This window comes from Hahella ganghwensis DSM 17046, assembly GCF_000376785.1.
Lineage (GTDB): Bacteria > Pseudomonadota > Gammaproteobacteria > Pseudomonadales > Oleiphilaceae > Hahella > Hahella ganghwensis.
The window spans coordinates 115,343-230,685 of record NZ_AQXX01000144.1 but is presented as its reverse complement, the minus strand read 5'-3'; the positions used below and the strand labels follow the sequence as shown (position 1 = coordinate 230,685).

The window sequence follows — 115,343 nt, the reverse complement described above, 5'->3', positions numbered from 1 at the left end:
CTATCCAAATCCCATCATCATACTGCAGTCTTTCACGTCCCAATCTGATGGATTCACCCGGGTAATCTGTCAGCCCGTTCCAGTCAAGCCATAACTCCCGGAGCCCGACAAATCCGTCCGATGCATCCCCCCCCTCTTCGGAGTCGATATCAACAGTATCAGTGGAATAGAATGCCTGTCCGTATATCAAACCACTCCAATGCTCACTGAATTGCATCTTAAGCCAAGGTTTGACAATAATTCCGAACTCATCAGATTTCCCGCCTTCCCGTGTCCCGAGATCACGATCCGCATCTGATATAAAAAACGGATTAACATATATTTTTGATTCATACGACTTCTCGTCAGCATCGTCAGCCAGCGCAGGCATGCTCGCCACGACAAGCAAACCGGCGCCCAGAGAAATACTGGAAAAAACAGTACGCATATAAAACTGCAACCCTTTCATACTTACTCACTTTCCTCTGTATCGCTGTCCACCTGAGCTAGCATTGCTTTCTCACGCTCAGCCTGCTCCCGGAGGGCAATGATATCCCCCAGAGCAATAGTTTCCGGTGTGACAATTGCTTTGATTTGTTCCAATAATGCCGCCGCACGAGGATGCCCCCCGGCAAGCGCCAGCTTGGCAAAGGAATAGGCATACCCGACATTCCGTTTTATGCCGATGCCTTCCCAAAAACATTCTGCTAATGCGAAATCGGCCTGCATCGATCCGGCCCGTGCCGCTATCAGATAATGGTCTACTGCTTTGCGGGGCTCATCCCGCCCCAAATAGCCTTCTCGATAGATGTTGCCAAGGTAATAGTGAGCCTTGGGGATCTCTTTACTGGCAATTAAAAAATGATGCTCAGCCTTCTTCGCATCCAGAGGAACATGCTTGCCTTTGTAATAGATTCTTCCTGTATACAGCTCGACTTCAGCCAAGCCGAGATCCCGCCCCCGCTTCAGCAGATCCAGCAGGTGCTCAGTGCTTCCCAGCGTAGGGAATTCATTAAGTAATCTCACTTGCCCATATATGGACCTTGGATATCCGTCCTCGATCATGACCAATAACTCAAGCGCTTCTGCTGGTTTAGGCTTGAGGCGCTCTTTATCCGCGAGCCAATTGGCGATTTTCCAGACGGTACCTGATCGAATCCGCCCACTGGTCCAATGCTCCTTCACTTTCTCCAGTAGCGTTTCCACATCACCAAGATCCGGTTGCTCCTGGTATATTTCGGCAATTTCCAGATAACACTCAGGTACTTCGGGAAGGGCTTCGCGACACAGCTCTGCAATTTCCTGCTTACGCTGCTCAGCTTCACCACGCATCTGATACAGACGGACAAGCGCGTAATTCGCATCCAGGTCGCCCTCTGCCATACTCTGGCGGATAAGTGCCTCTACATCTCTGTTACCAACGATTTCCGGATATGCGATATACAACTCAACCAATTCAGCGATGACAGATGTATCTTCATTATCCAGAGCTTTCTCAAGATAGTGCTGAGCTTCCTTCAGCCTGGACTCATCTCCTTCATTCTGAACCCGACGCTGGTACAGACGCCCTAACCGTCCATAGGCTCGGACATATCCAGTTTCCGCCGCCTTCAGATAAAGACCTTCAGCCAGCACAAAGGAGTCAGGGTCATCCTGGCTCTGATATATATCTCCCAACAACACCTGGGCTTCGGGCATACCGAAATCAGCCAGAGGCTTAAGATGTTCAACTGCAGTGTCCGGGTCTCCGCCCTCAACGGCATCCCTCGCAAGATCATAATCCGGCAGACTTGCACAGCCAGACACAACTAACGCCAGAGATACAGCAAGTAGAGATACTCTTGTTCGCATAAAAAAGACCTACCATGGCAGCCAAAAGCTGCCTGCAAACGATGTCACGCTTACCCCATATGCCATCCTGGCAAGGCGGGGTCCGATTACTGACCTATTTTGGCTACAGCAGACGAAACAAAAGACAACGGCAGATCAGTCTTTTTCACGATCGCCGGATGTCCGACGGGTGCTTGAGCAGGCATACTGTCAAGAATGATCCTCGCCTCAACTGAATTACCTGGGGTGGCACTTTTGCCTTGACCTGCGATCGTCAAATGCTCAATCGAACCGTAATAGGTCTCTGCGTCACCGATGATTTCCACTTCAACCCTGGCACCACGTGCCAATTCTTCGACCTGATTGAAATCAAAAGTAGCCAATACATATGGCTGAACATCTTTGACTCCCAGTCTCATCACCGGCGTTCCTTTTGGAACAAACTGACCTTCCGTCGCCACACCATCTAAAACGATACAGTCACATGGGCTGGTTAAAGTCCCCTTGATATATGTCTCCGTCATCATCTCGAGAGATTCCGAGTTCATTGAGTCCACCATTTCTGTCTTCAGGAAATCCAGAATTGGAGAGTCAAATGTGGCGATCGCCTGACCTTTTTTCACTTCCGTATTCATTGCCACCAAGGGCTTTACAACACCATCTCTTGGCATGTCGATTTGATAAGTGTCAGCCATCAGCACCGCACTTTTCGAAGCTGTAACGAAGTAAGTGTCGTATAGCTGCCCGGCAACAAATCCAGCAGCCATGACACCTACGAAAAAGAACGCCACGCTGCCGGCCAGAGCCTTGACACGACTATTCCAGGAGGAACCAGAACCAGAGCTCTTGCGGGCCTTGGTGAAGTTTTCTCTGGACAGGGTATTCAGCATGTCACCAACTGTAACCAGCTCACCACTTAGATAGGACGTTATTAAATACCGGAGTGCTGAAATCTCTCTTGGCCCGATATCCTGAAACTCAAAACCGACCCTTGTACTTCCGGATTGGATATTGCGCGCTTGAAAGCTAGCCTCCAAGCCGAGGGTAAACCCGTCAATATTGATCTTAAGAGTCCCCTGATAGATTTTCCCGGCCTGGAAATCCTGCTTGGTACATTGCAGACCAAAGCCTCCGGCTGAAATATCGTGGACCGTATAACGCTTTTGCTTCTTGACGCCGCCTTCTTCTACTACCATTTCAAGAACGATGGGCATCCTTACCCTGGCGTACTGCCGCTGCGCCTCAGATTCATGTACAACGTTTATATTCTCTGCAGTATTCATGAACACTTCCTTCAAGTTGAATTCTCATCTCCGGGGACACCTGCATATTCAGGAGTCAGATATCCCCGACTAACCCGTTTCTCCAACGACTTCGTGATAATTTTTATTAATTGCTTGTTGTTCTTACTTTGTCCGACCTGCAAATAACTTTTGATAATTGACCGTCCAGTGGTATCTGACAGGCCGGGTCAGACTATTGCAAAAACAATCGCCAGAAATACGCTGACCGATGAAAAGGTCATCATTCTGGAAGACCATTGGTTAAACCAGCCATGAAATGTCTTCGAGTCTTTACTGAGTTTGGTGTCCTGCCTCGTCCAGCTTTGCCTGTCCAGCCTGAATACCACATAGATTTTCATGATCGATCCAAAAATCTGGTTGTAGTAAAGAATCAGAGGATAAAGAGGACCAATGCTATGCCCTGAGGCCAGTAACAGAAACGTCAACACCAATCGTGTTAAGCCTATCCATAGGAAATAGATTATTAGGTAACCAATCGAAAACTTAAGTGCCGCGACAATTGCAGCCGTCAATCCCAGAATACTTGTCCACATTGAGATCCGTTGATCCCATACAACGTAGTATGTAAACCAACCAAGTCTGGAGGGTCCCAGCTTTGAAGCGCGACTATTCTGCCGAAGATTGTTTCCGTACCAACGGAACATGAGTTTACGACTGGCGCGGACAAAGTTTTTATCCGGTGGATGCTCAACCGTATTGATTACCGCGTCCGGCACATACCAGGTGTCATACCCCATCCGCATAAGACTGAACCAACTGGATTTATCATCGCCGGTAAGGAACTTGAATGTCCCCAAACGCCAGTGATTAAGCTGGTCATGCTCAACATCTTCGATAAACAGGGGCGAGGTGACCACCGAGGCACGAAACATGGACATCCTGCCCGTCAGTGTCAGTACACGATTGGCAAGTGCCATCGAACACATATTGATATGACGCTGGGCAAATCGAAGCTTATGCCACTCCGACATGATGTAGCTTCCCTGCACTTCACAGAATTCATTGGTCGTCAAAGCACCCATTTTGGGAAACAGCTTAAAGTACGGAGCCGATGTAGAAACAACACCAGGCGCCAGCACCGTGTCGCCGTCCACGACCGCCACAATAGCGTTCTCATCCGGCAAATCCCGGGAAATAGCCCTGAAGCCATATGCCAGCCCATCACGTTTTCCTGTACCGGGAATTCGGACAAACTTCAGGCACACATGTTCTGGCGGTGCATTCTTTTTCCAGAGAGCACGGATAAGCATTTCGTCCGAAACCTCTACAATGGAACACACCACAGTCGTCGGCCAACCGGTATGTATAGCCTCTTTGATCACTGAGTCATACACCATGGCGGTCGTCCGGCTATCAATCCGGAAACTGGTCACCATGAGGTAGACGTGAGAAGGCTTTATCTCATCACCAAGAAGTCTGGCCTTACGGCGATAGTAGGGATAGACCAGATACAGAAATATCATCCCACGCACAAAGTGCACGAGACCCACTCCATAACGCCATATCCCCACGGCACCGATCAAGAGCAGAAAATGCTTTGACTCAGGTACAAATACCTCTGCGGGCACCAGGAGGGCTAACCCTCCCAGCACACTGAGGTACAGCAGCCAGCCAGAGGCATTTCTCAGCCTCTGGAGCATAGTCGAGAGTGCAGCGTGCTGCATTGAACAACCTCATCAGCTATCTGATTTGATAAATTGCCTTACCAGCAAATACCTTCAAGATTGTCGACCGTTTTGGTTTTCATGAAACCAACCAGATCGAGCACTTTCTTGTCAGACGGCATATTCATGAGAGCTTTTTCGAAGATCTCATCAGAGTTACCAATGATGACCACATCTGCCTGTTCCATAGCAGCATTCAAATCAGAGGTCAGCAATGAGGAAACGTGAGGTATATGGCTGTTGATGTACTCTTTGTTCGCACCGTGAACACGAGCATACTCAACATTGCGGTCGAAAATCTGCAGAGAGTACCCCTTACCGATCAGCGTTTCCGCCAGATCTACAAGAGGGCTTTCCCGCAGGTCATCAGTACCGGCCTTGAAGCTAAGCCCAAGCATCAGAATGTTGCGCTTGCCATAGGAATGAACGATGTCAAAAGCTTTCGCTACCTGATAGGCGTTGCTATCCATAATCGAAGCCAGCAAAGGATGACGCACATCCACTTGTGAAGCCCGGTAGGTTAGCGCTCGAACATCTTTAGGCAGACAGGAACCACCGAAAGCAAAACCAGGACGCATATAATACTTCGAGATATTCAACTTACTATCTTTACACACCACATCCATCACATCACGACCATCAACCCCCAGAGCTTTGGCGATGTTGCCAATCTCATTCGCGAAGGTCACCTTGGTCGCATGCCAGACGTTACAGGTGTACTTAATCATCTCAGCCACTTCCACAGGCTTACGGATAATCGGCGCAGGCAGATCCTTATACAGCTCCTGAAGCACGTCACCAGCGTCTTTATCCAGCTCGCCAATCACGGTCATGGGAGGGTAGTCATAATCCTGAATCGCAGTACTTTCACGCAGAAACTCAGGGTTAGTCGCCAAACCAAAGTCTTTACCAGCTTGCTTCTGAGCACAGTCTTCCAGTATCGGAATAACGGTATTCTTAACCGTTCCAGGCAATACGGTACTACGCACTACAATGGTGTGACGCTCATCTTTACCGCGTAGGGCACGTCCGATATCTCTGCAGACAGACTCTACGTAGCGCAAATCCAGGTCGCCATTACGCTTACTGGGAGTTCCCACACAGATCATGGAAATGTCGCTGTTTTCAATGGCACTCTGAACGTCAGTAGTGCCGTGAAGCAGCTTTTCAGAGACTGCCTTAGACAGAAGCTCTTCCAGACCTGGTTCAACGATAGGTGATTTACCACTATTAATCAGAGCGACTTTATCTTCAGAAACGTCTACTCCGATAACTTGATGACCGCGGGCTGCCATAGAGGCTGCACATACTGCGCCTACATAACCTAACCCGAAAATGCTGATACGCATAACAATCTCTCCATGAATTTTTCAACAAACACACCGAGGCCGAGTAATCTCAGCCCCGAATTGAGAACCCCGTGGGTTCAAAACTCCCGTTTGATCCGTTTCAGCAAGCTTTATGCCACCAAACACATCAACACTTACATAAAACTACATTTGGTAACATTATTATCGTTATAACAACACAGCAGAACGATTGCCAATTAACGCTGTTGCATGGCCCGGAATTCTATCCAACTCGAGCTTAATCTAGCAAGAAAATGTTAAAAATTTATTATTATTTAACAACTTACAAAGTATCACAAAAAAAGGACTATGCCCCATTAGGTCGCCGCAATGCACCATTCTCAGGCGCCTCACAAGAACAAAACTACATATTACTTTTTGAAAGTCTATGTAACATTACTAAACCGGACCAGTCCTTTATGTTACAAAACTTAATACGGACTAGTCCCAATAGTTACAGAAATATTTCAAAAAATAGGCTAGCAAATCGCCTCATTGGCGCAATTTCGATACAAAAGGTCAGATTCGAGACGGATCAAGAAAAGTTTAATCGGGAGGCGTCTTTAGACTAGCCAAAACGGCGATGAACGATTAGACTATGCGGCCTGTAATTTGCGCCCGTAGCTCAGCTGGATAGAGCGCTGCCCTCCGGAGGCAGAGGTCAGAGGTTCGAATCCTCTCGGGCGCGCCATTTCGTTCTGTTGATCGAGTTTTCGGTCTTACGAGCTTAGCTTCCAGGCGTTCTGCCTAAAATCACTATACAACTTCTTAACCGTCCCCCCAAATACCAGTGTTGACTGTAGATCCGGTAATAGATCCACCGATATGTTCATAATTCCGTTATCGCACTTGTCAAATAGAGCGATTACTGAGAGGGTCTATATAGACGTAGTCATAGATAGCTTGACGAGAAAGGAAAGGAGATAAAAAAGACATCCCTGTCGATCGCTTCAATTTCGAAACAGGTACCATTTAATCGTTTCGTAGTCCTGCTCAGAGATTAATCCCTCTTTGTACAGTCGACGCATTTCAGTCACAGCGATTGGGATCAGCTGTTTCCCTGCCGGCAGAGATAGTCTGGCTTGTTCGATGCACTCTTCGAGTTGAACGACAAACGCTTTCACCGCTTCCTTGTCAGGCTTGTTTGCCTGAAAACTGAAGAGGACAACTTCGCTTCCAACAGCCAGGAAATCATATCGATGAGTGCTGAAACGCACAGCCAGCGAAAGAGTTAGGCCACCAATCAATATGGGGAATGCCAGCCATTCAGGTCTGATATCGGTCAGGAAAAAGGTTGCGACAGCCCCCGTCATCAGAAGCACTGCCAATAACCTCATACTCAACTTTAAGTCTTTAACTTCCCGGGCTTTTGGCTGAAGAAATGACATGTCCACAACCGCGTCCCCTACTTGCTTACCCTGGTCTTTCGTCAAGATCTCCAGGTATTGCAGATTAAATCGACTAAAGGTGCAAACTTGCCCCTTCCGATTCTTCTGCTCCAGATGCCCCTGAACTTTCCAGTGTTTCCTTTCAGGTATAGCTGAGGCTTTTATTTGGGACTGCGCTCCAGGCAACGAAAAATGATCTAGATTAATCGTGTTGTTCATATTGGCGGCCATGTCGGTTTCTCTTTATTATCGGTGTTCTCTGTTAACAGGTCTTATCACTCTTCCGGCAAAACATATTTATCAGTATCGTTATAGAGGTGGGCGCCGCTATCCAGCCACTCAGCAATCAGGCGGAGTTCGACTTCGGTAAGGAGCCCCATATGATCAGGCATACTACCCCCGCCCGTTGTATCTACCGCATCCACTTCGTACTCATCGTCATCCGGATCATCGTCAAAAAGACTGAAGAAACGCGCACTGGCAATAGCGCCACGGGCGCTCATCAAGCGTCGGCTAAAGCAAACATCCGAGTCAGGCAAAACCGTCAGCTCGCCCTGAACGCCGTCAGGACAATCCGTTGTCGGATCAACTTCGATCCAATCCCCGTCAACGTTTTTCTGGTAGTAATCTGGTTTGAACAGCTCAACATATGATTGCACCTGACGAGGATCCCAGGGCGCCGGATCACCGCTCAATATCAGATCACCACCAGAACCGCCTCCTCCTGTGCATTTGTCATGCGGAGTACTATCAGCCTTATCGTGACAACTGGTACAGGATTTCAGCTCACCTCCCGGCATAGTACGGCAGACATCCCAGATGGGCTGAATGTGTTCTAGATAATTGATTGTAGCCTTGCAGTTACTATTCCATTCCGTCAGACATGCCGGATCATTTACCGGAACCGGTGTGGTCAGATCCTCATAGCGATTACTGAATGCCAGTCCAGCATCAGGAGGATTCCCCCAGAAATCCTCGAATGACATAATGTTGGCCCACGTAGCAGGGATGTCACCCAAATAGTCAATCAGAGCATCCGCCATTGTATCCTGCCAATAAATCGCGCGAATCTGCGTATTAGCATTGGGAAAGGCCATCCCGTCACCCGGAGCTCCCGGATTCGCTGAAGCCAGGGGTACATCGGTTCTCGCATGGGGGATGTCGTTTTCAGGATCATGACACCCGACACATCCCAAAACTTCATTCTTCTCCAGCAACAACGATGTGGGATGTTGTACCAGATAGTTATAGTGATAGTCTGGTGACGCAATCAGATCGACCCGCTTGCCATACTGATTGACCACCTCAAACGTATACCCGGTTTCTGCTGGAACCTTCACCATGGCAGAGCCATCTGGTTCGACCATCGCGTAGGACAGGACATCATAGAGTCCACGCCCACCGGAGCCCAGAATTGGGGTCAAACCAAGCTTGGGATTACTTCCGTCTGTTGGATTCAGCACGGAATTATTCAGCACGGCCTGCTCCAGGTCCCCAGGGATACTACGTTTGCCAAGCACTCTGATAAACCGCTCAGAACGATCATCAGGATGAGTCTGACTCGGATCACGTAATGTGACGATACCACCATCGGGCTCCGCCATATCGATACCATCCCGGTCATAGACACTACGAATACTGAAAGCCGCAGTATTGTCATCAAGAATCTGTTCCAGCTTGATCCCGGTGTATGGTTTCGCGCGGTCATTAAGCTTACCAATCGCAATATCGGTAAATAGTGCCTGACCATGCCCCTTAACGACAGGCAAGCGGGTATTGTTAACCGGGTCTACAGCCCATACGCCGTACTGAGGCTCTCCCAAAGAGTCCACAGTTGAATATCCCTCACAAGGGGAGGACAACCCATCTTGTACCACCAGGCACTGCGCCCAGCCAACCAGCAAACGGTTGCTACCATCATCATAGGGGGCGACACCGCTGTACCAACCATTTGGCGATACCTGGCTGGGATAAAAGTTCACCAGACCAGGAGTCATAGACTCCTCCGCCTCCCCCGTAACACTGTCATCAACCGGCCTGTCGACTGCATAAAAATTCTTGCTGTTGATCTTGACGACATCACCACCGTATACCGGATTATAAATATGGCGCATAATCGTCACGAGATTGCCGTCCGGCATAGGGATAGGGTCCATATATTGGATATATGACGCGTCCGAAAACTCTTCATGAAGCGTACCGAAATACCGATGTAGATTGCCGCCGTTTGGCGTAATTCGATAGAGACTGAAAATATCCTCTACAAATACCCTTTCGCTGGTAACATCACCCTCAACCGACGCCCCACATTTATCATCAACGGTCCACTCCTTTGGTTTATCCAGCCCAGGCGGGAAACCGTTGCCATTTCCCTGACCATAGCCACCGCCATGAGGGTGAGTATTGAAATTCGGGTCATCGATATTTTCCAGAGTGCAGTCCTCAAGCACCTCATAGGTTCTTCCAAAGCGGATAAAAACGATCTGCCCATCGTCCATAGTGCTGGGCTCAATATCGTGAAACTCACCAAAAGTGATTTGCTGTAATTCACTCCCGTCTGAGTTGACCACATGCAGCAGGGAAGCCGGCTCATCAAAATCCTCAATGTACTCACGAATATCGAGTACCCTGTAATCACCCTTCGACACCTGTCGATCTGAGGAAAAGATTATACGTCCGTCGTTTGCGTAGGTTGGATTAGTATCGTTCCCAAGGTTCGCCGTTTCATCGTCTGAAAAAATTCGACGCACCTTGCCGGATGAAAAGCTGTATTCGTATATGCTCCAGGTACTATGCACGGAGTGTCCTTCCGGGCCATGCGCCGCAAAGACCAGCTTATCGCCATCCGGCGCGACATCCAGATCTTTGACATCATAAGATCCACCACCAAAATACGACGCAAGAATGTCCTGCTCGGTCGAATCCAATGCAATCCTGTCCCTGACCATCATTTTGGCACCAGGGTTAAACTGGTAGGGCGACCTCGGATCTAAAGGGGGGCGCGCATCAACGGATGAAGTGTCCCCCATCGCGGGAAAATCTCTCACCACGTAAGCGAACGGACGATCCGACGCAACTCCGGTCGCCTCCGTCAGTTCGCCTTCACAGCCGCTCAGGGCATATAACATTAAGCCCGCACAACTGAAACCAATACACCTTTTCAGCAAAGTGTCCATGACACTCCTCCACCCCTATACAGAGATCATTTAATATAACGTTACACTTACCCGGTACCTGCAAGTCGTTCCGTTACCATTTGTCGAACAATTTCGCTACAGCCGCTAGCCAGGCAGGAAATCAAACTTGTAGTTAACCGGTGTTGCAGCCACATCCTCGGCACCGAATGAAATCATCTGGATTCTCGCCAGCAATTTGGTTTCCAGCTTGTTGTCCCCAAGCTGACTGCTGACCAGATTAATCGCAGATATACTGCCGTCCGGTTCAATCACAATATGGAAAACAAACTTGCCTTTCAGGTTCGGATCACTGCGTAATGCTCGGTTATAGAGCGCATAGATCGCACCTTTGTGTTGTTCGAAAACCCGTCTGATGGATTCCATATCGCGGCCACCGCTAACAGTGGAGCTATGTGATCCACCACCTTTTCCGCTTCCACCGCCGCCAATCGGACTTTCGACTGTGGACGTGGAATGGCCGGCCAGCTGTGTTCCGGAGCCGGTACCGTTCATCACTGAACTGCTAACCCCCCCACTGGTTTGCGTCGCCGAGTTCTTGCCCAGTATTGAACGGGCACTTTTCTGAGCCGCCCCTGTCGTCACGTTCGTGTTGTGAGCCTGGAGTTTGGCGACGTTGACTGAACTTCTTAAAGAAGACAGTTCATTAGCAAACGCAGCCACTCCCATTTTGGAAACCTTTTCTTTGGCAGCCTTCACCTCTTTTGGTTGAGTCTTTTTGACTGTTTTCTCCTGAGGAACATCTTTTGGTTGCTCCTGAACTTCCTGCACAGGTGGTGGCGGTGGCACAACTTTGCGCTGCTCAATCAGAACTTTGGCCAAAGTCGGCGGTACCCGTTCTTTCTCTGCACGATCAATTTCAGGTAACGGCAACCAGGGAAACAGCACGGCTATCAACAGAAGCAGCAGCAAAAGCCGCTTGAGAATCCTGTTGAACCTGCTGTCCTCATCCCCACTTGCTTCCCAGGGCAGAACAAACTCATATTGATTTACTGCTAGTGTTGTCATCTAGGCCCCTCAAACTACGCGCTGCCTGATGCAACTCTGGATACCGCCATCGACAGGTCCCTATAGTTGGCTTTGGCACAGGTCAACATGACACGCTTGAGAATTTCATAAGGAATTTCCTGATCACCCAATATGGTCACAGCCCTGCCGAGCGACTTTTCTTCATCGGATAATTCAGTACGTTTGGACGCCAGGTATTGCAGTTCATCCATCAAGCCTTTAATCAGGCCATTGCTGTCGATGATCTCCTGCATGGAGGCCACCGGACGGCCATCCACCAGTACATCTTCGGCTGTAATCATGACAGTGATGGTCTCTGCCGGCTGCTGCTCAGCAGAAGATTCCGGCAATTCGATATCCCGATTCACCTTGAGAATCTCATTATTCCCAGAATTCAGAAGCAAGAAAAAAACCAGAATGGTAAAGATGTCCATCAGTGAAACCAGGTTAAGCTTGGCTGGTTTCATTAAACGATGACGTCCGCCCTGAGACTGGAACGATACGGGTCTAATGTTCATGATTTACCCTTCTTCTTGGGTGCATCTCCAAGGGAAATTTCCGGAAACAGTTCTACATCCACTGCGTCGGTGACAACCACTGTTTTGGCCGTCCGCAGCGTATCCATGGTGGAAACGATTGATTGATAGCTGACGCCTGCTTCAGACAATAAAAGCGCATCGCGTTTCTCAATGGACTTCGCCGCCAACTGCTTCTTGATTTCCTGCAATACAGAAGACAGTGTTTTGTAGTCATGACGTTTATCAACGCCTCCGTCAGATTCCTTTTCGACATTGGGAATGCTCTTCACCAGATTTCCACTGGGATAAAAAACTTCGATCTCATCTTCCCGGACAACCACCTCCAACTGACGATTTTTTTCAGCACTGGCGGCCGCCGATCCCGTCAATTCAGGCAAGTTAAGTTCATGAATGGTGATATGGTTAAACACCATACTCATCAGCAGTACCGGCACCAGCACGATCATGAGATTCATGAAAGCCGTGATATCGATATCTGCTTCTTCCTGTTCTCTGCGTTTTGAAAACATGGTTGCGCCCCGCTCTTAATCAGTCATCCGTCTCACGAGTTGCGACCACGGAACGGTTACCACGGACAATCGAGTTGAGGAATTTCACCCCTGCCATCTCTACGCTTTCAATAATTTCCAGCGTCTTGCTTTGCAGCAGAGAATGGATCAAAAGCAGAGGTATCGCAGATATCAGACCAAATGCTGTGGTGTTCATTGCCACAGAAATAGACTGGGACAAAAGCGTGGCCTTATCAGCAGGATCAGCATTGGCAACGGCAGTAAATGCAGCAATCAGACCGATGATCGTCCCCAGCAGTCCCAACAGAGTTGATACGTTCGCAAGAATAGACAGGTAGTTGGTACGCTTGGAAAGACGGGGAATACTCTCCATCACACCTTCCTGCATTGCGGCCTGGATATCATCCCGACGAGGAGATGCACGCATGGTATCCAGAGCAACAGACATCAATCGGCCAATGGCAGACTGATTCTCCTGGGCAAATTTTTCAGCTTCATCATATTGATTCTGACTAACGAGTGGTTGAAGGTGCTTATAGGCTGCTTTATTGGCAGAAAGCGCATGTTTCAGAAACACCCAGCGCTCAACTGAAATCGCCAGTCCTATAATCAATACGATAGCGATGGGGTACATGAATGCACCACCTTCCTGAAAGAAAGAGACGATCATTGTGTAAAAATTCATTGGCGTAACTCCGAACTTCAAACTGTTGAATATGTTTGCTTTTTACGATTGGTTTCAGTGGGACGAGTTATCTTCTTGTTCCAGATTCAACTCATCATAAAATTGCATCGTCCTTGAATGGATATCCCGATCCACGACCTCAAAAACCTTCCCAGAAACTGACGTAATTGAGCGATACAGTTTTTCCGGTCCTTCAGGTGGCTTCCAGGGGATAAAATAACTTACCGATGGCTGTTCACGGTCACCTACAAAGGTACTTTCCAGGTTCACATCATCATTGGCTGAAGACTGAAATGGCGTTACAAACAAGCAGGCCACTACGACTCCCCCAATAGTTTTCAGGACAACATCTGCACTCACGCATTACCCCTTCTCTTCAATAGTGGGCTGGGTATCCGCTTCACCGGAAACCACCTCTGACTCCGCAGCCGGTGCCGGCGGATTATCGATAAAACTCTTCTCAATGCCCGTGCGGCGCCGGATTTCTGCCAACCAGTCTTTCACTTCGGGGTGCTTCCCGCCGACCAAAAAGTCATATGCTTCGTAATGTGGTTGCGCCAATTCAGGCTGATTAAGGTAAAGGTCGTACAAAATCGCCAGGTTCAGATGAGCATCGGGAAAATCTTTCCAGACCGACAGCGCAGAAACATAAACCTGAAGTGCTCCCGCAAAGTCACCTTTGCGTCGCAGGTGCAACGCCAGAGCAATGTATCCGTTAACATTGGATGGGTTTACAGACAGAGCTTTGCGGAAGTGGCTTTCTGCTTTTTCCTTGTCACCTCGAATGTCGGCGACTTCACCCAGTTTGACCCAGGGTCCTGAGAGTTCAGGGTAGGTGCGGGTAATTTCCCTGAATCCCCTCCGGGCCTCTCTGTAGCGTTCATTTTTGAGGGCGCTGTTTGCCTTCATGAAGGCTTTACGGGCGGCATCCGGAATCTGCACCGATTGTTGAAGATACGGATTGGGTGCCGCCTTATAAGTGATCTTACGACCATCGCTTGAATACGCCTGTTGAGGCAGGAAATCCTGACTGTCCTGAGAGGACTCAAACCGACGCTTATCCGTGCTTGTTTTCGACTCTATTGTGCCGGTTGACGTGCTGGCTGAGACCGGCGTCTGATTAAAAGCCGGCATAGTACCCATTCCCGCACACCCACTTATCACGACCAGACAGACGACGCCAGCAAAACGCAGGTAATTAAAGTATTCCATCGCCATATGCCACCTGAATTTCCTGTTTGTTGTATCTTGCTGGAGAAAGCTTGGCCATCGCGGCAAAGCTCTTCTCTACCCATGAGTTGAGATAACCATCCCAGGACCGTTGGATATTGCCTTGATGAACCTCAATGGCCAGTTCCTCAAACGGAATAGCCTGCTCTTCCAGAATGATTTCGTACTGCTGCATTTCCAGCGCGCTTAATCCCTTCGGCCTCGGCGCATCCATTAACTCACGGGCAAACTGACCGTAGAGATCGGCAATATTGAGAGTTGCCCTGGTGGTCTGATCCATCACGCCGTACTCCGCCGCCTTCTCATAGCGATCCAAAGCGTTTTTCAGCTTCTCGTTCTTACGTGGGATGCTTTTATTCAATGGGGCTCTTAAAGACACCCGTCTGAATTCAATTCGCCAGTAGTCGCCATACTCGGCATTCGCCCATGCTGCCAACCACTTGGATCTTTCTGTCTGCTTATCACCAGCTTTGTTATGACCATCTATGACACGGCGTAACCAGTAAAGATGGCGGTTATAGTCATCATGTTTCTTGTACAGGTATGCCACGTGGTAACGCGCTTCCATACGCGTTTCAAAGGGTTCCTCATAATCGAAGGCCCATTTCTTGAACTGGCTCAATGCCTCCATTTCTTTTCCGGCCTTCTCATTCAACTCGGCGGCCAGAAAGAGCGCATCACGACGAATATCAGGGGCGGCACCGCTGTGATAGATGTTTTCATATTCCATCGCCGCCAATTCCCACTGTTCATCCTGCTCATAGGCATAGGCAATCTTCTGCGGTAACTTGGCCGCCAACGGGTGCTGTGGAAACAGTTTGCGAAGCTCCTTCATTTCATGAAGCGCAGCATCCCAGCTTTCCAGGGTCATCAGGTGAGTTGCTGCGTCAAACTGCGCCACCACCCGAACATCAGTGTTGGGTGCGTGAACTTTAATCCGCAGAAACTGCTCTACAGCCCCCTGCAGATTGTCCTTGGCCAACGCCTGTTCGCCCTGTTTATAAATAGTGACTGCCATGCGTTCAGTCACTTTCTTCTGTTCCTGGCTGTCCGCGACATACTTCAGTTGGCTGCGATAGCCTTGCTCTGCCGCAGCATAGTTCTTCAATTCATACTGACAGTGAGCAATAACCCCGTAGGCTATGCGATTCAGCTCCGGGTCGACTTTTCCTGCGCCGGATACAACTGAGGTAGCTACTTCCAGGGCTTTTTCATATCGCTTGAGGGCAAAAAGTTCTTCCGAAGTATTGGCCAGCACAGCAGCAGAACGTTCGTCATTACGATAGGTCTGCACAAACCTCAGCTGACTATCCACACTCTTGGCACGCCAAGCCATCATCCGGTCACTGTCTTCTCCGGCAGCCGCCTTGATCATGTCAGCCTGTTTCTGATAAGCGATGATGGCGGCATATCCCGCTTCAGCGCCGTATTCTGGATTCTTCAGTTCATAGGCTGTGCGTTCGTAATCAGCGATAGCAGCGGGGAAATCTTCACCGTCAAAAGCTGCTTCAGCTCTCATATAAACCATTTCAGGAACTTTCGGGTCCTGAGGAAAGGTCTGCATGTATTCGCCATAGTATTCTGCCGCTTTTAGGAAGCTGATCTTTTGTTCACGGGATTTTGCTGTTGCATTGCTGCCCTTGTCAGCCAGCTCACGCTTCAGACGTTGACCAGTGGCGTGATAATGCCGAGCCAGTTCGTCAATATAGGTCTTCAGGTTGGGTACTACTTTGGCTTTGATATCTGATGATTTTTTCTGCCAGAAATCCGAGCGGATACCATAGTTCCGGACATAGCTTTCTTTCTCAGGTAACGCCTGCTGCGAAAATTCACCATCCACATAGGCCCGAATCATCTCGGCATGCATTTCCGGCGCTCGATCGGAATCAGGATTCTGACTGACAAAAGCACGGAACGAGGAGGCGGAGTCTTCATACCGCTCTTTCTCAAGATAGTGTTGTCCCAGGCTTGAATAGAGAATCCAGGTGTACTTGGCGCTTCCGGGCCTGTCAGCGAATACTGAGGCGATTTTTTCCGCACCACCGGAGTAGGCAAGACTGATACTGACGACCCTTAAGGTGTCATCGACAAGCGAGCGGTTTACCTTGTCCAGTTTCTCAACCTTTCCATCCTCGGGCACAAGCCTGTCGAGCACTTCGGCAAAGGCATTAAGCCCTCCTTCATAGTCACTGAGCTTAAATCTCACCCAACCCAGGAGATAATAAGAACTGTTAAGAAAGGCAGATTCCTGACCAAGAGATATGACCGCCTGATAGGATTTCTCCGCCTCTTCATACTCTTTATGACGGAAATGAATATCCCCACTCCGAAAATATACTTCCGCTAACCTCTGAGAGTTGGGGAACTCCTGCATAAAACGATAAAGAACTGTTTGCGACTTCTGATCCTGGCCATTCAAATCATAGGCTTTGGCCAATTGATAAAGAGACTCGGCGTTATCCGGAGAGCCCGGATATTTATCGATGACCTCTTGGTAAGACTGAATCGCGTTACCAAAGTAACCATCACTTGCAGGCGTTACCCCCAACAATTGGCGGTAGTCCCCTTCCATCATGTAGACACTGGCAATACGGCGATCAATCTGCTCTTTGAGGCCAGGGTCTTCAACGATTTCCAATAACTGCCGATATTCTTCCCGTACCTCTTCATGACCAACTCTGGGTAACGGAATATCCGTAAGTTCTGTTTTTTTCGACTGTAGTTTTCCAATCGTTGGGCTCTGGCTCATCAGATTACATCCGCTGAGCAGAATGACCATAGCTATGAAGCTATATCGCATTGCTCCCCCCCCTGGTCTCGCCTTCAATCTTCACCGCCGAGGTATTTACCGGTGCTTCCTCAGTGTTCATGGAGGTTTCCGGTATATCCAGATCCATCAAAGAACGGTCAAGAATCCTGACCTTGGCCAACTGCGCCTCAACCTGATAATGTTTAAGACGCTGCTCATGAATATCCAGCTCTGTTGTGACCAGCTTCTGCATAACCTTCTCAAGCTTTTTAATCAGACTGGTTGTATATTCTTCTTTCTCCTTGACCAGAGCCATCAGGCTGCGCACTTCATCCCGGTAATGCCGTCCGGTAGAGCCATCAGAAGACTTGATGCCAGTCAACATTGCCTGAGATCGGCCAATCTCATAATTCAGTCCATCCAGTAACCACTGGATTTTTTCCTGACTCTCGGATGGTAATGACGAGGCTCGTCGCGCCAGAACTTCCGCCTTGTTTTTGGCTTGCTTGGCTTTTTGGGAGGCCGCCGTGAGTCGTCCTGTTGTTACATTTCCTTTAATTCCATGGGAACGGGCCTGGAGAATGATGGCAAAGTCATCTTCTCTGGACTTCCAGGTACGCAGGTTGTTTCTGACAGAATAGAGATCGCGAAGATCTTTCAGTACCGACTGAAAACTATGGTCGGACATCAGTTCCACCAGAAATGGGGATAGCCTGTTAATAGATACAGAAGGAGCCTGACCAAACCAGTCACTCTCACCCAGAACCTCATCCAGATTGCGGACAAATAACTCCATCATATCTGACTGCGACAGACTCTCCCGGGCAGAGTGAATCCATTCAAGAGCTTCAGTGTATTTTGTATCTGCCTCGATAAATCCCATAGCAGCACGGCCGTCCAAGTCCAGTTTTTCATAGACATAGGGGCGCAAAAGGATTGCTTCCTGTACTTCGGGCAATGCGATGGATCTGGCAGCCAATACGTCCAGGGGTGCCAAAGCTTCATTGAATTCACCTTTGTTTACAGCCAGCCAGCTGGCTCCCAGAAGCCCTCGATTGGAATAGGCTCCATGGCTTTTCACCTGTTCCAGCTGCAATTGAGAGTTGCCCAGTTCACCGCTGGCAGCGTAAAGAAAAGATAACGCCATATATGCCCGGTCAACCAACAGGGAAAACTCCTGGTTGCTGGGACTGTATTCAATGACCTTGTTTAGCGCTTCCGCTGCCCGCGATATTTCCTGCTGCTTGCCATAAGCAATGCCGAGGTTGAAATAAAAATAGGGCGCATAAGGACTGTCTTCATCAATCCCGGCAATAATCTGATCACTAATCGATGAGTAACCCAGCTTAATGTTTGCCAATGCAGCCAGATACCGATACTCGGCATCGACCTCTTCCGGAAGGCGTCCGGCAATATTCGACAAGTTGCTGGCAGCGCGATGAACATCACCACGTAAATACTGCATTTTTCCCAGGTAGAACCACGCCCTGTTGCGCGCCTCTTCTGTTACATTCCCCTCAACCACTCGGGTAAAAATCTCTTCCGCCTGTACATCCAACCCGTAAGAAAGACTCACCCCTCCCTTTAGTAGCTCAGGATAGTTGCCATGTCCCTCAATTCCGCCTTTTTCTTCGGCGTAGGCATACTCCACCAAGGTGTCAAAGTAGTTCTGCTGATAAAACTGAAACAGGATTGCACCATACTTCAGGTCTTTGACGCCTTCGGCCTTAACTTGCAATGACATTGCGGCCAAAATAGCAATACCAGTGATTATGAGACGTCGGCAAAACACTCTGGAATAGTCTTTCAGGATCAACATATACTCACCATTCCCTGATGCTGAATTCCGGTTGCTGTTTAGCTTCAGAATCTGCGACCCGTACTTCTACATACTTGGGTCCGCTTTCCTTATTGAATTTTAATGAGGTGCCACGCTTGAATTCGCGACCATTGGGACCGGAACCGATAAAAAACGCAGAAATGGTATGCTCCCCAGTATCAATGTTGCCCAGATGGAGACGATGCATCCCGCCCTTTGCAAGTGCCATCCGTTCTTCTTCACTGTAGAGATAACTCGTAACCACATTGGAATCGACCTTCAGTCTCACACCTTCCAATTTGAAAAACTCTCCGACATCCAGCGACAAAAAAACATTCAGACGGGTATTTGAAGGAAAAAGCATATCTTCCTCCATTACCTTCAGATCCTTGTTCAACACCACAACGGACTGCTTTAATTCCTGAATTTCCCGGGAAAGGTCATTCACAGCCTGCTAGGCCTGCTGCCGGCTGCGTTCAACAGACATAGGTGTCTCTATAATCCGGTCTATCGCTTGAGCAGATTCTCCTTCAACATCCGCGGCATGTAATTCGGATGTCGCCAGCCCCAACAAAAAGGTCAGCGTCAACGGCACAAGGTTGCTTCCTGCTCGGGCAAATTGCATTCCAAAAAAACGACTGGCTGCACCATCCACAATATCTCTCCCATGCCAAAAACTGGCTAAAAGGTTTCAACTAACTCTGACTTGTCGGAGACCAGACGAAGCTTTACCAACGATCTGATACAACCGTGTTTGATACGGACCAGCATACTTCCGGGTAGCTTTACCGTTAGGGATGATGATGCTCTTTGAGGAGTTTCGAATTCTAATCAGGGTCTTTGTACAAGACGCTTATTTATGTTCTTTTTCTTTTTTTGGGATTATTTTCCCAATTAACCTAACACAGAGAATTTCTTTTGACTCCCCTTTTTGTCATCGTTGTTCTGAATTTGTGAACTAATTCAGAACTTCAAATTTTGATTATTGCTAGGGGTATTCAGTGCTTGGCAGGATGCAGCGCATGTACGGAATTGCCTGATTTCACAGTAAAAAATCGTTACATCAGAAACATTTTGTAACACTTTCAAAGGATAGATAAAGAGATACCAAGCTTCCTGAATCTAACGTTCAGCCTCGCTAATCTGGTATGTAAGAGAGCTTAAAAGACGGTTTAATAAATCATTCCAAGATAAACAGCTCTTCACCTCTGAAATCGGGACATAGCAAACTTAAACATCGCTAAAAAGCCTGACGTAGGTTGTTAACGCTGTATGAAACTTTTACCAGGCATTGCCAAATTTTATCCCTGCGCCGGTGGACCGACGTGGCTATGCGGTTTGATACTCTGCACGATACTCATTATCCCCCTGATGCCGGCAGCAGCTCACGCTGTTGACCTTAAGTTCTGGGATAACGGGGATGAAAAAACGTTAACCCTGCTGGTTGTAGATCCCTACATTGAAATGCATACCGCTCCTGGTCGTGGATACCCAATATTCAATGTGATTGAACAGGGTGAAGAAGTCGTTATTCTCAAAAGAAAGACCAACTGGTACCTGGTTCAGTCTCCTGATGGTCAGGAAGGCTGGGTGAAAGCCGCCCAATTGGGGCGTACTCTCAAACCCACCGGAATCCCTGCTGATCTGCCAGAAACAGGACATGGTGAATACCTCACATCAAGCTGGCGCGCAGGATTCACAGGCGGGCAATTCGAAGGAGCCTCCAGTTTCAGTCTAACTTTCGGCTACCGGCCATTGACCTGGGCCGGGTTCGAAGTGGAAGCAGGAAAAATCTACAGCCGCTCCGTGACTAGCGAATACTATGGTGCCAACCTGATCATAGAACCCTTACATAAATGGAAAATAACGCCGTACCTCTCCGTCGGAGCTTCCAGATTTTCTTTCGACGCCCGGCAGAAAGTGCTGCTGGAAGGGGTAGACGAAGCTGACGCCGTCTCTATAGGCGGAGGTCTTGGATACTACATAGGCCGTAACTTTCTGATCCGTGCCGAATACCGGCAGTACTCGATTTCATCTAATTCCGATACAACAGGTTTAAGCGAATGGAAAATTGGACTCAATACATTTTTCTGAACAGTCATCCTTTTAAGAAAGTTGGCGTTTTTCAGAGCGTTACTAGAGGCTGTCGATTCATGTTCAAACAGCTAGCCCAATACACAATGCTGATGCTCATGGCATTACCAATACTTGCAAACGCTGTCGAAGATGGAGCCGAAGAATCCAGGCCCGGCCCGGTTCAGGTCATCGCACCGGAGGTGGAGGCCCGAACCATCGAAGAATCAGACATCGATACAGAATTCTTTGAGGTGGGACTCTTTGCCGGTTTTCTCAGTATTGATAACTTCAGCAGTGAGCCGATGTATGGCCTAAATGCATCATTTCACGCCACTGAGGATTTTTTTATCCAGTTCAACTATGGTCAGGCATCCGCGGGGCTGACCTCATTCGAAGAGTTGAGCGGCACCAACGTCAGACTCGTATCTGACGATGACCGGGATTACATTTACTACGACTTTCTGTTGGGCTACAACATCTTTCCCGGTGAGATATTTTTTACCGACCAATTGGCATTCAATTCCGCCATCTATCTGGTAGGTGGCGTCGGCAATACTGACTTTGGTGGCGAGAATAACTTTACCACTATTGCCGGCACAGGATATCGCATCATTTTCAATGACTGGCTGGCCTGGCATGTTGATTTTCGCGATCACATGTTCAAAAGCGATCTAATCCGCCAGTCGCAGCTTACCCATAACATCGAGATATCCTCTGGAATTACCCTGTTTTTCTGAAAGCTGAATATCATTGCCAATATAGTGGGACACTCGACAGGACCGTCAAGTGTTCCTGTTTTTTGGCTATCAATGCCAGCCCCTGCCTATCATCGATAGAGATCTCCCTCCCAAGTAGACCACCGGGACCTCAAGCACCAATGACCTCCTCTATAACCGGCCAACCGGCCAACCGGCATAAGACTTTAGTCTACAACCGACCATTCTTTATCTAACTCCGACCTTTGACCGTCAAACTAACGACAAACGAATTAAAATCTTCTAGCCTGAACAGTCATTCGATGCCCTGAGAAAGAGGTACGGGACATGGTGAAACGCATTCTGCTGGTAATGATTTGTCTGTTTGTCACGACGACAAACGCTGAACAACTGCTGGTTGGCGTGGAGCATAGCTGGCCGCCTTTCATTGGACGGGATCTTCAAAAAGAAGGATTGGCAACCGAAATCGTCCGTCAGGCTTTCAAAACCCAGGGATATAAATTTCAGATGAAATGGCTGCCCTGGAAAAGAGCCATAGAGGGCGTGTCGGAATTAAAATACGACCTTGTACCCGGAGCTTGGTACACGGATGAACGCAATAAAGAGTTCTACTTTTCCGATCCTTACCTCTCCAATCGCATCGTCTTCATCAAGAGAGTCGATGACCCATTCGAATATGATGGTCTGACTTCACTCAAAGGCAAAACGATTGGCACCATCAAAGAATACGGGTATCTGGAGAGTTTCATGACTGCTGATACCTTTAGCCGTAAAGAGGCCAGACGCCTCTATATTAATCTCCTGAGGTTATCCCAGAGTAAAATAGACTTGGCCATTGAAGACGAAATCGTTGCGCGGTCGATTATCCGAGAACAGGCCTCCAGTCTTAAAGATGACATCACCTACACCCAGAACGCTCTTTCCACAAATGATTTACATTTGATCGTGAGCCGAAAACACCCGCAGGGCAAGGAAATCATTGAAGCCTTCAATAAGGGACTGATAGCTATTAAAGACAATGGCGCGTACAAAAAGATTTTTGAGGAAATGCTGTAGGTCTTCGGAACTAATAAAAGTCGGGTACTCACGCTCCTGAAATATCGGTCTTCAAAACGCAATTTGCGCTTTGCGAAACCCCAGTGATTTCAGGAGCGCGAATAAACTTTCCAGCGCATCTGTTACGATGGGGTCGTCATTTTCATCGGCAATAATAAAGCTTTTGCCGCTGCTCTCGACCACCATGATAAACCATTGACTGAAATCAGAGGGGTTACGCAGCAATTCCGCTGCCGCGAGCTTCCCAGCATCCGCCAGTGACTTTGCCTCAGACATTTTCATACATCTAACCTCCACGCTCTTCCGATGACCAGGGTACTTTCGGTAGGACCAAACTATCCAAAGCTTCTCTCAGGGTTGAATAAAATGCTGTTACACCAACAATTGGTTTCATCTTTGCCTTTGCCATGGTTCTCAACGGCTGGAACTGTAAATCAGCGAGAATGAGGCGGGTTTGATCCCGCTGACATTTCGAAATCAACTTATTCAGAGCCGCAACACCTCCTGCATCCAATATCGGTACTCCGTCGAGATAGAGTAATATGCCTTTCTTCCTCTCACTCAACACCGACAACTCACCAAAAATACGATCAGCCGCAGCAAAAAACAGAGGTCCGGTAATTTTATAAACACCCCACCCTTCAGGCAGATCCACCGGTACAAGCCTGGAGTTATTTGTCACGTCTGTAATTCTGGTCATTTCCGCAATTTCTTTCATAAACAGAAATGACGCCAACAGAATCCCCGCTGTAATGGCAATCACCATATCAAACAATACAGTGAGTGAAATACAGGTGATGAATACCCAAATATCGGCTCGGGGTGCCGTCTTGAGCAACTTGATCGATTTAGGCGCTTCACTCATATTCCAGGCCACAACCATCAGCATGGCCGCCATTGCTGGCATCGGAAGATAAGCAAGTACACCAGAAAGCGCGACCAGCGCCAGCAACACTACCAGCCCATGAATCATAGCCGCAACGGGAGATTCCGCATGAGCCCGGACATTTGCAGCGGACCGGGCAATCGCTGCTGTCGCCGTAATACCACCAAAAAAAGGCGCAACGACATTTCCGATCCCTTGGCCAAGCAGTTCACTGTTGGCACTATGCCGACGCCCACTCATCCCATCTAAGACCATCGCACACAAAAGGGACTCGATCGCCCCCAGCATGGCGATAGCGAATGCTGCTGGCAATAAATCCCGCACCAGTGCCCAGTTAAGTTCCAGCCTGTCTCCATCAGGCCCCGCCTGAAGCCAGGGCCATTGAAAGTCTGGCAAAAAAGGTGGAACGCCCGCACCAAAGCTGCCATCAGGCAACGTATAGGTGAATCGCGAACCGATAGTTTCTACAGAAAAGCCCGATTGATTCAATCCCCAGGCCACAAGACTGGCAACAATGACAGCAGGTAAATGCGCAGGAATCGTAGTTCGCAGCCTGGGCCAGAGTACCATGATAACCAGCGTCACCATTGCAACCAGTACTCCCGGCCAATAAGCTTCTGGAAGCGCTCTTATTAATATGTCCAGTTTTCCCAGATAACTCTCTGGCAACTCTGCAAGAGTCAGGGCAAAGAAATCTTTGATCTGAAGCGTGGCAATAACGATCGCAATCCCCCCGGTAAATCCGAGAGTGACAGACTCGGGTATATATTCAATAAACCTCCCCAATCTAAGAAAAGCCATCAGTATCATTAATATCCCCGCAAGCACGGTAGCCATAAGCAGGCCACCCAGCCCGTACTTCTGTGCAATCGGATACAGGATCACGACGAATGCCGCTGTCGGTCCAGTGATGCTGTATCGGGAACCGCCCGTCAAAGCAACAATAAACCCGGCAATCGCAGCCGTGTACAGCCCATATTGAGGCGCCACCCCACTGGCAATGGCCAACGCCATGGCCAGCGGTATTGCAATGATACCGATGGTTAATCCAGCCAGTGCATCACGCCCCAAACGATTAACGCTATATGTCTCGGCAATACATGCTTCTCTGACCGCATGTCCGATCCGAAGCGAGAACAAGTGGGCTCGATGGGCCATTCGATTCCTCAGAGACTGGTTGCAGATTAATCAAATGAGCATTATATTCTCACTTTAATTTCATTCAATGTTAATTTGATTAACATAGGTATCTGTATGGAACAAAGAACTGCTCGTCTGACCTTACTCATCGATCCCCGAAAAAAGGCTATATTCGAAAAACTCTGCGCACAGGAAGACGTCACACCATCTCAGAAAGTGAGACAATTTATTCGTGACTATATAGAGGAGAAAATCGGGCCTGAGTGGCAAAGTGAACTGGAAGACAAGTCGTCTTAAAAACGGAACAATTGTTCCCGTCTAGACCATTTAGGGAGTTTTAGTCAAGTAGACTATCATCTTGATTACATTTTTTTACTAGAACAAAAATTCACCACCCACTGCAATTGCGCTCCATTTTCCCGGTCGACAGAACCAATCAGCTCCATATGACACATATGGTCAGGATGACTGCCGCCACCAAAAAGGAAGCTAGTAAGAAGACAATGCCCAATCAGATTTCTATCAAACAAGGTTTTCAAGTGGTCGGTGTCGGCGTTCACTCCGGACGCAAGGTGCATATGCAGTTCACACCCGCCCCAGAGAATACCGGCATTGTCTTCACTCGCGTGGACTGTCACCCCCATCAGCGTTTCCAGCTGAAAGCCGAATCCGTGGCTCATACAACACTGAACACAGGCTTGATTAATGATGCCGGTTACCAGATCTCAACTGTTGAGCACCTGCTTGCGGCTATTAGTGGATTAGGCATAGATAACCTGTTTATCGACATTGATGGTGAAGAGATAGCCATCATGGACGGCAGTTCCATGCCCTTTGTGTTTCTTTTTAAAGAAGCCGGACTTGTCACCCAGGAAGCCCCCAAAAAATTTCTCCGCGTAACCCGGGAAATTAAAGTTGAGCATGAAGACAAGTTTGCATTGCTGCGCCCTTATGAAGGCTTCCGCATAGACGCCAGGATTGATTTTAACCATCCTGTCATCCAGCAGAGTGAGCAGCATATGCTTCTGGATGTCAGCTCAGAAAACTTTATCCAGGAAGTCAGCAGGGCCCGTACATTCGGCTTCATGCGTGACATTGAGTATCTGCATGAGCGAGGCCTGGCACTTGGTGGAGGATTGGACAACGCAGTCGTGTTTGACGAATTTCGTGTATTGAACCCTGGTGGTCTTCGCTATGACAACGAAATGGTCAGGCATAAGGTGCTGGATGCCATTGGCGACCTGAGAATGTGCGGATTCAACATGCTGGCAGAGATGAAGTGTTACAAACCCGGACATCATCTCAATAACATTCTGCTCCGTGAATTGATGGCCAATCAGGACGCCTGGGAAATTGTCACAGCGGACCAACTGCTGGGCAATAAAGGTACTACAGAAAACGGCGCACTGTCGGATCTTCTGTTTCCCGCATCTCTGCTCAATAAAGTGGAACTTTGACACACAGGTTGGAACTCTGATTAGAGACAGAATGTCCAACCTTCAATACCTAAAATCTGTCTTATTTTGTCACAATGCGCATCATTCTCAGCCGCAAAGGTTTTGATTCCGCCGCGGGAGGCTGCCCAAATCCCATTCTTCCGGGTGGTCGTCTGGTCCCTCTCCCCATCCCTGATTCCTTATCTCCTATAAAGTACCAGGATATTCAGTTCGACGAACACAACCTGGGTTATTTGGTTAACCAGCTTACGAAAGGACGACTTCGCAGATCCGCAGGGGCTCACCTGGATCCGGATCTGGTATCAGCACACTATCCCCGACACACCGAGTGGCTCCCATTACTCGGACAAACAGGCTCTGCCCAAGGGCACCTGTCCCGGCAAGGCGTCTCCAAGGGCGATATTTTCATCTTCTTTGGTGTATTTCAGCCTGTGGTAAAGTCTCAGCCCAAAAAGGGGAGCCGGGCAAAGTGGCAATTTGACTCTCAGCAATCCAAACGGCATATCATCTGGGGCTGGATGCAGATTGGAGAGATATTGAAGATCGATGAACTTGATAATAACGCATTGGAATGGGCCAGATATCACCCCCACTTTTATCGCGGACCGGATTCGAATAATACGCTTTACCTTGCCAATGCATCACTTCAGCTTCCCGAGTCAGGCTCACCACTTCCTGGATCTGGTACTTTCAGGCATTTATCCAATGAACGCATATTAACGGCACCGGACAGTCTGCTGACTCAATGGGAGCTCCCGCAATGGTGGCACCCGGGAACCAATAAACCACCACTCAGCTACCATCACAAGATAGAACGCTGGCAACAACTGGATAATCAAACACGACTGAAAGCCGCGGCCCGTGGACAAGAGTTCGTACTTGATTGTGACTACTACCCGGAAGCATTACCATGGGTGAGAAATCTGATTCAAAACGAACTGACTCTTGGGAACAATCTTCCTGCCGACTAGAGTTTTTAGATGTTTGATCCGTCATAAAGAAAGGCCGCATCCAATGGACGTTAAGAAAATTCAGAAAACCATCGCAGAGTTCGCTCACGAAAGAGATTGGGATCAATTCCACAATCCCAAGAACCTTGTAATGGCATTGTCGGTGGAGTGCTCTGAGCTAGTCGAGGAGTTCCAATGGCTGACGCCTGAACAGGCAGAACCCGATACTCTGATGACTGATCATGACAAAGCTCAAAAAGTAACCGATGAACTGGCAGATATTGCGGTTTACCTACTCCGACTGGCTGATAAACTGGACATTGATCTGGAACCAGCTATCTATAACAAGATCAGTAAGAACCGGGAAAAATATCCCATCGAAAAATTTAAGGGGCTCGCCAGAAAGTACAACGAAATATGAATCAAACTCACCAGAATTGATATCCAGATAAACCCTCTGCCCTGACAGAGGCTAATGGCTAATGGCCTTGCCAGGATCCACAGGTTCAGATACCACCTCCCCCTCTCGTATAAAAGACACGACATCCTCAGACAGTTTTCCCACGGCATCCACGTGAGGAATGTGTCCACTTTCTTCATAGAAAACAACAATGGGTGGATAACCCGCCGCACTCAGCCGGATATAGGCTGGCCTGACCACCTGTCCCATCAGATCTGAATGCCCAGTCAGAGCCTTGTTGGGAAGGAATGGATCCAGTCCGCCAAACATCATGACGACAGGAACCCTCAATAGCGCCAGGCGTTTTGTCAGGCTACGCGGATCTTCCTTGCGCGTCTCTACCCCCATGGCATAAATATCCCGAACACAGGTTGTGATAAATCGATCATACTCAGCCAGGTTGCCAACGGCGCTTTGCACCCTTGCCTCCGTGAAAAATGCAGAGTCCTGATTTAACGATTTGAACAGCCCTACTGAAGATTCTTCCAACTCACCAGTCTGAGGATTAAATTTTTTGAAGTAATGGGAGGATTGTATTTCAGCTTCTGTACGGGACATCTCAGCATCCAGATGCCCAAGGGAATTCCAAACCGCTCCCCACTGGTCCAGATCATTTGCCAACGCGGGGTCGAATAAATTCAAAGATTCGCCATCAGAGGTCCAAAACTCCGATGGATACTCTTCCAGACCATAAGTCGATTCCAGCAATAGACTGCTGACACTTTTCGGGTATTTTAATGCATAACCAATGGCCCATTGCCCCCCCATACTGTGGCCGAATAAATGAAACTGCTCTATTTCCAGATGACTCGACAACATCAAATGAACGATTTCCCGGCTGCTTTCGAGACTTCTTTGTACTGTCTGTTCAATATTTCCCGGTAGGGATTTTCCATAGTTTGGAAGGTCAACCGCCACAACACGCAAGCCTTCTGAGGCTAACGCTTTAATCATCTGGCTGAAGTACCCCATGTTTGCGCAGCGACCGTGAATCAGTACCACAGTCTCTGCGTCATCCCGATCGCCAGATCCCCAGTAAACGTCATGATAAGCCAGTTCCCAAATACGCTTGTTACTATCGATAATATCGACATACTCAACGTCAAAAGCATACTCAACTCTATCTCGCCAAAAGCTATCGCCTTTTGCTTCTGAATATACTTTAGGAATAAATTCACCTTCCGGTCCCTTGGTTTTACCCACGCAACCGGAAAGCAGAGTGAGAATGACCAACGACAAAAAGCCACTCGATGACAATCTGCACTTTGCCGATTTAAACAGGCCTACCACCGTCCTCCCTCCAGATCTGACTCAAGCATGACGTCAGCAATCTCCAAATCCCCCAGCTGTTTTTCCCTGAATCGCTGCTGCAGTCCTGGCAAGGTTCTCTGTAGAATTTCCCTGATATCAGATTGACGACAACTGGCCAATATTCGCCAACTACCTTGAGCCGACTGCTGAAGGCTAATAGTCGTACCGGGAAACAGCTCTTCTTTGAGCTGAATATGTACCATTTCAGTAGGGCTCCAGGAGGACTGCTTCGCATTGACCATCAAACGCTGCACCTGACCTTCAATCAATTGGGCCATGTCATCAGTGGAAGAAGAAATCTGGGAGGTCATTCCTGTCCCTGAAACACACTGGTAAAATTGGTTTGCCTCACCAACCATTGAGTGAGTCATCTGGAAGTGGTCATTCATGTCAGTCGATGGTTCATTACCAACTTCCCAGTATTCTCCTTCTCCGAGCCCACCCTCTTCCGACTTCGAATCTCGATGAGCTTCTTTTGGGTCAGAGCCAGCCTCTTCAGGCTTTGAAACTTTGTCGAAAGCAGCATCTTCAGGTAGAGACCTTCCTGTATTGCTTTCCTTGCCAAACAAATTCTCAAACTCTTGTTTCTGCTGGTGGCGCCTGGCGTCATTCACTCCGCTTGGCGAATCAACTGACACTGAGCTACTGTAATCTCTTCCCGGGTTATCTCTGAATGTCAGATCCGAGACCCGTACCGGCTTCATTTCCATGATCAATAACTTTTCAATTAAACGAATTCTACCGAAAGTCTTCTATACCTTTCGGCTTCTGCAATAACGCTCTTCCACCAAGTTTTCTGTACGTCGCAGCTGACGTTTGTTTAGTCTTGCCTTCAGTTCTCTATGCCGTTGTTCCAACTGCTCTTTGCGAGTTAACTGATGATTCAGCTTATCTCTGACATCCTGCAATTTCTTCGTTGCCGCTTCCCAGTGATTACGGGCTTCAGTCACTTCTTCCTGCTGGTACCTTATCTGATCGTTGACGGAGTCAATATATGCCATTCGCTTTTGTGCCAGGTGAGAATCTGGAGAAGCTCCTGTGGTTACCTCCCACTTCGCCAACAAAGCTGCCCGACGATATTCCCATTCACCCAGCCTTTCTCTGGCAGTCTCCAAGGCAGCTTGGCACTCAGAAACTTCTCTCTGTGCAGACATCATAAGCGTCTCCAGTTGCTGAAGACGCTGAATGCAAAGTGATTGCAGTTTTTTGAGATTCAAAATCATCATTCGCTCTTCACCTGCGTTCATCGACGCTGACATCCTTTTCTCCTTGTTAAAATGATTTCAACTCTCTCTGTAAAGAACCAATCACCCCTTTCGGCAGCTGTTTCGGATATTGATGCCCCGGCATTCACCACCTTAGACAGCTTCCATCTCTAACAACCTCTAACCTGATATTGCCTCTCGGGAAAACTCACTCCAGGATATGACGCATCTTTAGCAGCGTTTCTTCAAAAGGGTGACAGACATCGGACGGCTGTTGTAAAAGTTCTCGAATGGCATCTCTTCGCGCAATCGCCTCGTCTGCCTCAGCATCGGCTCCAGCTTTGTATTCCCCTAACTGAATCAGCCATTCAACTTCCTGGTACTTGGCCATGAGTTTGCGTAATTTCCTGGCATGTTCCTGATGCTCACGGGAGGTAACTCTTTCGAATACCCGACTTGCACTGGTCATGACATCAATCGCTGGATAATGAGCAGCTGCAGCAAGCTTCCGGGACAACAGAATATGCCCATCCAATAACGAGCGAACTTCTTCAGATATTGGATCTTCACCTTCCTGCTCTTCCTCCTGCAACACAGTGTAGTAGGCAGTAATATATCCCCTATCGTTGTTACCAGCCCTTTCAAACAATCGCGGTAACATGGAAAACACCGAGGGAGTAAATCCACGCCTGACCGGAGGCTCGCCAAGTGACAGTCCAACATCCCTCAAAGCCCTTGCATAGCGGGTAACTGAATCCATCATCAACATCACTTTCTTGCCTTGATCCCGAAAGTACTCGGCCAGAGCTGTTCCTACGCACGCCGCCCTGGCCCTCTCCAGTGCAGGCCTGTCAGAGGTTGCTACCACGACGACCGATCGTTTCAGACCTTCTTCGCCAAGACTGTCTTCCATGAATTCCCGAACTTCGCGCCCTCTCTCTCCCACCAGCACGATGACATTCACATCCGAAGCAGCTCCTCTGGCGAGCATGCCAAGCAAGGTGCTCTTTCCACCTCCAGCTACAGCAAAAATTCCAACGCGCTGCCCCAACCCTGTTGTAAGAAGGCAATCGAGCGCTCTAACGCCTGTAGCCAGCGGCTGGGTGACTGGCAATCGATTTACCGGGTCAGGAGACTCACGATACACCGGTACCTGATGCTCACATACCAGATCGCCCTTCCCGTCAAGCGGCCGCCCATAGGCATCGACCACCCTCCCCAGCATTTGATTATCGACACTGACCCAGTTTCCCTGGTTGGAGGGATGTACCTGCATGCGCGTGGACACTCCTTCCATGACGCCCATGGGCGCCAGCAATAATTGCCCCCCTTGTATCCCGACCACTTCAGCTTTAAGCGAATGCTGGCTCTCCGGATCAACCAAGTTGCAGATATCACCAATTCTGGCGTCAATTCCTGTCACTTTTAACAAAGTGCCAAAAGCTTCTGCGACTTTTCCGACTTTGCGTACAACCTTTTTTCGACGCAGCTCATCCAGTAGTGGAAACTCAGTATCCATGATCTACTTTCTCTGCCAGCTCCTGAATATCTCGCATCGGATCCGCCACCAGGGTCCCAAGCTCAGTTTCGACCCGGCACCCAAAAGCTCCCAACTCCGGATCCCCGACAATATCCATCCGTAATATATCAGGGTGCTCCTTTCGCCATTGTTGCAACCAGCTTTCCGCAAACTCCACCAGATCCGGGCGCACAAATATCTGCAACTGACGCTCATTCTGAAGTTCAGCCAATGCCTCCTGTAACAACGACTTCAACACTTCTTCAGAAGATAATCGCGGAAGAATTTTCCGGACAATAGTCAGGGACAGTTTCATGACCTGCTGCTCCTGGTCTATGGCCTGTTTTCGGATACGGTTTTTGGCTTCCAAAACTTCCTTATAAACATCAGTACGGGATTGCTCAAGACCAGACTGGAACCCTTCTCTATATGCTTCCCGTTTGATTCTTTCTGCTTCTTCCATAGAGTCTGCATGCACACTCTTGGCAAACTGAAGATATTCACAAGCCTGTAGAATGGATTCCGATTCACCAGCCGGAATCCTCCTTCCCTGGGCATTCACCTGCCACATTCCACTTTCAATCAATCTGATCACTTTTAACACCTAAAACCGAAGCCAGTATGAAAGACAGAAATCCAGTGCGGGCTGTCGATTCACTTTCCAAAGCCAATGATCAACTCTCCTGGAGCCCCACCAATTCATCACTTGGTGATGCGCCACTATCGTTAGCCGCGTTAATACATAAGGCCAATATCTCCCCCACTTCGTAATGATCAAGCTGGGCACGATATTGAAAATCAAACTCTTTAGGTAGCACCATCAACATGACACGATCTCTCAATTCAGGTGCTCTTTTCTCTGTATAGCGCCATAGTTCATGCGTCCCGAGAATTAATACTTGTGCTTTAACCTCTTCCGGACATGATCCTCTGGCTGGCTCACACAAACGTACTATTCGGGATATCACATCAGAGTCGACACTCTTTAATAACGTTCCAACGGCCAAATCCCGCCGCTTCATGAGCGTTGCCGCATAACCGTCTTCTCCGAGCACGCAGCGCCATAAAATAGATGCCTGCCTCTGAATCTGGTCACGTACCAGAGGCGCCACCACCGTCCCTCCAATCCGGATAAGGGCCGGCCTTAATACCTCTGCAGGTAGGCTTAACCATTTCAACAACTCGAGCCGTTATGCCTCTTCCTCATTCACCTCACTGCCTGCCTCCTTCCCTACCGGGTAGGCAAACGGTTCTTTAAGATCGCCCGGTAAATTCCTGGCAATAAGGTGGCGAAGAAAGTTTCTCCCGCGCCGATCCTCACAGGCTAGTCTGAATAACTCAGCTGGAAATTGATCCGACGAATCCTCTGACCGAGGAGCCATCCACTCCACGGCAGTATCACCTATCGCCTGCCGAACCAACCCAGACCCCAATCCTATTTCCTCACAGCCTTCATCTTCAGGAGTCATTCCGATAGGCCCCTTGGGCTGTCATCTGTGCGGCCGCTGCTCGGGAACTACCATAGCCATGTCTTGTAAAGAACTTCACAGTGACACGGTTAACATCGTCAACGCCCTCAACACCATCTGTAATAATGGCTTTAATATCGGTTTCGTGAATACTAAGATCCACCGATGGTTGTTGAATGATCACGACGGATACGGATGCAGAATCTCTTTCCTCATCGAGCAGTCCGTGCTGTGGCAGAGCAACATGTACCCGAGCTGAAACTACCCCATCAATTTCCATCAAAGTGGCTGACAACTCCTGGGACAAGGCATATAGATATCTCGCCCTCTCTTCCACCGGGGAAGATACAAATCCTTCCTTCCTGAAAATGTCACCCATAGACAAGCTATCGACCCGAGGCAGCCCTTGTTCGCGCAAAACAGCCATCGCCTGGGGTAATTGATCTCGCGAGACCTTAATTGCCCAATCCTCTCCGTTCTCTGCACGAACTTTGGCAGCATCGATCTCTGCCTGTAATAAGGCTGCTTCCACCTCATTGGCCTGCTGTTCAGTCAGGGAGCTATAAAGTGGTGACTGCTCACAACCGGTCAGCAATAACAATAGAGTTAGAAAGACTGCCCGGTATCTGCTTCCACAAATATCCATTATCAATTCCTAGGATTGCTGCCTGAATAGCTGCTGGACTCCCTCGGAAGTCTTATTAGCTATATTTGCGGTCAGCTCACTCTGAAACAAAAAATGATGTGCTTTCATAGTGAGTTCAATCATGGCACCCGGTGTCATCTGGTCCGTATTGGAAAGGATGCTCCGCGCATCCCCACCAATAGCCGCGACCTCTCCATTAAGTGAGTCGAGCACTCTTATCGCCGCCTTAAAGCCACTCTCACTACCTGACTCAACCGGAGCAACCTGCTCAGGTGACGCCTGTTGAGGGTTCATGCCGGCCTCAAAGTTGGCAACATCAAACACCTGCGTTTGCTGGGGCGACATTGAAGTTCCCGCATCTGCTGTTACCGCCATATCAAATACTTGGGTAGATACTGCATCGACCATTCACATCTCTCCTTTATGAGACACAAACCCAGGCTTTGAATAAACAGGGCACTGGGCCAAACGTCACTCTCCTCCTGAAACGAACACATCTCCGCTGCCATCCAGCAGCAGGTATGCGACTCAAGAAGCCGGTTCCTTTAGATGTTATTTACGAGCCAACGCTTCCAATGCCTGACCGACACTGGTCGTAGCGGTCGATGCGTTATTCGAGAGAAATTGCATACGCAGGCTTTCTGCGGTCAATTGCGTGATAGTGGAAGGGTTATCCTGCCCATTTTCACCAACTTGTTCAGAAAGTGTTGTCACTCTATCGGCCTGGTTATCCAATGCATTTCCCCAGGCCTGTGCCATCGCTTCATACCAACTACCCAGGTCTGATGCCTGAGTGGAAGTAGAACCAGAATTAGCCGTTAACGTGGCTTGGGTAAGATCATTTGTAGCAACTATATTAGTCATAGATATTTCCTTGTTCGAGGTTGGTTTTGTGGCCCGTTCAGGCAGGCTCTGCTTATTTTTTATATGTCCTGAAATAACAGATTCATCAGTACAGAAGCGTTCCCGGCTCCAAGAGTTTTTTCCCCCCTTCTACAGTCGTCACTACAACTCCTTCAGGTTTGATTTGGTCGATATGTCTTCCATCTTTGAGTTCTGCTCCCGGGTAATATCGGGCATTATCCCGGGTGACAACATAAGGATCACTACCGGTAATCACCCTGGCGATTTCCTTATCGTCCGTAAATGTGGGCTGCTGAATTTCAGGCTCTAACTGATTGCGAACGACGACCTGTTGCAGTCCGTCAATGTCCTGCATGGCTCGCGAGTGGATAGCATTCTCAAGTTTCCGACTATCCGCGAACACACCTGTTACTTCTACACGCCCTGCTCCCAATTCCGTTGCCTGTGCACTAATGCCTGACAAACGAAGAATTTCACTCACCTGGTCAGCTAGTTTGTTAACACGCTTCTCCGTATTTGGCGAGCCCATTGAAGGAGCAGGCAATGACTCAATCATCTTCAGTTCGTCTTTAGCACCCGCCGCAGACAAAGCATGATTGGAACTTAAATAAGGCGCTAAAAACCGTTGGCCCGCCATCAATGTGAACACAGCAATCACTACCGCTAACCAGACTACCCAACGTGCTTTAACAGAGGCTTTTGTCTGAGCCCCAATTTCAGCCACAAGCTCAAGGGATACGTCGGCCAGAGCCAACGTGACACCTGTCGATATAGTGATCTGCTCTCCTGGGGCTATCGTCTGGTCGGGCAATTCTACCGGGGCATCAAGTGCTCTGACTGAGTATCCGTCACGACCAAACACGACCAGACAGTGGTGTCGCGCAACCTGTGGATCAGCCAGCACTAGGTCACAATCGGTACCAGAGCCAATCATCACCATATCCTGACACTGACAGACATGCTCTGCTCGTTCATGAAGGCCTTTTTTTATTCTGATCAGACCTTCTCCGATCCCTTCTTCTGCAGTCAACGGCCACAAGGCATAATCTGATTCAGGATAAATGGGCTCTTCAACAATGCTCTGATTTACGGAAAAAGCTTCAGAAGTTTTTTTAACACTTCTGTGTTCATCGCCTTCTCTTCTGGAAACGATATCCCATGCCTCATCAATAACAGAGGTTGGGGCTTCAGAGTCAGAATACGAGGAGGCTATCGCTTCCGAGTTCTTCACGACAATCTCCCTGGCATTTATTGCTTTCAGGCCATCGACCGGTATTTTTTCTGCCCGCGCCTGACTTGGTGTCACTTAGTCGCGACAACATATCTTCGGAGCCATCCGGCAATTTGATTCTTGGTGATATCAGGAATAAACGCTCAGCGCTCTGACGTCTCTTCGATTCAGATCTGAATAACCTGCCCAGTACAGGAATATCGCCTAAGAGCGGAACTTTACTGACTGATGATGTTTCTTCCTCGCGCACCAGCCCTCCCAACAACAGACTATAACCTGCATTGATCACGGCCTGAGTCGTCACCGCATGTCGGGTCGTTACTGGCATCTCAGATTCCTCCAACATATCGACATTACCATCTTCCACTGCGACGATGAGGCGAATCTGAGTATGTTCGTCTGTTTCGATGACGTGGGGAGTAACCCGAAGAACGGTTCCTGAAAAGACCTGGAATAGATCAACTTCATACGCCCCCTCTACCGGCACGTAGAGAGAGCGACTGCTCTCTATCACTGCTTCCATATCGTTCAGTGTTGCCACTTTAGGGCGCGAACTTACCGAGACGACCCCCTCCCTCTGCAGCGCATTAACACGCGTAATAAACTGGCTTTTATCACCCACAATTGCACCAATCTGGAATCCTGGAATCTGATCCAGTAATTGCACAGACCCACCAGTCAGAGTATCGACAAAGTCAGCTTTGGTTCCACGACCGCCAAACATCACTTCGCCGCTACTTTCATCATCCGCATAACGCCATTCCACACCAAGTTCTCGCAACTTATTGGTATCGACATCAATGATGGTCGCCTCTATTTCGATAATCTGAGAAGGTATATCCAGTGCAGTGATCAGCTCTTTGTAGAGCGGAATTCGATCAGGGTAATCACGCACAATGATGGCGTTATGTTGAGTATCTGCGACAATGCCCGGCCCACTGCCAATGTCATACGAAAAGCCCATCAGACTGTTGTCCCCCTGCTGACTTCTTTCTGACTCCATAACGGCGTAGTCTTTGCCGTCCTGCAGGGTGAGTATTCTTGCTCCTTTTTCCTGAGCTCCTTTAGATGCCAGCCCTCTGCCTTTAACGGAGGTGGCCCTGGAAGGCAGGGTCCTTTCCTGTCCTCTTCCAAAAGTCTGCCCGACACCTCCCCCATATACTGCCTGCTGGAGAATGGAAGCTACTCCCGGCACTTGTACCTGCTGATTACCAACGGTGAAAGTTCTGTCATTGGCCCAGGCATACTTTAAAGGGAAGTAGTGAAAAGCCATATCTTCCGAAGTATCCCTTTCAGCCACAACCCCTACCAGGCGCTGAACTTGAGATACATAACGGGGAACACCAGATATTTCGACCAGACCCGTTTCAGAGTCCACACGAGTATAGTTTTCGCTGTCGCTCAGATGCATACGTCCCATTACCCGCTGCAACATTCGGGCGTTTTCCACTGGAACAACCAGAAACTCCCTGCGCATTTCCTCTGCTTTGTAGATATATACCGTCAGGCCGTCGTAGTAACTCACTAACCCATTGGAATTTATGATACTGCTGTAAATTTTCTGCGGTTGTCCACGACGCAACCCGTTTAACGTTCGCGCATCCTTTTGCAGCTCTTCGCTCAATACACTTCGTAACCCCTGGTCCCCTAAAAACGTCTGCAAAAATTCTACCAACGGGTCATCTTTAAGCTGGTAGGTCGTGTCTTCTGATTTCAGGAACGGTAAAGGCTTAGCCACGACAAAAGCAGACATTAACAACCCCACCAAGATTGCCAGGATTTTAAAGACATTATCGCTGGTGAAAGCGACACGGTGGAGAAGCTCTCGTGACTTCATTGACTCAGGTGCCCCAGAGGTAAAATTTGAACGTTTCCAACCAGTTCCTGATAGGCAAGCACCGGCAGGAGATAAAAATCATCTTCCAATTGTTGGCGAATATGACGTCTGACATCTGCATTACAGAGCAGTACAAGAGGTTTGAGGTGTTGATCTCCCTGATTTAAAAAATTCTTCAACTGCTCAGAGATTTGGCTGTAAGTATCCGGGGACAGACTGACTGGCTGCCCTGCCTGTACATTTCTGGCGACCTGCCTGACCTGGTCTTCAAGGTCAGGATGTACCAGCACTGCTCTTAATTGATGTTGATCATCTGCATAACTATTACTGATCTGTTGCTTCAGCCCCTGCCGCACCAGTTCTGTCAACAAAACAAGGTCTTTTTCACGCGTACCCGCATCAGCGATGGATTCGAATACATCTCGTAAATTCCTGATTGAAACCCCTTCTTTCAAGAGTCTCTTCAGGATTTCAGTCAATCTCTGGGGAGGAACAACCCGCAAAGTTTCCTTAATCAGATCGGGATATGTGAGAGCCCAGTGATTAACCATATTGGATGCTTCCTGAATTCCCATAAACGCTGGTAAATGGCGAATCAGGGCCATTCGCGTGTGCATGGACAGCAACTCAATTGGGGTTAATATTCGATACTGATCGGACTTTTGTTTTTCCTCTGCTTGCCAGCGTCCCGGCATTTCAGGGATGAACTGGATGCCCTTGCCCTGTAGTTGATTTGCATGCGATGAGGAATTTTCTTCACTGCCGGAATCGATCAACAACCGTCCCGGTATACTCAATGCCCCATGCTCCAGCGCATAGAAGCTTTCCTGCTGCAGGCAACCACGAGCCAGCCTGACACCGTATGATTCAAGTTGGTATGTACCTTCCGGCAATATGAGACTTTCCTTCACCACTCCTGCAGGAATGGGGACGCCAAAAGCATCACGCAGATCTCCGATGACCCCATTCAATGTGGACAACATGACCTTATCACCCAAAGACTGAATAAGGTCCGTAGAGACCTGCAAAGACACTGGAGCCAGTGGCTCTAATACCCGTGGCTCAAGATCTTCCGCAGAGGTGGCATTGTCATCCGTCGTCCCCGCATAGAGTTTGGGAAACCACCGGAGAACAAGCGGGTTGGGATTCTTCCAGGTAGTCCATATCAGCAGGGTTAGTCCCAATACCAGAAACACTGGCCACGGAAACCCTGGCACCAGCGTTAGCAGCAACGAAAGCAGACCGCCAATCAGAAAAACCCGTGGAAATGCTCCAAACTGTTTTCCAATCGCAGAACCAAGGTGACGTTCAGATTCATCACCCCCGGTTCTGGTGATGATCAAGCCAGCTGCAATGGAGGTAAGGAGCGCAGGAACCTGTGAGACAAGTCCGTCACCTATCGTTAACACGCTATATGTGTGAACAGCCTCTCCAAAAGACAGGTCATTTTGAATCACACCTACAGTCAGTCCGCCAAGAATATTGACAATCAAAATGACGATACCCGCAATCGCATCGCCTTTGACAAATTTCATGGCGCCATCAAGAGAGCCATGTAGCTGACTTTCTTTTTCCAGTGTTCGACGCTTTGCCTTGGCATCCTCTTTGTCGATCAGCCCGGCCCGAAGATCTGAATCAATTGACAATTGCTTGCCCGGCATAGCATCCAAAGTAAATCTCGCAGCGACTTCCGCCACTCTTTCTGCGCCTTTGGCGATAACGATGAACTGTACGACAGTGATAATGATAAAGACGACGATGCCGACGACGAGATTGCCTCCGACAACCATACGTCCAAATGTCTCAATGATGTCTCCCGCATCAGCCTCCAGCAGTATCAATCGTGTAATTGCGATAGACAGCGACAGCCTGAATAATGTGCTTAAAAGTATGACACTGGGAAAGCTTGCAAATGCCAGTGGGGACGGCACATATATCGACAACAACAGCAATCCGACGGCGATCAGGATATTGACAGCCACCAGGATATCTATAACGACCAATGGAAGCGGGAGGATCATCAGACCAACAATGGCGACAACCCCGAATGCCAGTACAAAGTCACTGTACTGACCGTTCAGAACTGCCGAGCGTAATCCATTTCCTGCCCGTACCGACGTTTCAACCCCCATGGAAATTTCGCTCCAATCCTTGAATACAAACCTCTAGTGCATTTGAAAATTGCGGCTATACTCAATAACGTTTTAATTTAACTACGTACTGTTACTCGCATTCTCAGGAACACCAAAGTTATCCATATCCAGAAGGCTTGGTTCTGAGTACAGTTCGCTTGAATTTAAACCTTCCAAACGGATGATTCCTATCCGAGCATCAGTATGTATTATTTAGAAATATCACATATTTGATTTTTCTAAACCTAGGGTTTTACCTAGTTGATGATAATTCGCTAGTGACGCCACCTATCTGTTTGACACCAATCCATTGATTCCCAACAAATCTCATTTTTCACGTACATCGCAAAATAGTTCCAGCTCACTCGTAAGCCCCGTGTTCCAAGACTCGAGAAGTAGGTAGGGCATAGCCCAAGGCATAGTCCTTATGACCAATAGAATGACATACTATCGCGATTTATTGTATTGCAGCACGTCGAAAGGAAGGGAATTCATCTTTCCAAAGTAGATTATTTGAACGCGATTCCAGTCATATAGTTTCCCAATAAATTATCACTTTACATGTGATAATTTACATGTAAAAAAGCATTCAAATACATCCTTGCAGATGAATTTTGACGAAAGTGAAATATAAGTGATTCAACCTATTTTTGAAATATTTAAAAGAGTGTTAGGTTTTATAGCTTTTCACCGCTGTGATAAGGAAGTATTTCAACAGCTTTAACAACAAACTGATTAACAGCGATACAAGCCTCAGCAAGGCAGACAATCGCACAAACAACCTTTTTGTCAGTCACGGGGCGGTAGGGAATCATGCTCGATACACCAGCACAAAAAACATTTCACGAAAAAGAGACACAATCAGCCAGCCAGGCAACAAGTAACTTTGATCAAGTCCTGATCCACTCACTTTCCCTACCCGGAGCCATATTCAACTCAGAAGGCCGTTTACTGGCGTCGAATCCGACTTATCAGGCTCTTCTTCCAGACAATCAACTGCTGAGTTCACTCCCGTTACTTCTCGATGATTTTCAATGTCTGATTCCGGATAACTGGAGTACCGCCGGCGAAATAGCACAACCGTTTCCCTGGGATATCGTTTTTCCAACGGATGTCCACAGTAGATCCTCCGGCCGCAGCTACACACTGAACGGAGCCAGATATACCATGAACGGGGAACAAAGATTTCTACTGATTATCGAAGATCGCTCAGCTCAGATCAGCGTACAACGTCAAAAACTTGCCATTCATGAACAACTACTGCAAACCGCAAGATCTCTCTCGGTTGGAGAGATGGCAACAGTTCTGGCACACGAACTTAACCAGCCTCTGGGCGCCATCCATAACTATCTTTCGACAGCCCACAGAATTGCTGGTCGGGAAAATGCTTCACAGCAAGTTTGCGATGCTATTCAACTGGCTAGTCAACAGGCACTACAGGCGGCCGAAGTTATCAGCAGGATCCGCGAATTCGTCCAGGCCAGAGAGCCCAAGTTCAGCGAATGCTCCCCGGCATCTCTGCTTGAGCGCCCTTTGTCCATGCTTCAGATCGAACTGAACAGCCAGCGCATCAAGGTGATTATGGATTTCCCTGAAGACCTACCACTCGCTGTTGCTGATCAGGTTATGGTGGAGCAGGTTTTTGCAAATTTAATACGCAATGCGATTGAAGCCATGGATAAAACACCAATTGAACGACGGGTTTTACGAATTTCTAGCGCTTATAACAATGATCACAGGATCGAGTTCAGAGTTTCCGATGAGGGAAGCGGTATATCGGAGGAGTACCAGCACAAGGTATTCAACCCTTTTTTCTCGACCAAGAATAACGGCATGGGTGCAGGGCTTGCTATCTGCCGCAGTATTATCGAACTACATGGAGGCCGGCTCTACTTCGAAAGTTTCGAAGATAGACCTGGCAGCACCTTCGTTTGCACCTTGCCATCAGCCGAATAAAGAACGTTAAGAATCTGCAGTAATAATAACGAATTATAAAATCGACACGACCCAACAGGCGCTTTAAATAATTAACGATGTGGTAGTAGGCAAATCGAGCAAAAGGATCGAATTCATGGAAGCCATACAAGTATACCTTATCGACGACCACTCCCCTTTTCGCCAGTCAACAGCTTTTGCCTTGGAAGCTGAAGGCATGCAGGTCAGCGAATTCGCCTCGGGAAGAACTTTTGTGGAGTCTCTGCTGAAAACGGAACAGCGTCCTGACAGCGCCTGTATCGTAACAGACTTAAGAATGCCGGACGGCAGCGGTATTGAATTAATGGAATCATTGTGGCGCCATCGGATTCAATACCCGGTCATTATGGTTAGCGGTCACGCTGATATCCCTTTGGCCGTTGAAGCCATGCGCAGAGGTGCTGCACATTTTCTGGAAAAGCCCTTTGATCAGAACAAACTGTTTGAAGCAATACGGCATGCTGTGACCAGCCCCATGAGTGGCCTCAGAAACCCCGCTGAATCATTTAATCTTCTGTCAAAGCTTTCACCAAGAGAGCGACAGGTTCTGGAATTGGTTTGCGCAGGCAAGCTCAATAAAACCATTGCGGATGTCCTGGGAATCAGCATAAAAACAGTAGAGCTTCATCGCGCGAATATGTCTAACAAACTCGGCGTTAGAAATGTTCAGGATCTCATCAAGCTCACTCTTGGGTATGCCTAAATAAATCTTTAGACAAGGTTGATCATCGTGACTGTCGATCATAATGGATTTCAGACAGAGCTGGATACCGGGCCGGTAGAAGTCAGGTCTCTACGACCCGAATTGCCTTCTATCCCTGAAACTCAGATCCTGCAAACCAATATTCTTCACAGCAGGGGTATATTCGCAAGGGTTTGCGTGTCTTCCCAATTGTCCCACTGGCGCTTTCAACACGAAAGAAAACAGCCTCGACACTGGATCAAAATGAGAGCCGCGGAGAAACACCTGTGGCTTGCGCTTGATAGCGACCAATGGAACGTCTCCGTGAACGACCGGCACTGGACACAGTTTCAGCCTTGTCACCAGGCATTGGCATTTACGTTGGCACACAAAGAGTTTCTTGATCACCTTGAGGAGTTAACTGGCATAGTATGGCAAGTGGAGGAAATTAGTTCTCATGAAAGCTTTCCTCCCGAGAACAGTATTCCACTGAGGTTTATGGTTGAGAACCGAAACCAATTGACCAATGGAATCATAAATTTATGCCTGCCGACACTCTCCATGCTGACCAAAAGACCTGTGTGGGAGAGAACCTCCCTCCCATCACAGCGCTTTCTTGAAAAGGTACCCGTTCCCGTTCATATACAGACTCATGCCTTTTCCTTGAGGCTATCGGAGCTCCAAACCTATGGCCCTGGGGATGTCATGCTGATTGGCCCGGAAAGCAATGTACTCAATACCTTGCTATTGGTTCATTCCCATTCAAACACACCATTATGGAACCTAAAGAAAGCCGGGGACAGCTGCAGTCTGTTGACGAAAACCTCCACGATGAAAGGCCATCATCTATCAGCACATGAGAACCATGAAGATACAATTAAGGAAGTCATCTCGATGAACCCGGAATCCCCATCACAAACATCAACTGCACAGGATAGTGCGTCAGAAACCACTAACGAGCAATCTCACTACAAGGTCCAGGATCTGCCAATAGATATCAATGTTCAGGTAGGAAAATTAACGCTATCCGTTGACGAACTGAATCAACTGGAACCCGGCCATACCCTGAAAATCCCTTCTGAAGACCATAGCCGGGAAGCCATATTGCTGGCCAATGGACACCCTATTGGACGGGGAGAATTGGTTATCGTAGGCGACCAACTTGGAATTCGCATTACTGAACTGGGGTAGTCATGGACGTTGGCAGTTTAAGCCCGGGGGCCATAATTATCATGGTCATAGGCGTGGCGATGGCCCCCTTTGTTGCCGTAATGATCACATCATTCACCAAGATAGTTGTTGTACTGTCACTGCTCAGAAACGCCCTTGGTCTACAACAGGTACCTCCTAATGTTGTTTTAAATGGCCTGGCTCTGATTCTCTCCATTTATGTCATGTACCCGGTTATTCTGAGCACTCACAGTATCGTAACCGCTGAAATGGACAGCTCTCCGGATGAGAAAATGTCGCTGGAGAAAATGGTGAGCCTGGCGGATATGGGCAAAGATCCCCTCAAGGATTTTCTGATAAAGCACTCCAGCGAATCTGAACGGGCTTTCTTCTTCCGCAGCGCAAAAAGATTACTTCCTGAAGAAGCTGCTCAGTCTGTCAAAGATACGGACTTGCTGGTGGTGGTTCCAGCTTTCACGGTCAGCGAGTTAACCGCAGCTTTCCAGATTGGGTTCCTGATCTTTCTTCCCTTCCTGGTGATTGACCTGGTGGTATCCAACATACTGCTTGGCCTGGGCATGATGATGCTGTCTCCCACCATGGTGTCCCTGCCTTTTAAACTATTGTTGTTTGTCTTTGTCAGTGGCTGGACACAACTGGTTCATGGCCTTGTCATCACTTACCTTTAAGGACTTGAAATGATATACGGATCAACACCAGAGGCACCGATCATAGAGATCCTGCCAACCACCTTTTGTATCTTTATCCCGCAAGGTTAAGATTATGGATTCCGATGTTATCCGGCTGACTCAGGATGCGTTGTGGCTGGTACTTTTGCTATCAGCACCGCCAATCATCGCTGCTTCCGTATCAGGGCTGTTGGTTGCTTTTCTTCAATCTGTCACTCAGCTACAGGAACAAACGCTGGCTTTCACCGTGAAACTAACGGTAATCGTCATCACGCTGTTTTTAACTGCCAGCTTCCTCGGGGAAACTCTTTACCAGTTCGCAGATACCATTTTCTCTGAATTTCCAGCTTTGGTCAGAACCCACTAGACCACATGAATTCAGTCACTTTTTATAATGAAGCCATTGCCCTGATTGAATCGACTCTCCTGGGCGCGGCTTTATGCTTACCAAGAATTGGCGCGGCATTTCTGGTTTTGCCTCTGCTCACTCAGGAGTCGGTACCTGCCCTGGTCCGCAATAGTCTGTTCGTCAGTCTTTCGATCATGGTTTACCCGATTGCCTTTGCCACAATAGAACCCAGTTTGATTCCTGGCGTCATGTGGCCGTTCATTATACTCAAGGAAATTTTCTTGGGGGCCTGTATGGGATTCCTTTTCGGCTCCATATTTTGGGCCCTCAGTGTCGCCGGTGGCATTATAGATACTCAAACGGGATCCAATATGGCGAACGCGATGGACCCCATTCAAGGACATCAGGCAACTCCTATGGGCTTATGGCTATCCAGGTTTGCCACATGGCTTTTTATGGTCAGCGGAGGCTTCCTGATATTCCTGGATATACTATTGGGATCCTACAAGTTGTGGCCTATCCACAACATATTGCTCGATTTGAAGCTGAAAGGGGCAATGGTATTTATTCAAGAACTTGAATTCATTATGTCGAAGTCACTCATGATTGCATTGCCCGCGATGCTGTTGCTGGCGCTGGTCGATCTTTCACTGGGCCTGATCAATCGATTCGCACAACAAATCAACGTATTGGCATTGTCCATGCCGATAAAATTCTGGCTATCAACTTTCATACTTGTCATCAGCCTGGGAACCATCATTGAAGTCGTGCTGAGAAAATTAACCTCTAATCAGGCTTTACTCGATGCAATGGCAAAGCTGTTCTCATGAGAGTCGCTTCTCATCCAATTAAATACCGGCGACTTCATTTGAAATCTCCAGGGCTGGCTGGTTTTCCAGCCAGCTTTCCCCCAGACGACTCAATCGCAATTTAGTCTGCCTGGTATAGGCGCCCTCAGTCATGGACTCAACATCTGACAGAATCTTACCTGCATATAACTGCCGGGCATAATCGCTACAATTGACAAGGGAGATCAACCCCGTCAGAGCCTTCACATAGGCTTGGTCTGACAGATATGGACGCTGGGTCTTCTGCCCAAACCACACGGTAAGGTACTCAATTGGCCCCAAGCCGCGTTGCGGTGCTTCCCCCCAATAACTTCTCAATAAGCGGCTGGCGCTAATGGGCGAGGATATATTGCTATGATTCACGATTTGGGAACTCCCCCAGGCATTTAACACACCACTTGGCATGTCGGCCCGCTGTACTGCAGCTGCAAGTGTCTCGGCCAACGCCTTTTTGGCCGGGAAGTCGGTACTTCTTGAGATGATCATCAGCAACTTGATAAAGCCCGGATAACCATGATTCCCCAGTTGTTCGGACAACTGATTTAAAACGGCAAGACGCACATCCAGATCTACGATACTGCTCATAGCCTGTTGCAGTCTGCCTGCCATCGCAAGCCATCGACCGGTTGAGGCATCAGTTAGTGACACCTCTTGCCTGCTTGCCTGAAACTGGAAATAGTGTTGATTCATTTAAAGCCCTCCTGCACATCCATCCAGCAGGTTTGGCACTGCCGGTTCAGGACCAGGCAGAGAGAATGTACTGAACCCACTGCTGGGCCTGGCCAGCGGCAGCGAGATTGTTGTCAACCACAGGAAGCTCGCTTTGAGCGTAGGAGGACAAATCTGATTCGCCAAAATCTTCAGTCAATAATGATGAGGCAGGATCTACAGATGACGGTTGACCAGAATCATAAGCAACACTTTGATCCTGAGGTGATGCCAGGTCTGCTACAGAATTCTCAGCAGTGTTTGATACCGATTGTGTATTCGAGGGACTCATTGCATCCAATACGGACAACAATCGACTCGGAGGAGAAAGCTCAATACTCATAGTGATAAATCTGAAATTACTTACTGTTGATATTCATCAATGACTCTATTGTAGGTTGCCGGCTGAAATTCCCTGCCCACACCCAAGTTTCATCAACCCGGTAAATTCAGATCTTCCAACCAAAGGTAAACTTAGACCACGTTTTTGGTTTTGTCTTGAATTTAGTTTATCCGGTAGAGGTAGCTCTCTTTCTTGTTTTTTTATATCTCTTCTTTTTTATAGTGTAGATAGCATTACTCGATCCATAAACTCGGGTATACCCTAGCTCAACATTGCCTGATCAACTGATAATCTTTCTTTATCTGTTTCGCTGCCTCCGGCCAAAGCCGATGATGTGAAATCAAATTATCGTGAGCCTGCACAGGTTCAACAATTTCAGGAAGTACGATAGGGAATGGCGCAGGAAAAAGGAGCCGACCAAACCGAGAAGCCTACCGCCAAAAGGCTCAAGGATGCTCGAAAAGAGGGGCAGGTACACAAAAGCCAGGATCTGAGTAAAACACTTTCCCTACTACTCTGGCTCATGATGATCACTTTTACCGCTCCAATAGCCTATGATCGGATTTCTCACTTATATTTGATGATGTTTCATGCGATACCTAATCTCACCAATCAAATGCTGATAGAGCTAATGGCGGAATCCTGTAAAGTATTACTTCTGATACTACTTCCCTGTCTGATTGCTGCATCCCTGATAGGCACATTTGTCGAATTTCTGCAGGTCGGCCCAGTGCTGGCATTCAAGCAGGTAAAGCCGAATATGAATCACCTGAACCCTGGCGAAGGAATCAAGCGAATGTTTTCGCAGAAAAACCTGATAGAAGTCGTCAAAGCTCTTGTTAAAACAATCGCATTATTGATTATTGTCGGACTGCTGGGCTATCTACACATTCCGGAATATCTGCTACTTCCGCTGTCAGACATCCCCATGAATGCTCTCCTTGCCCATTGGGACGTCACCGTTCTTATCGTCGCCAGCGTAGTTTTCATTTTCTTTTTTATCAGCATCCTGGATATGGGATACCAACGACACTCGTTTATTAAAGACCTGATGATGAGCCGACGGGATATTAGGCAGGAGCATAAAGATAGCGAAGGTGATCCACAGGTCAAAGGTCAAAGAAAGCAACTACATCAGGAATGGTCTCAGCAAAACATGCTCGCTGCTGTGAGGAAGTCTAACGTTGTTGTAGTCAACCCGACTCATATTGCGGTCGCCCTTTATTATGAAAAGGATGAGACTGACCTTCCTATGGTCGTGGCTAAAGGAGAGGGTTATATGGCTCAGCGAATTCGGGAAACAGCCGAAGAAGAGGGCATTCCCATTATGCAGAACATTGATCTGGCGCGAGGACTTAACCAGGAGATTGCATTGGATACCTATATCACCCCAGATTTCTTTGCCCCTGTCGCCGAACTTCTCAAGTGGGCAAAGGAAACATCCGAGAAGGCCAAACGAGATGGATTTCTATCCGTACAAAGTGATGAACAGATATGAGTAACTCCCTCGGCACACTTACACCTGGATCAGTCGCTGCCTCTTTGCAACAAATAACCATAGCCGCAGCGGCTCAACAGTTAGATATCCAGGGTCTGCTCACTCGCGACGGATTATTAAACCCTGCTTTTTTTAATATTGCCCAATCAGACTTACTGCGAATTCTTGATCGACTGACACAAGGACCGCTCAATAAAGCATTACGACGACAACGCAAAAAGCGAGGTCCATCTACCGCAACAGATTTGCTTCGTAATTTGATGAGAGGGATTGGGCAAATGGGTGCTCAAAACCGAAGTTTGCTGTTCAATCAAGCAGCGGTTGAAATGACAACCGATCAATTGGAAAAGCTTTATCTTGCTGCACCAGAGGAACACCTATCTCTGGAACTGATTGAATCTGTCACTGTATATGGACAACGTTTAAAACAGGAACAACTCCATATGAGTATTCAGACTTATAAAGATTACCAAGGCCAGCACCATTCGACCGACCAAGCCGCATTGGCATTACTTCAAAAAAGTCTGGGAATCAGCCACAGTCCAGCCTCATCAGTTGGATAAGCTAGGGTCTTTTTCCTGATCATAGAATCCGACCAATCGCTGTACTTTCGCAACATAGTCTTGAGTCTCTGAATAGGGTGGAACCCCTCTATATCGATTTACAGCCCCTTCTCCAGCATTGTAGGCAGCAAGTGCCAGGGTAAGGTTATTATCATAGCGGCCCAGGAGATCTTTTAAGTGTTTAGAGCCGCCAAGAATATTCTGCTGGGGGTCAAACGGGTTTTGCACACCAAGGGAGTTGGCTGTATCCGGCATTAACTGCATAAGCCCTATAGCTCCGGCATGTGAGATCGCCTGAGGATCATAACCAGACTCAACTTGAATGACGGCCCTGATAATTGATTCAGGAACCTCATACAGCCGAACTGCTTCCTGGATATAGGCCGCATAGTCTCCAGGTTCAGCAGTATTGTTTGTTGCCCCGGCCAACTGATTCGGCTGACTGCTTTTAACGACCGTGAATTGTTGCTTTGGAATTTCCGCCGACACTCCCAGATGCTCGACAACAATGCTTTCCTGCTCCAAGCCCACTAACCTTTCTCCTCCCGGTAACACTGATCCGAGATAAAACCGAGAACCATCATTGGCGACAATATAGTTATCCAGGCCTTCGACAATATAATCTATATAGCTGTATGGTGAATTGTCAGGTTGTTTTCCAAGGGCTTGATAACTCTCCACCAGTATTTTACTCAGTCCCGACACTTCTCTCATTGAAGATGAATAAATGACTTTTCTCAGACCTGCCTGATCAGCAAAATCACCTCGAACCAAAATCTCTCCAGGTGCCGCTACGGATGTAGAAACAGGCATGCCCGACAGACGGAAAACCTCAGCAACATCTTTTGCGACTTTCAGCATATGTGCGCCGCTCTGATCACCAGGAATTAATTGATCATCCAAAGTACTGACCTGTTCAGACAACACCAATGCGTCCAGGGATTCCTTCGTTGCAGAAAGCCAGCTATATAGTGTGGTAACCACCAACAAGATGATCGCAACTAATACCAACCACCTTCTTTCAGCCTGTCGGTAAAAATTCAGCACATCAAAATAACGGGATGCTGTATTGGTGATTTTTTCCCAGTGTGATACTGGAACCTGCAGAATAAGCTGCATATTGCCCACAGTCAGTCTTTGCCCAATTCGCCACAGACAACTTTTGTCAACTGGAAGGAGATTTCCCTCCAGGTACGCCTCAGCCATTGATTTGACCCAGACATGCCCCTGTGAATAGTTAACGATACAGTGCTTGTCAGATAGTCCAGCTTTGGTTTCACTGATATCACATAGATCATCTTTCCCGATCAGGCATACCTGGCTATCAGTCAGGTCCAGCCTGGAAAGCAAGGGAGTGTCCACACCATCTGCAACGACTATTTGCCTTGATCGATTTAGTTTGCGGCGATTAAAAGACATCGACATTTTTCTGAGTGATATTCCGATACATACGCGATACCAGAGAACAGCTGCCATCCTGTTTACCTTTGTAGGTATCCTGATGTTTTGCCAGATAATCAAACAATCCACATTTCGTAACACGCTTGGTGAAGTTCTGTTGAGATGCTACCGAAAGCATCTCATTGTCGGAAATCTTTGCCAGCTGATTCTGACGGCAATTGTCGAGAGCCTGATCCAAAGATTTCTTTAATGAGGATTTGTCTTCAGTAAAGCAGGAGGATAGTTGTGGGTACTCACCATACATAAAATCGGCGGTAATCGACTTATCAATGGTTTTTGAATACTCTCTTTTAGTAACAGACTCGCCATTCACGCAGCCAACAAGCGAAATAATTGTAACGACTAATATCGCCGGCTTTAATACGTAAAAAAGTTCGGTATTCATTATATAAACTTCCCTATTCTCGTTTCCCATCTATGAATTTCATATAGGTTAACTTGCTATTTTTTAAAAATAATCTGGGGGAAACCCTATCGATACAGAAATACCAATTGTATCCTCGTAACCACACAGACTTCTCTCATTTACCTATATGAAAGTTGTACCTTGAGATGCTCTGAGCTGGTTAAGGTACCTCTCTTTTCCTGCAGATATACATAGAAGAGAGAAGTACCCGGCAGGCTATGACAGGGAGAATCAGAACCTGCATATAGGCTATCTCTGGCTAAAAATACTAACGGGCAGCAGCGAAAGCATTCAGAGAGACATTAACCTCAGTTTGCAAGGTCTCAATATCCCGCGATAAGCGACTGAAATCGGTAGCGCTGAGAATGTTGGACGCTGCATCCAGAAGTTCGTCCAGGGAAGTGTCATTCTGCGGGCTGGTTCCAAACTGAGAATGCACCTCATTTTGCATCTGCTGGGTGAAGTTACCATTTTCCTGCATACCTTCATCCAGCACTTTTCCCAGAATATCTCCCGCCAGTTGCCCGAGCATAGACCCGATGGGACCGCCAAACATGCCACCGACAATTCCACCAATAGTTGAGAGTAGTCCGCCAGCCCCCTCTCCACCACCCAGAATTCCCCCAAGGCCTCCGCCTCCGAGTATACCGCCCAATCCGCCGCCGCCAGCGCCACCAATTAGTCCACCAATATTCATAGTTTCTTTCCTCTTATGAGATTGTTTAACCGCAAACAGGGGAAATAGAGAGCCCCCTAGTTCACCCTACAATCATCTCAAAGAAGGCTAAATTTGCTATTGGCGTGGACCCTAGATAGGGAATACCCGAGCAACTGCAGGTTCCCCTAACTGATAATAATTTACCAGTTTGTCCAGATAGGAGTTTCAGCGGGATTGGAGCAGAATAATTTTCCATATTCGTCGACAAGAGAAGTGACATCAGTACTGCTCTCTTCCAAAGTCAGATTGGAAGCCGTTGCATTTATGATATATAAAGCCCCACGACAAGGTTGAATTGCATCATGCACATCGATACCTCGAGTAATCGCCAGATATTTTCCATCTGGAGACCATGCTGCGCCATGGATATCATCGGATTCGTTGTCCACAAGGGTTCGCAGACCAGTCCCATCTATATTCATTGAATATAGATCAAAGTCTCCACGACCTCGAGTTAGACCCTTTTGGCTCATGCTAAAGACAATTTGACTGCCATCAGGGCTGACAGACAATGTGTCCCATATATCGCTTCCAGGGAAACGACGAAGCAATTGCTTTGTGATGCCAACCTTAAAATCCACCTGATATATTGAGTCACCCTGACCAATGATCAGCTTTCCATCTGAGGTCAGGTCAAAGCTTCGAATCGGGCCATCTGAAGAATCGTACGAACGAAGTAGGGTCCCGTCTCGTTTTAACAACGCGAGAGCGGCATTTCCACCTTCTATTTCATAATATAGGGCGATAACACTGCCATCGGGAGAAACCCGTGGATTTCTTTCCAATGTGTAGCTCCCTGGCTTAGAGAATACAGAGAGTTTCTTGCCGTTCCGATCGAGCGTATAAACATCGATAAAGAAGTTAATTGCAGCTCCAGTAATCTCAGTTCTCTGCTTTACGAACAGTATATTCTCCTCCTCGTCTACTCCGACGAGACCATCCAACTCAATAGCAGGCCCTTGAGTATTTGAGGAAAAGCTAAATTGACGAAAATCATCTACTACCTTCTCGAAGAACAAAGTCCCTTGGAGACCTTTTTCACGGTTAGATGACAGGCCCATATCGTCGCTTCCACAAGAAGTTAAAATTGTTAACAGGCAAGCTATCAAAACTATTTTCAATAATCGCTGGGGGCTATACATAAATGGGCCTGCAAACCTGTCTGTGCTAAGTCGTAAACGGAAGATTCCGGCGGGATTGGGAATAAACCATATCAACGCCATTCAGGTACTGTGCGTGGACAGGCTCCAAGTAGATCACCATCAATTTTCACTTTGACCGTCAGCTTCTCCTTTAAACCTTCATTATTAAGGTTCAGTTCTCGTGCATCGGCAGGCACAATAATCAGGTCCGGGCAACGAGATGATTGATAAAAAATCCTGTGCCTCAAAGCAATAAACTTTCCGTCAGGAGACCAGGTAAATCCATCTTCATTCTTGGAGGAGGTTGTGACCTGTTGGTAAGACTTCGATGCCAGATCCATGACATACAAATGAGTCTTTGCATAATGAGTACTTTTAAAGTCTCCGAGGGAAAATGCGAGTCGCGAGCCATCAGGGCTGACAGCCAGAAAGTTTGGTGTATCTCCGCGAAACTCAGCCAGCACTTCCGCCTGTCCTTTAACGATGTCAGTAACCAAAAATATTGAATCGCCCTTGGCGTACAAAAGCCTGCCATCCGGCAACCACTCCCAACTGACTATTCTTCCATTCTCTGTTTCAGGGTACTGGCTGACAAGATTCCCCTGTTTATCAGTCACAATCAGCGCAGCTCCCACTTTAGTGTGGTAAATGGGCTTGTAGGTAAAGGCCAGTAGTTTATGATCGGGAGATAGCTTGGGACGACCCCATACCAACTTCTCGATGGGATATTGCCACAGTTTATTTCCACCTAGGTCAAAGCCTCTGATAACCTCATGGGATCGATCAGAGGAGCTATCAAATACACCGACAAAATACTTCGCATCTGCAGAAACCGAGGCAGAAATCCCTGCCTCCTCAATATTAGTGACTCGCCCAGACTCCAATATCATCTGACTGAACCCATCGCGGGTCCCCCTAATTCCATCAGAGGTTTCATAGTACAGCTTGCCGACATGCCCACAATGAAAAGCTGAACGATCACAACCATATTCGGACCGGCTGCCAGAGGAGCCACTGCAGGCTGCCGTCATGCCAAAAAGAATGACGAAAACCAACCATCTGCTACATTGACTGACGAACATTGAGAGCCTGCCTTACGATCATTTATCCTGTTACTGCATTGACTCAAGCAAGTTTCTGATCGCATCAGTTTTAGCGACGAAGCCGTCCTCACTGATATCCAGCAGTAAAAAGTTAACCCCATATCCAGTGCATTCTTTGCAGCTGTCTGCGAGAATTATTTCCGCCTATGAGATCCTCTAACATGCCCCCTAGCTTAATGTACCTATTGATCGGATATAGATTCACCAACCTGTCCAAATAGGCACAGAAGCCGGGTTGGAACAAAATGTTTCCCCATATTTATCGACAAGCGAGGTAACTTCCGCGCTACCTTCATCCAAAGTAAGATTAGTCGCAGTCGCTTTTATGACATATAAAGCCCCACGACAGGGCTGGATTGCATCATGTACATCTATTCCTCGGGTAATCGCCAGATAATTCCCGTCTGGAGACCAGGCAGCTCCATGGATGTCATCCTCTGCATGATCAATCATCAATCGGAGATTGCTTCCATCAGCGTCCATAATAAATAAATCATAATCTCCATTACCTCTGGAAAATTCCCCTTGACTCATACTAAATACGACCTGTAGACCATCAGGACTCACCGACAATGTATCCCAGACATGACTACCAGTGAACTTCCTCAGTAACTGCTTTTCAGGACCCACATGAAAGTCCACTTGATAAATTGCGTCATCTTCACCTATGTACAAAACACCGTTTGGAGACCAATCAAAGCTTCTTATATCTGAGCCTGGGTCTTCATAATAGCGGAGTGTATCTCCATTTCTTTTTACCAGGACAAGAGCCGGGATACCTAACTCTTCAGGCTCATAGTACAAAGCGATCACACTGCCATCGGGAGACACCTTCGGATCTCTCTCCAGAGTGATACTACCTGGTTTGGTAAAGGTGGAAATAACGTTTCCACTCTGATCAACGGTTTACACTATCACGCGAAAATCGATTGCTGAGCCGACAGTTTGGAAATCATCATTCACTAGCAGCAAGTTTTCCGACTTATCTACACCAATTGCACCATCCAAATCTAAAACAGACTTATTTTTATTAGCTGCCAAGTCATATTGATGAATCTTATTGACAACTTTCTCAAAGATAAGTGTTCCCTCAAGACCTGTTTTATCTCCTCCACTGGTGTCGTCGCCTTCATTACTACTAGTGCTGCCGCCACCGCCTCCACCACATGCCGATATAACTACCGCCAAACAACTCAACAATATGACTTTGATGTAGAAAAGGGTTTTGCCAACTAAAAAATCCCCCACCATTTCAATACTCCCTTTTAGTAATCCGTCGCCACCCATTCTCCACATTGCCGCAATGTGAAATGCCAAAAGCCGAGATGACAACATCCCGGCTTTTGGCACCTCGCACAATAGAGACTATTGTTTCCGGGCAGCAGTATTCAAGGCTTCACCTATTGTCTTAATCACTGTATTGGTGAGGTTAGACATCATGCTGAACGTTTGTGAATCAGCAGAGAATTCAGCCTGCGCCTGACTGAACTCTTTACCTTCCTCAGCACCTTCGAGCTTCTCTAAAGAGTCCATCATTTTTTCAGCTTTCTCTCCAAGCACAGTACCCAGCGCTTTCGCAAGTGCTTGCAAGAAGTTTCCTTTCCCTTTACCACCTTCACAACCAGAGGTTCCTTCTTCCTGGATCTGGCGACCTACCAAGTCACTGAAATCACCGCCATTCTGGATTTCCTCTGCGGCGCCTTGCGCGGCATCTCCAATTTGCCCCTGGACACGTGCCGCATCTGTTGGAGACAGAGACTCCAATAGACCTTGGTAGGCCTCCTGGAAATTTGAGGCAGCTCCTGCAGTATTACCAAAAGCCTGATTAAACAGACCTTGCGCGAAGTCGATTGAGTGCTGCGGAAGCCCCATCATCTCGCCCAGATTCTGAATGACCGCTTCACCAGCCTGCAAAAGGCCACCGCCACAACAACGCGCAGCAAACATCGCTGGATTAGACAGGCTGGCAACATTCATTGCCATGCTAGCTACACTTGAAAGATCAAAACCACCGATTCCAAAACCCATTGTATTTCTCCTTAATCAATTTTGTTAAATCCAGCATCCAACGGTAGTGATAGTGTCGAAAGCTGTTGGACTCACAATTTCGATTTTAGAGATGGTCATTTCAGAAACCAGCTGGTGCGTTCCCCAGCTAGGGTTGCCCCGAGTGTTGCCTCGCATCTTTCTGCAACTGCGACGCTCTTACTCGAGATATTATTAACTAATTGCATTGACGATCCACCTAGGGATTACCCTAGAAAAAGCACAGAAAGACCTCTTTTATCGCTCCTTCCAGACACGCCAAATATAGGGAAAATTCCAATATTAATTAACGCATAGACACTGTATAAAAAAGTCTATTCAGACTAACCACTAATTTCTATGCCGCGTACGAATTAATCTAATGTAGGCAATGATACTAAATATGTTTCCCAAACTACTCCGCTACCAATTTCTCACTATTTCCTTCTTGATTACAATTCAACTTACTGCCTGCGGTGAATCAGGATCATCCTATACCTCTGAAAAAGACACCATTGGGTACAACAACGGTTTAGAGGGTTACTTGTACTACAGTGCGGCCGATAAATATTATGAACTAGACCTAGAATCCGGAATTGCGCGAACTCTTTGGAGTGATGCCGATGGCGATTTTTGGACTATAACCCCCTCCTTTGACGGACAAGAATTCGCTGTCACCATGGATGACGGCATTGATAAAAGCAGACTCGTTATCATAGACAGACAAGGAGATATTCTCTCAAAGGTCGTTGATAAGATAACGCTTTCCGGCAAAGCGGAAATTTCACCGGACGGAGAGTTAATCGCCGTATTACAGCAATACTACGGCAGTAAGCCAGATCGCGTTCCCATATTTAACCGTAATGGCAATATCATCCAGACATATGCATCTGATGGCATCAATCAAATTAAAGGATATACATGGCATAGTGATAGCAGTCTGTTTATTACAGAAAATGACAGCATATTTTCAGCCAAGCCGCGAACGTCTGAAGCTCCGTCATTAATAAAACAATTTCCCGGTAAGTTAGTCTCCTCCATTAATATCAGTCGTAACGGAAAACAGTTAGCGTTTGTGTTAGCAAACAATGCTGACGAAAGCGAGTATCATATCTACACTAGCAACCTTGATGGGAGAAATATGAGGCAACTGACGGATGCAGAATTTGCTTCTCAGGGTTCACCTAGCTGGTCACCCGATGGCAAATTCATCGCCCTACGCCACCATGTCAGCGATGACATGTCAGGAGGTTCTGCACACGGGACATGTCCGACTATTTATATCGTCAGAAACGATATTCCCACAGTGGATCTCAGCCAGGGTGAAACCAAAGAAGTTTTTCGGTTAAAACGAAAGGACAAGAAACTAACCCTTCCACAACCTATTTGTGCCTATTCAGGAATTTATTGGTTTGGTAAACCCGTATCTTCAGCTTTACTTCAATCACCAGTTAAGACTAACCGCTTTATCGACATGGAGGATGGCACAGTAGTAGAAAATAAAACACTGCTTCAGTGGGAAAAGTCAGGAAGGGCAAGAATACAACCAGCATGCGCAGCGTTGTGAATATGACGGTTTCTTACTCACGAAGCAACCAAGGTTATTACCAAATTAAATAAAAGCATTGAACCATCAACCACTCCAAAAACTCCATCTACATCTTCGCGTAGTTCAAAGTCCGCAATAGCCGTGATTTCTGACAGCATCTGTCACCAGCCCAACAACATCCGGGCGCTCGCCATCGAATACACTTTCAACAGCTTTTCCAGCAATATTTCCAGCCTGTTCACCCGCTAGGCTGACCAAAATTGTCTTTCGCTTCACTGATAGCCGTTTCTTTCAGGGCATCCATATCACGGGCGAAATTACCAAGCTCCGGTACTCCCATGGTTTTGCCAAGAGTTTCCATGGCTTCAGTCGTGGCGTCATAAGCATCAATCTGCTTACCAAAGCCAATCTGAACTCCCATCTTGGCCAAGTCGGTCATTTCTTTCGAAAGCCCTAGGTCATCAATCGCATCCATGGAAAACCCTAGAGCCATATCCATGGCGACCTGCCCCATGACGGCTTTGCCCAGAGCAGAGACAGAGCCCACCGGCGTTCCGGTTAGAACTCCCATCATCGCTGCTTTGGCCACAGTCTCCACGACACTTCCAATGGCTTCTCCAAGCGCCTCGTTACCCGTCAGACCAGTCACTGCCTCAGCAACGGCATCGCCAATAGCAGCCGCAGTCTTGCCAATTGCATCTGTTACGGTATCTATCGCATCCTGAACCGCTGCTGCAACGCTCGATGCAGTATTCGCTGCCGCAGCCGCTGCTTCTGCAGCCTCACTCGCCGCGTCGTTGGTAGTGGTATCCGCCCCGACGCCTGCTGCTCCAGCTGCTCCAGCTGCTCCAGCTGCTCCAGCTGCGCCCATACCACCTGCGTTTCCTACTCCACCATCATTTCCGCCTACACCGCCACCATGACCACCATCGTTTCCGCCTACGCCACCTGCTCCGTCCATTCGAATCCCCTCATCTATCAACAGAATTTTGGGAGGACAAGATCCTTAACTGATGCCCACGACATTTTTATATATCCGCTATACACCAATTCGGACATAAAACGGCTTATGGAGTCATCAGTAACGCTATATCCACCCGGCATTATTTGGTAACTGCAGTGTGCCCGGAGGTTCGGCTTTCTTCTATCAGGTCTGCCCCCAGCTAGTGCCAACCCCAGGGAAGGAAAATAATCATGACAGCCTGGTTTGTTATCAGGGTGAACCCTAGCTAGGGGACACACCGATAGGAATGAAAGTCGATTCAGGGTGGAATTACTGAAGCTCCGCTCGATTCTTATTTGCTGTTGTCATCGGAGATTCAACAGAGCTTTTCATTTAGGTATGCAGGTCTAGTTAGAACAGGAGAAAAACCCAATGTTAGGATCACTGATTCATAATCTGGGAGAAGGAATTGCCAACAGGCAGTTTACCAACGAGTTCAAAGGTATCATCCAAGATACCGTTGGCATGAACAAATCTACCGTTATGGGTGCGCTGCAATCTGTAGATTTAAGTTCCCTTTCCAAGACAGAACGTACGGCAATTCTTACCGCACTCAAAGAAATGGCTGGCGACAGCCATATTAGCCGTCAGGATGCCAACACACTGTCGCAAATGATTAAATCTTTTGGTGAAGATCATCCGATTTGCCAGCTATTTAATTTCAGATCAGGCCAGGACTTCAATCCCTGGAGCTCTTCTATAGAACAAGGCGCCAGAACACCAGCAGGCTTTGAAAAAGCTGTCGACAAGGCGTTGGACAATACCCATGGCTGGAATGCCAGTGTGGTAGAATGGGCTTTAAGTGCTATGGACAGCGGTAGTCTCTCAGTTAAGGAACGCAGCACTCTTTTGACGACGCTGAAATCATTTACTGGTGACGCCCAACTGACCGGCTCAGAAGCCAGGGCTATGCTGGACCTGATTGGCGAATTTGATGAGAGCGGCAAGGATTGTATTAAAAGTTTCTGGCCTTTCCCCCACATTGACTGCAATAAGACTCAGGGGAATCCGCTTGTGAATTGCTTTATGGGTATCATGGCAGGAGGTTGCTTCCCAGCTCCCCCTACCGGAGGCTGCTTTCCTAATCCGGATACAATATTCGCCAATCGTATAGAAGGTATGCTGGATAGCTGCCAGCCGAGTTTTGCCCGTGACGCATTATCCGGTGCATTCCAGAACGCAGATTTGTCGAAGCTCGATGCCTCGGAGCGCCAGGAATTGATGACCATGGTCAGCATGGCCACATGTAACGGTAAAATCAGTCATTGTGAAGCTCACGCCATCTATGATGCGCTGCAATCTGCACAGGAACCAGACTGCGGTTGTCCTCCTTTTCCAGGTCCTGTCCAGGGGAATAACTGGTCAGTTGAGCAAAATGGCAGTAAAGCAGAGATCGATCTTGGCACCCACGTGCTGAACTTGAATGAAAAAAGCTCGGAAATCTGGATTACCAACAAAGAAACCGGAGAAAAATCCAGGATTTGGGGCGACCCACATTTCGATGTGGATGGCGATGGCAAAACCGATATGGACTTCTGGGGCACCATCTCTCTGAATCTAGAAGGCGGCACTAAGATTACCATCAACACCACCCCCTGGAAAGGAAACGAGAACATGACCGTTTCCAGCAAACTTACCATCACCAATGGCAATGACTCCATCGTGGTTGACGGGCTGGATCAGAATAAAATTGGTGACATGACGATCGAACAAGGGAAGGCCGGTTATCTAATGGACACCTTTACTGGCGACGGCCTGAACCTCTATGAGAACAGCAATGGCGAAGGCTGGATGGTGCTTGATGGCCTGAGCCTGAGAGAAGTCACACAGCAGGACCTGAACGCCACCAAAGGCGATCAAAGTGACTTCAGCCCAATGGAAGGTTTGAAAGCGATGATGACGCTTGGCCTCTTTGCCTCTTTCCCCTTGCTGGGGCTGTTGAACTCGATGTTCGGTGAACAAGACTAAATCAGACCTGGTATAACAATCGCCATGGTGCCGATTACGGCACTATGGCTTTATTCTTTCCTTCATTTACTCGCAAACCCTACACTGACTTACGATCCGATACCTTCGGTCAGTCACGCCCCTTTTCTTCAGCTTCTAACGGCTCTTTAGGCTTATCATTCCTGTGTTCTTCAGTATCGTTTCCGCCGGATCCACTCACTTCATCGTGTTCTCCTACCAAAGTTTCCGTATCCGGATCCCCCCTTGGGTCCATTTCAGCGATTAATGGAGAAGTAGGTACTGTTGCCGTATAGGTGTTGTGAGCTTCAATCGGTACTGGTTTTCTGACACTTCTGCGCCATAACAGGTAGACCACAATCAGCGCGGATACCGTCGTAAAATAGACAAACATTCCCATCGGCCCACGAATGGAAATAAACCAGGGCGCTAAGAGGGGCCCGACCACGGCACCCACGCTATAACTGAGTAATGCTCCCTGATTCCCATTGATCACCTGCTCGGGAGGTAGTTCGTCACAGGCATGACTCAGACTGATCGGATAAATGGAGAACATTACTCCACCGAACAGGAACATGAATACGCCTGTCATTAACCGGTTATCGATTGCCTGCATCCAGACAAAAACAGTGGACAGCACCATGGTCATACCAAACAGCAATGCAATCACCATACGCCTGTCATACCTGTCAGACATCCGCCCAAGAGGATACTGCAGACACATACCGCCGATAATGACCACTGCCATCATATTAGCGGTATCACCGACACCATAGCCCACAGAGGAGAAAAACAAAGGCATCAGACCGTAAACCACACCGAGCAATAGTCCGCTGCAGAAGCTCCCCATGACACCGGCGGGAGTCATCCTGAACAGCTTCAAAAAGGGTAGCCTGCCATGATCCTCCAGCTGTGGCATTTGTGTCTTCAACAGCGAGAGAGGAATGACTGATAAAGATGCAGCCAGAGCAACCAGGGTAAACGGTATCAATGTCATGATATCGACCCATTTCAGTATGATCTGCCCTCCGGCCATGGCGCCAAAGGTCAATACCATATAAATAGCCAGAACCTGCCCTCTGATTCGAGCCGAAGTGGATACCATCAACCAGGACTCAATGACAACAAAGAGTCCCCCCGCCGCAAAACCGCCAATCAATCTCAATACAAACCAGAATTCAGGATACACCGCCAACCCGAAAAGCAAGGTGGTACTGGCAACAATTGAGGCGTAAGCGGCATATGCCCTGATATGGCCAACCCCCAGAATAACCTTGGTATTAACAAAGGTTCCGGCAATCAAACCGGCAAAATAGGCTGCAGTAACCAACCCTATCCACTGAGGGGATACAGATTCGGCAGAAAGCCGGACAGATACAAGAGTGCTAAGCAGCCCATGACCTACAGAATAGGCCACCAGGCTGATAAGAGGAGCAACGATGCCAAGAATGGACGATTTCAGGGGGGCTGGAGACATGTATTCCCTTTTGACAGCTTAAGGTGAACAGAACCTGACAACTGTAGTCTCCATAACAAGGTTTGAAAACCCGTATTTGCACCAAGTCTAACAATTTCTCAAGTGATGCCCCTTCGAGAAACTGTTAATTTGTTTAGGACGAACTTTCAAACATTTGATTTTCCCCTAGTAGCCAGTGTATTCAAACCAATGGAGTCGACGAAAAGCCAGGAAGCCTCTGAGAAAGTAGTGCCGTCGCTTAATGCATCTGCCGACTCTGTTCCAGTTTTTTGGTGAAATACCAACTGCCAAATGCCGCTAATGACACCAGAGCAATGATAATGGTCGCCAACGCATTGATTTTGGGGGTTACGCCCAATCTGACCGATGAAAAAACTTCAATGGGCAATGTGGTTGCACCAGGTCCAGTCACAAAACTGGCAATAACGACATCGTCAAGAGATAAGGTAAAAGACAGCAACCATGCAGACAAAACGGCTGGAGAAATAATTGGCAAAGTAACCTTTAAAAAGGCTCGAACGGGCGTTGCCCCTAAATCCAGTGCGGCTTCTTCAAGGCTTTGATCCATTTCTCGTAACCGGGAGCTGATCACGACCGTCGAATAGGCCAGACAGAAGGTCGTATGGGCAATCCATACGGTTAACAAACCTCTCTCCGCCGGCCAGCCAACAAACTGAGCCATCGCCACAAAAAGTAGCAACATCGACAGACCGATAATTACGTCCGGCATTACCAATGGCGCCGTAATCATCCCCGAAAACAGCGTTCTGCCCCGGAACCGATGAAACCTGACGATCACAATGGATGCCAGCAGCCCCAATACCACCGCAGCAGACGCAGAGTAAAAGGCAATTTCCAGTGAACGAAGTACCGCACTCATCAGTTGCTGATCATTGAACAACTCCGCATACCATTTCACTGACCAACCGGACCAGACAGTAACCAGACGAGATTCGTTGAACGAATAAACGATCAGCACCAGCATTGGCGCGTACAGAAAGAATATGCCAAGCCAGAAGATCCCGTTGCTCAGGCTGATACGTTTCCCTGCAGCAGTTGAATCGATCATGATTGACTCTCCTTGTTCTGATATCGGTGGAACAAGGCGATAGGTATGATCAGTATTCCGATCATAATGGTTGCCAGTGCAGAGGCGACCGGCCAATCGCGGTTATTGAAGAACTCCTGCCACAACACTTTACCGATCATGATACTTTCAGTTCCGCCCAGCAGTTCAGGAATGACGTATTCCCCCACAACCGGGATAAACACCAGCATAGAACCGGCAATAATGCCATTTTTGGACAGTGGCAACGTAATCTTGAAAAAACTGCCCCACTTTCGGGCACCCAGGTCATAGGCTGCCTCGATCAGCGTTGCGTCATGCTTCACCAGGTTGGCGTACAACGGCAATACCATGAATGGCAGGTATGAATACACAATGCCGACATACACGGCAAAATTGGTGTTCAACATCTGGATAGGCTCGTCAGTAATACCTGCCCACATCAGGACACCATTGATGATACCGTTATTCTTCAACAACCCCATCCATGCATATACCCGGATCAGAAATGATGTCCAGCTCGGTAACAATACCAAAAGCAGCCAAGTGGTCTGAAGATGAGGGGGGGCCTTGGCAATAGCGTATGCCATGGGGTAACCGAGCAAGAGACAGAACAGCGTCGAAAAGAACGCCATTTTGATTGAATTCCAGTAGGCAACGACATAGAGCTCGTCCCCTGTCAGCCAGATGTAATTGGCAAAACTTACCTTAATATTCAGCGCTTCCTCGGTCCAATCAAACATGGACGAGTAGGGAGGAATGGCAAGCTCAGCCTCGGCAAAGGAAATCTTGAGAACAAAAATAAAAGGCAACAGGAAGAATATGAGCAACCACAGATAAGGTCCGCCGATAATCCAGCGCTTTCCACCCGGCAACATACGTGACAAATCCACTTTATTCATATCGAAGGCACCGTTTCGTTATGAGCGTAATACAACACCGCTGTCGACGGCCCAATGGATATAGACAGAATCTTCCCAGGTTGGGCGTTCCGCCCGGCGAACGGTGTTTGCCAGAAAACACTGGATGATCTTGCCGCTTGGTAGCTCCACATAATAGACAGTATGCCCACCCAAATAAGCGATATCATGGACCTTGCCTTCCGACCAGTTAAACTCCTGATCAGGCTTTTCCACCGTCATGACCGTTTTCTCAGGGCGCAGGGCAAACAACATACTACGCTCATCTATCCCGCTACTGACGCCGTGTCCAATGTAGATCAGCGCATCCAGATCCGGGCAATTCAAGGTCATATGATCTTCCTCATCATCCCGGATGGTGCCCTCAAAGATGTTCACTGAACCGATGAATTCAGCCACCATTCGACTGGTGGGACTCTCGTACACATCCACGGGAGAGCCAACCTGCTGGATATACCCCTCATCCATGATGGCGATCCGATCCGCCATGGTCATGGCTTCTTCCTGATCATGGGTCACCATGACACAGGTCACGCCAACATTTTCCAAAATATCGACAACCTCCAACTGCATTTCCGTGCGTAGTTTTTTGTCGAGTGCACCCATTGGCTCATCCAGTAACAGCAATTTCGGCTGTTTAGCCAGGCTCCGGGCAAGAGCAACACGCTGGCGCTGACCACCCGAAAGCTGATGAGGTTTACGACGTGCATACTTCTCCATATGCACCAGCTTCAGCATCCGCTCAACCCTTTCTCTGATTTCGTCCTTCGGCAGCTTATCCTGTTTCAATCCGAACGCCAGATTCTGTTCCACTGTCATGTGAGGGAACAACGCATATGACTGGAACATCATGTTAATCGTGCGTTGATAGGGCGGAAGACGAGTAATATCGACACCATCAAGCAGGATATGACCCTGAGTAGGTTGTTCGAAACCCGCGAGCATTCTCAGCAACGTTGATTTCCCTGAACCGGAGGCACCAAGTAGAGCAAAGATTTCGCCTTTGCGAATATCCAGGGATACATTGTCTACCGCAAGAGCTTCATCATAGTACTTGGTGATATTGCGAATACTCAGCAGTGTTTCATGCTCTGCCTCATTCACCTTTTGATTCTTGCGGGCACCTGCTGCGATGGCCATCAGAACTCCCCATAAATGTATATACTGTGTCGTTATTGATACCCGAAGCAATACCAGCGGAGGCAACAGCCTCCGCGGTCAGTCCTGGTCATTATTCGCTTGAAAGTGGAGGTTTATTGACCAGACTTGATCTTGGTCCAAGTACGGCTCATCAGCCTTTCAATCTTGTTGGGAAGAACGGCAAAGGTGAAAAGCTCAGTGCCTTCTGGAGGAAAGATGCCCGGGTCTGCCAGGATTTCCTCGTCAATAAATTCCCGTGCCGCCTTGTTAGGGCTACCGTACCAGACATAGTTGGTAATGTTCGCAGACACCTTGGGATCCAGAATATAGTTGATAAAGATATGGGCTTCTTCAACATTCTTGGCATCTTTGGGGATATTCATCATGTCAGACCACATGGCGGTGCCTTCTTTCGGAATGAAGTAAGCCACTTCGACACCATTTTCTGCTTCTTCAGCCCGTGCCGCCGCCTGGAACACATCACCTGACCAGCCTATCGCAACACAGATATCACCATTGGCGAGATCGGAAATATAACGTGAGCTGTGGAAATAGGTGACATAAGGGCGAATGCTCAGCATCAGCTCTTCCGCTTTGTCATAATCCGAGGCTTTCAGACTGTTGGGATCAAGCCCTAGATATTGCAGCACCAGAGGCAACACCTCACTGGCAGAATCCAGGATAGCCACGCCGCAGGAATTCAACTTCTTAAGGTTCTCAGGTTTGAAAACCATGTCCCAGCTTCCGATGAGTGATTCAGCATCCTCTCCCAAAGCTTCTTGGACTTTGGCGACATTATAGCCCACCCCGGTGGTTCCCCACTGATAAGGCACACCATGCTGATTACCATCATCATAGTTATTCAGGCTCTTCAGCAGATCCTGATCCAGGTTTTTCCAGTTCGGCAGCTTGGACTTATCCAGCTTCTGATAAGCTCCCGCTTTTATATGACGGGCCATATAATCACTGGTCGGCACAACGACATCATAACCGGACTGCCCGGACAGAACCTTGGCTTCCAGTACTTCATTGGAGTCGAAAACGTCATACACCACCTTAATGCCGGTTTCTTTTTCAAAGTTAGCCAGGGTGTCTTCAGCAATATAGTCCGACCAGTTATAGACACGAACTTCACGAGCTTCTGCCGTAAAGCCGATGGTCATTGCTGTAAAAAGAGCTGTGACAGCGATAGGTTTATTGAGCTTTTTCATAAGGGTTTTGCACTCCTCCGAGTTTGTCCGCACTGCTCTCAGGTCTAACGCCTGAGCTTATAGGGTCTGTACCGGGTTCACATCTTACTTATTCAATCAGGGATTGCTATTTCAAACACTGATTACTATGAAAGATGCACCAGAGTGGCGTCCAGCGCTTTTCGCGTCAGACGCACCAGTTCATCTATCTCGTCCTTTTCAATGACCAACGGTGGTGACACCAGCATGGTATCCCCTGTTGCACGCAGAATGAGCCCAATTTTCAGCGCTTCATCCCGACAGATTGTGCCCACTTTACCGGTACCCTCAGATGAATCTTCACTGAAGTATCGGGTTCGGGTCTTTTTATTCTTAACCAGTTCGATCGCTGCCAGCATCCCCACCCCACGGGCTTCTCCTACCAGGGGATGGTCTGACAACGATTGCCATTTTTCCTGCAGATAAGGTGCCGTTTCGTGTTTCACCTTCTCGACGATTCTCTCCTCACGCAAAATGCGGAGGTTTTCCAATGCCACTGCCGCACACACAGGATGTCCGGAATAGGTAAACCCGTGAAAGAAGTCTTTGCCTTCTGCTTTGAACACATCAGCAACACGATCCGACACCATCACCCCACCAATCGGAAGGTATCCGGAAGACAATCCCTTGGCAATCGGCATGAAGTCCGGCTCCAGTCCAAAATAGTCTGAGCCAAACCATTCTCCGGTACGGCCAAATCCACAGATCACTTCATCGACAATGAGCAGCAGATCGTATTGCTTGACGATTCTCTGAATTTCCGGCCAGTAGGTGTCTGGCGGAATGATAATCCCCCCGGCTCCCTGAATAGGTTCTGCGATAAAAGCAGCAACATTTTTCGCACCAACTTCCAGAATTTTTTCTTCCAGAGCTTTTGCCGCATGCAGCCCAAACTCTGCCGGTGTCATGTCGCCGCCTTCGCCATACCAATAGGGCTGGCAAATATGTTCGATACCTGGGATAGGCAGATCGCCCTGCTCATGCATCGGTTTCATGCCACCCAGGCTGGCCCCCGCAACGGTGGACCCGTGATAGCCGTTCTCACGCCCGATAATGGTTTTCCGGGAAGGCTGCCCCTTCAAATCCCAGTACCTGCGCACCATACGCAGCACCGTATCATTGGACTCACTGCCGGAGCCGGTAAAGAAGGTGTGGTTTATATGAGGGGGAGCAATTTCAGCCAATGCTTTGGAAAGCGCAACGACTGGTGGATTGGAGGTTTTAAAGAAAAGGTTGTAATAAGGCAGTTCCTGCATCTGACGGGTAGCAGCATCTACCAGCTCCTGACGTCCATACCCCAGATTGACACACCAGAGTCCGGCAAAGGCATCAAGGTACTGTCGACCCTCACTATCCCAGACATGTACACCATGTGCCCGGGTGATGATTCGGCTGCCCTCCTCTGCCAAAGCACCACTGTCTGAAAAAGGATGCAAGTGGTGTTGTGCATCCTGTTGTTGCCATTCTCGGGTTGTTTCCTCAGGGATCATATCAACCTCTATTACTGACGTTTATGTTATTTTAGTGATCAGTTTTCACCCGTCTTTAGCAGCCGGGTACCTATCAAACTGTTGCCAACAAATACTCCCGTTCCCAGGAACTGATGACCCGCTTAAAGCCTTCATATTCAGCCCAACGGGTCGCGATAAACCCGTCAACAAAACGGTCGCCGAATATGTCACGGATATTTTCAGCTTCGCTCATCGTGACCAGAGCGGCTTCAAGGTTAAAAGGCAGATCCGGATCAGCTTCTTCACCACGACGGCCAGATACCTCTGGACGCGGGGTCAGCTTTTCAACCATCCCCAAATAGCCTGCAGCCAGGTTGGCAGCAAGAGACAGGTAAGGATTGGTGTCCGCACCAGGCAGCCGGTTTTCCACCCTGCGAGCCTCGGGTGGTGAACTCGGCACCCGCAGACCAACGGTACGGTTCTCTTCTCCCCATTCAATATTGACCGGTGCATTGCCGTCAGCCCCCGGCAAGTATCGGCGGTAACTGTTCACGTTAGGAGCGAACATTGGCATCATCAGCGGGATATACTTCTGTAAGCCACCAATGTAGTTCAAAAACAGTTCCGACGCGCTGCCGTCTTCGTTGGAAAACAGGTTCTTCCCGGATTTATCATCAACCAGAGATTGGTGAATGTGCATAGAACTGCCGGGTTCGCCGGTTATCGGTTTGGCCATAAATGTCGCGCCGATATTATGTTTCAATGCGGCTTCTCGCACGGTACGCTTGAATATAAAGACCTGATCCGCCAACGCAAGGGCATCACCGTGACGGAAATTAAACTCCATCTGCGCCGTGCCTTCCTCGTGAATCAAGGTATCGATATCCAGTTCCTGGGCTTCGCACCAGTCATAAATATCTTCGATGATCGGATCATATTCGTTAGCCGCATCGATACTGAAAGACTGGCGTCCACTTTCTTTACGGCCGGACCGTCCTACAGGTGGCTCTAACGGTAAATCGGGATCAGTACAGCGCTGCGTCAGATAGAACTCCACTTCTGGAGCCACTATTGGTCTCCAGCCTTTGTCAGCATATAAAGCAAGCACCCGCTTCAAAACTGCCCGAGGAGACAGTGTAATAAGGTTGCTGTCCACATCGTAGCAATCGTGAATGACAACCGCCGTAGGCTCAAGAGCCCAGGGCACCATAAAAGCCGCCTTCTCATCCGGGCGTAGCAACATGTCGATATCTTTTGGATCGAGAATGTTGTAGTAAGCTTCATCATCCGGATAATCACCGGTAGCCGTTTGCAAGAGAACACTTTCCGGCAGGCGTATCCCCCGCTCCGCGATAAATTTATTGGTGGGCATGATTTTACCGCGGGCAATACCGGTCTGGTCTGTGGTAATACATTCCACTTCAGTGATACGTCTGTCTTTAAGCCATTTCGCTAGCTTTTCCATTTTTATCCATTCGATTGTCACGCTCTGCACGCATCACCGAATGCCTCAAAAAGTTGTCGTTGTTGGGGGTTTTGCATCACTTGCCATTCAGGGTGCCACTGCACCCCAAGGCCAAATCTGACACCTTCCACGCGGAAAGCTTCGATTAATCCGTCAGCGGCCGTCGCCTCTACCGCCAGATGGCGACCCAGTTGCGCGACCCCTTGGGTGTGTAAAGAGTTGACCCGGATACTGGATACACCCAATATCCGCTCCAGTTCACCACCAGCGCTCAGGGCAACCTCATGGGCCGCTGAATATTGCTCTGCCAGTGTCTGATCTTTGTTCTCGCGATGGTCATCCAAACCTTCAACAGTATGGATGGTTTGCAATAAAGTGCCACCTGCGGCCACGTTCATTTCCTGAAATCCCCGACAGACGCCAAACAATGGTAACTCCCGGTCCAGAACGGCTTTAATGACAGCAAGACTCAGAGAATCCCGCTGTCTGTCATAGGCCTGTTCTTTTGCATTACTGGAAGGTTGCTGCTGATAAAGAGAAGGATGAACCATGGAGTAACCACCAGGAAGAAAAACTCCCTGCAGGTGTTCTAGCCAGTCTGCGACATCAACCCATTCGGTCAGTGCAGGAAGAATGACGGGAACCACATCAGATGCCTGGACTAATGCGGTCAGATACTTATCTCCGGCCATATGAAATGGATGCGGAGGTACAGTCTTAAGATCGCTGACGACACCTACTAGCGGTTTTGATTTGCGAGACATATACGACTTTCTTATTCCAGCGATCCTGGCGAACTGCCGAGATCAGCTTTATTAAATTGAGTGTTTATTTTTTACAACATTACCATAAAGAATAATTAACACAATACATCGAATTGCCCTTTTGTAAAATATTTCGTACACAAATAGGCCATTAACACCCTATATTTCCATAATCTGTTAAATATTTTATTCACAAACACTTGAGAATTTACGCAGAATCGGTTTAGCTAGGCTCCAATAACACAAAATTTTTTGCACCGGATACCGTCGGCAAATCTCCGGGCAAGGGAGGAAAATCGTGTCGAGTGTTCAAATTCGCGAACAGGCCTATATAGATGGTGCCTGGACGACGCCATCCACACAGAAAACCTACCAGATCGTTAATCCAGCCACAGGTGAGGTATTGGCCAACGTAGCCGATTGTAGCGCTGATGATGCCACGCTTGCCGTCGAGGCCGCCCATCGTGCTTTCGGCCCCTGGAGCAAAAAGACCGCCAAAGAACGCTCCGTTATATTGAAGAAATGGTTTGACCTGATAATGGAACACCAGGCCGAGCTCGCCAGGATGATGACGATGGAGTGCGGCAAACCCATTAATGAAAGCATGGGAGAAGTCGTTTACGGTGCGTCCTTCGTAGAATGGTTTGCCGAGGAAGCGAAGCGGGTTTACGGTGATATCATCCCGCCCCCCAAAGGTGATAGGAAAGTGATGGCGATCAAGCAACCGATCGGTGTCAGCACAGCTATTACGCCCTGGAATTTCCCGTTGGCCATGATTACCCGTAAGTGTGCACCAGCTTTGGCTGCCGGCTGTACTGCGGTCGTCAAGCCTGCCGAAGCAACACCATTGACGGCATTGGCACTGGCTGAATTGGGTGCAAAGGCAGGCCTTCCAAAAGGCGTGTTCAATGTGGTGACAGCCAGCCACGGAAAAGATGTGGGCGCAGTCCTGACCCAGCATCCCCTGGTCAAAAAGGTGTCGTTTACCGGTTCAACACCCGTCGGAAAACAACTCCTGAAACAGGCAGCGGACACTGTTAAGAAGTCGTCGATGGAGCTGGGAGGCAATGCCCCGTTCATTGTTTTTGACGATGCAGATATCGATGCAGCCATTTCCGGAGCCATCGCTTCTAAATACCGCAATACCGGACAGACTTGTGTTTGCGTCAACCGCTTCCTGGTTCAGGATGGTATCTACGATCAGTTCGCCAAAGCCCTGGCTGACCGGGTCTCTAAAATGACGATAGGCAACGGTCTCGAAGAATCCACTGAACAGGGACCACTGATAAATCAGGCTGCTATCAATAAAGTCACGGAGCTGGTCGATGACGCAACTTCCAGTGGCGCCAATGTGCTGACTGGTGGCCCTCGCTCTGATATTGGCAGTTTATTTTATGCGCCCACTGTACTTACCAATGTCACAGACAAGATGCGAGTATTCAACGAGGAAATCTTCGGTCCGGTTGCTCCCCTGTTTCGATTCAAGACAGAAGAAGACGCCATACGCATGGCAAACGATACTCCTTTTGGTCTGGCAGCCTACTTTTACACCCAGGATATGGGTCGGATCTGGCGTGTAGCCGAAAGCCTGGAGTACGGCATGGTCGGTATTAATGAAGGGATCATTTCCACAGAGGTTGCGCCCTTTGGTGGAGTGAAAGAGTCTGGCCTGGGCCGCGAAGGCAGCAAATATGGTATCGATGAATACGTGGAAATTAAGTACCTGTGCCTGGGAGGGCTAGATTAAAAAAGTCCCAAGGACACCGAATTGAGAAGCACAAATCAAACACGACAAAACGCAGACTACAGTGTCTGTATTTGATGAGTAAAACAAAATGTCTATCGAAGAAGTCTCGGCATTCCTAGAACAATACCCGGATGTCCAAACCGTTGAGTTATTGATCAGTGACCTGAACGGGGTTATTCGCGGAAAGCGAATAGAAAAAGAACTATTGGAAAAAGTGTACAGCCAGGGGTTCTGCCTGCCCGGTTCTGTCATGGCGCTGGATGCTACCGGTACGACAGTCGAAGAAACCGGGCTTGGTGCCGCGGAAGGAGACCAGGACCGTATCTGCCGTCCGGTACCCGGCACACTCTCCCTGGTACCATGGCAGGGGGAAGATCGAGCGCAGGCCCTGGTCAGCATGTACGATGCAGAGGGATTGGAACCATTTCCCGCAGATCCAAGACAGGTGTTGAACAGAGTCATCGAAAAATTCAAAACTCTGGGATATTCCGTCGGTGTTGCGGTGGAGCTGGAGTTCTATCTGGTAGACAAAGAACGGGACGCGAATGGCTTACTACAGCCGCCGATATCTCCTGTCAGTGGCCGCCGAATGATATCCAAGCAAGTCTATTCAATGGATGATCTGGATGATTACGACTTCTTTATCCGAGATGTCCTGGAAACCGCTCACGCACAGAATGTTCCCGCGGATACTGTCATTGCTGAGTATGCGCCCGCTCAGTTTGAAGTAAACCTGAACTACGTGAACGACCCGTTAGTGGCAGCTGATCATGCTGTCCTGCTTAAACGTGTAATCCGCCAGGTTGCGAAAAAACATGGAATGGAAGCCACTTTCATGGCGAAACCTCATATTGATGAGGCCGGCAGCGGTACCCATGTACACGTCAGTCTGCTGGACGAGGACGGTAACAATGTCCTGGCCTGCGATGACCCATTGAAACACCCCCTCATGCGTTACGCTATGGGAGGACTCCTGGACATGGCGGATTCTGTACAGGCACTGATCTGTCCAAACATCAACAGCTACCGGCGACTGGCTCCGGGCGCTTTTGCCCCTACCAGCAAAACCTGGGGATATGACAACCGCACAGCAGCACTGAGAATCCCTTCCGGAGATATCAATGCAACACGAATAGAGCACAGAATGAGTGGTGCCGATACCAACCCATATCTGGCTGTTGCCGTGGTGCTTGCAGGCATTGGCGAAGGTCTGATAAGTAAGATCGAGCCACCGCTCCCCGTTGAAAACAACGCCTATGAACAGGATCATCCGGCGCTGGCCGACAATCCCAGAGATGCGCTGAGAGCCATGGAAAACGATAATCGCATGAATACATGGTTCGGGGAGGAGTTTCTGCGAATTTACAGTCTCTGCAAATGGTCAGAAGTCAGGCTGTTTGAACATCAGATTACGGAGCTGGAATACAGCTTGTTGCTCCCTTATCTGTAATTCATCGATTTCAATAACGGAATTGAAAGGTCTATTGATATAATCGCACACCACCGATTCACATATCAGTCAAACCCCGTAGGCCTTTAGCTTGCGGGCGTTTTTCAGGAGACACCATGAGAAATGTCACTGTAGCCGCCACCCAGATGAGCTGTGGCTGGGACGTTGAAACCAATATTGCCAATGGCGAAAAGCTGGTCAGGGAAGCCGCCTCAAAAGGGGCACAGATTATACTGCTCCAGGAGCTGTTTGAACGTTGCTACTTTTGCCAGAAGCAAAAGGAAGAATACCTGAAGTTTGCCACGCCGGCCGAAGAAAATCCGGCCATACTTCATTTTCAGAAAATCGCTGCAGAGCTGAAGGTGGTGTTGCCCATCAGTTTCTATGAGCGCGCTAACAACGCCTACTATAACTCTGTTGCCATTATCGATGCAGACGGCAGCAACCTGGGGATCTATCGCAAAACCCATATTCCAGACGGACCAGGCTATTCAGAGAAGTTCTATTTCACGCCAGGTGATACCGGCTTTAAGGTCTGGGATACGGCTTACGCCCGTATTGGCGTAGGCATCTGCTGGGATCAATGGTTCCCGGAAACCGCTAGATCTATGGCTCTGATGGGCGCTGAGCTTCTGTTTTATCCAACGGCTATTGGATCCGAGCCACAGGATGCGGATATTGATTCCCGAGACCACTGGCAACTGACCCAGCAGGGTCACGCTGCGGCGAACCTGACACCTCTTATCGCGTCGAATCGCACCGGCAGAGAAACCGAGGGCGATCAGTTTATTGAATTCTACGGCTCTTCCTTTATTGCCAATGAGTTCGGACAGAAAGTTAAGGAATTCGATCGCAAGGACGCCGGTGTGCTGGTCCATACTTTCGACCTGGATCAAACCGCCAGTAATCGCCATGCCTGGGGCGTATTCAGAGACCGCCGCCCGGATCTCTACCAACCTCTGATGACCAAAGACGGAGGTCGTTGATCAATGGCTTTACCGCTCACTTCCACTCCCAGTGCTGATGGTTTTTACATGCCCGCGGAATGGGCTGCTCAATCCCAAACCTGGATGTTGTGGCCGGAGCGGCCGGATAATTGGCGCTTCGGTGCGAAACCTGCGCAGAAAGCCTATCTGGCAGTGGCAGAGGCGATTGCCCGCTTTCAACCGGTTACGGTTGGCGTTTCTGCGGATCAGTTTGAGAATGCCAGTGCCCGCTTGAGTGAGCATGTCAGAGTCGTGGAAATTTCCAACAACGATGCCTGGGTCAGGGATACCGGACCCACCTTTTTGATCAACGGAAAAGGAGAACTCAGGGGAGTGGACTGGGAATTCAATGCCTGGGGAGGGTTAACCGGAGGTTTGTACCAGCCTTGGAACAGAGACGACCAGGTAGCTCAGAAGATCTGCAGTATTGAGCGGATAGCACGATACCGCTCAGACGGCTTCGTGTTGGAAGGAGGAGCCATCCACGTTGATGGAGAAGGTATGCTTCTGACAACTGAAGAATGTCTGCTCAATCCTAACCGAAATCCACATCTGAACAAGATAGAGATTGAAGCCCGGCTTAAGACTTATCTGAATGTTGAAAAAGTCCTATGGGTTCCAGAAGGTATCTTTAACGATGAAACCAACGGGCATATTGATAATATGGCCTGCTTTGTGGCACCTGGAAAGATTGCTCTGGCCTGGACTGACGACGAGAGAGATCCCCAATACCAGCGTAGTCTGACGGCATTACAGTATCTAGAGAGTCAGCGTGATGCCAAAGGCCGTAAACTGGAAGTTACCAAGGTTCCGCTTCCCAGCCCCCTGGTGCAGACGGAAGATGAAGTGGACGGGATTGACAGAGCATTTCACGCCTGGCCCCGCCGGGCAGGTGAAAGAATGGCAGCAAGTTATATCAACTTCCTGATGGTGAACGGGGGCATTATCATGCCCTCGTTTAATGATCCAATGGATGAAATCGCCGCCAATATAATTTCCAGCCTATGCCCCGAGCGGGACATCGTACAGTTACCGGGACGAGAGATATTACTGGGCGGCGGAAATATTCACTGCATTACCCAACAACAACCGGTGGCATAAACCGAAAAAGCCTAACAGAATTATTGGTCGTAGATTCGCCTGAAGCCACTCTCACTGAAGCCATTCATGCGTTTATCGCCAACCAGTATGACCGGGACCCCACGCGCGCCCATCCGGTCATACTCACGCTTGGCAGCCTGACTCTTCTCAATGTCGTGCTCTGTATAAGCGATACCATTAGAGCGGAAGTATTTCCGTGCCATTTTGCAGTAACCGCACCAGGATGTGGAATACATCACCACTTGCCTGCCAGTATCAAACACGGACGTATCATAGCTGACATTAGTGTAGGTATTAACCTCCAGCCGAACCTCCTCAACGCCGGAGCTTTCCGGTTTTTGGTCGCTAAAGTGGACATTTCCCTCGTCATCCACCCACTTGTATATTTCTCCAAGAACATTTCCGGAAGTAGCAATTAACAAAAGTATCAGAAAAACAAATTTCATCAGGCTTCCTGCAAACTAGCGATATTCCTGCCAATCATACCGACTTCTGGACACAAACAGTATTCCTGAGATCCTTAGCCTGTTATTTAACAATTTTTTTATCGCCTTTTACGTGAAATATTGTAACATCTTGCACGTTATTACTTTTAGCATAATCCTTACTGGTAACTCCAAGGAGATCGACGTGAAAGGAATTCTGGCCCTGCCGTTATTTCTCATTTCCCTTTACACTACCAATGCTTTGGCATTTGAAGAAATTGAACCTCTGACGGAAGAAGGCTGTGGAGACATACACATGGAAATTCAGGGGGTTTGCGTTTGGAAACCTTATGTCGCGACTAGAACGATCCGCGATCTTCAGCGTGAAATCAAAGCCTTTAAGGCAACCTTGCCCGTAGCATCCAATAAGCAGACAGCCAGCGATGAGAGCAAAAAGAATTAATTAGAAAAATGAGGCTGTAGAGAGAAAGCAAACTTGCCCTCTCTCCATTAATTGGTTACAGACCCAGTTTGTCCCGCAAGCCATAGTAAATTGCGCCAACCGCTGTATAAGGGACTCTCATTAACTGCCCACCCGGAAACGGGAAATGCTTCAGTTGCGTGAACGCATCAAAGCGCTCAGCCTGCCCTTTTAACGCTTCCGCGACCAAACGTCCTGCCAGATGGGTGGTTGTCACCCCATGCCCGCTATAACCTTGGGCATAATATATGTTATCGCCGATGCGGCCGAACTGTGGCAACCGGCTCAGGGTTAACAGAAAATCACCGCCCCAGGCATATTCAATCCTGACCCCTTTCAATTGCGGGAAGGTCGTCTCCAGTTTCTTCCTGAGAAAAGCCTCGATTGATGCAGGATCGCCACCACCGTAGGTCACACCACCGCCGTAAAGTAAACGGAAGTCACCGGTAATGCGGTAGTAGTCCAATTTATAGTTACAATCTTCAACACAGTAAAGTGAGGGAATCAATGAGCGGGCTTTCTCTTCTCCCAAAACTTCCGTCGCCACTATCTGGGTCCCACAAGGCATGGATTTGGCTGCCAACTCCGGAACCAACTCCCCAAGATAGGCATTCCCGGCTACCATAAGATACTGACATTTCACAGAACCTGACGCCGTTCTCACCACCGGATTAGCGCCGCGCTCGATGGCAGTCACCCTGGAATCTTCAAATATCTTACCGCCGAGCTTTTCAATGGCCGCCGCTTCACCCAACGCCAGATTAAGTGGATGAATATGTCCGCCGGACATATCCAACATTCCACCGCAATAGGCATCCGTATTCACCGTTTCCCGAATCGAATTCCGGTCCAGCAAAGTCAATTGTTGATGACCATACCGCTCCCAGAGCTTCTTCTGTTCTTCCAGTTCATGCATCTGCCGGGAATTGAAGGCGGCAAACACTCCTCCTTCTTTGAAATCACAGTCAATATCATACTGTTCAATACGTTCCCGTATGATACGACCACCCTCAAATGCCATATCGCCAAGAACTCTGGCCAAATCAGTGCCATAGTGGTTCTCAATGACATCTATATCACGACTATAACTGTTAACCAGCTGTCCGCCGTTGCGACCGCTGGCACCAAAGCCGATTCGACTGGCCTCAAGCACCACCACGCTAAAGCCGGCCTCGACTAAATGAAGTGCACTGGATAAACCTGTAAATCCTGCCCCGATGACACAAACATCCGCTTCCATGTCACCACTCAGAATTGGACGTTCTGCCTTATCCGCGCGGGTGGCCGCATAGTAGGAGCCGGTATGATTTGCTCTTTGCGTCATGGTTCAGGCCTCATAGATAACGTAGATTTTTTTGCAGTATTCAGGAACTTCCCAACGACCAATAAAACCGGCGGGAATATAAAACTGGTCTCCTGCCTTTACTCGGCGAACGCCTCCCTGCTCATCATGAATAATGGAATCGCCTTCAAGAATCAGACAGAATTCCTGCTCGGAATAACTGACCGTCCAGATACCTGCCTTTGAATCCCATATACCCACATGAAATTTATCATCCGGAGAGGAAAAGTTATTCCAAAGAGTTTGCACAGGGTTGCCACTGACCAGCTTGGAGGCATCGGGCACATAGGTTTCTGAAGCAACATTCTCGGAGGTTACAGCGGCAATGTCATTAATGGTCTTCATGAACGGGCATCCTGTATAGGTCTCTGATCAAGCATGATATTGAAGAGGCGTAGCAACTCTCATCCATGAGAACAGATACCATTAATCCATCGTCGGCATGACAAATTCTACCCCCATATCACCTTCTGGCCAGCGGGCAGTGACTGCTTTACGCTTGGTGTAGAATTTCACGCCCTCCATGCCGTGAACATGATTGCTGCCGAACAACGAACGCTTCCAGCCACCGAACGAATGAAACGCCATTGGAACAGGAATCGGCACGTTAACCCCAACCATTCCGACCTGTATATCATGAACGAACTGACGCGCAGCTCCTCCACTCCGGGTGAAGATAGCTGTCCCGTTTCCATATTCATGGGCATTGATCAGTTTTACTGCTGAAACATAATCCGGCACCCGGACCACCGCGAGGACTGGCCCAAAAATCTCTTCCTGGTATATCGTCATTTCAGGTGTCACATGGTCAAACAGGCATCCACCGATAAAGTAGCCTGTTTCACATCCTGGCACTTTGATGCCGCGACCATCTACGACTAATATGGCCCCTTCTTCAACGCCCTGACCCACATACCCGGTCACCTTGGCCAAATGTTCTTTGGTAACCAGAGGACCCATATCCAAACCGGTTTGCTCACCATTACCAATCTTCAGACTACGCGCCTTATCGGCGAGTTTCGCAACCAGTTCATCGGCGACGTCACCAACAGCCACAGCCACAGAAATCGCCATGCAGCGCTCGCCTGCGGAACCGTAGGCAGCCCCTGTCAGAGCGTTTACCGCCATATCCAGATCAGCATCGGGCATCACCACCAAATGGTTTTTGGCGCCGCCTAACGCCTGTACCCGTTTACCATGGGCACTTGCCGTGCTGTAGATGTATTCTGCAATAGGTGTGGAACCGACAAAACTCACAGCCTGAATATCCTGATGAGTCAAGAGAACATCCACGGCCTCTTTATCACCATTGACCACATTGAACACCCCATCCGGAAGGCCGGCTTCCTTCAACCATTGGGCAACCAGCAAGGGAGCACTGGGGTCTTTTTCAGAAGGTTTCAGAATAAAAGTGTTGCCACAGGCAATCGCCACCGGCCACATCCACATCGGCACCATCGCCGGAAAATTAAACGGCGAGATACCCGCAACAACACCCAGAGGTTGGTTGACAGACCAAGCGTCAACCCCTCGGCCAACCTGCTCGGTTATTTCCCCTTTCAGCAGATGAGGAATCCCACAGGCGAACTCAACGACTTCCATACCGCGAATGATTTCGCCCTTGGCATCTTCAAACACTTTGCCATGCTCTGAAGAAATTGCTCTGGCTAATTCATCCATGCGTTCTTCCAGGATCATTTTGAAACGGAACAGAATACGAGCCCGGTTCAATGGCGAGGTTTCAGCCCAGGAAGGAAACGCCTGCCTGGCAATCTGAATCACATCTTCAACTTCCCGCTGACTGGCAAGAGATACATTTCCACTCTGCACTCCAAGGGCGGGGTTAAATACTGGCGCCTGTCGATCACTGGCATCTGTTAACCGGCCATTTACATAATGGTTAATCTGTCGCATGAAACACCTGAATCTTGTTGCTTAAAAAAAGCCGTCAATGACGGCTGCAATGTATTTCAGAGTGGAAAAACCACCCCGAGGGACTTGTTCAGTCAAGTCAGAAATCTCTGAAAAACTACTCCACCGCCTTGATCGATTTCGCCAGACGCTCAATCAACTGATCTATCTGTTCTTTTTCGATGATCAACGGTGGCGACATAGCAATGGTATCGGCTGTGCAGCGCACTAAAGCATCTTCCTTCCAGTAACAATGATTGAAAATCTCATAACCTCGAACACCGACTTTATCCCGGGGTGCCAGCTCAACAGCTCCTACCAGGCCGATGTTACGAATGTCCACCACATTCGGTAGTCCTTTCAGGCTGTGCAGAGCGTCCTCCCAGTAGGACTCAAGTTCGAGCGTGCGCTCAAATAAGCCTTCCTTCTCATAGATATCCAGCGTTGCGATCCCCGCAGCGGCCGCCACGGGATGCCCTGAATAGGTATAGCCATGAAACAACTCGATCATTTCTTCCGCGCCATTCATGAAGGCATCATAAATATGCTCGGAAACGAACACAGCCCCCATCGGTATGGCACCATTGGTCAAGCCTTTGGCCGTCGTGATGATATCCGGCGTAACACCAAACCGGTTGGCGGCAAACGCCTGTCCTACGCGGCCAAATCCTGTAATCACTTCATCAAAAATCAACAGAATACCGTGCTGACGAGTTATCTCACGAAGCCTTTCCAGATACCCTTCGGGAGGCAGAATGACACCAGCTGAACCTGCGACAGGCTCAACAATCACTGCGGCAATCGTGTCAGCACCATGCAGGGCGATCATTCTTTCCAGGTCAGAAACCAGCTCGGCTCCCTGCTTGGGAATTCCCCGACTGAAGGCATTTTCCGGCAACAGGGTATGGCGCATATGGTCAACACCATTCAGGAGCGTTCCGAAAACGCGCCGGTTATTCACCAGTCCACCGACAGAGATTCCGCCAAATCCAACACCGTGATAGCCTTTTTCGCGGCCAATCAAACGGGTTCTTTGCCCTTCACCTTTGGCTCGGTGATAGGCCAGTGCAATCTTCAGGGCAGTATCCACTGATTCAGAACCGGAGTTGGTAAAAAACACTTTGTTAATGCCTTGTGGCGTGTGACGCACCAGACGGTTAGCCAGTTCAAACGGCAGAGGGTGTCCCATCTGAAAGGATGGGCCATAATCCATTGTAGCGATCTGACGGCTGACAGCCTCAGTAATCTCCTGACGGGAGTGACCAGCATTGACGCACCACAAGCCGGCAGTACCATCGATAATCTTACGGCCATCCTGGGTTTCGTAGTGCATGCCACTGGCCGCCACCAATAAGCGAGGATTTGCTTTGTACTGACGATTAGCGGTAAACGGCATCCAGAAAGCATCGAGATCTTGAGGGGATGTATTTGCCATATTCAATCTACCTGACTGTTACCTGTATCGGGTTTATATTCTGTAATTCAGCTTATAAAAGTTCGTGCTTTGAAGATCACAGTATCAACCTATGACCGTTTGTTATTTTGAACATCTGATCACCAGTTTATGTAAAATAAATAAAACATCAATAGGAAAAACAGACTTTTTTCAAAATCCTTCACGATCTCCTCAACTTCAGCCCCAGGGCAATATTGCAGGCGTTACTGATAAGGATTTGTGATAAAAATCATGCGTTCAATATATTGAAACCCTCAACCACTGTGGGGTAAGGTGTGCGGAATCATTTCACACTCAGATGAGCGAGGTTACCGTGGCAAACGTTCAACATTTTGAATACTGGCAGCAATTGGCCGACTCCGTTTCCTTTGAAGGCAGAGCTTATATCAATGGCGTACTGACTGAGGCCAGAGCTGGAGAAACCTTTGACTGCCGTAGCCCGATTGACAACCGCTTACTGACTTCAGTGGCATCCTGCGATAGCACTGATGCCGATCATGCGGTCGCTATTGCCCGCCAGACATTTGAATCTGGTGTCTGGTCACAACTGCCACCGGCACAGAGAAAGAAAACTCTGCAACGGTTCGCTGATTTGATCGATGAACATGCTGAAGAGCTGGCCCTGTTGGAAACCCTCGATATGGGCAAGCCCATTTCAGATGCGCTCAATGTCGACGTTCCGGCTACAAGCCGCTGTATTCGCTGGTGTGCTGAAGCAATTGATAAGCTTTACGATGAGATAGCGCCTACCGGTTTTGACGAACTGGGCATGGTGACCAGAGAAGCCGTGGGTGTTGTCGCTGCCATTGTGCCTTGGAACTTTCCGATGATCATGGCGAGCTGGAAGTTAGGTCCCGCGTTGGCTATGGGCAACTCAGTGATACTCAAGCCTTCGGAAAAATCCCCTCTGACGGCGATCCGGCTGGCGCTTCTGGCCCACGAAGCAGGTTTGCCGGCTGGCGTCTTTAACGTCCTTCCCGGCTATGGGCACACTGTCGGTAAAGCACTGGCTCTGCATATGGATGTGGACACCCTGGCGTTCACCGGCTCTACCGCTATCGCCAAACAACTGATGGTTTATGCCGGTGAGTCCAATATGAAACGGGTGTGGACTGAGGCAGGTGGAAAATCACCCAACATCGTATTTGCTGACGCACCAGACCTGGACAAGGCGGCTCAAGCAGCTGCAGACGCGATCTGCTTCAACATGGGGGAAATGTGTACCGCTGGTTCCAGGCTGTTGGTGGAAGAGAGCATTGCCGAGACCTTTGTCGCCAAGGTTCGAGAAGCATTCGGACGCTGGCGCCCTGGCCACCCATTGGATCCCCAGACCAACATCGGTGCGATCGTAGACGAACCACAACTGAACCGTGTTCTGTCCTACATCGAAAAAGGCCAGGCAGATGGAGCCAGTCTCACAGTGGGCGGAAACCGGTCCAATACGGTATCAAACGGCTTCTATGTGGAACCGACAGTATTTGAAAATGTGACCAACGACATGACTATCGCGCAGGAAGAAGTCTTTGGGCCTGTTCTGACCGTCATTACGTTTAAGGATGAAGACGAAGCACTGCATATTGCGAATGATACCGTCTACGGACTTGCAGCCGCTCTGTGGACGAGCAACCTCGGCCGCGCCCACCGACTGGCCCGAGGCTTGCGGGCAGGTTCGATCTGGGTGAACCAGTATGACGGCGGTGACATGACCGCCCCATTCGGCGGATACAAACAGTCGGGCAATGGTCGTGACAAGTCACTGCATGCCTTCGATAAATACAGTGAAATCAAGGCTACCTGGATCAAGCTGAATTAAACGCCTTACAGGATGCAGCCGTCATTGGCTGTATCCTGTTTCTCAGCTCATCCACGACTCACTTCAGCGTCTGGTATAGGCATTGCGAAACGCCTTTGGCGTCATCCCCTTGTATTTCCTGAACAATCGATTGAAATTGGACAGGTTGGTAAAGCCGGTTCGATCAGCAATCAGGGCAATGGGTAAATCCGTCCCTACCAGCTCAGAGCATACATGCCCCAACCGTAATTGGGTGACATAGCTGATAAAACTCTGATTCATGTGCTTCCTGAAAAAACGTACAAATGTGCTGGTGCTCATGTTGCTTATACTGGCCATCATTCCCAGGGACAACGCCTCCTGAAAGCGCTCATGCACATATTCCAGCACTTCATTCAATACCTTCTGCTCTCTGGCAACTACCGGTTCAGACTGGAAATTGGCAGATGCCAGTATTCGCGGCTGTGACTCCGCAATAATCCCCAGAATTTCCAGCAAAATCAGCAGTCGTTTACGCGGATCTGTCGTCACCAGTTGCAGGAAAAGCGGTCCGACCAATCCGGATATCTCTGATGAAAACTCAAGCCCTCGCCGTGCATCGCACATGATTCCCCGCAAATCTGAAAACTCCGGGTAGCCGGTCAGCAGATGATCCAGCCAGGCCTGATTAAACCAGACGACCAGCGCCCGATGAGGAAGCGTCTCCTCCACTCTTCCGGCAGAACACCAGCTATGAGGCAAATTAGGCCCCAATAATGCCAGGTCACCATCTGCATAGGGCTCAACGCAGTCTCCTACATATCGTTCGCCATAAGAGTTCAGTGTAAAGGTGAGCTCGTACTCCGGATGGAAATGCCATTCAAACGGCAGGGTATCGAGTTCTCTCAAAAAGAACTTCCAGGAAGCATCTTCCGGGTATTGAATTTTCTCAAAGCTCGCTTTCATCTTTTAAATCAGCCCGGTTCAGACTCCCACTTCCAGAAAACATCTATGTGCATCAGCAAAGCTAACCGTTCGGATATTTATACGGCCTTTCTAGTGGTTTGAACTCACAGAAATACATCAGTTTGAGCAGATTGTACTACTTATTGCCATATTTCCATCACCCATCGACACAGTGCCAATAGATACTGACTGAAATCATTAACCCCTCTTCAAACGGGAGTCGAGAACCTCATGAGAAATCGCTATGGCTTCGGCAACAATGCGCCAGGCAATAACAGTGTATCGAACCTGCACGGCACGCCGTTCCGTGAACTGCAAAAACAGCTTCCTCTCAGGGTGCTATCCCAGGAGCAATATGACTCCTGGATTCATCAAGGATATGTCATCATCCCTGAGGCGATCAGTTTTGAGGATGTAAAAGCGACACAGCGCTTTTTATGGGAGTTTCAGGAAATGTCCCCAACAGACCCGAATACCTGGTACCAGCCAGAACGCCGATCTCACCAAATGCAGGAACTGAACAATTCGGGGATGGTGGAGTGCTATCATCACCCTCTCCTCTGGAATAACCGACAGAATCCCCGAGTATATAAAGCCTTTGTAGATATCTGGGACAGGGAAGATCTCTGGGTCACCATTGATCGAGCCAATCTGAACCCGCCAAATCGACAGGGAAGAGAGTTTCGAGGGTTTATTCATTGGGACGCAGACACCTCATTAACGCCTCTTCCTGTTAACGTCCAGGGAGTTCTGGCACTAACCAACACTGACTTTGAGAGCGGAGGATTCCAGTGTGTTCCCGGCCTGTACAGAGACCTGGAACAATGGCGCACCCAGCAGCCCGCAAACCGAGACCCCTATGTCCCCGACCTGACCGGATACGAGATTGAATTCATCCCCCTGGAAGCCGGCGACCTGCTGATCTTCAATGCACTGTTACCCCACGGCATTCGGCCGAACCGATCACAACGAGTACGCATGGCACAATACATCTCTATGGTACCGGCAGAAGAGGATAACCAGTGCATGAAAGAATGGCGTATACGTTCCTGGCAAAACCGGGAAGCGCCATCAGGATATGCATTTCCAGGAGATCCCCGGGAATGGGAGAAGACTCGATATCCCCATGCAGAGCTGACACTATTGGGTGAAAAGCTGCTGGGGAAAACCAGTTGGCAGACCTCTTTCTGAACATATCAGGTTCTCTGCCGCCAAAAGATCACGCAACGCCTGCGAGTATGCCTGATTCTAGTTTCTCATCATCAAATCAAGCTGCTGCATTGCTTTTTCCGCATCAGCCAGATCCGCTGCATTCTCGCTGCGAAGATAGGCATTGATACTGGCGGCTACCTCATCGTTCACATACGAGCGGTACTTATTAAGCACATGTCTTTTATCCAACTGCACACGCAGTTGTTTCATTCCCCAGTAGACCGACCAACTTAGCACGATCGCTACCAGCAACAACAAGCCAGAGTTCAGCTTGGACAACACCCGGGTTTTCATATCGCATTCTCCCGGTTTACGATCGACAAACCTCCTTATTCAGGGATCGAGTCACTCATTAAAAACGCGATGAGAGTACAACTGTTTTGTGACAGCCCTATGGCGATAAAGGCTCAGGTAACGGGAGTTCTGTGGATTTTTGTATCCACAAAGCCAGTCCTTCCGCTTGGCAGAATGGTATCAGTCATATTCTGGGAACAGGATTCTAGCCGGCACAAACCTGAGCTCTGCCGCGCTCCTTGGCAAGACATAGATTCCGGTCAGCAGACTCAATCAATTGGTCTGACTGATGAGTATCATCCGGTACCAGAGAAGACACCCCAATACTGACGCTCAGCACCCCATCGATCGGTGAGGAGGGATGCTCGATTCGCAGCTCCCTGATTGATTTCTCTATGGATTCCGCCAGATTGGACGCGCCGACCAGGTCAGTCTCAGGTAAAATCACTGCAAACTCTTCTCCTCCATAGCGGGCAGCAAGATCGGCTGGCCGTTGAGTACTGGCAGCGATAGTGCCAGCCACGGATCGCAAACTGTCATCACCCTGCTGATGACCCAAGGAGTCATTAAACTTTTTGAAAAAATCGATATCCAGCAGGATCAGGGACAAGGGTTTGCCTGTGCGTCTGCACCGCCGCCATTCCTGCTGAAGATATTGATCAAAGTAGCGCCGGTTGGCCAACTTGGTTAAGCCATCCACCATTGCCATTCGGCGCAAGAGATCAGACTGAAATTTCAGTGTCAGATGAGATCGAACACGCTTTAACAACGTTCTGGAATTCACCGGTTTGCTGACAAAATCAACGCATCCGGCATCCCAGCAGGCATTCTCTTCCTCTTCGGTTGTCTGGCCGGTAACAAATATAACCGGTATTGCAGAGGTGCGTTCATCCTGTTTGAGTCTGCGGCAGGTTTCCAGTCCGTCCAGCCCCGGCATCATAACATCAAGCAAGACCAGATCAGGGGGATTATTCTGACAGAACACCAAAGCTTGTTCGCCACTGGTCGCCATATACAACTCATGTTCATCAGCAAAGATCTGATGAATAACCCTGATCATAAGTGGCTGATCATCAACAATCAGAATGCGACCTCGCTGATTGCCAACATTCAGCTGATCCTGTTCAGGACTGCTATCATTCATAATGAGATAACATCCGCCATGAGCAACTCCTCATCATGCAGATTCCTCAACCTGCCTCTGTACATTTCGACAGCATGCTAGCGCAACATCAAAGTCCATCCGCTCCATTGCTTCAGCCAGTATCTCGAATTCATGAGGAAACAATACAGAATATTGTCCCTTCATACCTTCAAATACGTCCAATGCCTGAAGATTGGCCTCTTTTAGGAGCCCTTCCAAGGTTATCAGCTCCTCACCCAGATCTTTCTGGCTCACAGACTCTGTCATTTGCACGTGTGCTTCAATATCAACAGATCTCTCAACGACCTTTTCAACTTCCTCCTGAACCATATTAAATTGCCATTGCAGATCCCCCAGCCACACTTCACACCGCTCCATACTGCCATCTTCCACGATGGCTCCTTCAATATGCTGCGCCAGGGTGGACAGTTTATTGGCGCCAATCGTGGCCGCCCCTCCTTTGATACTATGCACCATGCGCTGCAACGTCTCGATGTCCGTGTCGCCGTTTTCTCCTGACACAAGGCACTCAATTAACGAAGGAGTGTCACGAAGAAAGTGATCCAATGCCTTTTGATATGCCCCCTCATTTCCCTGAAGGCGAGCCAACGCACCCTTTCTATCCAGGACAACATCTGCAAGAGGCTCTACTTTGACACTAACAGGAGGCTGTACACTGCCTTCTCCTGAGTGATGCAGAATAACGTCGATCAATTGATCCACATTAAACGGCTTACCAATATGATCATTCATGCCACAATCCAGTGCCGCTTTGCGGTCAGATTCCATGGCATTTGCTGTCATGGCAATAATCGGCAACTGATCCTGAGTCCATTGTTCCCTGATGATACCTGTTGCCGTATAGCCGTCCATTCCCGGCATCTGGATATCCATCAGCACCACGTCATAGGAAGCTTCTGAAGACTTAACCATATCAACAGCTTTGACACCGTCGACAGCCAGGTCCACTTCGGCCCCTTCTTCCTTCAGTAGTTCGAGCGCCACTTGTTGATTGGTAGGGTTATCCTCCACCAGCAGGATAGATAATCCCTGCAAACGTAGCTGTTTTTGTGCTTTAACACTTTTCGATATGGCCTGATTTCCCGCCATTCCCCCAGCCACAGCATCAAGAAGTACCGATGCTGTTACTGGCTTGATCAGAAAGCCATTGATCACATCAGGGGCAAGCATCTGATGCTGGGCAAGAGCTTCACGTTTTTGCGCTGTGATCATAATGATCAGCGGCAGCCTGTCAGCAGGAAACAGATCACGCAGGCTTTCACTGGCCTCCCAACCATCAATCCCTGGCATCAGCCAATCCATCAGAATGAGGTCATAAGGAGGCTGCTCAGGCGCACTGTCCTGAACCTTTTGAATTGCTTCCTCTCCTGAACTGACCGTATCCACCTGCCAGCCAAGGCTGGTCACTATCCCTCCCAGAATGTCCCGAGCACTGGCATTATCATCCACAATCAACACTTTCAGGTTTTGCAGAGGTCCATCTATATGAAGCTTCTGCTCTTCAATCAGTGTGCAGGGAATATAAAAACTGAAGGTACTTCCCTTGCCTTCTTCACTTTGCGCACTGAGATCCCCTCCCATCAGGGATACCAGCCTCTGGCAGATGGTCAATCCCAGCCCTGTCCCACCATAACGCCTGGCAGTGGATGTCTCCGCCTGAGAAAACCCTTCAAATATGCGCTGGAGGTATTCTTCGGAAATGCCAATACCCGTGTCCCGAACCGAAAAAGACAGGATCAACATATTCTCCGTGCGGGAAAATGTTTTCACTGACAGGACAACCTCGCCGCTCTCGGTAAACTTCACCGCATTACCAGCAAGATTGATCAGTACCTGCTGTAACCGCATCCCGTCAACCAGAACACTGTCAGGAAGGTCTGGATCAATATCAAAAAGCACTTCCAGGGCCTTGTCACCGACATTGGCAGAGAGAATCACTCCCACCTCCCTGAGCAGACTATCGATATTGCAGGGCTGGGGATCAAGCTCCAGCTTGCCAGCCTCCACTTTGGAGAAATCCAAGATATCATTCAGGATTCCCAACAAAGCTCTGGCCGCCGACTCCGTTTTTTCAACATAGTCCGCCTGCTGAGCCTCCATCGATGTGTTCTTCAGCAAGTGCAACATGCCAAGAATCGCATTCATGGGCGTTCTGATCTCATGACTCATATTTGCCAGGAATTCAGACTTGGACTTATTGGCTTTATCGGCAGCCAGCTTGGCTTCCTGAAGGCGTGTCTCATAGGCGCGCCGGTCAGTGATATCACGATTGACCCCGAGCACCAGTACAGGTTGGTTATCAGCATCACGTTCGACAACGGCAGTCGCCTGAATATACCGCGTACTGCCATCCGGACGAACAATACGAAAAGTGGGATCAAATACGTCTTCACCGTCCATCGTTGCCTTTAGCTGTGACAGGGTGGCATCTCGGTCTTCCGGGTGCAGAGAGTTTTCCCAAAACTCATAATATAAACCCGATTCCAGGGTTTCCCGGGGCACCTGGTAAATGTTCTGCATCTGTTGATTCCATTCCAGAGAGTCATCTTCAAGATTCCAGGTCCAGATTCCAAGTTCGGCAACTTCTGCCGCCTTAACCAGATGATCCCGCATTCTCATTAGGTTCAGTCGATCCTGAACCTGACTGGAGATATCCGAAGCCATGAGGAGGTAACCAGAGATATTTTCATCTTCATCGGCCAACATGGTGACCGAAAGGTATACCTGGAAGTGCGAACCGTCTTTGCGGATATAGGTCCACTCGTGCTCATTGTTAAGATGATGCCGGGATTTGGCAAAAATAACGTCATCACCGGGTGCGATTTGCTTACCTAATTCTTTGGAAAACTCTACAGCCCGGTTACTTAATTCCTCCTCCAGACAGAATGAGCGCGGAGTTTGCCTGTCGATCATCTCTTCCGCGGAATACCCTAGCATACGTTCAGCCGCGGGGTTGAAAAGGGTGATAAAACCTTCTCTATCTGTTGCGATAATAGCGAAACCAGCATGATTCAGAATGGCTTTCTGCAAGGCGTGGTAATGCCTTATTTCTTCGGTTCTTTCTACAACCTGCTGTTCCAGAGTCGAATTCAGGTGGCGAATTTCCTCTTCTACCGCCTTCTGTCGGGAAATATCCCTGATCGTTTTGGCTGACCCGACAATAGTACCTCCGGCATCTTTAATCGGGCTTGCCGCGACAGAAACATCCAGCTCTAAACCATCTTTTCGTTTCCTGCGTGTATCGAAGTGCGGAACTTTCTCGCCTTTCCCGATTATTTCAAGAATATTTTTCTCTTCATGAGCTCTATCCTCGGGCACGATAAGAGAACCCAGTCGCTGGCCTGTCGCTTCGGATTGCGAGTAACCGAACATCTCTTCCGCGCCACGATTCCAACTCAGGACGACCCCATTAAGAGTGTTTCCAATGACAGCATCATCAGTACTCTCAACAATTGCTGCGAGTCTGGCCTGTTCTACACTGACTTTTTGCTTTTGCCGGTTGTTCAACCAATACAAATACAGAAATCCTCCTGCCACTGCGATGCAGGCAATCACGGCAATCAGGAGGGAAAACACGGATTGCAGCACCTGAATTTCAATATTCTCTTCTGGGGTCACCAGGATAAGATTGAGTCCCCATAATGGATCGTCGGGCTGAAAGGGAATACGCCGCTGCATCGCGATAATGTGCCCATCTGATCCGGCAAAGTACTCCAGTGCTGAGGGTAACGCATTGTTTGCTAAAGGTTGGAACTCATTCTCCCAGCGGTAACTTTTGTCAAAATCGAAGCCGAATGTCTTTCCAGGATCAGGATGAATCAGAAAATCCCCTCGAAGGTTGGTCAGGTAGACCTGGACACCTTCGGGCAGGTTTTGCCTCAGTTTATCAAGGAGATACTTTGCTTTGATGTTGATGACCACTATGCCGAAAGTATCGCCGTTGGTGTTACGAATCGGGGTGGCCATCCTTATGGTTGGAATGTGGGGAATCTCAACAGCACCGTTCTCCCTGTTGAGATCAATATCTGAAATATAGATTTCGTGACGACGTAGCTTGACGGTTTCCCGGAAATATCTCCTGTCACCCTTAGCCTGCATCTCATCGTTGCTGACCACCACAACATCCTGCCCTTGACGATTTACCCGAACCAATTCCCTTCCATTACCAGCAACACCAATATAACGAAGCTGAAAAACTTCAGGGTGGGCATACATGTAGCTACTGAAGATCGCATTGAGACGACGTATCCAAAGAGATCGGGTGCTGTTTTCCCATACATCAAAACCACCTTTGCCACTTGCTCTGACAATTCCCTGGATAGGGGGAACAGAGGCGAGAAACAAGAGGTCATTGTGGTAGCTCTGTAAATCCTGCGAGAAGCGCTCCGTTCTAAGACCGACCTGTCCCTGAAAATGCTCTTCCAAGTGAGCATACGCGCTATACAGCCCGACTCTCCAGCCCGCAAGCACGACGACAGCCAGAAGCGCAACCGTGGCAGCCAATGCAGAGATTAAGCGGGATTTGAGGGACCGAAAGATCTTATCCATAGAACGCTGTCGGAGAATCCAAAAACCGTTGAAAAGTTAGGAATACACCTGTAAATATAGTTTAAAGATTCTGTATTCCAATCAAGATTCTCCATACGACCTGACTTTTCTTAGTTATCAGGACAACTGGAATCAACCGATAATTATGTCCCCCACATTGGCTGCCTCGTCAACTAGCTGAAATTGCACGTCTACAACTATCCCAAAATCTCTCCAAATAAGCCGTATACGTTAAAATACCGGCTCGTCGGGACCAAATCCGGGCATACATGACTCTCCCATGCCTTGACCATTGATTTCATCCCGTGCCTGGCGTTACAACGTCATCTTTTTCATCCCTCATAGTCAGAGGCAGCCTGTTGAATGTCTTCAGGAAAGTCTTCGAATTCCTGCACCTGACGAACTTCAATCACTTCGTTATCAGATGCGGGACAACGTCTGGCCCACTCAATCGCCTCTTCCCGCGATGCCACCTGGATCATCCAGAATCCTCCCAGAACTTCATTCGCTTCCACATAAAGACCATCGGTCACTGTCGGCTCACCACGCTTAAAAGATACCCTTGCTCCCATAGAAAGAGGATGCAGGCCTTCCAACGAAACCAACACACCTGCCTGCTGCAATTCCCGATTATAGGCCATCATGGCCTCAACAGCGTCCGTTGCCGGCATCGTACCTGGCTCGGCTGTTTCATACCCTTTTGGTATCATCAACATCATAAATCTCATTGCTATTCTCCTTGGCGCAATTCGCGGGTTCAGACACATTCACCTGGAATGTCAATTCATTCACAAGCGCTATTCCACTCCATAGTCGTTCTTCTGTCGGCGGTTTCGACATCCCTGAAATAAGTTTTTACCCATCATGAATAAATGCTAATTGTTCATCGTACCGGCGATTGATTTATAACAGCACATCTAATCAGGACACATGTCGCTATGCTAGACAACGACCAGACATCAAAAGGAAAAATTCATGTCAAAGAAACCCTCTGCCGTCATTTCAACTACCACAGTCCTATGGCTAGCCATGCTTGAAGGTATGGTGTTAGCTCCTAAAGCGTTATCCGAAGAGAGCAAATGGAGTTATACCGGGAATGAAGGGCCTGCCTATTGGTCCACGTTGGACCAGGATTATCTCACCTGCGGACAAGGGAAAAATCAGTCACCCATTAACCTAACGAATATGGTCGAGGGCAAACTACCGGAAATAAGTCTCCAGTACTCAGGTAAAGCAACAGAGGTCGTGAATAACGGGCATACAATTCAGGTAAATTATGCTCCCGGCAGCACACTTGAGCTAAATAACAAGAAGTTCGAGTTGAAACAGTTCCACTTTCACTCTCCCAGCGAAAACACAATCAAAGGAGAAAGTTTTCCCCTGGAAGCACACTTCGTCCATGCCGATGAAAACGGGAATCTCGCCGTACTTGCACTCATGCTCAAAGAAGGCGAAGAAAACCAAGCTCTACAACCTGTGTGGGAAAAGATGCCTTTGGATTCCGGCGAAAAAGAAGCGTTGACGACCCCGATCAATACAGCCGACATTCTTCCCTCGTCCCATGCCTATTATCGTTTCAATGGATCGTTGACCACGCCTCCCTGTTCCGAGGGAGTCAGATGGCTGGTGTTGAAAGACTCCGTGACCATCTCAAAAGAACAGCTGGAGAAGTTCAACCAGTCCATTCCATTTGACAATAATCGGCCGGTACAGCCAGTGAATGCCCGGGTTATTGTGCAGTAGGCTTATTCAACTTCCCCTTTATTCAAAAGGCTGAGTCCACGGTACGCTTATGAGCGTCCGTGGATGGAATATCCCTTCAGGTAACGGTTATCTTGTAAGCCATCGATTCGTATAGGAGTGGGAACAAGCTATATCACTTTTCAGCTTCCGCATCCTGATCTAAAACAGATCCATAAAACGATAGTACAGCATCCCCAGCGCCAGCAAAGGTGAGCGGAATTTTGGACCACCGGGGAAGGTCATATGGCGGACTTTTTCGAAATATTCGATGCGGTGGCTTTCCTGATGCATCGCCTCGGCAATAAGTCTGCCGGCCATATGGGTCGCATTGAGGCCATGGCCGGCATAAGCCTGCGCATAATATACATTGGGTCTCAAGCGGCCGATTTGAGGTAGGCGGTTCGCTCCGATACCAATCATGCCGCCCCACTGATAGTCAATTTTGACGTCTTTAAGATAGGGAAACAGCTTGACCAGATCTGGCTTCATCACCCCCTCGATGGATTTCGGGTCACGTCCAGAGTAGTTGCAGCGGCCACCGAATAGCAGTCGCTTGTCAGCACTCAGACGATAATAATCGAGTGCTACATTCTGATCACAGACCGCCATATCCTGGGGCAGAGTCCGTTTCCACTGCTCTTCCGTCAGCGGTTCGGTAGCGATAATGTAGCTACCGGCAGGAAGGACTTTGGTTTCAAGAACCTTATCCAGGCCAGCGACATACGCATTGCCACAAAGCACCAGTTTGTCGGCTTTGACTCGTCCCTTGGCGGTGTGAACCACAATACCGGGACTTTCCTCGATTCTGGTCACCAGACTGTTTTCAAAAATCTGCACGCCTAGGGACGCAGCCGCGTGCGCCTCACCGGTTATCAGATTCAACGGGTGAACATGCCCGCTTCCCATGTCCACTAAACCTCCCACATAGGCGTCGGTGCCGACCACTTCCCCCATGCGCTCAGCCTGGAGAAGTTCTATGTGGTGAGGATAGTTCACGGATTTCAGCCATTCATAGTCTTCTTCGAAGTCCCGGTAGTGCCGGGTCTTGGTGGCAAGATCACAGTAACCCATTTTGAGGTCACAATCGATATCGAATTTTTCGATACGGCTCTTGGCGATATCGACGGCTTCGAATCCCATCTGTGAAATAGCGTCAATACCTTCCTGACCAATCCACTTTCGAGATTGCTCAAGACCATGACCTATTCCCCGGATCAACTGGCCACCGTTCCTCCCGGAAGCTCCCCATCCGATCATGCGGGCTTCGACCACCGCAACCTTATCTCCTCTCTCGGCCAGCTCTATTGCCGTATTAATGCCACTGAGGCCGCCCCCCACAACACACACATCGACGTTGACCTCCCCTTCCAGGGTTGGATAGGTATCCGGGTAATTCCGGGAGGCAACATAATAGGAGTCAGGGTGGTTGTCACTGTGAGTATGAGGGTTCAGGTATTTTGTCATGGGGACCATGTAAATTATTCTGTTCTAACGTTCGGTATTTTTGACACACATCCTTCCAAGTTGCAAGCCCTGGAATCAGCATAAGTATTAAAATGAAACTTTACGTTGGTCTGACCTCCCCCTTTTGGTAACATTTGTAAAAAATAATGAATGGCTATTTGATTTTATTTAACGCCCACCTGTCAAAAATACCATTGTGTACAGGTTGGGACGGTCAAAGAGACTGCCTGGAGGTGACAAGCGTTGGATGTAGGAGCTCGATTAAGGGCAATTCGCAAGCAGAAGAATCTCTCTCAGCGTGAGCTGGCAAAACGTGCTGGAGTAACCAACAGCACCATTTCCATGATCGAAAAAAACAGTGTCAGTCCGAGCGTCAGCTCATTGAAAAAAGTACTGACGGGCATTCCCATTTCCCTGGTGGAATTTTTTGCTGAGGATGTTGAAGACGATAAGCCACAGACCGTTGTCTACACGCCCTCCACATTGCTGGATCTCTCCGTCAACGATATCAAGATGAAGCTGGTCGGAAAGTCTTTTGGACACCGGGCACTGGCCTTTCTCATTGAAACCTACCAACCCGGCGCTGACACCGGTGAAGATATGTACGTCCATGAGGGCGAAGAGGCCGGGTTAGTCCTGACCGGTCAGTTGGAACTCACTGTCAGTGGCGAGATTTACCATCTGAAACCGGGGGACAGTTACTACTTCGACTCCACTCGACCGCACCGTTTCAGAAATCCTTACGACGAGCCTTGTGAAATTGTCTCCGCTACCACGCCGGCCAATTTCTAATATGAAGTGAAAACCCGATCGCGGCATTTGATCCAGCCAGGGGAAATCATTCCCCTGGCATGTCCGGACCTTTCCACCCAGATTGATCTATTTCTCAACAGCACTTTTCCAGGCATCACTACCCGGCCACCTTTTGAATCCGCCGACAGTCTTCAATAAATCCGTTAAGGTAATCCACCTCCCGATCCTGTACCCGTGTGCCGACATAAATATTCTTCTGCAATCCCTGGGGACCTAGAGGCTTTGACACCACGGGAAGCTGCTCAGCGTAACGACGTATCAACCAATCCGGCATGGCGCTAACTCCCCGCTCCGCCGCAACCAGTTCCATCATAATTTCGGTAGTTTCCACCTGAGGATTCTGTTTTGGCGTAATCTGCTGCGGAATCAGGAAATGGGTATAAATATCCAATCGTTCCCTGGGCACCGGATAGCTGATCAATACTTCGTTCTGGAGATCCTTCGGCTCAATAAACGCCTTCTCCGCCAACGGGTGGAATTTGAATACTGCCAATTCCAGCTGATATTCGAAGACTGGCCGGAATTCAAGCATGTCATCCTGTACCGGATCGGGAGTGATTAAAGCATCAATTTCAAAATGCTTGATCGCCTGCAACCCTGAAAACTGGAAGCGTTGCCGGACATCCAGATCAACATCCGGCCACTTTTTCAGGTAAGGGCTTACCACCTGCAAAAGCCATTGATAGCAGGGGTGGCATTCCATTCCGATACGTAACCGACCACGCTTTCCGTCTGCAAATCCCGTCATCATTTCTTCCGCCTGTTCCAATACCGGCAGCACTGTGCGGGCCACGGACAACAGGTACTGACCTGCCTGCGTAAATTCAAGCTTCCGGCCTTGTCGGGTCCAGACAGTCACGCCCATACGGTCTTCCAGTTTGCGGATGGCATGTGACAACGCTGATTGAGTCAAGCATAGATGCTCCGCCGCTTCAGTCAATGTGCCATGGCGGGCAATCGCCGCAATAATATCCAAATGTGACCGTTCAATCATGAATAACCTTCATACCATAGTGAAAATACATCAATTTTATTCACACTAACACAGCGCTAGGATGCAGGGAATTATCGTTAATCAGCAACACGGATAGGGACATGGCAAAAGTACATAATCTTGGGTTTCCACGCATCGGCGCCCGCCGGGAACTGAAATTCGCCCTGGAGCGCTATTGGAAAGGTGAAGTTTCCGCTGAAGACTTGGCAAACACGGCGGCGGATATTCGTCGAGAGAACTGGCAGAGACAGATTGATGCAGGATTGGACCTGATCCCTGTAGGAGATTTTTCTCTCTACGATCAGGTACTGGATACCAGCTTCCTGATCGGAAATATCCCGGCCAGATTTCGTGAAGGTGCATCCGTCAGTCTGCTCAACCAGTATTTCCGGGTGGCCCGCGGTCGTTCGCCAGATCCGCACGCTCCACCAGTAAGAGCCGCGGAAATGACCAAATGGTTTGATACCAACTACCATTACCTGGTGCCGGAATTGGGCCCTGAGGTACAGTTCGAATTGCAACCACAGAACCTTCTGGACCAGATCAGGGAAGCCAAGGCTCTGGGAGCTAATATCAAGCCTGTGATTCTGGGTCCGCTAAGTTATTTGTGGCTCGGCAAAGGCCCTGAAGGCTTCCAGTCGCTCGACTTGCTCGAACGAATTTTGCCAGTGTATTCCAGCCTGATCGAAAAGATTGCTGATGAGGGTGTTGAGTGGATTCAGATCGACGAACCTATTCTGGCTCTGGACCTGCCAGATAACTGGAAAACCGCCTTTGAAACCACCTACCACCAGATTCGACAGTCCAAAGTGAAGGTCCTGATGGCGAGCTATTTTGGTCCACTGGGTGAAAATCTCACGACCATTGCCCACTTGCCGGTGGAAGGTCTTCATATTGATGCTGTCAGGGGCCGCGATGAGGTCACCATCGTATTGGATAAAATCAGTGGCTATAAAACCCTGTCTCTGGGTGTTATTGATGGTCGCAATATCTGGCGGGCAGACTTAAATCAGCTGTTGCAATGGCTAAAGCCGATTCATGAAAAACTTGGCGATCGACTTTGGTTGGCACCATCCTGTTCATTGTTGCATGTCCCGGTTGACCTTGGACAGGAAGACCAGCTTCCGGATGATGTCGCACACTGGCTCAGCTTTGCCCAGCAAAAGTTGGAAGAGCTTAATACGCTCTCCACTGCACTGAACCAGGGAGAGGATGCTGTTGCCAGACAGTTGGATGCGAATGCCAGCGCGGTCTTCAATCGGCAAAACTCCTCCCGAGTGAAAAAAGGTGAGGTGCAGAATAAGCTGGCTCAACTGGGAGACAATACCTTTTTCCGCGAGATCCCGTTCAATGAGCGTAAAACGGTACAGCAACAATCATTGAACCTACCTTTGTTTCCAACCACCACCATTGGTTCGTTTCCACAGACACCGGAAATTCGTCAAATAAGGCAGCAGTTCAAACAAGGCAGTATCGATAAAAACGATTATGCACGCGCCATGGAAACAGAAATACGCCAGGCTGTCTCTGTGCAGGAGGCTCTTGATATCGATGTGCTGGTGCATGGAGAGGCCGAGCGCAACGACATGGTGGAGTACTTTGGTGAACAATTGGACGGGTACTGCTTTACCCGCTTTGGCTGGGTGCAATCCTACGGTAGCCGTTGCGTTAAGCCACCGATTATTTTTGGCGATGTTTCCCGTCCAGCCCCAATGACGGTCGAATGGAGCCGGTTTGCACAGGAACAGAGCCAACGTCCGATGAAGGGAATGCTGACCGGACCGATCACCATGTTGCAATGGTCATTTGTTCGTGACGACCAACCCAGAGAGGTGACGGCCAATCAAATCGCCCTGGCACTTCAAGAGGAAGTTCTGGACCTGGAACAGGCGGGAATCCGCATTATTCAAGTGGATGAACCCGCGTTGCGGGAAGGCCTGCCTCTGCGACGGACAGAATGGGCAAAGTATCTGGCCTGGGCAACGAGGGCATTTCGCCTGAGTGTGCACGGTGTGGCAACATCCACGCAGATTCACACGCACATGTGTTATTCCGAGTTTAATGACATTATCGAGGCCATTGCAGAACTGGATGCGGACGTTATCACCATCGAAACGTCACGCTCGGACATGGAACTCCTGGATGCCTTTGTGAACTTTCAATACCCCAATGACATCGGCCCGGGTGTTTATGATATCCACAGTCCCAACATCCCCGGAAGACAAGCGATAGAAGACCTCATGGAAAAGGCACTGGCTCACATTCCAGCCCGGCAATTGTGGATAAACCCTGACTGCGGACTGAAAACCCGACAATGGGATGAGGTCCGGCCGGCTCTGGAATCCATGGTCGAGGCGGCCAAGGCATTGCGCCGGCGTCATGGAACGCCTGCGTCACACTAGACCGGGCAATCAGGAGGAACCGCCGTGCGGAGGCTGAACCATTCAGTCTCCGATACGCCAGTTCCTGCAGGTCTCCTCATGCAGACAGTGATTTGGAATTGGACTGTCTGCTTTCCAGCCAAAGCTTAAGAGATTTAAAGTTCATAGGACGACTCAAGTGATATCCCTGAGCAATATCGCAACCCATATCAGTCAATATTTCCAGCACAGCCTCGCTCTCAACACCTTCTGCAACCACGTCAAAGCCAAGGCTGTGACACATGTCTATCGTTGTCTGAACAATAATTCGTGAAGTTTCCTTTTCACAAATATCGGTGATTAAGGCTCGATCAATTTTAATCTCACTGGCAGGAAGCTGTTTCAGGTACGACAGTGATGAGTACCCGGCACCAAAGTCGTCTATCGACACTTTCAACCCTTCGTCAGAGAGCTTATGCAGCGCACTGAGGCCCAACCCCGGATCCTCCATAATTGCCGTTTCCGTCAGCTCCAGTACCAGAGAATGGCGAGGCAGGGACAGGCGTTCGAGGGCATCCTTCAAAAATGCTTCCAGATCGGTTTCCATGAGATTCTTTGCCGACAGATTGACCGACAGGGAGTTCACATACCCCAGCATCTGTAATTCTTTAAAATCCTCCAGGGCACGACGCACTACCCATCGGGTCAACTCCCGGATCACCCCGGTTTTTTCTGCCAGAGGAATAAAGTGGTCAGGAGGGACAAATTCACCATCTTCATTCCGCCAACGAATCAACGCTTCTATTCCCACAACCTGATTGTTCGCCAGGGAAACTTTAGGCTGATAATAGAGTATTGGCAGGTTATCCCTGAGTGCCTGCCGCAGATCTGTCATCAGTGTCAGGCGACGTTGGTCATAACCATCCTGGCGCGGTGAATAAAACGCCATGGGCGGATTGCGTCGACGGGCACTTTCCAGGGCCACGTGGGCGTGGCGGATCAACTTGGTGGCATCACGACCATTCTTGGGGTAGACGGACACACCAAATACCGCACCGACTTCGATGTTGAGCCCCTGATAATCAAAGGGTTCAGCCATATCCGCCATGAACTTGATATAGGCGTCACTATTCTGTGCCGGGGCTTCAGCCTCCACCAGAAATCCCAATGTATCGTTGTCACAGGCACTGACCCAATGCCCGCCTTCATTGGTCTTTTCAATCGGCACTACCCCGGTTAAGCCCGATGCCAACTGATTGGCTTTCTTTCCTATTCTGCGGGTCAGGGACTCTGCATGGATGAGGCCGAGTGTTTTGGTGATTTCCTCAAATCGCGTCATTCTCATGAGAACCACCAGATACGACTTATCCCTGACAGATTTGATGTGGTCATAAATGGCCATTTCATACAGATTACGATTGGGCAGTCGGGTGACAGGATCATGCAGCGCCATCTGGATCAGCTGCATCTGGGCTTCACGACGCTCACGCCCTTCTTTGAGAGACTGCATCTGCGCTTTGACCTTTTCCTCACGCTCCTGATGAAGACGTTCAGCCAGGGCGATGGTCAGTATTGTTGCTTCAATCGCAGAGCCTATCTGCATGCCATAGTCTGACCAGAAAGTATTCGGCAAAATGCCATACTTGTGCGCCATGGTCACAACAAACCCTGTCGTTAAGGTCGACCAGGCAAAGGTAAAATATATCGCCGGTCGACTTCCTTTCCACCATGCGATCGGCCCGGCAAAAATCAATACGAGCCACAAGGGCGCAGCCAATAATGCGGAAGCCCTGATCGATATTCCGTAGGGCAGAAAGAAAGCGCCAATCAAATTAACTGCGGAGATGATCGCCAGCACCTTCAGCGCCAGATCAATTTTCGGCAGTACCTGCGGCGTATTCAGAAATGAACGGGCAAATAATATTGAGAACAGCGACAGAACCGGAATCGACAACAGCATCGCCTGATGCTGTACCCAGGTATGATTGATCAGTATGTGCTGGGCAAAGAAGCCTCGGAGGCAGAAAAAGAAAAGCAGGTTCCCCAGCAGAGACAGCGCATAGTATAGATATGTCACTTCCCGCAGCATGGCGAAAATGGCCAGATTAAGCAAAATCATCAAGCTGATCAGGCCGTAATAATAGAAGTGCAGCTTGATTTCCGCTGCAGAGGCTTCAAAAAAGGCTTTTTCCCGCCATACCCTGAGAGGATATTGCATTGCCCCTTCGGTTTGGGTGCGGATATAGATCGTTTTTATTTCCCCGGGGGCCAGGGGAACGCGCAGTAAAAAATTGGGATGGTCTATTTCTCTGGGGTAGAAAGGGTGCTGGTCACCAATCAGAAGAACCTTTTCCAGCGTGCCATTGGCAAAGAGAAAAAGTTCCACCTGATCCAATTGGGGATAACCGACTTCGACAACATATTTCGCCGCTTCACTTCCCTGGTTCCGAAGGGAAAATCGTGTCCATATCTGTGAGCGGGTATACCCGAAATTAGTGCCGCCACCTGGGATAAGGTGCCAGCTATCCGGGGGGAGATTACGAACTTCGTTGACAGTCAGGCTGAGCCCTTTGTCTTCGAGAAATTCCAATTCAACATCATAGGGACCAGGCTTTTCATCAAGACTGTTCAGGGGTGTACCAAAAGATACAGACCCCTGAAGCAGAAGAATGGTTGCAAATATCAGCCTGATCCACATAAGTCACTTAAAGGTGAAGTTTACGCTCACCTCTGTAACTATAGCTCTTAAACAACCTGAGCGTACAATTGTGCGCTGAATTAGCGCACTAGGTATCACATTACGCCCAATTCAGCACAAGAAGTATGCAACTCCACTATCCTGCGACAGCTCAGGAAAGTGTCTGCCTGGCAAAATCGATATAAAGTTCTCTCAATCGCTTTACCATGGGACCCGGTTTGCCATCACCCAACTGATGGCCGTCAATGGATACAACAGGCAAAACAAAAGTGGTAGCCGATGAAATAAAGGCTTCCTGAGCCTGATAGGCCTCTTCAGGAGTGAACAGACGCTCTTCGATTTGCATACCATTTTCGGCGGCCAGTGCCAGAATCGCCTGACGGGTAATTCCCGGCAGAATATCCGGACTGAGTGGACGGGTAATCAGTCGTTGTTGCCGATCAATGATATAGGCATTGTTCGAGGTCCCCTCGGTCACATAACCATTTTCCACCATCCAGGCATCATCCGCTCCCTGCTCGGCAGCCTGTTGTTTGGCCATAGAAGCCGGCAACAACCCCACCGTCTTGATATCCCTTCTGCGCCAGCGAATGTCAGGCACGGTAACCACTTTCAATCCAGTTTCTGCGGCAGGTGGTGTCATGACGTTGCGAGAGTAACTAAAGGCCACGACGGAAGGTGCGGGGTTCTCGGGGAAGTTAAAATCCCTGGTGGCCGCGCCTCGCGATACCTGAAGGTAGACCATCCCCTGCTCGACCTGATTGCGCTCCAGCAGGGTTTTCTGCATTTGCGTAATCTCGTCATCCGACATTGGACAGGTCATCTTGATCTCACCCAGCGAGCGATGCAGCCTCGCCAAATGGCTTGCATTATCAACAAGCCCTCCATCGATCACAGAAGTGACTTCATACACTCCGTCAGCAAACAGGAAGCCCCGGTCAAAAACCGAAATTCGGGCTTCTGACTCTGGAACATACTCTCCGTTTACAAAGACAACAGATTCAGACACAAATCACCCCTTTTTCACAACCATCACTGGAATTTTTGACCGGCCAACCACCTTGTTGGCAATCGACCCGAGTACTGCTTTTTCAATTCTGGAATGCTTATGGCTGGCCATCACAATCAAGTCCGCTTTGACCTTGGTGGCCGTTTTCAGAATCAGATCCGCCGGTTTTCCCTCAAGGGTATAGGACTTGTATTTGACGCTGTCCTCTGTGAAGTACTTCTCCAGAAATGCCTCAAGATCCTTTTGGGACTGTTTCAGTGCTTTATCAAAAGCATCATCCGGAAAAAAAGAACCAACCCAGGGATTCTGATAACCCGGAACCACATGAACAATATGCAGACAGCCTTTCTCGTTGAGAAGCTGTCTGGCATGGGTCAGGGCCAGGTCAGAAAACCCATCTTTGGCCATATCCACTGGTACCACAATTGACTTGTACATATTTCAGCTCCTTCAGGCCAATGCAGCAGAACCATGAGTGCGACGACGTCGTTGCATCATGGCAATCAATCCCAGAATGACAATGGCAGGTAGAAACATCCATTCCTTGGCCGGCCGGTCCGCAGCCTTCTGGATACCCACGATTCTCCAGTCAAAATCAATGCCTGATTTCTGGGCCTGGCTACCAAACACCACCATATCCACTGTCCAGCTATCTTCAGCTTCGGTCAGCATCAGCCCCATGGCATTGAGTCTTTCCTCGGCGCCTTCCAGCGCTTCGTTCAATCTCAATGACACGGTTTTGGACACCTCGTCCCCTTCCAAAGTCATACCTTCAAAGTTCAACTGGATAAATTCGCCGGGTTGCAACCTGTTAACACTCTCATGCAGCTCAGTTGCCGGCAGATTCTCATATGGCGGATAAAGCTGATCCATCCAGTAACCCGGACGAAACAGCGCAAACGCCACCAGCAGCAGAATCAGTGATTCCCAGATCTTACTCTTCACCAACCAGTAACCCTGAGTGGCTGCGGAGAAGACCAGGATTGCCGTAACCGCACTGACAATCGTCAATATCAGATCAAACACAGACTCAATGCCAATCAACAATAGCTGAGTGTTGAAGATAAACATGAACGGAAGAATGGCCGTCCGGATATCGTAGGTAAAGCCCTGAATACCGGTTTTGATTGGATCAGACCTTGCGATCGCAGCGGCAGCAAATGCCGCCAGTCCCACGGGGGGCGTATCATCCGCCAGGATACCGAAATAGAACACGAACATGTGGACAGCAATCAGCGGAACAATCAGTCCGTTCTCAGCACCAAGAGTCACAATCACCGGTGCCATCAAGGTTGATACCACAATGTAATTGGCCGTGGTGGGAAGTCCCATCCCCAATATAATGCATATGATGGCGGTAAAAATAAGTATCAGAATCAGGCTACCGCCGGAGATAAACTCAACAAACTCCGTCATCATCTGGCCCAGACCGGTCAGGGTGACCGTTCCAACGATGATTCCCGCAGCTGCTGTCGCCACACCGATACCCACCATATTGCGGGCACCATTGATCAACCCTTCCACAAAATCATGCCAGCAATCTGCAAATTTGGCAGCCCAGCCAGCCTCACCTCGGAACCAGGCTTTCAGCGGTCGATGAGTCAATACAATCGCAATCAGGAACACCACCGAATAGAACGCCGATTGCTGAGGCGAATAGCGTTTAACTGCCAAAGCCCAGAGTAAAACGATAATCGGCAGAGCAAAGTAAAGACCCGATAGTACAGTGGGACGCACCTGCGGCAGATGATCAAGTTCAATACTGGCATCATCTTCTACCAGTTCCGGATACCCGGCAGCGATCTTCAATAGCCAGAAATAGGCAGCAATGACCGCCAGAATCATCACTGGATAGGACCAACTGCCCATGGCGGATTCCAGAAAGGTACTGCCGTAATACACAATGCCTGACAGTGCCAGCATAATCAGAATATTCATGCTCCAGACCATCAACCGTTGCGTAGGCGTTGGCTTATTCTGGCGCTCAATCCCCTGCATATTCAGCTTCACCGCCTCCAGATGCACAATATAAACCAGTGCGATATAGGAAATGATGGACGGCAGGATGGCATGCTTGACTACTTCAATGTAGGAAATACCAACATACTCCACCATTAGAAAGGCAGCAGCTCCCATGATCGGCGGAGTAAGCTGGCCGTTAGTGGACGCAGCCACTTCGACTGCACCGGCCTTGGTGCCGGGGAACCCTACCCGCTTCATCAAAGGAATCGTAAATGTTCCAGTGGTGACAACGTTGGCAATTGAAGAACCGGAAATAATACCGCTGAGGCCTGAAGCGACAACCGCCGCCTTCGCGGGCCCGCCGCGCATATGTCCCAACAGGGAAAAAGAGGTTTTAATCAGATAATTCCCTGCGCCGGCCTTATCGAGTAAAGCCCCCAGCAGAACAAACAGGAATACAAATGTTGTGGATACCCCCAATGCAACGCCGAACACCCCTTCGGTTGTAATCCACTGGTGAGAGGCGACTTTGTTCAGGCTGGCCCCTTTGTGGGCAATAACGTCCGGCATGTATTGGCCAAAAAAGGTAAACGTCAGGAAGACAATGGCCACTACCATCAACGGAGGTCCCAAAGCACGCCGGGTAGCCTCAAGTAGCGTAATCATACCGATCACGGCGATAGCGACATCAGCAACAATGGGAGCCCCCATCCTGTTGGCAAGGTCATCACGGTTTACCAGGAGGTAAAGACAAGCCACAGCACCTGCGATGGCATAGACCCAATCCATCGCCGTCAGGCGATCATGCGCGGACTTTTTACGCGCCGGGAACAGACAAAAGGTCAATAAAAGGGCAAAAGACAGGTGAATAAACTTTGCCTGATCTTCATTTAAGGTGCCGAAATTGAAAATAAACGGCAAAGGCGATGCGTACCAGAGCTGGAACGCGGACCAGGCGATCAACAAACCGATCACCATCTTTCCGACAGGGCCGGTCAGGGTCCTGCTACCCGTCTCGGATCGCAGCAATTCTTCTACAGCAGAGTTATCTGAAGTATTGGTCGTGGATTCCGACATCCTGGACTCTCCATTAATGATGCCTGCAATGACACGTTAGCCTGACAATACAACAGGGTTGCGATTCAGGCCAGGTCAGATTTAGGGGACGAGCTAAAATTTCGCGCATAACCACAAAAACCTTTGCCAGTCAGTGTTGAAAATTACGGTGAGAGAGGGAACTCCCCGGTCAGGCAATGCCTGGCCGGGGCAAGCGGGCCTTACATCAGGCCTGCTTCTTTGTAGTACTTTGCCGCACCAGGGTGCAGAGGAGCAGAAAGACCGTCTTTGATCATTTCTTCTTTCTTGAGATTTGCGAAAGCAGGGTGCAGCTTCTTGAAGGTTTCAAAGTTTTCGAATACCGCTTTTACGACTTCGTAAACCACTTTTTCAGGAACCTTGGCAGAAGAGACGAAAGTAGCACCAACACCGAAGGTCTGAACGTCATTGTCAGAACCGCGATACATACCACCTGGAATAGTGGCTTTACGGTAGAAGGAGTTATCTTTCACCAGTTTGTCGATAGCAGCGCCGGAAACGTTTACCAGAACGCTGTCACAGGAAGTGGTCGCTTCTTTGATGGAACCACTGGGATGTCCAACCGTGTAGATCATGGCATCGATCTTGTTGTCACACAGTGCTTTGGACTGTTCTGCGGCTTTCAGCTCGGAAGTCAGGGTGAAAGTATCATTATTCCAGCCCATCTCGGCCATCAAAACTTCCATGGTTCCACGCTGACCGGAACCTGGATTACCGATGTTAACGCGCTTACCTTTCAGGTCTTTAAAGTTCTTGATGCCGGCATCTGCACGGGCAACAACTGTGAACGGCTCAGGATGCACGGAAAACACAGCGCGTAGATCCTTGAATGCACCAGCGTCTTCAAACTTGCTGGTTCCATTGTAGGCATGGTACTGCCAGTCAGACTGTGCAACCCCCATATCCAGCTCACCGGCACGAATGGTGTTGATGTTGTAGATAGATCCACCAGTACTTTCTACGGAGCAGCGAATTCCATGTTCTTTACGGGTCTTGTTGACGAGACTGCAAATTGCACCACCGGTGGGATAGTAAACGCCGGTGACGCCACCCGTACCAATGGTAATGAATTCCTGTGCCTGAACAGGTGTGGCCATCGCAGCAACGGTAATTCCAACGCCAGCTACAATTGACTTGATAGCAGTACCCACTGACTTGATCTTCATTACGCTTCCTCTTGTTTCTTTATCTTATCGACATTGACATTGACAAACAAAAGCCCGGCGCACCCGATAACGGGACCCGGTCTTCGCTCATGGTCCTTTTTACTGTAAGCATTCTGAAGGCAATTTGCCTTTATTATTCGCCTACAGCCTAGAAACTGCCCAATTTTTGTACAGATTTTTTCCCTTTCACATCAATATAGTCCATAGCGAAGCGGTTCACAGTAAGTATCGACCACTAGTGACAGTCACTTATAGAAATCTATAGAAAATTAGGCCTATGACTTAAGTATGAGGAGTTTGAAAGCACCGCGAAAAATGAAAAATCATCGGTTAAACATGGCGTTATATTCACATTAGTCGGGATTTGAATTCTGTCGCTGAGTATATGTTGCGGTTTAACTGCTGGGCCTGGATAACTCCCTGAATAACCAGATCGCAGTTATCCGAAGCAAGATCACCATGATGAAGAAACAAGTTGTTTTCAAACCCCACTCTGATGTCACCTCCCATTGCCAGAGCTGCTGCGCAGACCGGGAATTCAAGTGCGCCGAAACCACATACTGCCCATGGTGTTTCGTCAGTGTGAGCCGCCAACATTGACGCAAGATCCGCAGGATGACCCCGCCCGCGGCGTCCCACGACAAACAGTAGGTGATGCCCTCCTGCCGGAATGATCCCACATGATTTCAGCTGATGATATCGACGAACATCACCGGCATCGTAAAGTATATACTGGGGCAAGATTCCAGAGTCGGAAACCCAGGCCAGAAAATCCGCCACTTTCCGTTCATCGATCCCAGGGGTTTGCGGAAGTATTTCGGCAATTGCCAGACTCACAGCTTCAGGAACAACTTCACGCACCAGTGTCATTTGCTGTTCTGGTGTGTATATTCCGACAGCCTCCGTCGTCATCTGCACGATCATACTGTTTCCGACCGCTGTTTTGACTTGATCAATAAAGCGGCGGTTAAGTTCTGGCTCCAATGAATGTTGTCCTGCTTCGTCCCGCGCATGCAGGTGGATCATTGCCGCCCCAGCCTGTTGGCAGTGAACAGCACATTCTGCCATTTCTTCCGGCGACAAAGGCACCCGTTTATGATCACCGCGGCCCTTGCGTGCCCCATTGGGAGCCACCATGATTAAGGCTGGCGGAAAAGAAAACTCCCCAGAAATCATACAGCCTCCTTTAATGTGACCGACAACGGTCTGGTTGATTGAGATAGCCCACAAGCGCTATTCAGCGCAATCACCAGCTTATCCACCATTTCCTCAACTTGTGAATGCTCCAGAATAAATGGAGGTGCGAGCAAAATGTGGTGCCCGCGGCGCCCGTCAATGGTTCCGGACATCGGATAACACATCAGCCCCCCTTCGAGCGCTCTCTCCTTGATCTTTTTGTGTATAAAGGTTTCCTCTGCCAAGGGCGCTTTTGACAATTTATCTGCCACGAGCTCAAGCCCCACAAACAGACCTCTGCCGCGAATATCCCCTATATTGGGATGGGCGGCAAACCTCTCTTGCAACATACTGAATAGATACTGTCCGGTCTGCTTTACCTGATCCAGCAACGCTTCTTCCCGAATGACTTTTTGCACTTCCAATGCGGCAGCACAGGCGGTGGGATGTCCCATATAGGTATGGCCGTGTTGAAAGTAGCCTGATCCTTCTGAGATCACATCGAAAATTTTATCATTAACCATCAATGCCCCTATAGGCTGGTAGCCCGCTCCCAGACCTTTGGCAATAGTAATCATGTCCGGCACCACATCATCCTGCTCGCAGGCAAAGAGGGTACCGGTCCGCCCCATACCGCACATGACTTCATCCAGTATCAATAAAATATCGTGCTCCCGGCAGATTTCACTGACACGCCGGAAATATCCGGGCACCGCAGGAACTGCACCGGCTGTTGCTCCTACAACTGGCTCGGCAACGAATGCGAGAATATTCTCGGACCCGGTGGTTTCGATAACCTGCGCCAGCTCGTTGGCGACTCGCTGGCCGTACTCCCATTCTGTCTCGTCGACTTTTTGATCCCGATAGGCATAACAGGGGGCAATCAGATTTGCGGGGGCCATCAAAGGCTCATAGGGGGTTTTGCGCCATTGATTACCGCCAACACCGAGCGCTCCCAAAGTATTTCCGTGATAACTCTGGCGCCGTGCAATAAAAAGCCGTTTATTGATCTGGCCTTTTTCGAGGTAATACTGTCTCGCCAACTTGAGGGCAGCTTCCATGGATTCAGAGCCGCCGCTGGTGAAATATACGTGATTCAAATCCCCCGGAGCACCTTCAGCCAGTAGTGTTGCCAGCTCCTCTGCCACCCTAGTTGTAAAGAAGCCGGTATGCGCATAAGGAATGGACTCAATCTGTTGCCTGATGGCAGCAATCACACGAGGATGATTATGTCCCAGGCTCGAAACGGCAGCCCCGCCACAACCGTCCAGATATCTCTTGCCAGCACTATCCACAATATAAGGCCCCTGGCCGGCAACAGCGACAGGCAAGGAAGACCGACATTGACGATGAAACACATGGGACATGAGAAAAGCTCCTGCGAGACGAATAAACTACCAAATGACGCTATTTAAAGCGGTTCATTTTTTGTACGCAATAGAGTTATTCGCTATCCTCATGAGAAATTCTCATGAGTATAAGGCTTTTTACTCTGAGCTCTGTTTATCCTGAATTCCTTTAACCTTTCATACTTACTTTATTCCGGAAACTGACCATGCCAAGACGTCTGCCTCCCTTAAATGCCGTGAAAGCTTTTGAAGCAGCTGCCCGACATCTGAGTTTTACCAAAGCCGCCGACGAACTCAGCGTGACCCAAGGGGCAATCAGTAAACAGATAAAGACACTGGAGTCATTTCTAGATACCCCATTATTTGAACGCCACGCCGGAGGCATCTCCCTCACAACTGCCGGCCACCAATATCTGCCGGTGGTTGCCGGAGTTTTTGACACATTGTCCCATGCAACCCGAAACCTTAAATATCAGGTAGATGCAAGGGAACCGCTGTTGCTGAATGTCATTCCATCATTTGCCAGCATTTGGATGCTGCCAAGACTGAAGCACTTCTATGAGCGTCATCCAACGGTTCAGGTCGACATCGTCACTGGGGATGGCCAGATGAACTTTGCCAATTCCAGTGCCGATGCAGCAATACGATGTCTTCACCGGGATCACACTCCACCACAGGCAGAAAGAATATTGGGAGAGCGACTCATGATCGTCGCTGCTCCCAATCTGTTAAAGGAAAGTCCCGTCAATAAACCGGAAGATATACTACAACACCGACTGTTACCCCACAGTACTCGTCCAGGCCAATGGACTCGAGTACTGGAGGGTTTTGATGTCGACCCTGAACTGGGTAACTTTGGCGCAGGTTGGGAGCACTTTTTTATGACTCTACAGGCTGTCAAAGCAGGGCTTGGCATAGGTCTGGTGCCGGATTTTCTGGCACAGGAACAAATCAGCAGCGGAGATCTGGTGAATGTACTTGGCGTCACCATTAATAGCGATTACGACTATTATTGGTTATGCCCGGGCTATAAATCGGGGCTGCACAAGGTTCAGGTATTTCATCGCTGGCTGAAGGAAAGTCTACGTCCCTTTGCCGGTTATCCTTCGGAATAGCCCGGCTCAGGCAGTACTCAGGACCATATCGCCACGGTGTGAGAACGTCACTGTAACCTGACACAATACTTTGAATTCTACACAGTCTCCCATGATAAATTGTCATCGACACTCAATTTCCATGTTAAGTTCGTGTAGAATCAAAGCGATAGACAAGTTTTGAACTTGTTAATGGTGAAATTTTCCTCTCAGCTTTTAGTTTTAATACTAATCTTAGCTTAGGTATATATGTCGCCAGACAAACAAAAATCAACAGGAGACCCTATGAATCAATCAGACTCATCACGGCCGGTCGATCCAGACTACGATACCGACTATGAGATAGGGCAGGATAACGTCAAGATGATGGGCATGGACCTTCATAATCCTGTCTTCTTCATCAGCGCCCTTCTTATTCTTTTCTTCGTTATCGGTACTCTGTTATTTCCCGCCGAAGCCAAAGAGGCGTTGGTTGGCGCCAGAGGCTGGTCAATCAACAACTTCGACTGGCTATTCATGATCGGCGGCAATATCTTCGTTATTTTCTGTATTGCCCTGATCGTCTTGCCGGTCGGGAAAATACGTCTCGGTGGAAAGGATGCCAAACCCGAGTTTTCCACCTGGTCTTGGTTCGCCATGCTGTTTGCCGCTGGGATGGGCATTGGCTTGATGTTCTGGAGCGTGGCAGAACCCGTCGCCTATTATACTGATTGGTACGGGACGCCGCTCAATGCGGAAGCCAATACTCCGGCAGGCGCCAGAGCCGCCATGGGTGCCACCATGTACCACTGGGGCCTTCATCCCTGGGCAATCTATGGGGTTGTCGCCCTGGCGTTAGCTTTCTTTGCCTACAACAAAGACCTCCCTCTGACCATTCGCTCCGCGTTTTTCCCCTTGTTCGGCGACCGTGTATGGGGTCATCTGGGCAACGTCATTGACGTGGTTGCCGTGCTGGCCACCATCTTTGGTCTGGCCACCTCTCTAGGCCTGGGCGCCCAACAGGCCTCCAGCGGACTTCATTTCCTGTTTGACCTGCCCAATACCATCAACACTCAGGTCGCAATAATCATCGGTGTCACTGCCGTAGCCATTTTCTCCGTTGTGAGAGGACTCGACGGTGGTGTGAAAGTGCTGAGTAACATCAACATGGTACTGGCAGCTTTGCTGCTGTTATTTGTTTTACTAGCCGGCCCCACCATGGCAATCCTGTCTACAGCCGCATCAACACTGGGTTCCTATGTGGAAAACATCATCCCGCTGAGTAACTGGGTAGGACGTGAAGACCAGACCTGGTTCCATGGCTGGACTGTGTTCTACTGGGCATGGTGGATTTCCTGGTCACCTTTCGTCGGTATGTTTATCGCACGTGTATCCAAAGGCCGCACCGTTCGCGAGTTCATGACCGCCGTACTGTTGATCCCAACACTGGTGACTCTGGTCTGGATGGCAGCCTTTGGTGGCTCAGCGCTCGAGCAGGCTCAGGCAGGCGTTGGCGCCCTTAGTGAAGGAATCACTGATGTTTCATTAGCCATGTTCCAAATGTTGGAAAATCTACCTCTGACTGCACTGACGTCATTTGTCGGTATCACTCTGGTACTGGTATTCTTTGTCACCTCATCTGACTCAGGTTCTCTGGTAATCGATAGCATTACGGCAGGCGGTAAAATAGATGCACCCGTGCCACAGCGGATATTCTGGGCCACACTTGAAGGCCTGATCGCCGGGGCCTTGCTCTTCGGCGGAGGTGCTGAAGCCCTCACGGCACTTCAGGCTGGCGCGATCACAACCGGACTCCCGTTTACGCTGATTCTGATCCTGATGTGTGTAAGCCTGTATAAGGGTCTTAATTCCGAATACAAGTTACTGTACAAATAAGCGACATACAGTCCGTAACTTCCCGTTATGCCAAAGGCCAGCACTTGCTGGCCTTTTTTATGCTGTATTTCTGTGAAGGAAAGGTTGTTCCTGACTTGATGTTTGGAAAAAAACGTAGAAAAAATGTTCAACTTGTAATACAACTGTCAAAGGAACTGGTTTTTATAGTGATAGCAACTGTCATTCCAGTGCACCGGGAATCCTCTGGAATCACCCAGTCAATCCCGGACTTTTACCCTAGAGAGAGGTGACTGATGTACCCAATGGTGCTAAAGATTACACCCTCGGGTTTGCCACAGTGCTGGCTGGACGTTTACTCGGCGGTAACAGAGCTTGCCTGCGAGCGGGTTCTTTACAGCTTTGGTGATGTCTGCGCCACTTTTCATGGTGGTTATAACAACGAAGGTGTCCAATCGACCATAGACGTTCCGCAAATTCTTGTGGGTCGCCAAAACCCCAGAGAGCTACGCTCCACGCCCCCGCTGATGAACAAGTTTCTGTTTTCCCGAGACAGCTACCGGTGCATGTACTGTGGCGATCAATTCCCACAATATCTTCTCAGCCGCGACCATATCATTCCGATCAGTAAAGGCGGCCGTGATATCTGGACCAACGTCGTGACAGCCTGCAAACGCTGCAACAGCCACAAAGGCAACAAACTATTATCCGACTGCGGAATGGAGCTACTGGCTGTGCCTTACACCCCAAATCGCTATGAATATCTGTATCTGGCCAATCGCAGGATACTGGCCGATCAAATGGAGTTTCTGAAAAAAGGATTCCGCAACCTGATTACCTGATTCATCAGGTCGTCACTCAGCGTCGTCGCGAGCATTCAGCGACTGTACAGGCTACAGGGCCTGCGCTTTCTCTCCCCCTGAAATCAGCACCATTTCAATAATTTTGATATTGCCCCCTCTTTCGAAGATATTCTGTTAACGTCCTATCTGAGCGGACGAATGGCAGAAGTTCGCATTGCCGCTCAATAGTTGTTTCAATGCCTGAGGTGCGGCAAATGAAGACCCTTTCAGTAGAGGCCAAGGTCGTTCGGGATAATCCACCCGTCCCGGAGCATACCCTGTCAGGCAATTTATGGGTATCTCTGCGCAAGCATCACCGTCCAGGTCATAGCCAATAGGCATGCCTGCGCCATCTCGCACAAGTACCGGTTGATAGACAGCCCTTGCTCGCGCTGTGACAAACACATTCTCAGAAATAAAGTGCTGCAACCCTTCTTCGCTGGCCCCGACAGTCACCACGCCTGTGGCAAAAGAGTAAGTGTTCACCATCCCACTGCCACCGTTTCCCGCGATAGTGAAGACCATGATTCCGGTTTCGGCAATATCCTCCAACAAGCGAATAATCTGATAACTCAGACGCCAGGTCTCATCCTCCAGCCCCCATTGGCGTACCTGCTCTTTGTAGATAGCCGCATGATCCAGATTCAAGGGTTTTTCAAAAGCGCTGACCAAGGTGGAAGATTCCCAGGAAAGTACCAAAGCATGAAGCGGCTCCCCCCAGAAAACATGCTTACGGATTTCTTTCAACTGACGCAATATTTCCCGTTGCGGCAGCTTCCCCTGAGACATCACGTAGCGACGTACCTGTATACCCGGAGCAGAAACAAACAGACTGACGATATCTCCGTGATAAAGAGGCTCTCTGTCACTATCCTTATCCAGATCGACAAGGCCATATAACCACCGCTGTGTTTCTCTGTCCTCGGCATCTTCATAATATTCATCTCCAGGGTAAAACCTGTCGACGACTGCCACATAATAGCTGGGCTGGACACCGGTATCCGGCATCAGACAAGCAGATAATGACAGCGAGAGTCCGAGCACCAGCGACAAAGACATATCCACACCGAATATTTCAATACTGTCATATTTGAATGTAGCCTATACCGATGTTTTTTTGTGCAGCCGTCACAAAACTTTCATAAATCCCAGGAAATCAAACAACCAGAATGCACTAACCTGGTATTGAGTCGATTGTCAGATCCTGCCGGTTTTTGCTTAAATGCATTCCCATCAATCAGCAAAGGTGTACAGAGTCTCAGCATGTCAACCGTCAGGATATTCAGCGTCACACTTATTTTACTGTTCAGCCTGTTAGAGGGTTGCTCGGATGCCCGGCAAAAGCTCTACATCATTGCCATGGATTATGAGCGGGAACAGGCGGGCCTTGAGGAGAAAACCCTGAATGTGAATGGCAGGCTCACCGCCTATTACGAGAATAGAGCACCAGCCGATGCAGAGACTATTGTTCTCCTTCACGGATTTGCAGCCAACAAGGAGAACTGGCTGCGTTTCTCTCGTTATCTGACATCAAACTATCATGTGATTGCGCCGGACCTGCCCGGACATGGTGATAGCGTAAAAGACCTGAACCTGTCCTACCACATTGAAGACCAGGTAAAGTATCTGGAAGAATTTCTAAACCAGTTGGGAGTGACCCGAAGCCACCTGGTGGGTAACTCCATGGGTGGGGCAATCAGCTCGCTTTATGCCGCCAGACATCCTGAAAAGATTATTACCCTGGGGTTATTCGACCCTGCCGGGATTTATGATTATGAGAGTGAGTTCGCCAAGCTTCTGCAACAGGGACAAAACCCCCTTATCGTTGAAACAGAAGAAGACTTTACTCAATTAATGAATTTCGCCATGGAAGAGCCCCCATTCGTCCCCTGGCCGATAACTTCCGTCATTGCAGAACGTTCCATCGCCAACAGAGCAATTAATGAAAAAATCTTCCAGCAACTACTGCAGGATTTTGAAAACCTGGATTTCAAAAACGAGATCAGAGAGATCACCTCCCCCACCTTTATTCTCTGGGGAGAACAGGATCGGGTGATTGCCTGGCAGAATGCTGAGCTTTTCACCCAATTAATCGCCAACTCCCGCAAGCTGATATTGCCCGGTGTGGGACATGCACCCATGATTGAAGTGCCGGAAAAATCCGCGGAGATACTCAAAACCTTTATGGAGGCAAATGCCGCCAGCAGAGAAAGCTAGGAGCAGTTGGACAGCCATACCCCCCTATGTGACAGCTTTTTCCGAGTTCACCAACGCCAATTTTTGCTGCCGGTTGAGCTTCTTGATAGCCGCCTCCCTCCGGGAGGCGCTACTGCGATCATATCCCGACTCTGTATATAGAATCTTCAGCGGCCGTCTCCCCCGAAAGTAACGGGCACCCCGGCCCGACTCATGCTCCAGAAAACGTCTCTGAATATCGGTGGTAATACCGGTATATATTGACTGATCATCCGCCAGGATCATGTATACCCACCAGGTATGGACGAGAGCCTCGGGGCTACCCCCCTGGTGATCTTTCGGTATGTTATTCTCTGCCATAAAAATGACTTCTAATAAAATTTCAGCGGTGGTGACAAGACAATATGCCAGGATGGCCGTATCCTGAGATAACCTCTATAAAAATTCAAGCTAACTCGCGGACGACAGTCCCATCAACCTGACAGGACAATGGAATCAGTAACAGCAGATAACCTAACCGTATCCCTGTGCGATTCTCTGGACCAAGTGGACAGAGAATCCTGGAACCGGCTCAATCATTCCGGCAATCCCTTCTGTCGCTATGAGTTTCTGGCAGCCATGGAGACCTCCCGGAGCGTTACTGCCTCCACAGGCTGGCAACCCCGACATCTTTTGTTATGGGATGGTCACGCACAGTTGGTGGGCGCAATCCCCACATATCTTAAGAGCCACTCTTACGGTGAGTATGTATTCGACTGGGCTTGGGCAGATGCTTACCACCGAC

At 48.9% G+C, this 115,343-nt stretch carries 106 protein-coding genes and 1 tRNA gene (2 of these 107 running past the window's edge); 33 read left to right on the top strand and 74 right to left on the bottom strand.

Going from position 1 to position 115,343, the window contains the following annotated elements:
- The 5 genes from F566_RS0131015 to F566_RS0130995 form a co-directional block, all read right to left on the bottom strand.
- Positions 1–448, bottom strand: the 5' portion of a protein-coding gene (locus F566_RS0131015) for an alginate export family protein (protein ID WP_020410962.1). The gene continues 899 nt to the left of window position 1, outside the view; only the first 448 of its 1,347 coding nucleotides appear in the window; the start codon lies at positions 446–448; its stop codon lies beyond the left edge, outside the window.
- Between the two features lie 2 nt (positions 449–450).
- The gene (locus F566_RS0131010) at positions 451–1,830 is read right to left on the bottom strand and encodes a tetratricopeptide repeat protein (protein ID WP_157497233.1); all 1,380 of its coding nucleotides are present in this window, start codon (positions 1,828–1,830) and stop codon (positions 451–453) included.
- Between the two features lie 86 nt (positions 1,831–1,916).
- A complete protein-coding gene (locus F566_RS34635) occupies positions 1,917–3,092 on the bottom strand; it encodes a PilZ domain-containing protein (RefSeq protein ID WP_020410960.1) in 1,176 nt (391 codons plus the stop codon).
- A 188-nt stretch (positions 3,093–3,280) separates the two neighbouring features.
- The gene (locus F566_RS0131000) at positions 3,281–4,777 is read right to left on the bottom strand and encodes a glycosyltransferase family 2 protein (RefSeq protein WP_020410959.1); all 1,497 of its coding nucleotides are present in this window, start codon (positions 4,775–4,777) and stop codon (positions 3,281–3,283) included.
- A gap of 38 nt (positions 4,778–4,815) precedes the next feature.
- Complete coding sequence (locus tag F566_RS0130995) at positions 4,816–6,126, bottom strand: nucleotide sugar dehydrogenase (protein ID WP_020410958.1); 1,311 nt, start codon at positions 6,124–6,126, stop codon at positions 4,816–4,818.
- 614 nt (positions 6,127–6,740) lie between these two features.
- Here F566_RS0130995 and F566_RS0130985 point away from each other — a divergent pair.
- Positions 6,741–6,817, top strand: a tRNA-Arg gene (locus tag F566_RS0130985).
- A 259-nt stretch (positions 6,818–7,076) separates the two neighbouring features.
- On the opposite strand, the gene F566_RS0130980 is transcribed toward F566_RS0130985, so the two are convergent.
- From F566_RS0130980 to F566_RS0130925, 12 genes are all read right to left on the bottom strand, one after another.
- Entirely contained in the window at positions 7,077–7,745 is a 669-nt protein-coding gene (locus tag F566_RS0130980) for a hypothetical protein (RefSeq protein ID WP_020410956.1), read from the bottom strand.
- Positions 7,746–7,789: 44 nt separating this feature from the next.
- Positions 7,790–10,690 (bottom strand): PD40 domain-containing protein, encoded by a 2,901-nt coding sequence (locus tag F566_RS0130975; RefSeq protein ID WP_020410955.1) that lies wholly within the window; start codon positions 10,688–10,690, stop codon positions 7,790–7,792.
- Positions 10,691–10,795: 105 nt separating this feature from the next.
- Positions 10,796–11,716: an AgmX/PglI C-terminal domain-containing protein gene (locus F566_RS0130970; RefSeq protein WP_020410954.1), complete on the bottom strand. Its 921-nt coding sequence runs from the start codon at positions 11,714–11,716 to the stop codon at positions 10,796–10,798.
- Positions 11,717–11,730: 14 nt separating this feature from the next.
- The gene (locus tag F566_RS0130965) at positions 11,731–12,234 is read right to left on the bottom strand and encodes an ExbD/TolR family protein (protein WP_020410953.1); all 504 of its coding nucleotides are present in this window, start codon (positions 12,232–12,234) and stop codon (positions 11,731–11,733) included.
- Positions 12,231–12,764, bottom strand: a complete 534-nt coding sequence (locus F566_RS0130960) for an ExbD/TolR family protein (protein ID WP_020410952.1) — start codon at positions 12,762–12,764, stop codon at positions 12,231–12,233. Before F566_RS0130960 ends, F566_RS0130965 begins: the two co-directional genes overlap by 4 nt.
- A 19-nt stretch (positions 12,765–12,783) precedes the next feature.
- Positions 12,784–13,449: a MotA/TolQ/ExbB proton channel family protein gene (locus F566_RS0130955; protein ID WP_020410951.1), complete on the bottom strand. Its 666-nt coding sequence runs from the start codon at positions 13,447–13,449 to the stop codon at positions 12,784–12,786.
- A 54-nt stretch (positions 13,450–13,503) separates the two neighbouring features.
- Positions 13,504–13,809: a hypothetical protein gene (locus F566_RS0130950; protein WP_020410950.1), complete on the bottom strand. Its 306-nt coding sequence runs from the start codon at positions 13,807–13,809 to the stop codon at positions 13,504–13,506.
- Between the two features lie 3 nt (positions 13,810–13,812).
- Positions 13,813–14,661: a tetratricopeptide repeat protein gene (locus F566_RS34630; RefSeq protein WP_169334469.1), complete on the bottom strand. Its 849-nt coding sequence runs from the start codon at positions 14,659–14,661 to the stop codon at positions 13,813–13,815.
- Positions 14,648–17,479, bottom strand: coding sequence for a tetratricopeptide repeat protein (locus tag F566_RS0130940; RefSeq protein WP_026180443.1), 2,832 nt, complete (start codon positions 17,477–17,479; stop codon positions 14,648–14,650). The genes F566_RS34630 and F566_RS0130940 overlap by 14 nt, the downstream gene beginning before the upstream one ends.
- Entirely contained in the window at positions 17,469–19,247 is a 1,779-nt protein-coding gene (locus F566_RS0130935) for a tetratricopeptide repeat protein (protein ID WP_020410947.1), read from the bottom strand. Before F566_RS0130935 ends, F566_RS0130940 begins: the two co-directional genes overlap by 11 nt.
- Positions 19,248–19,251: 4 nt before the next feature.
- Entirely contained in the window at positions 19,252–19,695 is a 444-nt protein-coding gene (locus F566_RS0130930) for a hypothetical protein (RefSeq protein ID WP_020410946.1), read from the bottom strand.
- Between the two features lie 6 nt (positions 19,696–19,701).
- Positions 19,702–19,902 (bottom strand): hypothetical protein, encoded by a 201-nt coding sequence (locus tag F566_RS0130925; protein WP_020410945.1) that lies wholly within the window; start codon positions 19,900–19,902, stop codon positions 19,702–19,704.
- A 617-nt stretch (positions 19,903–20,519) separates the two neighbouring features.
- On the opposite strand from F566_RS0130925, the gene F566_RS34625 reads away from it, so the two are divergent.
- From F566_RS34625 to F566_RS0130910, 3 genes are all read left to right on the top strand, one after another.
- A complete protein-coding gene (locus F566_RS34625) occupies positions 20,520–21,341 on the top strand; it encodes an SH3 domain-containing protein (protein WP_020410944.1) in 822 nt (273 codons plus the stop codon).
- Positions 21,342–21,400: 59 nt separating this feature from the next.
- Positions 21,401–22,060, top strand: a complete 660-nt coding sequence (locus tag F566_RS0130915; protein WP_033417094.1) for an outer membrane beta-barrel domain-containing protein — start codon at positions 21,401–21,403, stop codon at positions 22,058–22,060.
- Between the two features lie 306 nt (positions 22,061–22,366).
- Positions 22,367–23,095 carry a substrate-binding periplasmic protein gene (locus F566_RS0130910; protein ID WP_020410942.1) on the top strand — a complete coding sequence of 243 codons (729 nt, stop codon included), beginning with the start codon at positions 22,367–22,369 and terminating at the stop codon, positions 23,093–23,095.
- A 51-nt stretch (positions 23,096–23,146) separates the two neighbouring features.
- On the opposite strand, the gene F566_RS0130905 is transcribed toward F566_RS0130910, so the two are convergent.
- Positions 23,147–23,377, bottom strand: a complete 231-nt coding sequence (locus F566_RS0130905; protein WP_020410941.1) for a hypothetical protein — start codon at positions 23,375–23,377, stop codon at positions 23,147–23,149.
- 4 nt (positions 23,378–23,381) lie between these two features.
- Positions 23,382–25,139 carry a C4-dicarboxylic acid transporter DauA gene (dauA, locus tag F566_RS0130900; protein ID WP_020410940.1) on the bottom strand — a complete coding sequence of 586 codons (1,758 nt, stop codon included), beginning with the start codon at positions 25,137–25,139 and terminating at the stop codon, positions 23,382–23,384.
- A gap of 96 nt (positions 25,140–25,235) precedes the next feature.
- Between dauA and F566_RS0130895 the strand changes: the two genes are divergently transcribed.
- The 4 genes from F566_RS0130895 (at position 25,236) to F566_RS0130880 (ending at position 27,949) form a co-directional block, all read left to right on the top strand.
- Positions 25,236–25,418, top strand: coding sequence for a hypothetical protein (locus tag F566_RS0130895; RefSeq protein WP_020410939.1), 183 nt, complete (start codon positions 25,236–25,238; stop codon positions 25,416–25,418).
- A 206-nt stretch (positions 25,419–25,624) separates the two neighbouring features.
- Positions 25,625–26,578, top strand: coding sequence for a UDP-3-O-acyl-N-acetylglucosamine deacetylase (gene lpxC / locus F566_RS0130890; RefSeq protein ID WP_020410938.1), 954 nt, complete (start codon positions 25,625–25,627; stop codon positions 26,576–26,578).
- A 74-nt stretch (positions 26,579–26,652) separates the two neighbouring features.
- Positions 26,653–27,549: an Nmad3 family putative nucleotide modification protein gene (locus F566_RS34620; protein ID WP_020410937.1), complete on the top strand. Its 897-nt coding sequence runs from the start codon at positions 26,653–26,655 to the stop codon at positions 27,547–27,549.
- A gap of 43 nt (positions 27,550–27,592) precedes the next feature.
- Positions 27,593–27,949 carry a nucleotide pyrophosphohydrolase gene (locus tag F566_RS0130880; RefSeq protein WP_020410936.1) on the top strand — a complete coding sequence of 119 codons (357 nt, stop codon included), beginning with the start codon at positions 27,593–27,595 and terminating at the stop codon, positions 27,947–27,949.
- Between the two features lie 51 nt (positions 27,950–28,000).
- Here the strand turns inward: F566_RS0130880 and F566_RS0130875 are convergent, their stop codons facing one another.
- From F566_RS0130875 to F566_RS37110, 14 genes are all read right to left on the bottom strand, one after another.
- Positions 28,001–29,278, bottom strand: coding sequence for an alpha/beta hydrolase (locus F566_RS0130875; protein WP_020410935.1), 1,278 nt, complete (start codon positions 29,276–29,278; stop codon positions 28,001–28,003).
- Positions 29,272–30,009, bottom strand: coding sequence for a hypothetical protein (locus F566_RS0130870; protein ID WP_020410934.1), 738 nt, complete (start codon positions 30,007–30,009; stop codon positions 29,272–29,274). The genes F566_RS0130875 and F566_RS0130870 overlap by 7 nt, the downstream gene beginning before the upstream one ends.
- A gap of 42 nt (positions 30,010–30,051) precedes the next feature.
- The gene (locus F566_RS0130865; RefSeq protein ID WP_020410933.1) at positions 30,052–30,558 is read right to left on the bottom strand and encodes a hypothetical protein; all 507 of its coding nucleotides are present in this window, start codon (positions 30,556–30,558) and stop codon (positions 30,052–30,054) included.
- Positions 30,559–30,712: 154 nt separating this feature from the next.
- Positions 30,713–32,023 (bottom strand): FliI/YscN family ATPase, encoded by a 1,311-nt coding sequence (locus F566_RS0130860; protein ID WP_020410932.1) that lies wholly within the window; start codon positions 32,021–32,023, stop codon positions 30,713–30,715.
- Positions 32,013–32,618, bottom strand: a complete 606-nt coding sequence (locus F566_RS0130855) for a FliH/SctL family protein (protein WP_020410931.1) — start codon at positions 32,616–32,618, stop codon at positions 32,013–32,015. The genes F566_RS0130860 and F566_RS0130855 overlap by 11 nt, the downstream gene beginning before the upstream one ends.
- 79 nt (positions 32,619–32,697) lie before the next feature.
- Positions 32,698–33,135: a hypothetical protein gene (locus F566_RS0130850; RefSeq protein WP_033417093.1), complete on the bottom strand. Its 438-nt coding sequence runs from the start codon at positions 33,133–33,135 to the stop codon at positions 32,698–32,700.
- A gap of 78 nt (positions 33,136–33,213) precedes the next feature.
- Complete coding sequence (locus F566_RS0130845; RefSeq protein ID WP_020410929.1) at positions 33,214–33,492, bottom strand: hypothetical protein; 279 nt, start codon at positions 33,490–33,492, stop codon at positions 33,214–33,216.
- Positions 33,482–34,138, bottom strand: coding sequence for a type III secretion system inner membrane ring lipoprotein SctJ (gene sctJ, locus F566_RS0130840; protein ID WP_020410928.1), 657 nt, complete (start codon positions 34,136–34,138; stop codon positions 33,482–33,484). The genes F566_RS0130845 and sctJ overlap by 11 nt, the downstream gene beginning before the upstream one ends.
- A 9-nt stretch (positions 34,139–34,147) precedes the next feature.
- Positions 34,148–34,546, bottom strand: a complete 399-nt coding sequence (locus F566_RS35960; protein WP_020410927.1) for a hypothetical protein — start codon at positions 34,544–34,546, stop codon at positions 34,148–34,150.
- Between the two features lie 144 nt (positions 34,547–34,690).
- Positions 34,691–35,002 (bottom strand): hypothetical protein, encoded by a 312-nt coding sequence (locus F566_RS0130830; RefSeq protein WP_020410926.1) that lies wholly within the window; start codon positions 35,000–35,002, stop codon positions 34,691–34,693.
- Positions 35,003–35,087: 85 nt separating this feature from the next.
- Positions 35,088–36,233 (bottom strand): SctD/MshK family protein, encoded by a 1,146-nt coding sequence (locus F566_RS0130825; protein WP_020410925.1) that lies wholly within the window; start codon positions 36,231–36,233, stop codon positions 35,088–35,090.
- Positions 36,196–38,070: a type III secretion system outer membrane ring subunit SctC gene (gene sctC / locus F566_RS0130820; RefSeq protein ID WP_020410924.1), complete on the bottom strand. Its 1,875-nt coding sequence runs from the start codon at positions 38,068–38,070 to the stop codon at positions 36,196–36,198. Before sctC ends, F566_RS0130825 begins: the two co-directional genes overlap by 38 nt.
- Positions 38,067–40,202 carry a type III secretion system export apparatus subunit SctV gene (gene sctV / locus F566_RS0130815; RefSeq protein WP_020410923.1) on the bottom strand — a complete coding sequence of 712 codons (2,136 nt, stop codon included), beginning with the start codon at positions 40,200–40,202 and terminating at the stop codon, positions 38,067–38,069. Before sctV ends, sctC begins: the two co-directional genes overlap by 4 nt.
- Before the next feature lie 677 nt (positions 40,203–40,879).
- The gene (locus F566_RS37110) at positions 40,880–41,017 is read right to left on the bottom strand and encodes a hypothetical protein (protein WP_020410922.1); all 138 of its coding nucleotides are present in this window, start codon (positions 41,015–41,017) and stop codon (positions 40,880–40,882) included.
- On the opposite strand from F566_RS37110, the gene F566_RS35955 reads away from it, so the two are divergent.
- The 6 genes from F566_RS35955 to sctT all read left to right on the top strand — a co-directional run bounded on the left by F566_RS35955 (position 41,016) and on the right by sctT (position 45,896).
- Positions 41,016–42,158 (top strand): sensor histidine kinase, encoded by a 1,143-nt coding sequence (locus tag F566_RS35955; protein ID WP_020410921.1) that lies wholly within the window; start codon positions 41,016–41,018, stop codon positions 42,156–42,158. The genes F566_RS37110 and F566_RS35955 overlap by 2 nt on opposite strands.
- A gap of 115 nt (positions 42,159–42,273) precedes the next feature.
- Complete coding sequence (locus F566_RS0130800) at positions 42,274–42,879, top strand: response regulator transcription factor (protein ID WP_020410920.1); 606 nt, start codon at positions 42,274–42,276, stop codon at positions 42,877–42,879.
- A gap of 27 nt (positions 42,880–42,906) precedes the next feature.
- Entirely contained in the window at positions 42,907–44,049 is a 1,143-nt protein-coding gene (sctQ, locus tag F566_RS0130795; protein WP_020410919.1) for a type III secretion system cytoplasmic ring protein SctQ, read from the top strand.
- Positions 44,050–44,051: 2 nt separating this feature from the next.
- A complete protein-coding gene (gene sctR / locus F566_RS0130790) occupies positions 44,052–44,717 on the top strand; it encodes a type III secretion system export apparatus subunit SctR (protein WP_020410918.1) in 666 nt (221 codons plus the stop codon).
- A gap of 94 nt (positions 44,718–44,811) precedes the next feature.
- Positions 44,812–45,084 (top strand): type III secretion system export apparatus subunit SctS, encoded by a 273-nt coding sequence (gene sctS, locus F566_RS0130785; RefSeq protein ID WP_020410917.1) that lies wholly within the window; start codon positions 44,812–44,814, stop codon positions 45,082–45,084.
- A 5-nt stretch (positions 45,085–45,089) separates the two neighbouring features.
- Positions 45,090–45,896: a type III secretion system export apparatus subunit SctT gene (gene sctT, locus F566_RS0130780; protein WP_020410916.1), complete on the top strand. Its 807-nt coding sequence runs from the start codon at positions 45,090–45,092 to the stop codon at positions 45,894–45,896.
- An 18-nt stretch (positions 45,897–45,914) separates the two neighbouring features.
- Here sctT and F566_RS0130775 read toward each other — a convergent pair whose 3' ends face one another.
- Positions 45,915–46,604: a hypothetical protein gene (locus F566_RS0130775; protein WP_020410915.1), complete on the bottom strand. Its 690-nt coding sequence runs from the start codon at positions 46,602–46,604 to the stop codon at positions 45,915–45,917.
- A 46-nt stretch (positions 46,605–46,650) separates the two neighbouring features.
- Positions 46,651–46,965, bottom strand: a complete 315-nt coding sequence (locus F566_RS0130770) for a hypothetical protein (RefSeq protein ID WP_020410914.1) — start codon at positions 46,963–46,965, stop codon at positions 46,651–46,653.
- Between the two features lie 394 nt (positions 46,966–47,359).
- Between F566_RS0130770 and sctU the strand changes: the two genes are divergently transcribed.
- Complete coding sequence (gene sctU / locus F566_RS34605) at positions 47,360–48,463, top strand: type III secretion system export apparatus subunit SctU (RefSeq protein ID WP_020410913.1); 1,104 nt, start codon at positions 47,360–47,362, stop codon at positions 48,461–48,463.
- Between the two features lie 44 nt (positions 48,464–48,507).
- The gene (locus tag F566_RS0130760; protein WP_157497230.1) at positions 48,508–49,026 is read left to right on the top strand and encodes a hypothetical protein; all 519 of its coding nucleotides are present in this window, start codon (positions 48,508–48,510) and stop codon (positions 49,024–49,026) included.
- On the opposite strand, the gene F566_RS37455 is transcribed toward F566_RS0130760, so the two are convergent.
- The 8 genes from F566_RS37455 to F566_RS0130720 all read right to left on the bottom strand — a co-directional run bounded on the left by F566_RS37455 (position 49,015) and on the right by F566_RS0130720 (position 55,884).
- Entirely contained in the window at positions 49,015–50,445 is a 1,431-nt protein-coding gene (locus F566_RS37455; RefSeq protein WP_020410911.1) for a transglycosylase SLT domain-containing protein, read from the bottom strand. The two genes, F566_RS0130760 and F566_RS37455, sit on opposite strands and share 12 nt — an antisense overlap.
- On the bottom strand, positions 50,435–50,872 hold the full coding sequence (locus F566_RS0130750) for a hypothetical protein (RefSeq protein ID WP_026180441.1): 438 nt from the start codon (positions 50,870–50,872) through the stop codon (positions 50,435–50,437). Before F566_RS0130750 ends, F566_RS37455 begins: the two co-directional genes overlap by 11 nt.
- A gap of 289 nt (positions 50,873–51,161) precedes the next feature.
- Complete coding sequence (locus F566_RS34595) at positions 51,162–51,590, bottom strand: hypothetical protein (protein ID WP_020410909.1); 429 nt, start codon at positions 51,588–51,590, stop codon at positions 51,162–51,164.
- Between the two features lie 161 nt (positions 51,591–51,751).
- Complete coding sequence (locus tag F566_RS0130740; RefSeq protein WP_020410908.1) at positions 51,752–52,672, bottom strand: TolB family protein; 921 nt, start codon at positions 52,670–52,672, stop codon at positions 51,752–51,754.
- 152 nt (positions 52,673–52,824) lie between these two features.
- Positions 52,825–53,835, bottom strand: coding sequence for a TolB family protein (locus F566_RS0130735; RefSeq protein WP_020410907.1), 1,011 nt, complete (start codon positions 53,833–53,835; stop codon positions 52,825–52,827).
- A 222-nt stretch (positions 53,836–54,057) separates the two neighbouring features.
- A complete protein-coding gene (locus tag F566_RS0130730) occupies positions 54,058–54,687 on the bottom strand; it encodes a TolB family protein (protein ID WP_020410906.1) in 630 nt (209 codons plus the stop codon).
- A gap of 75 nt (positions 54,688–54,762) precedes the next feature.
- Positions 54,763–55,143 (bottom strand): hypothetical protein, encoded by a 381-nt coding sequence (locus F566_RS0130725; protein WP_026180440.1) that lies wholly within the window; start codon positions 55,141–55,143, stop codon positions 54,763–54,765.
- Positions 55,144–55,221: 78 nt separating this feature from the next.
- Complete coding sequence (locus F566_RS0130720; RefSeq protein WP_020410904.1) at positions 55,222–55,884, bottom strand: cyclin family protein; 663 nt, start codon at positions 55,882–55,884, stop codon at positions 55,222–55,224.
- Between the two features lie 400 nt (positions 55,885–56,284).
- On the opposite strand from F566_RS0130720, the gene F566_RS0130715 reads away from it, so the two are divergent.
- On the top strand, positions 56,285–57,448 hold the full coding sequence (locus F566_RS0130715; protein WP_020410903.1) for a TolB family protein: 1,164 nt from the start codon (positions 56,285–56,287) through the stop codon (positions 57,446–57,448).
- Positions 57,449–57,553: 105 nt separating this feature from the next.
- On the opposite strand, the gene F566_RS38010 is transcribed toward F566_RS0130715, so the two are convergent.
- Both F566_RS38010 and F566_RS0130705 read right to left on the bottom strand, forming a co-directional pair.
- The gene (locus tag F566_RS38010) at positions 57,554–57,688 is read right to left on the bottom strand and encodes a hypothetical protein (RefSeq protein ID WP_281169131.1); all 135 of its coding nucleotides are present in this window, start codon (positions 57,686–57,688) and stop codon (positions 57,554–57,556) included.
- Positions 57,669–58,391, bottom strand: coding sequence for a hypothetical protein (locus F566_RS0130705; RefSeq protein WP_020410901.1), 723 nt, complete (start codon positions 58,389–58,391; stop codon positions 57,669–57,671). The genes F566_RS38010 and F566_RS0130705 overlap by 20 nt, the downstream gene beginning before the upstream one ends.
- Positions 58,392–58,805: 414 nt before the next feature.
- Here F566_RS0130705 and F566_RS35945 point away from each other — a divergent pair, with 414 nt between their 5' ends.
- On the top strand, positions 58,806–60,401 hold the full coding sequence (locus F566_RS35945) for a DUF1521 domain-containing protein (RefSeq protein ID WP_020410900.1): 1,596 nt from the start codon (positions 58,806–58,808) through the stop codon (positions 60,399–60,401).
- Between the two features lie 109 nt (positions 60,402–60,510).
- On the opposite strand, the gene F566_RS0130695 is transcribed toward F566_RS35945, so the two are convergent.
- The 8 genes from F566_RS0130695 to F566_RS0130660 form a co-directional block, all read right to left on the bottom strand.
- A complete protein-coding gene (locus F566_RS0130695) occupies positions 60,511–61,875 on the bottom strand; it encodes an MFS transporter (protein ID WP_020410899.1) in 1,365 nt (454 codons plus the stop codon).
- A 238-nt stretch (positions 61,876–62,113) separates the two neighbouring features.
- The gene (locus F566_RS0130690) at positions 62,114–62,944 is read right to left on the bottom strand and encodes an ABC transporter permease subunit (RefSeq protein ID WP_020410898.1); all 831 of its coding nucleotides are present in this window, start codon (positions 62,942–62,944) and stop codon (positions 62,114–62,116) included.
- On the bottom strand, positions 62,941–63,843 hold the full coding sequence (locus F566_RS0130685; RefSeq protein WP_020410897.1) for an ABC transporter permease subunit: 903 nt from the start codon (positions 63,841–63,843) through the stop codon (positions 62,941–62,943). The genes F566_RS0130690 and F566_RS0130685 overlap by 4 nt, the downstream gene beginning before the upstream one ends.
- Before the next feature lie 18 nt (positions 63,844–63,861).
- Complete coding sequence (potA, locus tag F566_RS0130680) at positions 63,862–65,001, bottom strand: polyamine ABC transporter ATP-binding protein (RefSeq protein ID WP_020410896.1); 1,140 nt, start codon at positions 64,999–65,001, stop codon at positions 63,862–63,864.
- Between the two features lie 113 nt (positions 65,002–65,114).
- Positions 65,115–66,212, bottom strand: coding sequence for a polyamine ABC transporter substrate-binding protein (locus tag F566_RS0130675; RefSeq protein ID WP_020410895.1), 1,098 nt, complete (start codon positions 66,210–66,212; stop codon positions 65,115–65,117).
- Between the two features lie 125 nt (positions 66,213–66,337).
- Positions 66,338–67,720, bottom strand: coding sequence for an aspartate aminotransferase family protein (locus F566_RS0130670; RefSeq protein WP_020410894.1), 1,383 nt, complete (start codon positions 67,718–67,720; stop codon positions 66,338–66,340).
- A 73-nt stretch (positions 67,721–67,793) separates the two neighbouring features.
- Positions 67,794–69,146 (bottom strand): glutamine synthetase family protein, encoded by a 1,353-nt coding sequence (locus F566_RS0130665; RefSeq protein WP_020410893.1) that lies wholly within the window; start codon positions 69,144–69,146, stop codon positions 67,794–67,796.
- A 17-nt stretch (positions 69,147–69,163) separates the two neighbouring features.
- Positions 69,164–69,910, bottom strand: a complete 747-nt coding sequence (locus F566_RS0130660) for a gamma-glutamyl-gamma-aminobutyrate hydrolase family protein (RefSeq protein WP_020410892.1) — start codon at positions 69,908–69,910, stop codon at positions 69,164–69,166.
- Between the two features lie 298 nt (positions 69,911–70,208).
- Between F566_RS0130660 and F566_RS0130655 the strand changes: the two genes are divergently transcribed.
- The 4 genes from F566_RS0130655 (at position 70,209) to aguA (ending at position 75,194) form a co-directional block, all read left to right on the top strand.
- Positions 70,209–71,657, top strand: coding sequence for an NAD-dependent succinate-semialdehyde dehydrogenase (locus tag F566_RS0130655; protein ID WP_020410891.1), 1,449 nt, complete (start codon positions 70,209–70,211; stop codon positions 71,655–71,657).
- 88 nt (positions 71,658–71,745) lie between these two features.
- Positions 71,746–73,107, top strand: coding sequence for a glutamine synthetase family protein (locus tag F566_RS0130650; RefSeq protein WP_020410890.1), 1,362 nt, complete (start codon positions 71,746–71,748; stop codon positions 73,105–73,107).
- Positions 73,108–73,223: 116 nt separating this feature from the next.
- Positions 73,224–74,093 (top strand): N-carbamoylputrescine amidase, encoded by an 870-nt coding sequence (aguB, locus tag F566_RS0130645; protein WP_020410889.1) that lies wholly within the window; start codon positions 73,224–73,226, stop codon positions 74,091–74,093.
- A 3-nt stretch (positions 74,094–74,096) separates the two neighbouring features.
- Positions 74,097–75,194 (top strand): agmatine deiminase, encoded by a 1,098-nt coding sequence (gene aguA, locus F566_RS0130640; protein ID WP_020410888.1) that lies wholly within the window; start codon positions 74,097–74,099, stop codon positions 75,192–75,194.
- Between the two features lie 20 nt (positions 75,195–75,214).
- On the opposite strand, the gene F566_RS0130635 is transcribed toward aguA, so the two are convergent.
- Entirely contained in the window at positions 75,215–75,640 is a 426-nt protein-coding gene (locus tag F566_RS0130635; RefSeq protein WP_020410887.1) for a glutaredoxin family protein, read from the bottom strand.
- 184 nt (positions 75,641–75,824) lie between these two features.
- On the opposite strand from F566_RS0130635, the gene F566_RS0130630 reads away from it, so the two are divergent.
- Positions 75,825–76,082: a hypothetical protein gene (locus F566_RS0130630; RefSeq protein ID WP_020410886.1), complete on the top strand. Its 258-nt coding sequence runs from the start codon at positions 75,825–75,827 to the stop codon at positions 76,080–76,082.
- Between the two features lie 55 nt (positions 76,083–76,137).
- Here the strand turns inward: F566_RS0130630 and F566_RS0130625 are convergent, their stop codons facing one another.
- The 4 genes from F566_RS0130625 to aptA form a co-directional block, all read right to left on the bottom strand.
- Positions 76,138–77,424, bottom strand: coding sequence for an NAD(P)/FAD-dependent oxidoreductase (locus tag F566_RS0130625; protein ID WP_020410885.1), 1,287 nt, complete (start codon positions 77,422–77,424; stop codon positions 76,138–76,140).
- Between the two features lie 3 nt (positions 77,425–77,427).
- Positions 77,428–77,787 (bottom strand): cupin domain-containing protein, encoded by a 360-nt coding sequence (locus F566_RS0130620; protein WP_020410884.1) that lies wholly within the window; start codon positions 77,785–77,787, stop codon positions 77,428–77,430.
- Between the two features lie 81 nt (positions 77,788–77,868).
- Complete coding sequence (locus F566_RS0130615) at positions 77,869–79,356, bottom strand: CoA-acylating methylmalonate-semialdehyde dehydrogenase (protein WP_020410883.1); 1,488 nt, start codon at positions 79,354–79,356, stop codon at positions 77,869–77,871.
- Positions 79,357–79,471: 115 nt separating this feature from the next.
- Entirely contained in the window at positions 79,472–80,788 is a 1,317-nt protein-coding gene (aptA, locus tag F566_RS0130610) for an omega-aminotransferase AptA (RefSeq protein ID WP_020410882.1), read from the bottom strand.
- 319 nt (positions 80,789–81,107) lie between these two features.
- Here aptA and F566_RS0130605 point away from each other — a divergent pair, with 319 nt between their 5' ends.
- The gene (locus tag F566_RS0130605; RefSeq protein WP_020410881.1) at positions 81,108–82,622 is read left to right on the top strand and encodes an aldehyde dehydrogenase; all 1,515 of its coding nucleotides are present in this window, start codon (positions 81,108–81,110) and stop codon (positions 82,620–82,622) included.
- 63 nt (positions 82,623–82,685) lie between these two features.
- Here F566_RS0130605 and F566_RS0130600 read toward each other — a convergent pair whose 3' ends face one another.
- Positions 82,686–83,546: an AraC family transcriptional regulator gene (locus F566_RS0130600; RefSeq protein WP_020410880.1), complete on the bottom strand. Its 861-nt coding sequence runs from the start codon at positions 83,544–83,546 to the stop codon at positions 82,686–82,688.
- 231 nt (positions 83,547–83,777) lie between these two features.
- On the opposite strand from F566_RS0130600, the gene F566_RS0130595 reads away from it, so the two are divergent.
- Positions 83,778–84,737: a phytanoyl-CoA dioxygenase family protein gene (locus F566_RS0130595; protein ID WP_020410879.1), complete on the top strand. Its 960-nt coding sequence runs from the start codon at positions 83,778–83,780 to the stop codon at positions 84,735–84,737.
- A 57-nt stretch (positions 84,738–84,794) separates the two neighbouring features.
- Here F566_RS0130595 and F566_RS0130590 read toward each other — a convergent pair whose 3' ends face one another.
- The 4 genes from F566_RS0130590 to F566_RS0130575 all read right to left on the bottom strand — a co-directional run bounded on the left by F566_RS0130590 (position 84,795) and on the right by F566_RS0130575 (position 91,493).
- A complete protein-coding gene (locus tag F566_RS0130590) occupies positions 84,795–85,052 on the bottom strand; it encodes a hypothetical protein (RefSeq protein WP_020410878.1) in 258 nt (85 codons plus the stop codon).
- 205 nt (positions 85,053–85,257) lie between these two features.
- Complete coding sequence (locus F566_RS0130585) at positions 85,258–86,196, bottom strand: diguanylate cyclase (protein WP_020410877.1); 939 nt, start codon at positions 86,194–86,196, stop codon at positions 85,258–85,260.
- Positions 86,197–86,229: 33 nt separating this feature from the next.
- Positions 86,230–90,765 carry a PAS domain S-box protein gene (locus F566_RS0130580; protein ID WP_020410876.1) on the bottom strand — a complete coding sequence of 1,512 codons (4,536 nt, stop codon included), beginning with the start codon at positions 90,763–90,765 and terminating at the stop codon, positions 86,230–86,232.
- Between the two features lie 332 nt (positions 90,766–91,097).
- Positions 91,098–91,493, bottom strand: coding sequence for a YciI family protein (locus F566_RS0130575; RefSeq protein ID WP_020410875.1), 396 nt, complete (start codon positions 91,491–91,493; stop codon positions 91,098–91,100).
- A gap of 247 nt (positions 91,494–91,740) precedes the next feature.
- Here F566_RS0130575 and F566_RS0130570 point away from each other — a divergent pair, with 247 nt between their 5' ends.
- Positions 91,741–92,508: a carbonic anhydrase gene (locus tag F566_RS0130570; RefSeq protein ID WP_020410874.1), complete on the top strand. Its 768-nt coding sequence runs from the start codon at positions 91,741–91,743 to the stop codon at positions 92,506–92,508.
- Positions 92,509–92,667: 159 nt separating this feature from the next.
- Here F566_RS0130570 and F566_RS0130565 read toward each other — a convergent pair whose 3' ends face one another.
- Entirely contained in the window at positions 92,668–93,981 is a 1,314-nt protein-coding gene (locus tag F566_RS0130565; protein WP_020410873.1) for an NAD(P)/FAD-dependent oxidoreductase, read from the bottom strand.
- Positions 93,982–94,215: 234 nt separating this feature from the next.
- Here F566_RS0130565 and F566_RS0130560 point away from each other — a divergent pair, with 234 nt between their 5' ends.
- Positions 94,216–94,764: a cupin domain-containing protein gene (locus F566_RS0130560; RefSeq protein ID WP_020410872.1), complete on the top strand. Its 549-nt coding sequence runs from the start codon at positions 94,216–94,218 to the stop codon at positions 94,762–94,764.
- Between the two features lie 118 nt (positions 94,765–94,882).
- Here the strand turns inward: F566_RS0130560 and F566_RS0130555 are convergent, their stop codons facing one another.
- Positions 94,883–95,779 (bottom strand): LysR family transcriptional regulator, encoded by an 897-nt coding sequence (locus F566_RS0130555; protein WP_020410871.1) that lies wholly within the window; start codon positions 95,777–95,779, stop codon positions 94,883–94,885.
- Between the two features lie 101 nt (positions 95,780–95,880).
- Between F566_RS0130555 and metE the strand changes: the two genes are divergently transcribed.
- Complete coding sequence (gene metE, locus F566_RS0130550; protein WP_020410870.1) at positions 95,881–98,181, top strand: 5-methyltetrahydropteroyltriglutamate--homocysteine S-methyltransferase; 2,301 nt, start codon at positions 95,881–95,883, stop codon at positions 98,179–98,181.
- Positions 98,182–98,257: 76 nt separating this feature from the next.
- Here the strand turns inward: metE and F566_RS0130545 are convergent, their stop codons facing one another.
- The 7 genes from F566_RS0130545 to F566_RS0130515 all read right to left on the bottom strand — a co-directional run bounded on the left by F566_RS0130545 (position 98,258) and on the right by F566_RS0130515 (position 108,612).
- Positions 98,258–100,837 carry an EAL domain-containing protein gene (locus F566_RS0130545; protein ID WP_020410869.1) on the bottom strand — a complete coding sequence of 860 codons (2,580 nt, stop codon included), beginning with the start codon at positions 100,835–100,837 and terminating at the stop codon, positions 98,258–98,260.
- A 151-nt stretch (positions 100,838–100,988) separates the two neighbouring features.
- Complete coding sequence (locus tag F566_RS0130540) at positions 100,989–101,846, bottom strand: D-amino-acid transaminase (protein WP_020410868.1); 858 nt, start codon at positions 101,844–101,846, stop codon at positions 100,989–100,991.
- A 3-nt stretch (positions 101,847–101,849) separates the two neighbouring features.
- The gene (locus F566_RS0130535) at positions 101,850–102,284 is read right to left on the bottom strand and encodes a universal stress protein (RefSeq protein ID WP_020410867.1); all 435 of its coding nucleotides are present in this window, start codon (positions 102,282–102,284) and stop codon (positions 101,850–101,852) included.
- Positions 102,285–102,296: 12 nt separating this feature from the next.
- Complete coding sequence (locus F566_RS0130530; RefSeq protein ID WP_020410866.1) at positions 102,297–104,885, bottom strand: TRAP transporter permease; 2,589 nt, start codon at positions 104,883–104,885, stop codon at positions 102,297–102,299.
- Positions 104,886–105,085: 200 nt separating this feature from the next.
- Positions 105,086–106,069, bottom strand: a complete 984-nt coding sequence (locus F566_RS0130525) for a TAXI family TRAP transporter solute-binding subunit (protein WP_020410865.1) — start codon at positions 106,067–106,069, stop codon at positions 105,086–105,088.
- A 348-nt stretch (positions 106,070–106,417) separates the two neighbouring features.
- On the bottom strand, positions 106,418–107,245 hold the full coding sequence (locus tag F566_RS0130520) for a beta-keto acid cleavage family enzyme (RefSeq protein WP_020410864.1): 828 nt from the start codon (positions 107,243–107,245) through the stop codon (positions 106,418–106,420).
- Positions 107,242–108,612: an aspartate aminotransferase family protein gene (locus F566_RS0130515; RefSeq protein WP_020410863.1), complete on the bottom strand. Its 1,371-nt coding sequence runs from the start codon at positions 108,610–108,612 to the stop codon at positions 107,242–107,244. Before F566_RS0130515 ends, F566_RS0130520 begins: the two co-directional genes overlap by 4 nt.
- A gap of 188 nt (positions 108,613–108,800) precedes the next feature.
- On the opposite strand from F566_RS0130515, the gene F566_RS0130510 reads away from it, so the two are divergent.
- The 3 genes from F566_RS0130510 to F566_RS0130500 all read left to right on the top strand — a co-directional run bounded on the left by F566_RS0130510 (position 108,801) and on the right by F566_RS0130500 (position 112,363).
- The gene (locus tag F566_RS0130510; protein ID WP_020410861.1) at positions 108,801–109,709 is read left to right on the top strand and encodes a LysR substrate-binding domain-containing protein; all 909 of its coding nucleotides are present in this window, start codon (positions 108,801–108,803) and stop codon (positions 109,707–109,709) included.
- 264 nt (positions 109,710–109,973) lie between these two features.
- The gene (locus tag F566_RS0130505; protein ID WP_020410860.1) at positions 109,974–111,563 is read left to right on the top strand and encodes a BCCT family transporter; all 1,590 of its coding nucleotides are present in this window, start codon (positions 109,974–109,976) and stop codon (positions 111,561–111,563) included.
- Between the two features lie 254 nt (positions 111,564–111,817).
- Positions 111,818–112,363, top strand: a complete 546-nt coding sequence (locus F566_RS0130500) for an HNH endonuclease (RefSeq protein ID WP_020410859.1) — start codon at positions 111,818–111,820, stop codon at positions 112,361–112,363.
- Between the two features lie 135 nt (positions 112,364–112,498).
- Here F566_RS0130500 and F566_RS0130495 read toward each other — a convergent pair whose 3' ends face one another.
- Positions 112,499–113,422 (bottom strand): S8/S53 family peptidase, encoded by a 924-nt coding sequence (locus F566_RS0130495; RefSeq protein WP_033417092.1) that lies wholly within the window; start codon positions 113,420–113,422, stop codon positions 112,499–112,501.
- Between the two features lie 204 nt (positions 113,423–113,626).
- Between F566_RS0130495 and F566_RS0130490 the strand changes: the two genes are divergently transcribed.
- The gene (locus F566_RS0130490; protein ID WP_020410857.1) at positions 113,627–114,580 is read left to right on the top strand and encodes an alpha/beta fold hydrolase; all 954 of its coding nucleotides are present in this window, start codon (positions 113,627–113,629) and stop codon (positions 114,578–114,580) included.
- 24 nt (positions 114,581–114,604) lie between these two features.
- Here the strand turns inward: F566_RS0130490 and F566_RS0130485 are convergent, their stop codons facing one another.
- Positions 114,605–114,919 (bottom strand): GIY-YIG nuclease family protein, encoded by a 315-nt coding sequence (locus tag F566_RS0130485; protein ID WP_020410856.1) that lies wholly within the window; start codon positions 114,917–114,919, stop codon positions 114,605–114,607.
- A 129-nt stretch (positions 114,920–115,048) separates the two neighbouring features.
- On the opposite strand from F566_RS0130485, the gene F566_RS0130480 reads away from it, so the two are divergent.
- Positions 115,049–115,343, top strand: the beginning of a protein-coding gene (locus F566_RS0130480) for a GNAT family N-acetyltransferase (protein WP_020410855.1). It continues 893 nt past the right edge of the window; only the first 295 of its 1,188 coding nucleotides appear in the window; the start codon lies at positions 115,049–115,051; its stop codon lies beyond the right edge, outside the window.

Excerpts from the sequence above, each read along its gene's own strand:
- F566_RS0130845 (WP_020410929.1), bottom strand. The coding sequence starts at position 33,492 with ATGACTCCTGAAGATGAAGGCTGTGAGGAAATAGGATTGGGGTCTGGG.
- F566_RS0130495 (WP_033417092.1), bottom strand. The coding sequence starts at position 113,422 with ATGTCTTTGTCGCTGGTGCTCGGACTCTCGCTGTCATTATCTGCTTGT.
- F566_RS0130740 (WP_020410908.1), bottom strand. The coding sequence starts at position 52,672 with ATGGGCCTGTCATCTAACCGTGAAAAAGGTCTCCAAGGGACTTTGTTC.
- F566_RS0130935 (WP_020410947.1), bottom strand. The coding sequence starts at position 19,247 with ATGTTGATCCTGAAAGACTATTCCAGAGTGTTTTGCCGACGTCTCATA.
- F566_RS0130570 (WP_020410874.1), top strand. The coding sequence starts at position 91,741 with ATGTCAAAGAAACCCTCTGCCGTCATTTCAACTACCACAGTCCTATGG.
- F566_RS0130715 (WP_020410903.1), top strand. The coding sequence starts at position 56,285 with ATGTTTCCCAAACTACTCCGCTACCAATTTCTCACTATTTCCTTCTTG.
- F566_RS0130580 (WP_020410876.1), bottom strand. The coding sequence starts at position 90,765 with ATGGATAAGATCTTTCGGTCCCTCAAATCCCGCTTAATCTCTGCATTG.
- F566_RS0130555 (WP_020410871.1), bottom strand. The coding sequence starts at position 95,779 with ATGATTGAACGGTCACATTTGGATATTATTGCGGCGATTGCCCGCCAT.
- sctT (WP_020410916.1), top strand. The coding sequence starts at position 45,090 with ATGAATTCAGTCACTTTTTATAATGAAGCCATTGCCCTGATTGAATCG.
- F566_RS37455 (WP_020410911.1), bottom strand. The coding sequence starts at position 50,445 with ATGTCTTTTAATCGCCGCAAACTAAATCGATCAAGGCAAATAGTCGTT.
- F566_RS35955 (WP_020410921.1), top strand. The coding sequence starts at position 41,016 with ATGCTCGATACACCAGCACAAAAAACATTTCACGAAAAAGAGACACAA.
- F566_RS0130665 (WP_020410893.1), bottom strand. The coding sequence starts at position 69,146 with ATGGAAAAGCTAGCGAAATGGCTTAAAGACAGACGTATCACTGAAGTG.
- F566_RS0130980 (WP_020410956.1), bottom strand. The coding sequence starts at position 7,745 with ATGGCCGCCAATATGAACAACACGATTAATCTAGATCATTTTTCGTTG.
- F566_RS34595 (WP_020410909.1), bottom strand. The coding sequence starts at position 51,590 with ATGAATATTGGTGGACTAATTGGTGGCGCTGGCGGCGGCGGATTGGGC.
- F566_RS0130505 (WP_020410860.1), top strand. The coding sequence starts at position 109,974 with ATGAATCAATCAGACTCATCACGGCCGGTCGATCCAGACTACGATACC.
- F566_RS0130865 (WP_020410933.1), bottom strand. The coding sequence starts at position 30,558 with ATGTCAGCGTCGATGAACGCAGGTGAAGAGCGAATGATGATTTTGAAT.
- F566_RS0130635 (WP_020410887.1), bottom strand. The coding sequence starts at position 75,640 with ATGAAATTTGTTTTTCTGATACTTTTGTTAATTGCTACTTCCGGAAAT.
- F566_RS35945 (WP_020410900.1), top strand. The coding sequence starts at position 58,806 with ATGTTAGGATCACTGATTCATAATCTGGGAGAAGGAATTGCCAACAGG.
- F566_RS0130595 (WP_020410879.1), top strand. The coding sequence starts at position 83,778 with ATGAGAAATCGCTATGGCTTCGGCAACAATGCGCCAGGCAATAACAGT.
- F566_RS34630 (WP_169334469.1), bottom strand. The coding sequence starts at position 14,661 with ATGGAATACTTTAATTACCTGCGTTTTGCTGGCGTCGTCTGTCTGGTC.
- F566_RS0130750 (WP_026180441.1), bottom strand. The coding sequence starts at position 50,872 with ATGAATACCGAACTTTTTTACGTATTAAAGCCGGCGATATTAGTCGTT.
- F566_RS0130575 (WP_020410875.1), bottom strand. The coding sequence starts at position 91,493 with ATGAGATTTATGATGTTGATGATACCAAAAGGGTATGAAACAGCCGAG.
- F566_RS0130510 (WP_020410861.1), top strand. The coding sequence starts at position 108,801 with ATGCCAAGACGTCTGCCTCCCTTAAATGCCGTGAAAGCTTTTGAAGCA.
- F566_RS0130910 (WP_020410942.1), top strand. The coding sequence starts at position 22,367 with ATGGTGAAACGCATTCTGCTGGTAATGATTTGTCTGTTTGTCACGACG.
- F566_RS0130520 (WP_020410864.1), bottom strand. The coding sequence starts at position 107,245 with ATGATTTCTGGGGAGTTTTCTTTTCCGCCAGCCTTAATCATGGTGGCT.
- F566_RS0130585 (WP_020410877.1), bottom strand. The coding sequence starts at position 86,196 with ATGAATGATAGCAGTCCTGAACAGGATCAGCTGAATGTTGGCAATCAG.
- F566_RS34620 (WP_020410937.1), top strand. The coding sequence starts at position 26,653 with ATGCGCATCATTCTCAGCCGCAAAGGTTTTGATTCCGCCGCGGGAGGC.
- F566_RS0130675 (WP_020410895.1), bottom strand. The coding sequence starts at position 66,212 with ATGAAAAAGCTCAATAAACCTATCGCTGTCACAGCTCTTTTTACAGCA.
- F566_RS0130725 (WP_026180440.1), bottom strand. The coding sequence starts at position 55,143 with ATGGGTGGCGACGGATTACTAAAAGGGAGTATTGAAATGGTGGGGGAT.
- F566_RS34625 (WP_020410944.1), top strand. The coding sequence starts at position 20,520 with ATGAAACTTTTACCAGGCATTGCCAAATTTTATCCCTGCGCCGGTGGA.
- F566_RS0130970 (WP_020410954.1), bottom strand. The coding sequence starts at position 11,716 with ATGACAACACTAGCAGTAAATCAATATGAGTTTGTTCTGCCCTGGGAA.
- F566_RS0130905 (WP_020410941.1), bottom strand. The coding sequence starts at position 23,377 with ATGAAAATGTCTGAGGCAAAGTCACTGGCGGATGCTGGGAAGCTCGCG.
- F566_RS0130965 (WP_020410953.1), bottom strand. The coding sequence starts at position 12,234 with ATGAACATTAGACCCGTATCGTTCCAGTCTCAGGGCGGACGTCATCGT.
- sctR (WP_020410918.1), top strand. The coding sequence starts at position 44,052 with ATGGACGTTGGCAGTTTAAGCCCGGGGGCCATAATTATCATGGTCATA.
- F566_RS0130955 (WP_020410951.1), bottom strand. The coding sequence starts at position 13,449 with ATGAATTTTTACACAATGATCGTCTCTTTCTTTCAGGAAGGTGGTGCA.
- F566_RS0130880 (WP_020410936.1), top strand. The coding sequence starts at position 27,593 with ATGGACGTTAAGAAAATTCAGAAAACCATCGCAGAGTTCGCTCACGAA.
- F566_RS0130535 (WP_020410867.1), bottom strand. The coding sequence starts at position 102,284 with ATGTACAAGTCAATTGTGGTACCAGTGGATATGGCCAAAGATGGGTTT.
- F566_RS0130895 (WP_020410939.1), top strand. The coding sequence starts at position 25,236 with ATGGAACAAAGAACTGCTCGTCTGACCTTACTCATCGATCCCCGAAAA.
- aguA (WP_020410888.1), top strand. The coding sequence starts at position 74,097 with ATGGCTTTACCGCTCACTTCCACTCCCAGTGCTGATGGTTTTTACATG.
- F566_RS0130670 (WP_020410894.1), bottom strand. The coding sequence starts at position 67,720 with ATGATCCCTGAGGAAACAACCCGAGAATGGCAACAACAGGATGCACAA.
- F566_RS0130695 (WP_020410899.1), bottom strand. The coding sequence starts at position 61,875 with ATGTCTCCAGCCCCCCTGAAATCGTCCATTCTTGGCATCGTTGCTCCT.
- F566_RS0130650 (WP_020410890.1), top strand. The coding sequence starts at position 71,746 with ATGTCTATCGAAGAAGTCTCGGCATTCCTAGAACAATACCCGGATGTC.
- F566_RS0130915 (WP_033417094.1), top strand. The coding sequence starts at position 21,401 with ATGTTCAAACAGCTAGCCCAATACACAATGCTGATGCTCATGGCATTA.
- lpxC (WP_020410938.1), top strand. The coding sequence starts at position 25,625 with ATGCCCAATCAGATTTCTATCAAACAAGGTTTTCAAGTGGTCGGTGTC.
- F566_RS0130975 (WP_020410955.1), bottom strand. The coding sequence starts at position 10,690 with ATGGACACTTTGCTGAAAAGGTGTATTGGTTTCAGTTGTGCGGGCTTA.
- F566_RS0130600 (WP_020410880.1), bottom strand. The coding sequence starts at position 83,546 with ATGAAAGCGAGCTTTGAGAAAATTCAATACCCGGAAGATGCTTCCTGG.
- F566_RS0130525 (WP_020410865.1), bottom strand. The coding sequence starts at position 106,069 with ATGAAGATCAAGTCAGTGGGTACTGCTATCAAGTCAATTGTAGCTGGC.
- F566_RS0130485 (WP_020410856.1), bottom strand. The coding sequence starts at position 114,919 with ATGGCAGAGAATAACATACCGAAAGATCACCAGGGGGGTAGCCCCGAG.
- F566_RS0130605 (WP_020410881.1), top strand. The coding sequence starts at position 81,108 with ATGAGCGAGGTTACCGTGGCAAACGTTCAACATTTTGAATACTGGCAG.
- sctV (WP_020410923.1), bottom strand. The coding sequence starts at position 40,202 with ATGGGGGTTGAAACGTCGGTACGGGCAGGAAATGGATTACGCTCGGCA.
- F566_RS0130995 (WP_020410958.1), bottom strand. The coding sequence starts at position 6,126 with ATGCGTATCAGCATTTTCGGGTTAGGTTATGTAGGCGCAGTATGTGCA.
- F566_RS0130545 (WP_020410869.1), bottom strand. The coding sequence starts at position 100,837 with ATGTGGATCAGGCTGATATTTGCAACCATTCTTCTGCTTCAGGGGTCT.
- F566_RS0130940 (WP_026180443.1), bottom strand. The coding sequence starts at position 17,479 with ATGCGATATAGCTTCATAGCTATGGTCATTCTGCTCAGCGGATGTAAT.
- F566_RS0130685 (WP_020410897.1), bottom strand. The coding sequence starts at position 63,843 with ATGAATAAAGTGGATTTGTCACGTATGTTGCCGGGTGGAAAGCGCTGG.
- potA (WP_020410896.1), bottom strand. The coding sequence starts at position 65,001 with ATGGCCATCGCAGCAGGTGCCCGCAAGAATCAAAAGGTGAATGAGGCA.
- F566_RS0130800 (WP_020410920.1), top strand. The coding sequence starts at position 42,274 with ATGGAAGCCATACAAGTATACCTTATCGACGACCACTCCCCTTTTCGC.
- F566_RS0130615 (WP_020410883.1), bottom strand. The coding sequence starts at position 79,356 with ATGCGACAGATTAACCATTATGTAAATGGCCGGTTAACAGATGCCAGT.
- F566_RS0130870 (WP_020410934.1), bottom strand. The coding sequence starts at position 30,009 with ATGGAAATGAAGCCGGTACGGGTCTCGGATCTGACATTCAGAGATAAC.
- F566_RS0130705 (WP_020410901.1), bottom strand. The coding sequence starts at position 58,391 with ATGGACGGAGCAGGTGGCGTAGGCGGAAACGATGGTGGTCATGGTGGC.
- F566_RS0130770 (WP_020410914.1), bottom strand. The coding sequence starts at position 46,965 with ATGAGTATTGAGCTTTCTCCTCCGAGTCGATTGTTGTCCGTATTGGAT.
- F566_RS0130775 (WP_020410915.1), bottom strand. The coding sequence starts at position 46,604 with ATGAATCAACACTATTTCCAGTTTCAGGCAAGCAGGCAAGAGGTGTCA.
- F566_RS0130565 (WP_020410873.1), bottom strand. The coding sequence starts at position 93,981 with ATGGTCCCCATGACAAAATACCTGAACCCTCATACTCACAGTGACAAC.
- F566_RS0130720 (WP_020410904.1), bottom strand. The coding sequence starts at position 55,884 with ATGGGTTTTGGAATCGGTGGTTTTGATCTTTCAAGTGTAGCTAGCATG.
- F566_RS34635 (WP_020410960.1), bottom strand. The coding sequence starts at position 3,092 with ATGAATACTGCAGAGAATATAAACGTTGTACATGAATCTGAGGCGCAG.
- aguB (WP_020410889.1), top strand. The coding sequence starts at position 73,224 with ATGAGAAATGTCACTGTAGCCGCCACCCAGATGAGCTGTGGCTGGGAC.
- F566_RS0131010 (WP_157497233.1), bottom strand. The coding sequence starts at position 1,830 with ATGCGAACAAGAGTATCTCTACTTGCTGTATCTCTGGCGTTAGTTGTG.
- F566_RS0130500 (WP_020410859.1), top strand. The coding sequence starts at position 111,818 with ATGTACCCAATGGTGCTAAAGATTACACCCTCGGGTTTGCCACAGTGC.
- sctU (WP_020410913.1), top strand. The coding sequence starts at position 47,360 with ATGGCGCAGGAAAAAGGAGCCGACCAAACCGAGAAGCCTACCGCCAAA.
- dauA (WP_020410940.1), bottom strand. The coding sequence starts at position 25,139 with ATGGCCCATCGAGCCCACTTGTTCTCGCTTCGGATCGGACATGCGGTC.
- F566_RS0131000 (WP_020410959.1), bottom strand. The coding sequence starts at position 4,777 with ATGCAGCACGCTGCACTCTCGACTATGCTCCAGAGGCTGAGAAATGCC.
- F566_RS0130590 (WP_020410878.1), bottom strand. The coding sequence starts at position 85,052 with ATGAAAACCCGGGTGTTGTCCAAGCTGAACTCTGGCTTGTTGTTGCTG.
- F566_RS0130625 (WP_020410885.1), bottom strand. The coding sequence starts at position 77,424 with ATGACGCAAAGAGCAAATCATACCGGCTCCTACTATGCGGCCACCCGC.
- F566_RS35960 (WP_020410927.1), bottom strand. The coding sequence starts at position 34,546 with ATGGTCGATGCAGTATCTACCCAAGTATTTGATATGGCGGTAACAGCA.
- F566_RS0130515 (WP_020410863.1), bottom strand. The coding sequence starts at position 108,612 with ATGTCCCATGTGTTTCATCGTCAATGTCGGTCTTCCTTGCCTGTCGCT.
- sctS (WP_020410917.1), top strand. The coding sequence starts at position 44,812 with ATGGATTCCGATGTTATCCGGCTGACTCAGGATGCGTTGTGGCTGGTA.
- aptA (WP_020410882.1), bottom strand. The coding sequence starts at position 80,788 with ATGGCAAATACATCCCCTCAAGATCTCGATGCTTTCTGGATGCCGTTT.
- F566_RS0130660 (WP_020410892.1), bottom strand. The coding sequence starts at position 69,910 with ATGTCTCGCAAATCAAAACCGCTAGTAGGTGTCGTCAGCGATCTTAAG.
- sctC (WP_020410924.1), bottom strand. The coding sequence starts at position 38,070 with ATGAAGTCACGAGAGCTTCTCCACCGTGTCGCTTTCACCAGCGATAAT.
- F566_RS0130490 (WP_020410857.1), top strand. The coding sequence starts at position 113,627 with ATGTCAACCGTCAGGATATTCAGCGTCACACTTATTTTACTGTTCAGC.
- F566_RS0130690 (WP_020410898.1), bottom strand. The coding sequence starts at position 62,944 with ATGATCGATTCAACTGCTGCAGGGAAACGTATCAGCCTGAGCAACGGG.
- F566_RS0130530 (WP_020410866.1), bottom strand. The coding sequence starts at position 104,885 with ATGTCGGAATCCACGACCAATACTTCAGATAACTCTGCTGTAGAAGAA.
- F566_RS37110 (WP_020410922.1), bottom strand. The coding sequence starts at position 41,017 with ATGATTCCCTACCGCCCCGTGACTGACAAAAAGGTTGTTTGTGCGATT.
- F566_RS0130735 (WP_020410907.1), bottom strand. The coding sequence starts at position 53,835 with ATGTTCGTCAGTCAATGTAGCAGATGGTTGGTTTTCGTCATTCTTTTT.
- F566_RS0130830 (WP_020410926.1), bottom strand. The coding sequence starts at position 35,002 with ATGACTAATATAGTTGCTACAAATGATCTTACCCAAGCCACGTTAACG.
- F566_RS0130620 (WP_020410884.1), bottom strand. The coding sequence starts at position 77,787 with ATGAAGACCATTAATGACATTGCCGCTGTAACCTCCGAGAATGTTGCT.
- sctJ (WP_020410928.1), bottom strand. The coding sequence starts at position 34,138 with ATGGATATTTGTGGAAGCAGATACCGGGCAGTCTTTCTAACTCTATTG.
- F566_RS0130960 (WP_020410952.1), bottom strand. The coding sequence starts at position 12,764 with ATGTTTTCAAAACGCAGAGAACAGGAAGAAGCAGATATCGATATCACG.
- metE (WP_020410870.1), top strand. The coding sequence starts at position 95,881 with ATGGCAAAAGTACATAATCTTGGGTTTCCACGCATCGGCGCCCGCCGG.
- F566_RS0130860 (WP_020410932.1), bottom strand. The coding sequence starts at position 32,023 with ATGGATACTGAGTTTCCACTACTGGATGAGCTGCGTCGAAAAAAGGTT.